The 115,343-nt window shown below is 65.9% G+C and carries 99 protein-coding genes, 1 tRNA gene, 1 pseudogene and 1 riboswitch (2 of these 102 only partly in view); of the genes and pseudogenes, 50 read left to right on the top strand and 51 right to left on the bottom strand.

Annotation, left to right across the window (positions count from 1 at the left end):
- Both ssuD and NDN16_RS09110 read left to right on the top strand, forming a co-directional pair.
- On the top strand, positions 1-407 hold the final stretch of the coding sequence (gene ssuD / locus NDN16_RS09115; protein WP_251113301.1) for an FMNH2-dependent alkanesulfonate monooxygenase. 769 nt of this gene lie to the left of the window's left edge; 407 of the gene's 1,176 nt are visible here — the last part of the coding sequence; its start codon lies beyond the left edge, outside the window; the stop codon is at positions 405-407.
- A 2-nt stretch (positions 408-409) separates the two neighbouring features.
- On the top strand, positions 410-1,840 hold the full coding sequence (locus NDN16_RS09110; RefSeq protein WP_251113300.1) for an FAD/NAD(P)-binding protein: 1,431 nt from the start codon (positions 410-412) through the stop codon (positions 1,838-1,840).
- Here the strand turns inward: NDN16_RS09110 and NDN16_RS09105 are convergent.
- The 17 genes from NDN16_RS09105 to NDN16_RS09025 form a co-directional block, all read right to left on the bottom strand.
- On the bottom strand, positions 1,756-3,108 hold the full coding sequence (locus NDN16_RS09105) for an LLM class flavin-dependent oxidoreductase (protein ID WP_251113299.1): 1,353 nt from the start codon (positions 3,106-3,108) through the stop codon (positions 1,756-1,758). The genes NDN16_RS09110 and NDN16_RS09105 overlap by 85 nt on opposite strands.
- 9 nt (positions 3,109-3,117) lie before the next feature.
- Entirely contained in the window at positions 3,118-4,338 is a 1,221-nt protein-coding gene (locus NDN16_RS09100; protein ID WP_251113298.1) for an SfnB family sulfur acquisition oxidoreductase, read from the bottom strand.
- A gap of 3 nt (positions 4,339-4,341) precedes the next feature.
- The gene (locus NDN16_RS09095) at positions 4,342-5,553 is read right to left on the bottom strand and encodes an SfnB family sulfur acquisition oxidoreductase (protein ID WP_251113297.1); all 1,212 of its coding nucleotides are present in this window, start codon (positions 5,551-5,553) and stop codon (positions 4,342-4,344) included.
- A 16-nt stretch (positions 5,554-5,569) separates the two neighbouring features.
- Complete coding sequence (locus NDN16_RS09090; RefSeq protein ID WP_251113296.1) at positions 5,570-6,223, bottom strand: methionine ABC transporter permease; 654 nt, start codon at positions 6,221-6,223, stop codon at positions 5,570-5,572.
- On the bottom strand, positions 6,204-7,349 hold the full coding sequence (locus tag NDN16_RS09085; RefSeq protein WP_435301084.1) for a methionine ABC transporter ATP-binding protein: 1,146 nt from the start codon (positions 7,347-7,349) through the stop codon (positions 6,204-6,206). The genes NDN16_RS09090 and NDN16_RS09085 overlap by 20 nt, the downstream gene beginning before the upstream one ends.
- 17 nt (positions 7,350-7,366) lie before the next feature.
- Positions 7,367-8,176, bottom strand: coding sequence for a MetQ/NlpA family ABC transporter substrate-binding protein (locus NDN16_RS09080; RefSeq protein WP_251113294.1), 810 nt, complete (start codon positions 8,174-8,176; stop codon positions 7,367-7,369).
- 35 nt (positions 8,177-8,211) lie between these two features.
- The gene (gene msuE, locus NDN16_RS09075; protein WP_251113293.1) at positions 8,212-8,769 is read right to left on the bottom strand and encodes an FMN reductase; all 558 of its coding nucleotides are present in this window, start codon (positions 8,767-8,769) and stop codon (positions 8,212-8,214) included.
- 98 nt (positions 8,770-8,867) lie between these two features.
- Positions 8,868-9,650 (bottom strand): ethanolamine ammonia-lyase subunit EutC, encoded by a 783-nt coding sequence (gene eutC, locus NDN16_RS09070; RefSeq protein WP_251113292.1) that lies wholly within the window; start codon positions 9,648-9,650, stop codon positions 8,868-8,870.
- The gene (locus NDN16_RS09065; RefSeq protein ID WP_251113291.1) at positions 9,647-11,044 is read right to left on the bottom strand and encodes an ethanolamine ammonia-lyase subunit EutB; all 1,398 of its coding nucleotides are present in this window, start codon (positions 11,042-11,044) and stop codon (positions 9,647-9,649) included. Before NDN16_RS09065 ends, eutC begins: the two co-directional genes overlap by 4 nt.
- 20 nt (positions 11,045-11,064) lie before the next feature.
- Entirely contained in the window at positions 11,065-11,859 is a 795-nt protein-coding gene (gene hisN, locus NDN16_RS09060; RefSeq protein WP_251113290.1) for a histidinol-phosphatase, read from the bottom strand.
- Positions 11,860-11,863: 4 nt separating this feature from the next.
- Positions 11,864-12,799, bottom strand: a complete 936-nt coding sequence (locus NDN16_RS09055) for a phosphotransferase (RefSeq protein WP_251113289.1) — start codon at positions 12,797-12,799, stop codon at positions 11,864-11,866.
- Positions 12,796-13,767 carry an aminoglycoside phosphotransferase family protein gene (locus tag NDN16_RS09050; RefSeq protein ID WP_251113288.1) on the bottom strand — a complete coding sequence of 324 codons (972 nt, stop codon included), beginning with the start codon at positions 13,765-13,767 and terminating at the stop codon, positions 12,796-12,798. Before NDN16_RS09050 ends, NDN16_RS09055 begins: the two co-directional genes overlap by 4 nt.
- Positions 13,764-15,056, bottom strand: coding sequence for a Zn-dependent hydrolase (locus tag NDN16_RS09045; protein ID WP_251113287.1), 1,293 nt, complete (start codon positions 15,054-15,056; stop codon positions 13,764-13,766). The genes NDN16_RS09050 and NDN16_RS09045 overlap by 4 nt, the downstream gene beginning before the upstream one ends.
- 31 nt (positions 15,057-15,087) lie before the next feature.
- A complete protein-coding gene (locus NDN16_RS09040) occupies positions 15,088-16,968 on the bottom strand; it encodes a dipeptide ABC transporter ATP-binding protein (protein WP_435301079.1) in 1,881 nt (626 codons plus the stop codon).
- The gene (locus NDN16_RS09035; RefSeq protein WP_251113286.1) at positions 16,968-17,888 is read right to left on the bottom strand and encodes an ABC transporter permease; all 921 of its coding nucleotides are present in this window, start codon (positions 17,886-17,888) and stop codon (positions 16,968-16,970) included. Before NDN16_RS09035 ends, NDN16_RS09040 begins: the two co-directional genes overlap by 1 nt.
- Positions 17,888-18,868 carry an ABC transporter permease gene (locus tag NDN16_RS09030; protein WP_251113285.1) on the bottom strand — a complete coding sequence of 327 codons (981 nt, stop codon included), beginning with the start codon at positions 18,866-18,868 and terminating at the stop codon, positions 17,888-17,890. The genes NDN16_RS09035 and NDN16_RS09030 overlap by 1 nt, the downstream gene beginning before the upstream one ends.
- Positions 18,869-18,949: 81 nt before the next feature.
- Positions 18,950-20,533, bottom strand: a complete 1,584-nt coding sequence (locus tag NDN16_RS09025; RefSeq protein ID WP_251113284.1) for an ABC transporter substrate-binding protein — start codon at positions 20,531-20,533, stop codon at positions 18,950-18,952.
- Between the two features lie 311 nt (positions 20,534-20,844).
- Here NDN16_RS09025 and NDN16_RS09020 point away from each other — a divergent pair, with 311 nt between their 5' ends.
- Complete coding sequence (locus NDN16_RS09020) at positions 20,845-21,621, top strand: DeoR/GlpR family DNA-binding transcription regulator (protein ID WP_251113283.1); 777 nt, start codon at positions 20,845-20,847, stop codon at positions 21,619-21,621.
- Between the two features lie 36 nt (positions 21,622-21,657).
- On the opposite strand, the gene NDN16_RS09015 is transcribed toward NDN16_RS09020, so the two are convergent.
- Positions 21,658-23,313 carry an acetolactate synthase large subunit gene (locus NDN16_RS09015; protein WP_251113282.1) on the bottom strand — a complete coding sequence of 552 codons (1,656 nt, stop codon included), beginning with the start codon at positions 23,311-23,313 and terminating at the stop codon, positions 21,658-21,660.
- Between the two features lie 45 nt (positions 23,314-23,358).
- Positions 23,359-24,147 (bottom strand): transporter substrate-binding domain-containing protein, encoded by a 789-nt coding sequence (locus NDN16_RS09010; RefSeq protein ID WP_251113281.1) that lies wholly within the window; start codon positions 24,145-24,147, stop codon positions 23,359-23,361.
- 279 nt (positions 24,148-24,426) lie between these two features.
- Here NDN16_RS09010 and NDN16_RS09005 point away from each other — a divergent pair, with 279 nt between their 5' ends.
- Positions 24,427-27,675, top strand: a complete 3,249-nt coding sequence (locus NDN16_RS09005; protein WP_251113280.1) for a helicase-related protein — start codon at positions 24,427-24,429, stop codon at positions 27,673-27,675.
- Between the two features lie 55 nt (positions 27,676-27,730).
- Here NDN16_RS09005 and NDN16_RS09000 read toward each other — a convergent pair whose 3' ends face one another.
- Both NDN16_RS09000 and NDN16_RS08995 read right to left on the bottom strand, forming a co-directional pair.
- Entirely contained in the window at positions 27,731-28,492 is a 762-nt protein-coding gene (locus NDN16_RS09000) for an IclR family transcriptional regulator (RefSeq protein ID WP_251113279.1), read from the bottom strand.
- 96 nt (positions 28,493-28,588) lie between these two features.
- Complete coding sequence (locus NDN16_RS08995) at positions 28,589-30,061, bottom strand: aldehyde dehydrogenase (RefSeq protein WP_251113278.1); 1,473 nt, start codon at positions 30,059-30,061, stop codon at positions 28,589-28,591.
- Between the two features lie 158 nt (positions 30,062-30,219).
- Between NDN16_RS08995 and NDN16_RS08990 the strand changes: the two genes are divergently transcribed.
- The 4 genes from NDN16_RS08990 to NDN16_RS08975 all read left to right on the top strand — a co-directional run bounded on the left by NDN16_RS08990 (position 30,220) and on the right by NDN16_RS08975 (position 34,072).
- On the top strand, positions 30,220-31,098 hold the full coding sequence (locus NDN16_RS08990) for an NAD(P)-dependent oxidoreductase (RefSeq protein ID WP_251113277.1): 879 nt from the start codon (positions 30,220-30,222) through the stop codon (positions 31,096-31,098).
- Between the two features lie 80 nt (positions 31,099-31,178).
- Positions 31,179-32,147, top strand: a complete 969-nt coding sequence (locus NDN16_RS08985; RefSeq protein WP_251113276.1) for a Bug family tripartite tricarboxylate transporter substrate binding protein — start codon at positions 31,179-31,181, stop codon at positions 32,145-32,147.
- Positions 32,148-32,208: 61 nt separating this feature from the next.
- On the top strand, positions 32,209-33,723 hold the full coding sequence (gene tcuA, locus NDN16_RS08980; protein WP_251113275.1) for an FAD-dependent tricarballylate dehydrogenase TcuA: 1,515 nt from the start codon (positions 32,209-32,211) through the stop codon (positions 33,721-33,723).
- Positions 33,724-33,877: 154 nt separating this feature from the next.
- Positions 33,878-34,072, top strand: coding sequence for a hypothetical protein (locus NDN16_RS08975; RefSeq protein ID WP_251113274.1), 195 nt, complete (start codon positions 33,878-33,880; stop codon positions 34,070-34,072).
- Between the two features lie 116 nt (positions 34,073-34,188).
- Here NDN16_RS08975 and NDN16_RS08970 read toward each other — a convergent pair.
- Positions 34,189-34,263: transfer RNA gene (locus NDN16_RS08970), tRNA-Val, on the bottom strand.
- Positions 34,264-34,343: 80 nt separating this feature from the next.
- Positions 34,344-34,709 carry a cell cycle two-component system response regulator CpdR gene (gene cpdR, locus NDN16_RS08965; protein ID WP_039189534.1) on the bottom strand — a complete coding sequence of 122 codons (366 nt, stop codon included), beginning with the start codon at positions 34,707-34,709 and terminating at the stop codon, positions 34,344-34,346.
- A gap of 107 nt (positions 34,710-34,816) precedes the next feature.
- Here cpdR and NDN16_RS08960 point away from each other — a divergent pair, with 107 nt between their 5' ends.
- A complete protein-coding gene (locus tag NDN16_RS08960) occupies positions 34,817-35,728 on the top strand; it encodes an N-formylglutamate amidohydrolase (RefSeq protein ID WP_251113389.1) in 912 nt (303 codons plus the stop codon).
- 180 nt (positions 35,729-35,908) lie between these two features.
- Positions 35,909-36,682 carry a histidinol-phosphatase gene (hisN, locus tag NDN16_RS08955; RefSeq protein ID WP_251113388.1) on the top strand — a complete coding sequence of 258 codons (774 nt, stop codon included), beginning with the start codon at positions 35,909-35,911 and terminating at the stop codon, positions 36,680-36,682.
- Between the two features lie 4 nt (positions 36,683-36,686).
- Here the strand turns inward: hisN (NDN16_RS08955) and NDN16_RS08950 are convergent, their stop codons facing one another.
- On the bottom strand, positions 36,687-37,673 hold the full coding sequence (locus NDN16_RS08950; RefSeq protein ID WP_251113273.1) for an alpha/beta fold hydrolase: 987 nt from the start codon (positions 37,671-37,673) through the stop codon (positions 36,687-36,689).
- Between the two features lie 373 nt (positions 37,674-38,046).
- Here NDN16_RS08950 and NDN16_RS08945 point away from each other — a divergent pair, with 373 nt between their 5' ends.
- Positions 38,047-38,511, top strand: coding sequence for an Hsp20 family protein (locus NDN16_RS08945; protein WP_251113272.1), 465 nt, complete (start codon positions 38,047-38,049; stop codon positions 38,509-38,511).
- Between the two features lie 70 nt (positions 38,512-38,581).
- Here the strand turns inward: NDN16_RS08945 and NDN16_RS08940 are convergent, their stop codons facing one another.
- A complete protein-coding gene (locus NDN16_RS08940; RefSeq protein WP_251113271.1) occupies positions 38,582-38,854 on the bottom strand; it encodes an Rmf/CrpP family protein in 273 nt (90 codons plus the stop codon).
- Positions 38,855-38,922: 68 nt separating this feature from the next.
- Positions 38,923-39,966 (bottom strand): threonine aldolase family protein, encoded by a 1,044-nt coding sequence (locus NDN16_RS08935; RefSeq protein WP_251113270.1) that lies wholly within the window; start codon positions 39,964-39,966, stop codon positions 38,923-38,925.
- Between the two features lie 272 nt (positions 39,967-40,238).
- On the opposite strand from NDN16_RS08935, the pseudogene gltB reads away from it, so the two are divergent.
- Positions 40,239-44,876 (top strand): annotated as a pseudogene (gltB, locus tag NDN16_RS08930) (glutamate synthase large subunit); the annotation flags it as partial.
- A 42-nt stretch (positions 44,877-44,918) separates the two neighbouring features.
- Positions 44,919-46,373, top strand: a complete 1,455-nt coding sequence (locus tag NDN16_RS08925; protein WP_251113268.1) for a glutamate synthase subunit beta — start codon at positions 44,919-44,921, stop codon at positions 46,371-46,373.
- 37 nt (positions 46,374-46,410) lie between these two features.
- On the opposite strand, the gene NDN16_RS08920 is transcribed toward NDN16_RS08925, so the two are convergent.
- The 4 genes from NDN16_RS08920 to NDN16_RS08905 form a co-directional block, all read right to left on the bottom strand.
- Positions 46,411-46,770, bottom strand: coding sequence for a YgiW/YdeI family stress tolerance OB fold protein (locus NDN16_RS08920; RefSeq protein ID WP_251113267.1), 360 nt, complete (start codon positions 46,768-46,770; stop codon positions 46,411-46,413).
- A 95-nt stretch (positions 46,771-46,865) separates the two neighbouring features.
- Positions 46,866-48,086: an ATP-binding protein gene (locus tag NDN16_RS08915; protein ID WP_251113266.1), complete on the bottom strand. Its 1,221-nt coding sequence runs from the start codon at positions 48,084-48,086 to the stop codon at positions 46,866-46,868.
- Positions 48,087-48,196: 110 nt separating this feature from the next.
- The gene (locus NDN16_RS08910) at positions 48,197-49,387 is read right to left on the bottom strand and encodes an SGNH/GDSL hydrolase family protein (protein WP_251113265.1); all 1,191 of its coding nucleotides are present in this window, start codon (positions 49,385-49,387) and stop codon (positions 48,197-48,199) included.
- Positions 49,388-49,390: 3 nt separating this feature from the next.
- Positions 49,391-50,623, bottom strand: a complete 1,233-nt coding sequence (locus tag NDN16_RS08905; RefSeq protein WP_435301078.1) for a lytic murein transglycosylase — start codon at positions 50,621-50,623, stop codon at positions 49,391-49,393.
- A 239-nt stretch (positions 50,624-50,862) separates the two neighbouring features.
- Between NDN16_RS08905 and NDN16_RS08900 the strand changes: the two genes are divergently transcribed.
- The 3 genes from NDN16_RS08900 (at position 50,863) to NDN16_RS08890 (ending at position 53,805) form a co-directional block, all read left to right on the top strand.
- Positions 50,863-51,960 carry an enoyl-CoA hydratase/isomerase family protein gene (locus NDN16_RS08900; RefSeq protein WP_251113264.1) on the top strand — a complete coding sequence of 366 codons (1,098 nt, stop codon included), beginning with the start codon at positions 50,863-50,865 and terminating at the stop codon, positions 51,958-51,960.
- Positions 51,961-51,980: 20 nt separating this feature from the next.
- Entirely contained in the window at positions 51,981-52,748 is a 768-nt protein-coding gene (locus NDN16_RS08895; RefSeq protein ID WP_251113263.1) for an enoyl-CoA hydratase, read from the top strand.
- A 118-nt stretch (positions 52,749-52,866) separates the two neighbouring features.
- Positions 52,867-53,805, top strand: a complete 939-nt coding sequence (locus tag NDN16_RS08890; RefSeq protein ID WP_251113262.1) for a ring-cleaving dioxygenase — start codon at positions 52,867-52,869, stop codon at positions 53,803-53,805.
- A gap of 60 nt (positions 53,806-53,865) precedes the next feature.
- On the opposite strand, the gene NDN16_RS08885 is transcribed toward NDN16_RS08890, so the two are convergent.
- From NDN16_RS08885 to exbB, 3 genes are read right to left on the bottom strand one after another with little or no spacing between them, the layout of a single operon-like run.
- The gene (locus NDN16_RS08885; protein WP_251113261.1) at positions 53,866-54,813 is read right to left on the bottom strand and encodes an energy transducer TonB family protein; all 948 of its coding nucleotides are present in this window, start codon (positions 54,811-54,813) and stop codon (positions 53,866-53,868) included.
- On the bottom strand, positions 54,810-55,265 hold the full coding sequence (gene exbD, locus NDN16_RS08880; protein WP_251113260.1) for a TonB system transport protein ExbD: 456 nt from the start codon (positions 55,263-55,265) through the stop codon (positions 54,810-54,812). Before exbD ends, NDN16_RS08885 begins: the two co-directional genes overlap by 4 nt.
- 5 nt (positions 55,266-55,270) lie before the next feature.
- The gene (gene exbB / locus NDN16_RS08875) at positions 55,271-56,314 is read right to left on the bottom strand and encodes a tonB-system energizer ExbB (RefSeq protein ID WP_251113259.1); all 1,044 of its coding nucleotides are present in this window, start codon (positions 56,312-56,314) and stop codon (positions 55,271-55,273) included.
- 252 nt (positions 56,315-56,566) lie between these two features.
- Between exbB and NDN16_RS08870 the strand changes: the two genes are divergently transcribed.
- Entirely contained in the window at positions 56,567-57,319 is a 753-nt protein-coding gene (locus NDN16_RS08870; RefSeq protein ID WP_251113258.1) for a cytochrome c oxidase assembly protein, read from the top strand.
- Positions 57,316-57,837 carry a CopD family protein gene (locus tag NDN16_RS08865; RefSeq protein ID WP_251113257.1) on the top strand — a complete coding sequence of 174 codons (522 nt, stop codon included), beginning with the start codon at positions 57,316-57,318 and terminating at the stop codon, positions 57,835-57,837. The genes NDN16_RS08870 and NDN16_RS08865 overlap by 4 nt, the downstream gene beginning before the upstream one ends.
- Here NDN16_RS08865 and NDN16_RS08860 read toward each other — a convergent pair.
- Positions 57,801-58,301 (bottom strand): DUF2231 domain-containing protein, encoded by a 501-nt coding sequence (locus NDN16_RS08860; protein WP_251113256.1) that lies wholly within the window; start codon positions 58,299-58,301, stop codon positions 57,801-57,803. The two genes, NDN16_RS08865 and NDN16_RS08860, sit on opposite strands and share 37 nt — an antisense overlap.
- A 42-nt stretch (positions 58,302-58,343) precedes the next feature.
- Here NDN16_RS08860 and coxB point away from each other — a divergent pair, with 42 nt between their 5' ends.
- The 3 genes from coxB to NDN16_RS08845 are packed head-to-tail and all read left to right on the top strand — an operon-like array spanning position 58,344 to position 61,908.
- Entirely contained in the window at positions 58,344-59,015 is a 672-nt protein-coding gene (coxB, locus tag NDN16_RS08855) for a cytochrome c oxidase subunit II (protein WP_251113255.1), read from the top strand.
- A complete protein-coding gene (gene ctaD, locus NDN16_RS08850; RefSeq protein ID WP_251113254.1) occupies positions 59,012-61,564 on the top strand; it encodes a cytochrome c oxidase subunit I in 2,553 nt (850 codons plus the stop codon). Before coxB ends, ctaD begins: the two co-directional genes overlap by 4 nt.
- Positions 61,561-61,908: a hypothetical protein gene (locus NDN16_RS08845; protein WP_251113253.1), complete on the top strand. Its 348-nt coding sequence runs from the start codon at positions 61,561-61,563 to the stop codon at positions 61,906-61,908. The genes ctaD and NDN16_RS08845 overlap by 4 nt, the downstream gene beginning before the upstream one ends.
- Here the strand turns inward: NDN16_RS08845 and NDN16_RS08840 are convergent, their stop codons facing one another.
- A complete protein-coding gene (locus tag NDN16_RS08840) occupies positions 61,909-62,865 on the bottom strand; it encodes a choline ABC transporter substrate-binding protein (RefSeq protein WP_251113252.1) in 957 nt (318 codons plus the stop codon).
- Between the two features lie 253 nt (positions 62,866-63,118).
- Here NDN16_RS08840 and betB point away from each other — a divergent pair, with 253 nt between their 5' ends.
- The 16 genes from betB (at position 63,119) to NDN16_RS08760 (ending at position 79,834) form a co-directional block, all read left to right on the top strand.
- A complete protein-coding gene (betB, locus tag NDN16_RS08835) occupies positions 63,119-65,227 on the top strand; it encodes a betaine-aldehyde dehydrogenase (RefSeq protein ID WP_251113251.1) in 2,109 nt (702 codons plus the stop codon).
- An 8-nt stretch (positions 65,228-65,235) separates the two neighbouring features.
- Complete coding sequence (gene betA / locus NDN16_RS08830) at positions 65,236-66,897, top strand: choline dehydrogenase (protein WP_251113250.1); 1,662 nt, start codon at positions 65,236-65,238, stop codon at positions 66,895-66,897.
- A gap of 87 nt (positions 66,898-66,984) precedes the next feature.
- Positions 66,985-67,833, top strand: a complete 849-nt coding sequence (locus NDN16_RS08825; protein ID WP_251113249.1) for a hypothetical protein — start codon at positions 66,985-66,987, stop codon at positions 67,831-67,833.
- An 81-nt stretch (positions 67,834-67,914) separates the two neighbouring features.
- Positions 67,915-68,142, top strand: coding sequence for a DUF3072 domain-containing protein (locus tag NDN16_RS08820; RefSeq protein WP_251113248.1), 228 nt, complete (start codon positions 67,915-67,917; stop codon positions 68,140-68,142).
- 84 nt (positions 68,143-68,226) lie between these two features.
- Positions 68,227-69,045: an alpha/beta fold hydrolase gene (locus NDN16_RS08815; RefSeq protein WP_251113247.1), complete on the top strand. Its 819-nt coding sequence runs from the start codon at positions 68,227-68,229 to the stop codon at positions 69,043-69,045.
- Positions 69,046-69,128: 83 nt separating this feature from the next.
- Positions 69,129-69,827: a 7-cyano-7-deazaguanine synthase QueC gene (queC, locus tag NDN16_RS08810; protein ID WP_251113246.1), complete on the top strand. Its 699-nt coding sequence runs from the start codon at positions 69,129-69,131 to the stop codon at positions 69,825-69,827.
- Positions 69,827-70,195 carry a 6-carboxytetrahydropterin synthase QueD gene (queD, locus tag NDN16_RS08805; protein WP_251113245.1) on the top strand — a complete coding sequence of 123 codons (369 nt, stop codon included), beginning with the start codon at positions 69,827-69,829 and terminating at the stop codon, positions 70,193-70,195. Before queC ends, queD begins: the two co-directional genes overlap by 1 nt.
- Positions 70,192-70,911 carry a 7-carboxy-7-deazaguanine synthase QueE gene (queE, locus tag NDN16_RS08800; protein WP_251113244.1) on the top strand — a complete coding sequence of 240 codons (720 nt, stop codon included), beginning with the start codon at positions 70,192-70,194 and terminating at the stop codon, positions 70,909-70,911. The genes queD and queE overlap by 4 nt, the downstream gene beginning before the upstream one ends.
- 184 nt (positions 70,912-71,095) lie before the next feature.
- The gene (locus NDN16_RS08795; RefSeq protein WP_251113243.1) at positions 71,096-72,190 is read left to right on the top strand and encodes a transporter substrate-binding protein; all 1,095 of its coding nucleotides are present in this window, start codon (positions 71,096-71,098) and stop codon (positions 72,188-72,190) included.
- Entirely contained in the window at positions 72,187-72,792 is a 606-nt protein-coding gene (locus NDN16_RS08790) for an ANTAR domain-containing response regulator (RefSeq protein ID WP_251113242.1), read from the top strand. The genes NDN16_RS08795 and NDN16_RS08790 overlap by 4 nt, the downstream gene beginning before the upstream one ends.
- Positions 72,789-73,694, top strand: coding sequence for an ABC transporter permease (locus tag NDN16_RS08785; protein ID WP_251113241.1), 906 nt, complete (start codon positions 72,789-72,791; stop codon positions 73,692-73,694). The genes NDN16_RS08790 and NDN16_RS08785 overlap by 4 nt, the downstream gene beginning before the upstream one ends.
- Positions 73,694-74,614, top strand: coding sequence for an ABC transporter permease (locus NDN16_RS08780; RefSeq protein WP_251113240.1), 921 nt, complete (start codon positions 73,694-73,696; stop codon positions 74,612-74,614). The genes NDN16_RS08785 and NDN16_RS08780 overlap by 1 nt, the downstream gene beginning before the upstream one ends.
- A gap of 16 nt (positions 74,615-74,630) precedes the next feature.
- A complete protein-coding gene (locus tag NDN16_RS08775; RefSeq protein ID WP_251113239.1) occupies positions 74,631-76,250 on the top strand; it encodes an ABC transporter substrate-binding protein in 1,620 nt (539 codons plus the stop codon).
- Between the two features lies 1 nt (position 76,251).
- Positions 76,252-77,196 carry an acetamidase/formamidase family protein gene (locus tag NDN16_RS08770; RefSeq protein ID WP_251113238.1) on the top strand — a complete coding sequence of 315 codons (945 nt, stop codon included), beginning with the start codon at positions 76,252-76,254 and terminating at the stop codon, positions 77,194-77,196.
- Positions 77,196-78,926, top strand: a complete 1,731-nt coding sequence (locus NDN16_RS08765; RefSeq protein ID WP_251113237.1) for an ABC transporter ATP-binding protein — start codon at positions 77,196-77,198, stop codon at positions 78,924-78,926. Before NDN16_RS08770 ends, NDN16_RS08765 begins: the two co-directional genes overlap by 1 nt.
- A 92-nt stretch (positions 78,927-79,018) precedes the next feature.
- The gene (locus NDN16_RS08760; RefSeq protein WP_251113236.1) at positions 79,019-79,834 is read left to right on the top strand and encodes an IclR family transcriptional regulator; all 816 of its coding nucleotides are present in this window, start codon (positions 79,019-79,021) and stop codon (positions 79,832-79,834) included.
- Here the strand turns inward: NDN16_RS08760 and NDN16_RS08755 are convergent.
- The 13 genes from NDN16_RS08755 to NDN16_RS08695 form a co-directional block, all read right to left on the bottom strand.
- Positions 79,831-80,589, bottom strand: coding sequence for an electron transfer flavoprotein subunit beta (locus NDN16_RS08755; RefSeq protein WP_251113235.1), 759 nt, complete (start codon positions 80,587-80,589; stop codon positions 79,831-79,833). The genes NDN16_RS08760 and NDN16_RS08755 overlap by 4 nt on opposite strands.
- Positions 80,586-81,758 carry an electron transfer flavoprotein subunit alpha/FixB family protein gene (locus NDN16_RS08750; protein ID WP_251113234.1) on the bottom strand — a complete coding sequence of 391 codons (1,173 nt, stop codon included), beginning with the start codon at positions 81,756-81,758 and terminating at the stop codon, positions 80,586-80,588. The genes NDN16_RS08755 and NDN16_RS08750 overlap by 4 nt, the downstream gene beginning before the upstream one ends.
- Complete coding sequence (locus NDN16_RS08745) at positions 81,755-83,647, bottom strand: DUF3483 domain-containing protein (protein ID WP_251113233.1); 1,893 nt, start codon at positions 83,645-83,647, stop codon at positions 81,755-81,757. Before NDN16_RS08745 ends, NDN16_RS08750 begins: the two co-directional genes overlap by 4 nt.
- Positions 83,648-83,669: 22 nt before the next feature.
- On the bottom strand, positions 83,670-85,709 hold the full coding sequence (locus NDN16_RS08740; protein ID WP_251113232.1) for an FAD-dependent oxidoreductase: 2,040 nt from the start codon (positions 85,707-85,709) through the stop codon (positions 83,670-83,672).
- Positions 85,706-86,734 (bottom strand): GlxA family transcriptional regulator, encoded by a 1,029-nt coding sequence (locus NDN16_RS08735; RefSeq protein WP_251113231.1) that lies wholly within the window; start codon positions 86,732-86,734, stop codon positions 85,706-85,708. The genes NDN16_RS08740 and NDN16_RS08735 overlap by 4 nt, the downstream gene beginning before the upstream one ends.
- A 9-nt stretch (positions 86,735-86,743) precedes the next feature.
- Positions 86,744-87,844 (bottom strand): hybrid-cluster NAD(P)-dependent oxidoreductase, encoded by a 1,101-nt coding sequence (locus NDN16_RS08730; RefSeq protein WP_251113386.1) that lies wholly within the window; start codon positions 87,842-87,844, stop codon positions 86,744-86,746.
- 28 nt (positions 87,845-87,872) lie between these two features.
- On the bottom strand, positions 87,873-89,165 hold the full coding sequence (locus NDN16_RS08725) for an aromatic ring-hydroxylating oxygenase subunit alpha (protein ID WP_251113230.1): 1,293 nt from the start codon (positions 89,163-89,165) through the stop codon (positions 87,873-87,875).
- A gap of 145 nt (positions 89,166-89,310) precedes the next feature.
- Positions 89,311-90,681, bottom strand: a complete 1,371-nt coding sequence (locus tag NDN16_RS08720) for an L-serine ammonia-lyase (RefSeq protein ID WP_251113229.1) — start codon at positions 90,679-90,681, stop codon at positions 89,311-89,313.
- Positions 90,682-90,727: 46 nt separating this feature from the next.
- Complete coding sequence (locus NDN16_RS08715) at positions 90,728-91,294, bottom strand: sarcosine oxidase subunit gamma (RefSeq protein ID WP_251113228.1); 567 nt, start codon at positions 91,292-91,294, stop codon at positions 90,728-90,730.
- On the bottom strand, positions 91,287-94,256 hold the full coding sequence (locus NDN16_RS08710) for a sarcosine oxidase subunit alpha family protein (protein WP_251113227.1): 2,970 nt from the start codon (positions 94,254-94,256) through the stop codon (positions 91,287-91,289). The genes NDN16_RS08715 and NDN16_RS08710 overlap by 8 nt, the downstream gene beginning before the upstream one ends.
- On the bottom strand, positions 94,253-94,555 hold the full coding sequence (locus NDN16_RS08705) for a sarcosine oxidase subunit delta (protein ID WP_251113226.1): 303 nt from the start codon (positions 94,553-94,555) through the stop codon (positions 94,253-94,255). Before NDN16_RS08705 ends, NDN16_RS08710 begins: the two co-directional genes overlap by 4 nt.
- 17 nt (positions 94,556-94,572) lie before the next feature.
- Positions 94,573-95,829 (bottom strand): sarcosine oxidase subunit beta family protein, encoded by a 1,257-nt coding sequence (locus NDN16_RS08700; protein ID WP_251113225.1) that lies wholly within the window; start codon positions 95,827-95,829, stop codon positions 94,573-94,575.
- Between the two features lie 123 nt (positions 95,830-95,952).
- Positions 95,953-97,917 (bottom strand): acetoacetate--CoA ligase, encoded by a 1,965-nt coding sequence (locus tag NDN16_RS08695; RefSeq protein WP_251113224.1) that lies wholly within the window; start codon positions 97,915-97,917, stop codon positions 95,953-95,955.
- Positions 97,918-98,099: 182 nt separating this feature from the next.
- Here NDN16_RS08695 and NDN16_RS08690 point away from each other — a divergent pair, with 182 nt between their 5' ends.
- The 7 genes from NDN16_RS08690 (at position 98,100) to NDN16_RS08660 (ending at position 104,885) form a co-directional block, all read left to right on the top strand.
- Entirely contained in the window at positions 98,100-99,326 is a 1,227-nt protein-coding gene (locus NDN16_RS08690; RefSeq protein WP_251113223.1) for an MFS transporter, read from the top strand.
- A 67-nt stretch (positions 99,327-99,393) separates the two neighbouring features.
- A riboswitch (TPP riboswitch) is annotated at positions 99,394-99,505 on the top strand.
- Positions 99,506-99,618: 113 nt separating this feature from the next.
- Positions 99,619-101,430 carry a phosphomethylpyrimidine synthase ThiC gene (gene thiC, locus NDN16_RS08685; RefSeq protein WP_251113222.1) on the top strand — a complete coding sequence of 604 codons (1,812 nt, stop codon included), beginning with the start codon at positions 99,619-99,621 and terminating at the stop codon, positions 101,428-101,430.
- Complete coding sequence (locus tag NDN16_RS08680) at positions 101,427-102,395, top strand: FAD-dependent oxidoreductase (protein ID WP_251113221.1); 969 nt, start codon at positions 101,427-101,429, stop codon at positions 102,393-102,395. Before thiC ends, NDN16_RS08680 begins: the two co-directional genes overlap by 4 nt.
- Positions 102,392-102,589: a sulfur carrier protein ThiS gene (thiS, locus tag NDN16_RS08675; protein WP_251113220.1), complete on the top strand. Its 198-nt coding sequence runs from the start codon at positions 102,392-102,394 to the stop codon at positions 102,587-102,589. Before NDN16_RS08680 ends, thiS begins: the two co-directional genes overlap by 4 nt.
- A gap of 2 nt (positions 102,590-102,591) precedes the next feature.
- Positions 102,592-103,362 (top strand): thiazole synthase, encoded by a 771-nt coding sequence (locus NDN16_RS08670; RefSeq protein ID WP_251113219.1) that lies wholly within the window; start codon positions 102,592-102,594, stop codon positions 103,360-103,362.
- A complete protein-coding gene (locus NDN16_RS08665) occupies positions 103,362-103,967 on the top strand; it encodes a thiamine phosphate synthase (protein WP_251113385.1) in 606 nt (201 codons plus the stop codon). The genes NDN16_RS08670 and NDN16_RS08665 overlap by 1 nt, the downstream gene beginning before the upstream one ends.
- 198 nt (positions 103,968-104,165) lie before the next feature.
- Entirely contained in the window at positions 104,166-104,885 is a 720-nt protein-coding gene (locus tag NDN16_RS08660; protein WP_251113218.1) for a GntR family transcriptional regulator, read from the top strand.
- A gap of 4 nt (positions 104,886-104,889) precedes the next feature.
- On the opposite strand, the gene NDN16_RS08655 is transcribed toward NDN16_RS08660, so the two are convergent.
- Complete coding sequence (locus tag NDN16_RS08655) at positions 104,890-105,837, bottom strand: alpha/beta fold hydrolase (protein ID WP_251113217.1); 948 nt, start codon at positions 105,835-105,837, stop codon at positions 104,890-104,892.
- A 53-nt stretch (positions 105,838-105,890) separates the two neighbouring features.
- Here NDN16_RS08655 and NDN16_RS08650 point away from each other — a divergent pair, with 53 nt between their 5' ends.
- Entirely contained in the window at positions 105,891-106,841 is a 951-nt protein-coding gene (locus NDN16_RS08650; RefSeq protein ID WP_251113216.1) for a ribonuclease T2, read from the top strand.
- 5 nt (positions 106,842-106,846) lie between these two features.
- On the opposite strand, the gene NDN16_RS08645 is transcribed toward NDN16_RS08650, so the two are convergent.
- Positions 106,847-107,131, bottom strand: coding sequence for a Dabb family protein (locus tag NDN16_RS08645; RefSeq protein WP_251113215.1), 285 nt, complete (start codon positions 107,129-107,131; stop codon positions 106,847-106,849).
- Positions 107,132-107,267: 136 nt separating this feature from the next.
- On the opposite strand from NDN16_RS08645, the gene ettA reads away from it, so the two are divergent.
- From ettA to NDN16_RS08625, 4 genes are all read left to right on the top strand, one after another.
- Positions 107,268-108,917, top strand: coding sequence for an energy-dependent translational throttle protein EttA (gene ettA / locus NDN16_RS08640; protein WP_251113214.1), 1,650 nt, complete (start codon positions 107,268-107,270; stop codon positions 108,915-108,917).
- Positions 108,918-109,084: 167 nt separating this feature from the next.
- On the top strand, positions 109,085-111,364 hold the full coding sequence (locus NDN16_RS08635) for a tetratricopeptide repeat protein (RefSeq protein ID WP_251113213.1): 2,280 nt from the start codon (positions 109,085-109,087) through the stop codon (positions 111,362-111,364).
- A 39-nt stretch (positions 111,365-111,403) separates the two neighbouring features.
- Entirely contained in the window at positions 111,404-113,629 is a 2,226-nt protein-coding gene (locus tag NDN16_RS08630; RefSeq protein WP_251113212.1) for a tetratricopeptide repeat protein, read from the top strand.
- Positions 113,630-113,804: 175 nt separating this feature from the next.
- Positions 113,805-114,428, top strand: a complete 624-nt coding sequence (locus tag NDN16_RS08625; RefSeq protein WP_251113211.1) for a DedA family protein — start codon at positions 113,805-113,807, stop codon at positions 114,426-114,428.
- Here NDN16_RS08625 and NDN16_RS08620 read toward each other — a convergent pair whose 3' ends face one another.
- A complete protein-coding gene (locus NDN16_RS08620) occupies positions 114,429-114,767 on the bottom strand; it encodes a DUF2293 domain-containing protein (RefSeq protein WP_251113210.1) in 339 nt (112 codons plus the stop codon). It lies immediately after the preceding gene.
- 124 nt (positions 114,768-114,891) lie between these two features.
- Between NDN16_RS08620 and NDN16_RS08615 the strand changes: the two genes are divergently transcribed.
- Positions 114,892-115,343: the beginning of an ArsR/SmtB family transcription factor gene (locus NDN16_RS08615; protein ID WP_251113209.1), read on the top strand. Its footprint extends 544 nt past the window's final position; 452 of the gene's 996 nt are visible here — the first part of the coding sequence; its start codon is at positions 114,892-114,894; the stop codon falls past the right edge of the window.

The raw sequence follows: 115,343 nt of genomic DNA, 5'->3' as shown, positions 1-115,343 counted from the left end.
ACGATGCGACGATCGCTTCGGCGCAGCAGATCTTCGCACGGATGGACTCGGTCGGGCAGAGCCGCATGAGCGCGCTGCACAAGGGCGACCGGTCCCGGCTGGAGGTCAGCCCCAATCTCTGGGCGGGAGTCGGCCTCGTGCGCGGCGGCGCGGGCACGGCGCTGGTCGGCGATCCCGATACGGTCGCCGAGCGCATGGACGCCTACCGGCGGCTCGGCATCGACACATTCATCATGTCCGGCTATCCTCACCTGGAGGAAGCCTACACGTTCGGAGAACTGGTCTTGCCCAGGCTGCCGCTCGACCACGCCATTCCGGGGCGGGACCGGTCCGTGAATACGGGCCCCTTCGGCGAGACGATCGCCGGCTCCGAACGCCCGTCCGCCCGCAGCGCGAGCGCCTCCTGATCATGGCTGAAGCCCGTCGCGGCGTCGTCATCGTCGGCGGCGGCTTCAGCGGAGCCGCTATCGCCTATCACCTTTCCCGCATGCCCCGTCTGGCAAGCCTGCCGATCCGGGTGGTGGAGCCGAGGGCGCGGCTGGGGTGCGGGCTTGCCTACTCCGCCACCGATCCCGCCCACCGTATCAACGTACCGGCCGCGCGGATGAGCCTGCGGCCGGACGAGCCGGATCACTTCCAGGATTGGCTGGACGCCGACGCCGCCTGCCGCGACGATCCCGCCGCATGCTGGCCGGCAACAGGCGCGCTCTTTCCCCAGCGCGGCCTCTTCGGCCGCTACGTCGCAGAGCAGCTTGCGCCCGCCCTAGCCGATGGCCGTGTCCGGCACCTGCGGCAATGGGCGATCGAGGCCGTGCGCGACGGGCGCGGCTGGAGTGTGAAGCTGTCCGACGGATCGTCGGCGCCGGCCGAACTCCTGATCCTGGCCGCGACGCATCCGCGCCCAGGCACGCCCCGGCAACTGGCACCCATCGCCGGCTCACCCGCTTACGTTGCGGACCCCTATGCGGCCGGCGCCCTCGATGCGATCGGGCAGCGGGCGCGCATCCTGATCCTCGGTTCCGGCCTGACGGCTGCCGACATGGTGGCGACCCTGGATGGACGCGGTCATCGGGGAGCCATCCTGTGCCTGTCGCGCAACGGCCTCCGCTCCCGGGGGCATAGCGCCCGGACCGGTGCCTGGACGGCCGATTTCCGCGAGGCGGCGGAAAGGGGCGTGCGTCCGCTGGTTGCGGCCATCCGCCTGGAGATTTCCCATGCGGCGGCGGCCGGCGCGCCCTGGCAATGGGTGATGGATCACGTGCGCGACTGCGGGCCGGAGCTCTGGACGGCTTTGGCGCCGGCAGAACGGATCCGCCTGGTGCGGCGGTTGCGCGCCTTCTGGGACGTGCATCGCTTTCGCATCGCGCCCCAGGTGGAGGCCGTGCTGGAGCGGCGTGAACGGGAAGGGACATTCCGCCATGTCGCGGCGCGTCTGGTGGCCGGCGCCGCAACGGACGAGGGGTTGGAGGTGCGCTACCGGCTGCGGGGGGAAGGCCAGGTGCGGACCGGCCTTTTCGACGCCGTCATCAATACGACCGGGCCTTCGCATGGCGACATCCTGTCCGGCGAAGGGCTGCCGGCGCGCATGGCTGCGGCCGGCCTGCTTCGGCCGGATCCAACGCGGCTGGGCATCGAAACGGATCGAGACGGCCGGGCGGTGGCGGCGGATGGGCGCGCCCAGCCGGATCTTCTGGTGGGCGGCCCGCTGGCGCGCGGAACCTTCGGCGAACTGATGGGCCTGCCCGAGGTGTCGCGCTATGCGAAGGCAGTGGCCGAAAGTGCGGCCGACCGCCTGTCGCCCCTGCCGAACAGCTTGTTGCGCAGCGTGCCGGGCGTATAGGCCGTCTTGTACCGCCCACGCTCCTGCATCTGCGGCACGACATGGTGCACGAAGGATTCGAAGCTTTCGGGGACGACGGTCCTGGTCAGGTTGAAGCCGTCGATCTCGCCTTCGTCCATCCACGAGGCAAGTTCTTCCGCCACCTGCCCACCATCTCCGACGATCGTGGCATAGCGGCCGCCGAGAGCCAGTTCCGCAAGAAGCTGCCGCCGGGTCCACCGCTTGTCGCGGGCGAGGCTGGTTGCGGACTGGATGGCATTCGAGCTGCCATAGGCGACGGGTTCGTCGAGGTCGAAGCCGGAAAAGTCGATTCCGGTGCTGGCCGAGAAGTGCGCCAGCCCGGCTTCGGGGCTGGCATGGGCCAGATAGTCCGCATGCCGCTCGCGCGCGAGCGCCTCCGTTTCGTCGGCGACGACGCTGATGCCGACGAATATCTTGACCTCGTCAGGATGGCGGCCGGCCTCGGCCACCGCGGCGCGAAGCTGCCGCGACAGGGATCGCGCACGGGCCTTGTCGGATGCGGCAATGAAGACGCATTCCGCCTCGGCCGCCGCAAAGCGGAGGCCGCGGCCCGAAGAGCCTGCCTGATAGATGACCGGCGTGCGCTGCGGCGACGGTTCGGACAAATGATATCCGTCCGATCGATAGAAGGGCCCGTCATGATGGACGCGATGCACCCTTGCCGGGTCGGCATAGATGCGGCCGCGCCGGTCGCGGCGCACGGCGCCGTCCTCCCAACTCGTCTCCCAGAGCTTGCGGGCCAGCGCCAGATAGTCTTCGGCCCGGTCGTAGCGGCTGTCGTGCTCGGCTTGCGCGTCTTGCCCGACTGCGCGCGCCGCGCTGTCGAGATAGCCGGTGACGATGTTCCAGCCGATGCGGCCGTCCGTCAGGTGGTCGAGCGTGGAGAGCCGGCGCGCGAAGGTATAGGGATGCTCGACGTTCACGTTGACGGTTACGCCGAAACCGAGGTTCTGCGTCACTGCCGCCATGGCCGGTACGAGGAGAAGCGGATCGTTGATGGGCAGCTGGATCGATTCCCGCAGCGTCACGTCGACATTGCCGCCGTACACGTCGTAGACGCCGACGATGTCGGCCAGGAAAACGCCGTCGAACAGGCCCCGCTCCAGCGTCTGCGCCAGGCCCGTCCAGTATGGCAGCGCGGTGTAATCCAGGGATCGGTCGCGTGGATGGGTCCAGAGCCCATGATTGATGTGGCCGACGCAGTTCATCGAGAATGCGTTGAGCCTGATTTCCTTTTTGCCGGGCATGATGGCCTTTCAGATCGCGCCGTGGCGGGGAGGGCGCCGATTGTTGAGATGGAACTGGCCGACGGCCTGGTATTTCCAGCGGACGGGGTCGTGCAGCGTATGCGTGCGGACGTTCCGCCAATGGCGGTCGAGGCCGTCCGCTTCCATGCTGGCGGAGGTTCCGCCCAGCTCCAGCAGGCGGTTGGCCGCATCCAGCCCGGCGCGTGTTGCATGGATGCGTGCTTCCGCCACCGCGATGGAGGCACGCGCGACCGTATCCTCGTCCGGGGCGGCCTGCGCCTCGGCCACGATGCGTCCGGCACGCGCCAGCATGGCTTCCGCCGCCCTGAGCCCCACCCGAACCGCGCCGACCCGGTGGATCGTCAGCGGGTCGTCCGCCGCCGTCTCCACCTTCGCATCCAGCCATGGCCGCGCCCTGTTGCGTATGAAATGCAGCATGTCGCGATAGGCGGCTTCGCCGATGCCAAGGTCGATCGCCGCATGCATCAGCTGTGCGAACGGGCCGATGGTCGTCGGTCGTTCGAACGACGCCTGGAAGGGCACGACGGCGGCTTCGTCCACCTCGACCTCGTCGAAGGTCACCGTGCCGCTTCCGGTGACCCGCTGCCCGAACCCGTCCCAGTCGTCCACGATGTCGACGCCCTCGGCATCGCGCGGAACGAAGACGAGGTAGGAGATGTCGCGCCCGCCCTCCTGCGCCACGGCCAGCGTCGGGATCGTCCGGGCATAGAGCGCCCCGGTGCAATAGAACTTGCGGCCGGACAGGACGGCGCGTCCGCCCTCGCGGCGCAGGCGCGTGGTGCGCTTGAAATCGCGCCTGCCGATTTCGGCGAGCGCGTTGCCGAAGCGGTGGCCGGCCAGCGCCTTGGCGTACAGGCTCGCCTGCTGCCGCGGGGTGCCGCCGACGCGCAGGACCTCCAGCGCGTAGAAGTGGTTCTGCGGTATCTGGCCGATGGAGCCGTCGCCGCGCGACAGGATGGCGATGACGCGGGCGAGCGTGGCGGGGGAAACCTCCGCGCCGCCGTGGATGCGCGGCACGGTGATGCCGAAAAGCCCCGCCTCGCTCATCCGCTCCAGTTCCCGCCAGGGCAGGCGGCGGTGCCTGTCCCGCTCCGCGGCATCAGCGGCGAAATCGTCGGAGAGCCGCGTCGCGACCGCGATGGCTTCCTCGTCGGTTGCGATTGTGGCGATGGCCTGCGCCGCGGCGGTTTGATGGTGCGCCAGCGACATGGCTCAATTCCACTGGTGCCGCGCGGGCAACGCGCCGTTCAATTGGTGATTGCCGATCAGGTGGTACTTCCAGCGTACCGGATCGTGCAGCGTATGCACCCTGGCGTTGCGCCAATGCCTGTCCAGCGCGTGGCCGGCGCGCGTCGAGGCCGCGCCCGCAAGGTCGAACAGGGTTTCGGCGGCGGCCAGTGCGCTTTCCGTGGTCAGGATCTTGGCTTCCGCCACCGCCACGGATGCGGCGGCGCTGCTTTCGTCCGTCACGGGCCGCGAGCCGATGGCCTCCAGCGTTGCGGCCGCCTCGTAGAGCACGGCCTGCGCGGCGTGGTGATCGGCGGTCAGGGCGCCGAAGGCGTGGATGATGGTGGGATCGTCCCGTGCGCTGTCCAGGCCGGAATCCATCCAGGGCCTTGCCTTGTCGCGGACGAAGGCGGCCGCGTCGTCCAGCGCGGCCCTGGCGATGCCGCTATCGATGGCTGCCTGGATCAACTGCGAGATCGGCCCCGCAAGGCCGGGCTTATCGGCGAACCGCCAGACCGGAATGATGTCGGCGGGCTCGACCGCGACATGGTCGAAGACGACGGTGCCGCTTGCGGTGGTGCGTTGGCCGAAGGAGCGCCAGTCGTCTTCCACGCGCACGCCCGGCGCGTCGTGGCGCACCCAGACCTGCACCGGGCGTCCCTCTTCGTCGGCGGCGCGGGTGGGTATCCAGTGGGCGAAGATGGCTCCGGTGGAGTAGAAGCGTTCGCCGGTCAGCACCAGCCGTCCATCCCGGCGTTGCAGCCGCGTCCGGTTGTGCGTCAACGCCTGGCGGCCTTTTTCCGGGCCGGCATTGCCGATGCGGTGGCCGGCCATGATGTCGGCGAAGAAGCGGCTTTGCTGCTGCGGCGTGCCGATGTCGCGCAGCAGCGCGACGACGCCGAACTGATTTTGCGGGATCTGGCCCAGGGAGGCATCCGCCGCCGAGATGATCTCGAACACCTCCACCAGCGTCGCCAGGCCCAGTTCCGGCCCGCCATGCGCGCGCGGCACCGTCAGCGTACCAAGCCCGCTGGCCGTATAGGCGGCGATTTCATCGAAGGGGAGCCGCCGATGGCGATCCCGGTCTATAGCGCCTTCGGAGAAGGCCGCCGCAAGCCGGCGGGCTGCCTCGATGGCTTCCAGGTGGCTTTCGATGCGTCGCGGGGCCACCGGCGCTTCGGGTCGACGTGGCGTCATGACGATCTCCTCCATCTCAACGATCGGACAGAGCGCGTACCGCCCGGTCGCCGATAAACTGCACGCTCATCACCATGGCGATCAGCACCGCGATGACCGCCAGCATCACCGTGGTATCGAAACGCTGGTATCCGTAGCGGATCGCCATGTCGCCAAGGCCGCCCGCGCCCACGGCGCCGGCCATGGCGGACGCGCCGATCATCGTCACGACGGTGATGGTGAAGCCGCCGACGATGCCGGGAAGCGCCTCCGGCAAAAGGACATGGCGCACGATGTGCCGACGCCGGCAGCCCATGGCCTGCGCTGCTTCGATCAGGCCGCGGTCTACGCCTCGGATGCTGACTTCCGCGATCCGGGCAAAGAAAGGCGTGGCGCTGATCGACAATGGCACGATGGCGGCCCAGACACCGATGGTGGTGCCGGCAAGAAGCCGGGTCAGCGGAATGAGGGCGACGAGCAGCACGATGAAGGGTGTCGCGCGGAACCCGTTCACGATGGCGCCGAGCACGGCATTCAGGCGCGGTGCGGGGCGGATGCCGCCGGGCGCGGTCGCCACCAGCAGGACCGCCAGCGGAATACCGAACAGGACCGCCAGTCCGGCCGATACGCCCACCATCAGGCTGGTATCCAGAAAGGCGTTCCACAGGCGTTCAAGCATCGTCGCGGACATAGCCGATCACCTTTGCGGTTCGAGACAGGCGGGTGAGGGTTTCCGGGGCCGGAACGCTGCCGGAAACGGCCAGCAGCAGCCGGCCATGTGTATGGCCCTGCACGCGGTCCAGCGTGGCATGCAGAACGGCGACAGGCGCGGACAGGGCCGCGGCGATGGCGGACAGGTCCGGCGGACCGTCTGCGCCGGTGTAGTGCAGGGCGATGAGCGTGCTGTCGTCAGGACCGCCGCGTGTCGGTTGCAGACGGGCGGCGATATCCTCGGGCAGGTCGCGCGTCAGCGGCTGCAGCAGAGCACGCGTGGCATCGGCCTGCGGATTGCCGAATACCTGCCAGGCCGGGCCGCTTTCGGCGATGCGCCCCTTTTCCAGGACGACGACGTCGTCGCAGATCTCGCGGATGACGCTCATCTCGTGCGTGATCAGGATGATCGTCAGGCCGAGGCGCCGGTTGATGTCCTTCAGCAGTGACAGGATCGACAAGGTCGTTTCCGGATCGAGCGCGGAGGTCGCTTCGTCGCACAACAGGATTTCCGGATCGGAGACGATGGCGCGGGCGATGCCGACACGCTGCTTCTGTCCGCCGGACAGGCGCGCCGGATGGACGTTGCGCTTGTCCGACAGGCCGACGAGGTCGAGCGCCCGTGCGACGCGCGGCCCGATCTCCGCTTTCGGCACGCCGGCCACCGCAAGGGGCAGGGCGACATTGTCCCATACCGTCTTGGCGGACAGAAGGTTGAAATGCTGGAAGATCATGCCGATCCGTCGGCGCAGCCTCACCAGCCCTTCGGTATCGAGCCCCGCTATGTCCGCTCCGTTGACCAGGACGCTGCCGCCGCTTGGCTTCTCCAGCCGGTTGATCAGGCGGATAAGGCTCGATTTTCCGGCCCCGCTCCGGCCGATGATCCCGCAGATCGAGCCGGCACGCACCGTCAGGTCGATATCGGCCAGCGCTGCGACTTCGCCTGTCTTCGACGCATAGATCTTGCCGACACCGGACAGTTGCACGGAGCCGGCGCCGCGCGACGGCCCGTCGACAGGCGGGTTTGCCGTCGCCGCCGGGCGGGCCGTGGGCTTCCGGCGCGGCAGCGTTTCGAGTGTATGCCGCTGCAGCGGCTCGAACAGAATGGACAAGCGCCGCTCCCTCAATTCTTCCAGGCCAGGACGTAGAGCTGCGGATCCTTGGCGAAGGCCGTGTCGATCACCTCCGCGACCTCGGGCGAAGACTGGTAGATCTCGATGAAGCGCTTGATGTCGGCGCGCTCCGCGTCCTGGCTGCGCGTCACGAAGCGGATGGCGAACTGGCGGTCCTCGATGCCGGAATAGATCAGCCCCGCCGACGGGTCGAACGTGCCCGACGCCACGATGAAGTGCGGGTAGCCGACCGACAGGTCGACGTCGGGCGTAACCCGGACGAGTTGCGGCCCTTCCACCTCGTTGAAGGTGAGGTTGCGCGGATTGGCGACGATGTCGTCGAGGGTGCCGAGAAAGCCGACGCCCTCCTTCAGCTCGATCAGCCCTGCGCGCTCCAGCAGCAGCAGGCCGCGACCCTGGTTGACCGGGTCGTTGGGAATGGCGACCGTTCCCCCGTCCGGGATCTCGTCGAAGCTTTTGTGGCGCAGGGAATAGAGACCGATGTTGGACAGTGCTCCAACGCCGGCGATGGCGAAGTCGTAGCCGCGTTCCTTGATGGCATTGTCGAGAAAGGGCTTGTGCTGGAAATAGTTGACATCGATATCGCCCGATTGAAGCGCGACGTTGGGCGTCGTCCAATCGGTGAACTCGATCACCTCCACCTCGATGTTCTCGGCTCTGGCGATTTCGGCTGCCTTGGCAACGCTGTCGCCGTAGGCCCCGGGCACTACGCCGATCCGCAGATCCTGCGCCAGGGCCGGATCGAGCGGCAGGAGGGATATCCCGACGGCAAGGATAGTCCAGAGGGATCGGTAGTTCATCGTGGTCGCTTTCCTGTGTGTTGACGGTAGGCCGGTCATTCGGCGGCGATTGCCGTAGCCAGGCGGGGAAAGAAGGCTCCGATATCGGCGATCGCCTCGTCGATACGGGCCGACAGGGCCGGGGCGGCGACGCGGTAATCCTGGAAATCCGAGGTGGAGGCATAGACGGCGGTCGGCAGCGTATGCGCCATGAAGAAGCCGAACAGCGGCCGCAACTGATGCTCGACCATGAGGGCATGGCGGTCGCCGCCGCCGGTTGCGGCGATCAGCACCGGTTTGCCCCGCAGCGCCTCGGGCTGGATCAGGTCCACGAAGTGCTTGAAAAGGCCGGGGTAGGAGCCCTTGAAGGTCGGCGATCCGATCACCACCAGATCGGCTTGCGTTACCTTCGCCACGATGCCGGCCGCCGTCTCGTCGAGTTGCGAGGGCCATTGCGCAGCCCCGAGCGAGGGACCGACATCGCCGAGGTCGTGGACGGTGCCGGAAAAGCCGTAGGCCAGCGCCGCGCGATCCGCGATCTCCTGCAGAAGCGAAACCGTCCGCGATGGCCTGTTGTAGGAACCGGCAAATGCCACGAGTTTCGGTTTCGTCATGTCGCCCTCGCTGTCCTCGTTCATGGACACAGGCTAGGCGGCGACGAGACGCAGGGAAAAGAATAATCTATCGATTTTGTGTATTAAAGAGAAAAGCGTTACCCTGGTTGGCCCTGGGTCAGGAGGTCCTGGCGCTTGAGCCGAACACCGCTGATCTTCTGCGCCATCATCAGCGTGATGAGCCCGGCGATCTGCGTGGCGGCATCGTCCACCGGCAAGCCGCCGCTTCGTATGTTGGAGACGCAGTTGCGGCCGGAATCCGGCGTGCCGGGCCTGGCGCCGAAGGTGACGTAGGCGCCCAGGCTGTCGGCCGCCGACAGGCCGGGCCGCTCTCCCACCAGAACGACGACGCAGCGCGCATCGAGTTCCGCGCCGATCCAGTCGCCCAAGGCGACGCGCGCCTGATGGGCGATCACCACGGGCGCCATCGTCCAGCCGGCGGCGGAAGCCTTGTCGGCGAGCGCCGTGGCCAGAGGCGCGGCGTTGAGCGCGACGGCGGTTGCCGAGAGCCCGTCCGCGACGACAAGCGCGATGTCGAAGCCGCGCTGGCCGCCTGCCGCCTGCAGGGCCTTGCGGCTGTCCTGCGACAAGGTGCGCCCGAGATCGGGCCTGCGCAGATACTCCGCGCGGTCGGACGCCGCCGAGTACACTTCGATGGCGCTTTCCCCGATCGGGCCCAGCGCCTTACGCAGGGCTGCGGCGTCCATGCCGGTCCACACCGCCTCGCGCGCGCGCGCGTGATCCAGGTTGAACCGCAATGCCGCGTGCGTGGGGACGCCGGAGCCGACCGCCCCGAGCGAGATGCGCGCTTGCGTCCGATCGCGCAGTTCGTCCAGCCGCGACGGCGATACGGCCATTGCGTCTTCAGGCTCGCCGGTCATGCGGCGACCTGGCCGATCATGCGGGTGGCATCGCGCAGCGCCGGCGGTATCAGCGCCGGATCCGCGGCCAGCCGGCCTTGCCGATCCACGATCCCCGTCTCGTGCAGCCAGGCCTCGAACTCCGGGGCAGGGCGGCGGTGCAGGCATTCCCGCGCGAAGACGGCGTCATGGTGCGACAGCGACTGGTAGTTCAACATGATGTCGTCCGCCCCCGGCACGGTGATCACGAAATGCACGTTGGCGGCGCACAGCATGGTCAAAAGAACGTCCATATCCTCGCCGTCGGCGTCGGCATGGTTGGTGTAGCAGACGTCGACGCCCATCGGCAGGCCGAGAAGCTTGCCGCAGAAGTGGTCTTCGAGTCCGGCCCGCACGATCTGCTTGCCGTTGTAGAGATATTCCGGCCCGATGAATCCGACGACCGTATTGACGAGCAGGGGCGAGAATTCGCGCGCGACGGCATAGGCGCGCGCTTCCATCGTCTGCTGGTCGACACCGAAATGGGCGTCGGCCGAAAGGGCCGCGCCCTGGCCCGTCTCGAAATACATGAACTGACCGTCGGCGGGGCAGCGCCCCAGCGAACGGCCGGCATCGGAGGCTTCCCGCAGGATGGCGAGGTCGATGCCGAAGCCGGCATTGGCCTTCTGCGAACCGGCGATGGACTGGAAGACGAGGTCCACGGGCGCGCCGCGCGCCATGGCTTCCATGGCGACGGTGACGTGGCCGAGGCAGCAGCTCTGCGTCGGAATGGCAAGGCGCAGGCGCAGCGTTTCCAGAAGCTCGACGATGCGGATATAGTCTTCCAGCGTATCGGTGGCCGGGTTGACGCCGATCACGGCGTCGCCCGAGCCCATCAGCAGGCCGTCGAGCGCAGAAACGAGGATGCCGTCCGAGGCATCGCGCGGATGGTTGGGCTGGTTGCGGGTGGACAGCCGCCCCGGCAGGCCGATGGTGCTGCGGAAGCGGGTAATGACCTGGCGCTTGGCGGCGATGGCGACGAGATCCTGCAGGCGGCAGAGCTTCGACACGGCCGCGACCATCTCGGGCGTCAGGCCCCATGTCAGCTTTTCCAGCGCATCTGCGTCGGCAGCCGGAGACAACAGCCATTCCCGGAACTCGCCCACCGTCAACCCGGCGACGGGCGCGAAGGCTGCCGAATCATGCCGGGAGGCTATGAGGTCGGAGACCTCGTCCTCGTCGATCAGGGCCTCCCGCAGGAACGCGTCGAGCGGCAGGTCGGCAAGGCACATCTGGGCGGCCAGGCGTTCCACGGGGCCCTGCGCGGCAAGCCCCGCGAGCTGGTCGCCCGATCGTTCGGGCGTGGCCTTCGCCATAAGGTCGCGCAGGTCGGCGAAGGCGAAACGGGTTCCTTCGATCGTGGTGGCGTAGCCCATGATGCTCCTTTCCGCAGTCGTCAGCCCTGCAGCAGGGCCATCGCCGCATGGTGCAGCTCGGGTGTCGCCGCCGCCAGCACCCGGCCATCCGAGTTCAGCCCCAGCGGGGCGCCGTTCCAGTCGCTCACCACGCCGCCCGCGCTTTCGATCACGGGCACGAGGGCAAGGTAATCATAGGGCTGCAATCCGCATTCGGCTATCACGTCGCAATGGCCGGAAGCCAGAAGCGCATAGCCATAGCAATCGCCTCCGAAGCGGCGCAGTGCGACGGCCCCGGACAGCCGCAGGTAGGCGGCCTCGTCCCTGCCTCGGAAACCTTCCGGCGACGTGGTCATGAAGCGGGCGGACGCCAGCGTGCGGCAATCGCTGGTGCGGACCGGCACGCCATTCAACAGTGCCGTTCCTCCGGCCTCGGCCGTCCACCTTTCACCCAGTATGGGCATATCCACGATACCCAGAACCGGCACGCCGTGGTGCAGGTGCGCCAGCAGTGTGCCGAACAGCGGTATCCCCGTCACGAAGCTTTTCGTGCCATCGATCGGATCGATCACCCAGAGCGAACCGTCGCCCGGCGTCGCGCCGGTTTCTTCGCCGAAGATGCCGTGGGTCGGGTAGCGTTGCTCGATCATGGCTCTAAGGCGCGCCTCGATCGCGCGGTCGGCGATGGTGACGGGGCTGTCGTCGGCCTTGGATTCCACGTCAAGGCGCGTGCGGAAATGCGACAGCGCAATGGGCCGTGCCGCGTCGGCAAGGTCTTCCGCAAAGGAGAGGAGGGTGCTGTGGGGCACGGAGGCGGAGGCCGGTTGCAGGCTCATCGGATCAAAGCGCTTTCAGATAATGGGGCCAGCGCGGATCGCTCATGATGGAGCGCGCGCGCATATGCTTCCAGATGCCGTATTTGTAGAAATCGAATTCCAGCGTCGACACCCGGTTCTGCACCATCGCCCAGGTGGACCACTTGATATCGGCCAACGCCTTGTGGACCACCAGCCGCGCATAGAGCGCCTCGCTGCAATGCCCGAAATACAGCTCGATCAGCGACCGGTCCACGTTTTCGGGAAAGAACATTTCGCCGCTCCAGATGGCGAGGTCGTAAATCCGGTCGTTGTTGGAGGCGTATTCGAAATCGATCAGGAGGATCGTTCCGTCGTCGCCGATCAGGAAGTTGCCGGGCATGGGGTCGTTGAAGCAGGGCACGAGGTCGAGGCCCGAGGCCTCCAGTGCTTGCCGCGCTATCCGGTACTGCCGCCACAGCCACGCGTGATCGGGGGGAAGGTGGGCGCCGAGGTCGGCTGCCTGGCGCTCGTGCTCGTCGATCATGTCGAAGACCGTCTTGGTCAGCGGCAGCAGCGGTGCCGAGTGGAACCGCCTATAGACGCGCATCGCCTCCGCGCGCATCGCCGGCACGGCAAAGTCGCGATGGGTGGATGGGCGGCGCCCTTCGACGAATTCGGCAATCTCGACATCGCGCCGGTCCAGATAGTCGAAGGTGCGCGGGCCGAGACCGATTTCTTCGGCCTGGCGGCTCGCCGCACGGGCGGCCGCCCGGTCGATGAACATTTCCGTGCCGCGGCCAGGTATCTTGACGAAGTAAGCGTGCGGCTCGCCGTCCACTTCCACCCGCCAGTTGACGTTGCTGATACCGCCCGAAACGGAAGCATAGCGCATCGCCCGGTCTCGCCACGGGGCGACTTCGGAGACAGCGTTTTCGAGCATGCGTTCCGCGTCCGTGGCGGCACGGCCCACAGGAATCATCCAAGCCTCCTCAGCGTTTCCTCGAACCCGGGACGATTGACGCGCATCCGGCAGCGCAGAAGGCGCCAACCCGCATATTTGCGGAACTCCAGCGAAGTTCGGGGCGAAAGGCGGTCGAGCAGAAGGGCTCTCAGGCCCCAGTAAAGATCGTCGGCCGCCGCATAGGCGACGCAGCGGTTGTACAGCGCCTCGCTCCACACCCCGTTCCACATCTCGATGCCGGTCCGCATCTCGCTGTCGAACTGGCAGGCTTCGTTAAGGAGCGCCGCCAACTGGTAATGCGGGTCCGTGTCGCAGGCCATGTCGAGATCCACCAGGCGGACCGCGCCATCAGGGCCGAGCATGATGTTCGTGGCATGCGGGTCGCCGTGGGCGGGCCGGCTATCGGCGCCCGCCGCAGCAAGCGCGTCGGCGATGGCGGCAACGCCGTCGAACAGCCACCATGCATCGTCCGGAAGCGTTTCCGCCTCCGCGCCGAGGCGGGCGCGCATGTCGGCGATGCCATCGAAGACCGTCCAGCCTTTTCCGAGCGGTGGGCCTTGCGTAACGCGACGGAGCGCCTCTACCACAGCGGAAAGGCACGTTTCCGTCCCGAGCAGGTCCAACGTTGCCGGCCGCCATTCCGGGCCGAGCAGGCGAAACAGGACCGCTCCCTGGTCCGCCGCGAGATGCAGCGGTTCGGGCGTCAGGTCCAGCTCCGCAAGCCTCCTGCCGGCCTTGAAGGCGAAAGCCGGATCGAAGAGGTCGGTACACTCGGCCTGATGCACCTTCAGGAAAAGCGACGGCTGTTCGCTATCCGCCTGCGTAACGCGATAGAGCGTCGACTCGACTCCCTGGTAGGAGGGAGATGCGGCACCGGACATGGCAGGCTCGTAGCGCACCGAGTGCGGGTCGAGAAACGGCACGGACGAAAGGGCATCCTCCGCCAACCTTTCCTGGCGGTCCATCGGTGCGCCGAGCGGCTTCATGCCGGGGTTTCCTCCCGGGTAACCGCGGCCATGCCCTCGGTCGCGAGGATCATGAGCATGTCGGCCAGGATCTGCGTGCCGAACGCCTGGTCCTCGGGCCGCGTATATTCCGTCGGATGATGGATGACGCCGTCGACGCTGGGCACTGCCAGCACGATGGCAGGGCATACCGCCGACAGGCTCACGGCATCATGGCCGCCGATCGTGTCCAGGTGTCTCGTCCCGGAACCGTGCGCCCTGGCCGCGCGCTCGGCCAGCCGTATCAGGCCGGCGTCCATGCGCCCGGCGGCGCGCCGGTCGATGGAGCGGATCTCGTAGGAGATGCCGACAGCCTCTGCCGCATCGACGATCATGGAGTTCAGCCGCACTTCAGCCGCTTCCAGCACCTCCGGCGAGCCGGAGCGAAGCTCGATGAACAGTACCGCCTCGCCGGGCACGGTGTTCGGCGAATTGGGATAGACCTCAAGACGACCTACCGAGGTGTGCAACTCCAGGCCATGCTCGCCCGCCAGCGCCTTCAAGCCGGTTATGACATGCGCGGCGGCCAGCAGCGCATCCTTGCGCTCGGCCATGGGCGTCGGTCCCGTGTGGGCCTGCCGGCCGATGAAGGCCAGGCGGTACTTGGTGGCACCCCAGAACCGGGTAAAGGCGCCGAAGCGCTCCCGCTCGCGGTCCAGGAACGGGCCGCCCTCGATGTGAAGCTCGATCAGTGCGTCGGGCACACGCACCCTGTCGGTGCCTGCATAGCCGATGTCGGCAAGTGCCTCGCGCACGGTGATGCCGCTGCCGTCGCGGCGATCGAGCGCCCAGTCCAGTTCGGCCGCGCCGGTGAACACGCTGCTGCCGAGAAGGCTGGGCTGGAAGCGGGCGCCTTCTTCGTTGGTCCAGTTGGCCACGGCGAAGTTGCAGGCAGCGGTGTTTCCACTCTTTTCAAGCGAATCGCGGACGGCCAGGATGGCCTCGCAGGCGGACAGGACGCCGAGCGTCCCGTCGAAGCGCCCGCCATTGGGCTGACTGTCGAGGTGTGAGCCCACCATGACGAGCGGCGCGTCCGGGCCGGCAAGGTCGAGAAAGCCGAACTGGTTGCCGATGGCATCCACCTTCGGCGAAAAGCCGTTTGCGGAAAACCATGCCGCCAACCAGTCGCGGGCCTTGCCATCCTCTCGGGACAGGGTCAGGCGGGTCATTGCCCCGCCTTCGCCGCCCCCGAACGGTTGTACGGCATCCATCATGGCTTGAAGCCTGTCTGCATCGATGGGGGCGCAACGTGTAGCTTGGGTGTCTTGCATCGGACGATCCGTCAAAGAGATGGAATGCGGGTCAGGCTGTAACGGCGAGGCTGCGAAGCTCTTCCGGCGGAAGGGCCCCGGAGATCAGGTGGCAGGCCGCGAAATCGCTGTCGCTGCGGGTGGTCAGGTGAGGACTCCTGCTTGCGCATGGGGCAAAGGCCTGCGGGCAGCGAGACCGGAACGAACAGCCCTGCGGCAGTTCGATCGGGCTTGGTGGCTCGCCCTCCATCAGGCAGTCTTCGGGCCGGTAGCGCCGCGTCTCCAGCGTCGGCATCGCCGACAGCAGCGCCTTCGTATAAGGGTGCCCCGGATCGAAGAAGAGCCGCTCGTTGTCGGCCAGCTCGACGACCTCCCCGAGGTACATCACCGCAATGCGGTTGCAGGCCTTCCGGACCATGCCGAGGTCGTGGGAGATGAAGATGTAGGTGAGCGAGTGTTCGCGCTGCAGCTTGTCGAACAGGGCGAGCAGGCGGAACTGCTCCGTCTGGTCCAGTGCGGACAAGGTCTCGTCCATCAGCAGGATCTCCGGGTCCAGCACCATGGCGCGCGCCACGTTGACCCTTTGCCGTTGTCCGGCCGACAGCCCGGTGGGCAATTCGTCGTACAGCGATACGGGCAGACCGACGTCGTCCATGACCTGCCGGACCTTTTCGCGGATGCGCGCCGCCTCGCGCCAGCCATGCACGCGCAACGGCGCCTCGATCATCGCGCCGATCGAGGTGCGTGGCGGAAGTGAGCCGAACGGATCCTGCAGCACGAGCTGCAGTTTGCGGCGAAAGCCCAGAAGTGCGCTGCCGGACAACCGCGAAATATCCTGGCCCTCGCACAGGATCTCGCCTCCGGACGGCTTTTCCAGCCGGCTCAGGAGCCGCATCAGCGTGGACTTGCCGCAGCCCGATTCCCCGACGACGGCGAAGCTGTCTCCGCGCTGCACGTCGAAGGTCACGTTGCGGACGGCCCGGAGGGCGTCCGTCTTGCCGAAGGAGCCGCGCCGGCGCACGTCGTAGGTCTGCGACACGTCGTTGAGACGAATGACAGGCTGCTGCCGGGAGTTTGCCCCGCTCACGGGAGGGGGCGGCGCGCCTGCGCCCCAGATCACGGGTATCTGCGCGACGAGCTCCCGCGTATAGGCATGGCGCGGAGCGCCGACAAGCGCCTCGCTCGGCTGTTCCTCCACGAGCCGCCCTTCGTCCATGACGAGGATCCGGCCGGCGGCTTCCCTTGCGACCGGCAGGGAGGACGAAACGAACAGGACGGCGGTGTCGAACGTGTCCGACAATTCGCGCATCAGGCGTATCACTTGCGCGGCCACGGTTACGTCGAGCGGCTGGGTGACGTTGTCTGCCACCAGCAGGGTGGGGTTTGCCACCATGGCATCCACGATCAGGGCGCGCTGCATCATGCCGCCCGAATATTGCGACGGATAGTCGTGGTAGCGCGAGCGCGCCGAGGGGATACGCACAGCTTCGAGCAACTCGATCACACGTGCCTGCGCATCCTTGCTGGAAACTTCCGGGGCGACAGCGCGCAGCTTCTCGACGATCTGTGCGCCGACAGGGAGAGTCGGGTCCAGCGCGCCCATGGGGTTGGCGCCGACATAGGCGATGTCGCGGCGCAGCCGCCGCATGTCGCCGCCGGAGACCGCCAGTATGTCCCGGCCCTTGAACAACACCCGGCCCGACGAGATGCGCAAGGGATCGTCGATCCAGTTGACGATCGCCTTCGAAAGGACGGTCTTGCCCGAGCCCGACGCACCGACGACGCCGACGATCTCACGCGGGGACACGGTAAAGGTGACATTCTTCAGGATCGCATGCTCGCGGCCAGGCATGGCCACATCCACGCACAATCCCTCCACGGAAAGGACAGGCTGGCCCTCCCCGGACAGGACAGGCTGGGCGGTCGCGCTCATCAGGCGCCTCCATGGATGGAGTTGCGGGCGCGCTCGAAGGCGGATCCCATCAGGTTGATGCTGGTAAGGGTGAGACACAGGAAGACGCCGGGCATCGTGGCGATCCACCATGCGTTCAGAAGATACTTCCGGCCATCTGCGATGATGTTGCCGAAGGTCGGCGTGGGCGGTTGCACGCCGAGACCCAGGAAGCCCAGGATGGACTCGAAGATCATCATGCGCGCCACGTCCAGCACGGAGGTGAACAGAATGGGCGGGATCAGCAGAGGCACCAGCAGCGTCAGCAGAATCCGGGCATGCGTGGCGCCCGATACCAGCGCAGCCCGCACATATTCCTGCCCGCGCTCGGCCATGACGACGGAGCGCATGATCCGCGCATAGACCGGCCAGTTGGACAGCCCGAGGACAAGCACGATGGCTGGAATGGTGGGACGCGAGACCCCGAGGACGGCAATGGCAAGGATGATCATCGGAATGGCCAGCTGCGCATCGGTGATCCGCATGATGACGGTGTCGGCGCGCCCGCCGAAATATCCGGCCAGCGTGCCGAGGGTGCAGCCGATGGCGAGCGTGACGGCCACTGAAGCAACGCCGATCAGCAGCGAGTAGCGCAGGCCGACGAGGCTCCGCACCAGCATGTCGCGCCCGATCTGGTCGGTGCCGAGCGGATGGGCCCAGCTCCACTTTTCACCCAGGAGGATCGGCGGCAGGAGCCGGGCCCGCACGTTCATGGCCGTGGGATCTATTCCGCTGATGGCCGGATACAGCGCCGCGGCGAGGACGAGCACGATAAAGACCGCGAAGCCGATGCGGAACTCGGTAGAACGCGCGGCCCGGCCGAGGATGCGCCGCGCCACGGAACGGCCGGCGGGGGCGGCGCGTATCGCGCCGGTCGTCAATGCAGGGTCGATTGCGCTCATCAGTATTCGAGCCTCGGATCGATGGTGGTGGCTGCGAGATCGACGAGAATGTTGATGATCACGAAGATCGCGGCGGTCACGATGGCTATGCCCTGGATCAACGGGAAATCGCGTTGCAGGACGGCGTTGATCGTCAAAAGGCCGAGGCCCGGATAATCGAAGATGTACTCCACGATGATCACGCCGCCGAGAAGCGAGGAGAACTGGACGCCCAGCAGGTTGAGCAACGGTACGGCCGCGTTGCGCAATGCATGGTGGGCGACGATCCTCGGTCGCGACAGGCCCCGGACATGTCCGACGCTGACGTAGGAGGCGTTCATCTGCGCCGCGACTGCGCTGGACAGTGTGCGGATCAGCACCGGGGACAGTTCGACCGCCAATACGATGGCCGGCAGGATGGTGTAGGCGAAGCCGCGATAGCCGATGGCGGGCAACCAGCCGAGATGCGCCGAGAACAGCAGCGCCAGGACGATGCCTAGCCAGAAATTGGGTATGGAGATGAAGACCGAAGAGATGGCAAAGGCCAGCTTGTCGGCGATGCCGCCGGGCCGCAACCCCGCTGCGATCCCAACGATGGCTGAAAAGATCAGTGCGAACACCAGGGCCAGGGCCGCCAGCTGCAACGTCATCGGCAACGCATCGAGGATAAGGGTCATCACGTCGGCCCGTTCGCCGCGGGTCGTGTCGCCGAAGCTGGCGCCGCCCGTTGCCGCTCCGCTGGCCGGCCGCACGAAGGATTGTCCGAGATTCCCCTGGACGACATCGCTCATATAGCGGCCGAACTGCACGATGATCGGGTCGCGGAGGCCCATTTCGGTCGCGATCTGCTCGATCAGGGCTTCAGGCGCCATGCCACCCGCCATCAGGCGCACCGGATCGCCCGGCACGACGCGCAGCAGCGTGAAAATCAGCAGCGACACCAGGAAGATGATCAGCGCGCCTTGCGTCAGCCGACGCGCGAGGAAGCTGAGGACGAACATCGGACGAAGAGCTCCGGTATTGCGTTCGGAAGCGGTTGGCGGCCCGCCGCAATCACGGCGGCGGGCCTCCCGGTGCGTCGGTCAGGCGGCCTTGCCCGCCGCGTCGATGGAGCCGTCCGGGTAGATGTAGAGGCCGGTGAGTTCCTTGCGCATCGCGTGGATCATGACGGAGGTGAACAGCGAAAGGGCCGGCATCTTCTGCGCCAGCAGAGGCATCGTCTCGGTCTGCAGGATGGCCTGCCGCTCCTCCAGCGTCGAGGCGCTGCGCTCCTTGTCGAGGCTGGCGTCGATCTCCGCGTCCTCGATGCCGGTGATGCGGTGCGAGGAGGAGTGGAAATGCGTCCGCAGCACCAGGTCCGGCTCAGGTGAGCCGGTGGACCAGCCGCAATCCACCATGTGGCCGGGGCCGCCGCCGGGACGATGGTAGAGCCGCTCGTTCCAGGCGGCGGGCTCCAGAACCGTCAGGCTGACGTTGAAGCCTTGTTCGTTGAGCATGGCCGTGATGACCTCGCCGTATTCCACCGTCTTCGGATAGAAGCCGACCGAAGTGATGTATTCCAGTGGCGGCAGGCCTTCGCCGCCCGGGAAGCCGGCTTCCGCAAGCAGCGCCTGGGCGCGCTCGGGATCGTAGGCCGGATAGTTCTCGAGCTCGATGTAGCCGAACTTTACCGGCGAGATGAAATTGCTCGACGCGTGGCCGGCGGAACCCAGAAGCTCCAGGATCAACTCGCGGTCGATGGAGTGGCACGCGGCCATGCGAACGCGCGGGTCGTCGAAAGGCGGCTTCGAGCACCGGAACCAGAGATACTTGTTTTCGACGGATACGACTTCGTTGATTGCAATGTCCGCATTGCCCGACACGGTGTCGACTTGCTCCGGCTCCAGCCGCTCGACGATATTTGCCTGGCCGTTCATCAGCGACAACATGCGCGTGGTGGAGTCGCCGACGAAGGTGAAGTTGATCGACGGTATCGACGGCTTGCCCTTGAAGTAGCCATCGAAGGCCTCGAGCACGGTATCGTTGCCGCGTTGCTCCACGAAGCGGAAGGGGCCCGTGCCGTTGAGCCGCTGGGACAGCACGCCGCCTGGCCCTTCGGCGATATCCTTGGCGGACATCATCGGCAGGAAAGAGGCCAGAAACATGAACAGGTGGGCCGGATAGCCACCCTTGCTCGTATCGACGATCACGGTGTGGTCGTCCGGGGTCTCGATGGTCAGTGTCTCAGTCGGACCGGGATACCACTGGGCCGGACGGTCCGGCTGCGACCCGTACTCGAACGTCGCCTTCACATCCTCGGCCGCGAACGCCTTTCCGTCATGAAACTGCACGTCGTCACGCAGTTTGATCTGCAGACGATGCGGATCAAGCAACTCGATCGAGGTGGCGAGCTCGTAGACGACGGCGCCCGGATCCTCCAGCGTCATCGGGGTGCGCGTCAGGAAGCCCATGACGAAGCCCTCAATGTTCTTCTGGGATAACGTCGTATGCGCCGTCGGGTCCCAGTTACCGGTAATGTTCTCCGCCGAAAGAAACACCATCGGTTGTGCTTCCTGAGCGAAGGCCGAGGAGAAGAAGAAGTCGGGATCGATCTGGGCGAAGCCGGCCATGCCGGCAAGCGCGGCCCCGCCCTGGAGAATGCGCCTGCGAGTGACGAAACTGGTCATTGAGAAGTCCCCTGACAGCAAGACGAACGACGATAGCGAGCGGTGCGGCGCATCTATGCGCGGCTACTCGGCCCATCCCGTGCCGATAACGGCGCGGGCCATGTCTCAAGAATGTCGCCGGGTGGCAATATGTGGTTTTCTGCCCTCGGATGGGTTAAGTATGCACAGCTTCGGTAGTGAATCCACACGAAAACAAAAAATTCGGACAGAAAATGCACAGTGATTAAGGTGTGTGCAGTTAGGTGGTCGTGTGGGCTGGCATTTGCACATAGACCGTGCGTTTATCTGGACGACAGCTAGGGAGCGTCAGCGTGACTGAGGGCGGGTTGATGTGGCCGCATGAGCGCCATTCGAAAATTCTGGAACTCCTGAACGAAGAGAAGCGCATCTCGACACAGCGCCTGGCCGGTGTTCTGGACGTTTCGCGGGAAACGGTGCGGCGCGACCTCGCCGAGCTGGAGCAGGAGGGCGTTCTCAGGCGGGTACATGGGGGCGCCGTCGCGCCAGAACGTACGGTGGAGCCGGAGCGGGTCTTTTCCGAACGTCTGCACGCCTACGCGGAAGAGAAGCGCGCAATCGGCGAGGCCGCATGCGAGATCATCCCGCGAGGCGCTACGCTGTTCATCGATGCCGGCACCACGACCCTGGCCTTCGCCACGCAGATCACGCGCCGCGGTGACGTCAACATCATTACCAATTCGCTCGATATCGCACGACTTGGCGAAAGGGGGGCCGGCTGCGACGTCCTGTTGCTCGGCGGCCGACCCCATATCGCCGTACCGGCGACCTACGGCGAGTCGACGATTCTGGAGATTGGGCGCTATCTCGTGGATTTTGCCGTGATCTCGCCCGTCGGGCTGCATTCGGGGCGCGGCGTCACCTATTACGAGATGCACGAGGCCGATGTTGCGCGCAGCATGATCAGGCAGGCGCGCAAGGTTATGCTGCTCTGCCAGTCGGGCAAGATCGGGGTCGAAAGTCGTGTCTCCGTTTGCCGGCTCGAGGACATCGACCATCTCGTGACGGATGGTGGCAGCGAACTCCAGATCGCCCTGGCGAACGGAAGAATTCATTCGTCCCGGCGATGAGAGTACGTCGGGGCCGACCTCGGGGTGGTCCTAAGCCTAGGTCAGTTCGACGTCCGGCACGCGGTTGCGCAATTCATCGACCAGGACGCGGGTGTTTTCGGAGTAGTCTATCGGCACGTCGACAAGATGCGCGCCCCCGGCCGCGAACGCCGCTTCGAGGGTCGGCACCAGGTCTTGAGCGGCCCCGACGCGAGAGCCCCTGGCCCCGTACGCCTCGGCGTAGCGTACGAAGTCCGGGTTGCCGAAGCTCATTCCGAAATCCGCAAACCCGTCGATGGCCTGTTTCCAGCGGATCATGCCGTAGGCGCTGTCGTTGAGGATTACGACGACGAGGTTCAGCCCCAGGCGAACCGCCGTCTCGAGCTCCTGCGAGTTCATCATGAAGCCGCCGTCGCCACAGACCGCCATGACGCGGCGGCCGGGATGCAGCATGGCCGCCATCATGGCGGACGGCAGGCCGGCTCCCATGGTGGCAAGCGCGTTGTCGAGCAGCAGCGTGTTGGCGACATGCGTGCGGTAGTTCCGTGCGAACCAGATCTTGTACATGCCGTTGTCGAGGCAGACGATGCCATCCTCCGGCATCACCGCACGGACGTCGTGGACGATGCGTTGCGGCGTGATCGGAAAACGGTCTTCCTCGGCACGGTCGTTGATGCGCGCAAGTATCGTCTTGCGCAGGTCGAGCATGCCTTCGTCGGGCGTCAGCCGGCCTTCGAGACGCTCGCCGAGCGCTGCGACGGTGGACGCGATGTCGCCGATCACCTCGATGTCCGGGTGATAGACCTGTTCGACGGTAGCGGATTGGTAGCCGACATGGACGACCTTCGGTCCCCCGGCGCTCTTCATCAGGAAGGGCGGCTTTTCCACCGTGTCGTGGCCGATCGCGACGATCAGGTCGGCGCGCTCGATCGCTTCGTGCACGTAGTCGCCTTCGGATAGCGCGGCGGTGCCCATGTAAAGGTTCGAGCCGCCGGTCACGGCGCCCTTGCCCATCTGTGTATTGAAGAAGGGCAAGCGGGTTCGGGCGACGAAATCGGACAGCGCATCGACCAGCGAGGGCCGGTTGCCCGCGGCGCCGATCATGACCAGCGGGCGTCTTGCCGCCAGGATCGTCCTGGCGGCCGCATCCAGCACGGCGTCCCGCGCCACGGGCATGACCAGTTCGTGCGGTGGAATCAGCGGAACGCTCTCCACCCCCGCGCCGGCGACATCCTCCGGAAGTTCCAGATGCACGGGGCCGGGCCGCTCCTCGGTGGCGACGCGGAACGCATCGCGCACGATAGCGGGAATGCTTGCGGCGCTCACGATCTGCCGCGTCATCTTGGTGAGCGGTTTCATCGAAGCGACGATATCGACGATCTGGAAGCGCGCCTGCTTGGCGCTCATCACCGGCTTCTGGCCGGTGATGAGGATCATCGGCATCGCGCCGAGATGGGCATAGGCCGCGCCCGTCGAGAAGTTCAGTGCGCCCGGGCCGAGCGTGGCAAGGCAGACGCCGGGCCTGCCCGTCAGCCGCCCGTGCGTCGCCGCCATGAAGGCGGCGGCCTGTTCGTGACGCGTCAGCACGAGTTCGATGCGCGAGTTCCGGAGCGATTCCAGGACATCGAGGTTCTCTTCGCCCGGCACGCCGAAGATGCGGTCGACGCCTTCGTTCTCCAGCGCCGCGACGAACAGGTCGGATCCCTTGAGCATGCCTGGTATCCCTTTTTTCTGTGGCCGCGGCAGCTTAGGCAAATGTCAGTTCATGTTCGAGTCGAAGATGCGGTCGAACTCTCCGGTCGCCTTGGCGAGATGAAGCCACTGATCGACATAGGCCTTGAAAACCGTATCGCCGCGCGGAAGCAGAAAGCCCATTTCGCCATACTGCAGCGGCTGGTCCGGATTGACGGCGCAAAGACCGGGATGCAGCTTTTCCTGAAGCTTTACCTCGACCGATTCGGCAACCATGACGTCGGCCCGGCCCTCGGCTATCTCCTGCCAGATGACGCGGTTGTCCGCAAAGAGCTGTATCTGGGCATCGGCCAGCCTGTCGCGGGCGAACTTTTCGTTCGTGCCACCCGGATTGACCACAACGCGGGTCGTTGGCTGGTTGATGGCATCCGTGGTCTGATACTTCGACACGTCTTCGCATCGAACGATGGGAGCCTTGCCGTTCACCAGATACATGGTCGAGAAGAACGCTTCGCGCTGGCGCGGCAGCGTCACGGAGATGCCGCTCATCGCGATGTCGCAACCCTTCTTGAAGTCGGCAAGAAGGTCGGACCAGGTCGTCTGGATGAAAACGGCCTCGACGTCCAGCGACGCGGCAAGCGAACGTCCCAGATCGACATCGATGCCTACGAAGTCGTTCGCACCATCGGGGCGATAAGAAAAGGGGCGATAGTCGCCTGTCGTGCAGATGTTCAGGACCTTCCGCTCCAGAACTTCATCGAGCCGCGACGTCCCCTCCGATGCCGATGCCTGAGTCGACAGCAGCGCGGCAAGCGCGCCGGCGGCCATCCGCATCAAGGTCGTGTTCGTAACCATGCAACTTGCTCCGCTTTTCCCAGGCAGATCGTGCTGCCGGCCGATGATGTGTTCAATGGTATTGCAGTCAGCAGTTGCATCATCCTTAACGTATGGATTGTGCATAAGGGGCCGCCGCGTTGCCTCGCCGCAGGGCGCAACCTTTCAGCTTCGCAGCACTTGCCCGACTGAGCCCGCCGGTAGGCCGGCATCGGGAGAAGAACTCATGACACCGCATGACGACGCTGTTTCCGCCGGCCGGGGGCCGGGGCCCTCCATCGGCACGGAGACGACGAGCTCATGCTGACGAAGACGAATATCGAGACGATCGTCGAGCATGTCGAGCACGTCCAGCCGTTGAACCCGGCCGGGGCGGTCGCATCTCTCCTGAACGCCAGGCAAGGAAAGGCGCCTGAGGAGCCGCTTCTGTACGTCGCCACCACGACGCGCCGCGCGGAAGAGATCGCCTCCATGCTTCGTGTCCTTACCGGCTGCGAGGAAGCCGCTGCCGTCTTCCCGCGCTGGGACGGGTTCCCGGAGGATGGCATCCCAGCGACGACCGGTGTGGTCGGCGTTCGGATGGGAGTGCTGCGCTGGCTCCTGGATGCCGATCGCAGGCCGTCCGTGGTGTTGACGACGGTGGCCGCCTTGCTTCGCCGTGTTCCGCCACGTCGTATCTGGCGCGGTATTCATATGGAGTTCAGGGTCGGAGACGAGTTCGACCCGGACGAGGTACGCGGGCGCCTTGCCGGGATCGGCTACCAGTTCGAAGAACGGGTCGATGCGCCGGGCCTTGCGGCGGTCCGCGGGCGGGTTCTTGAAGTTTTTCCCGCCGCTTCGGCAAGACCGTGCCGCATCGAGTACGAGGCCGGCAAGGTAACGGCGATCCGCTCCTTCGACCCTGCGAGCCAGCGCTCGATCGTCTCCACCGAGCTCCTCATCGTCGATCCGGCGGAGGAACGCGTCGGTTCGACGGGGGCGGACGAAGACGGCGAACCTGGACTGGCACGCTATTACGGTGTCGCCGAAAGCCTGTTCGACTATCTCCCCGATTGCGAGATCCTGATCGAGGATGGCGTCGAACGGCAGGCGGGCGAACTGTTCGAGATTGCCTCGGATGGCGGTATGGGCGCGGATACGCTCGGTGCGGACGAATGGCGCGGGCATCTGGCGGCCCGGCTTGGCGCCGTGGTCGAGGAAAGCGGGCGGCCGCAGGACGACGCCCATGTTCCGGCCTTTGCCCGCGAGGACGATCCGCTCTCGGCCTGCCGCGACTTCGTGGCGCCCTTGCTGGAACGCGGATACAGATTCGTCCTCGCCGGACGGGTGGGCCATACGTCCCGGTTGTGGGCGCGACGCCTGGCGCGTCAGTTCGGACAACCGACACCGTCCACTGCCACGTGGGCCGTCATACGATCGGCGCCGGGCGGTACGATGCACGTCATGATGGCGCCGCTGGACGAGGGCTTCGTCGACCATGCCGAACGCATCGTCGTGGTTTCCGTGCGCGATCTGGCGGGCCTCAGCCTGGTCGAGCCGGGAGGAGCGACATCCGATGTCTTTGCCAGTGGCGGCGAGGCGTTCGCGATCGGCGATGCCGTCGTCCACTTCGATCATGGCGTCGGCATTCTGGAAGGGCTGGAATGCATCGACGGCGACGCGGAAGCCATCCGGCTCCGCTATGCCGGGGGAGCCACGCTGCTTGTTCCGATGGACGAGATCGGGGCTCTCTGGCGCTACGGCGGCAGCGGCAGCGACGTTCCGCTCGACAGGCTGAAGGGAGAGGGGTGGGGCAAGAAGCGCAATGCGATCATCGCGGCGGTGTCCGAAACCGCTGAAAGGATGACCGCCCTGTTGCGAGAGCGGGAGGCGGCGCACTGTGACCCCATCCACCCGGATCGCGTTGATTTCGAGCGCTTCTGCGCGCGTTTCCCCTACGATCTGACGCCCGACCAGGCCAAGGCGGGTACGGAAATACTGGATGACCTGGCTTCCGGACGCCCGATGGACAGGCTGTTGTGTGGCGATGTGGGTTTCGGAAAGACGGAGATCGCCCTTCGAGCGGCAGCCGCCGCTGTATTCAGTGGACGGCAGGTCGCGCTCGTCGCGCCAACGACGATTCTGGCCCAACAGCACTACGCGTTGTTTCGCAAGCGCTTCGCGCGCCACGGGGTAGCGGTGGCGCTCTTGTCGCGCTTGCAAAAGCCTGCTGAAGCCCGCGCCGCCAAAGAGGCGATCGCCGATGGGACCGCGCGCATCCTGGTCGCAACCCAGGCGATCTGCGGAAAGGGGGTCGCATTCGCAGATCTTGCCCTTGTCGTGATAGACGAGGAGCAGCGCCTGGGAAGCCGCCACAAGATGGCCGTACGACGCCTTGCCACGAAACTGCACGTCCTTTCCATGACTGCCACGCCCATTCCGCGAACGCTTCAGGCAGCTTTCGTCGGCCTTCACGACGTCAGCGTGATCGCCACGCCGCCGGTGCGCCGGCGTCCGGTGCGCACGTCGACCATCGATTTCGATCACGATGCTGTCCGCGAGGCATTGCTTGCCGAAAAGCGCACCGGCGGTCGATCTTTCGTCATCTGCCCGCGCATCGAGGATCTGGACAGGGTTGCATCCCGCATCCGCACATTCGTGCCCGAGCTTGAATTGGTGATCCTGCATGGCAGGATGCCCGCCGTCGAGGCGGAGCGGGCGATGCAGAAATTCGCCACCGGCCGGGGCGACGTCTTGCTGGCCACGAACATCGTGGAAAACGGCGTCGATATTCCGGACGCCAACACGATCGTGGTCATGCGGCCGGACCGCTTCGGCCTTGCCCAATTGCACCAGTTGCGCGGGAGGGTGGGCAGGGGCGCGCGGCGCGGCACGATGCTTCTCGCGCTGGAGCCGGACGGCGGGCTGGCGGAAACCGCGCGCGAGCGCCTCGAAACGCTCGAAAGGCTCGGCGGTCTCGGCTCAGGCTTCGCCATCAGCACGCGCGACCTGGACATGCGGGGCGCCGGCGATCTGCTGGGTGACGACCAGGCCGGACATTTGCGGACGATCGGCGTCTCGCTTTACAGGCGCATGCTCGAACGCTCGCTGCGCGAGGCACGCGGGCTGGCGCAGGTGGATGAGTGGCGCCCTCTGTTGGCCGTCGGCATCGAGGGAGCCATTCCCGCCGACTACCTGCCGGAACCGGAACTGCGGATCGAATTGGCGTCGGCACTCGATCGGGTCGGAGACGAGCGGGCTCTTGCCCGCCTGCGCGACGATACGGCGGATCGCTTCGGGCCCATGCCGGGCGAACTCTTGTCGCTGTTCGATATGGCCGCGCTGCGCCTGCGATGTCGCACCCTGGGCATACGCAGCCTGCACGCCGGTCCGAAGGCGGTTGCGGCGACCTTCGGCGCCGACGATGCGCAAGCCGTTCGGAGCAGGATGGACGGCAGCGCCAATGCCACGCTGCGCTGGGCCGATTGCCGGCTGATCCTCGACGAGCCGTCAGATGGCGACGAAAAGCGCTGGCAGGTGATCGAACGTCTCCTCGAACAGATCGCCTGACAACCGAGGTGACGTCGATCCGGCGTTCCGCAAGAACATCCACATCGCGTTGAGCTCAGGGATTTCGTCCCGCTCCGAACATCACGCTAAGCTCCTCACAGGCCTGCAGGAGCGGCTTACGCATCCGTTCGATGTCGGCGGGCGAGAAGCGCTCGCGAGGTCCGGACAGGGACAAGGCCCCAAGCAGGCGGCCGCCCGCGGAAAAGACGGGCGCCGCCATGCCGGCGCAGGCAGGATCCCGCTCTCCGATCGAGATGGCGAGCCCATTTTCCCGAACGGCGGCGAACCGTCCGTCATCCGGGGCGTCGTGTGCATTTGCAAGAATGACCGTTCCCGCAGCACCGTGAGCCAGCGGCAGGATGTCGCCGGCGTGGACCCTGTCCAATGTGCTGTGCCGGGAATCTATCCGCATGAGGCAAAGCCGCGTCGAATCGCCATGCCGGACATGGAAGGACGCGCTTTCCGTGCCTTGATCGACCAGGCTCTGCAGGACGGGCTGCAGTTGCCGGCGGATCGGGCTCGATCGCTCGTAGGCAATACCCATGCGCATGATGGCTGCGCCGAGGACATAGTGCCCGTTTTCGAGTCGCGATACGTATGCCGAGTGCTGGAGGGTATCGGCCAGGCGCAGCACGGTACTTTTATAGAGCCCCGTCACGCGGGAGATTTCGCTGAGGCTGATCGGCCCTTCGGCGTTCTCGACAGCCGCAAGCACGAGTATGGCCCGGTTGACCGCCGCAACCCCCGCGCCAGCGGACGCTGCGTCATCCGGCGCATGGGTTGGAGGTTCGGTTTCCTTGCGCGGTATCGAGGGCATGAAGCGGATCGCCGTGGCGCCTGTGTGGATTCAATCGCTGTGTGCATAGCAAGGGGAGAGACGATCGGCCAGCCATGGGCGGTCGCCCCGCTGCAGTTACAGGGCAAGATAGAGGCTCTTGGGCTGCTGGTAGGCCCGCATGCCCTGCAGCCCCTTTTCCCGCCCGAGCCCGCTCAGCTTGAAGCCGCCGAACGGCGCCGAGACGGACAGTTCCTTGTAGGTGTTCACCCACACGGTTCCTGCTTCCAGGGCGCGCGCCACCCGCCATGCGCGCCGGTAATCGGCCGTCCATATGCCGGCTGCCAGGCCGAAGTCGCTGTCGTTCGCCTGCCCGATGAGTTCCTCTTCCGTATCGAACGAGATGAGGCACAGCACAGGCCCGAAAATCTCCTCCCGGACAATGCGGGCGTCGGTTGACAATCCGGCGATGACGGTCGGCAGGTAATAGGCGCCACCCTCGAATTGCGGGCCTTCCGGCCGGCGGCCGCCGCACAGGATTTCGCCGCCCTCCGCGATGCCGGCGGCCACCATCGCCTCCACCCGCTCGCGGTGGGCGAAGGATGCGAGGGGGCCGATCTTCGAGCCCGGGTCGCGCGGCGGGCCGGGCCGCATCGCCTCCGCCTGTTGGAGGAGGAGCCGCGTGAAGGCGTCCTTCACCGAGGCTTCGACGAACAGCCTCGATCCGGCGACGCAGGATTGGCCGGACCCGCCGAAGATGCCGTTGGCCACCGCGCGGGCGGCCTTCGGCAGATCCGCGTCGGCAAAGACCACATGCGGCGATTTTCCGCCGAGTTCCAGGATCATCGGCACGAGGCGGTCGGCCGCACCGCGGGCGATCGACTGCCCCGTCGACGTACCCCCGGTGAACGAGATCAGGTCGATGTTCCTGTCCTCCACCAGGGCGCGGCCGACGCCGCCGCCGCCGGAAATGACCGAGAGAAGCCCCTCCGGCAATCCTGCCTCCACGACGCACTGGGCCAGCGCCAAGGTGACGAGCGTGGTGGATTCCGCCGCCTTCAGCACCACGGCGTTGCCGCCCGCCAAAGCGGGGGCTATCTTCTGCGCGCCCATGGTCAGGGGCGAGTTCCAGGGCGTGAGTGCAGCCACGACCCCGTAGGGCTCGTGCACCGTCATCGTCACATAGTCGCCGCGGGCGGGCGGCATCGCATCCTCGGCCGTCTCGCAGACGGCGGCGTAGTAACGGAAGATGGCAGCCGCAGACAGGGCCTGCGCACGACTTTCGACCTGCGTCTTGCCATTCTCCATCATCTGCAACTCGGCCAGTATGTCCGCACGCTGCTCGATCGCGTCGGCGCATCGGGCCAGCAGCCGCGCACGCGCGTGCGGCAGCATGGCCGACCACCCGGTCGATCGGAGCGCACCGCGGGCGACCTGGACCACCTCTGCCACTTCGTCCGGAGTGACGGTGGAAACCCGACCGATCGTTTCGCCGGTGGCGGGGTCGACGACCGGCAACGCTTCTCCGCGGCCCATGGCCGGCCTGCCGCCGATCAGAAGCGGTTCTACTGCATCGTGCGGAAGTTCGAATGGTCCCTGCAGGATCGGCATCGCTCAAAAAACCCCGGTTCGTCCAAATCTGGCGCGGCACCCATGTCCCGCTTGCGCCGCGACCCTACGAAGGCTTCCACGATGCGTCAAGAATTGTTCTGCTTGACAGACCAAGTGTTCTATTTTTAAAAGACGATGGCAACGGAGGAGAGGCGGTTATGGGCGGTCGCAAAGTGGGTTTCATCGGACTCGGCGTCATGGGAGAGCCGATGTGCCTGAACCTGGTTCGGCGGTCCGGCTGCGCGGTTTCGGTCAGCGATATCGATACACGGCCCGTCGAGCGCCTCGTCGCGGCGGGAGCCGCCGCCGCGTCGGTGGCGGAACTGGCCCACGGATCGGACATCCTGTTATTGTCCCTTCCCAGCGGGACGCAGGTGGAGGCCGTGCTCGGCGGTCCGTCGGGCGTCCTCGCAAACGCCCGCCCCGGCCTTGTCGTGGTCGATCACTCGACCAGCCCGGTCGAGCTTACGCGCACGCTGGCGAAGGCCGCGGCCGAGGTGGGCGTACGTTATGCCGATGCGCCCGTTGCGCGCACGCGCCAGGCGGCGATCGACGGAACGCTGGCGATCATGGTCGGCGCCGACGCGAGCGTCTTCGAGGCGATCCACCCCATTCTGCGATGCATGGCGAGCGATGTCGTGCATTGCGGTGATGTCGGGTGCGGGCAGGTCGTGAAGATCATCAACAACATGGTCCTCTTCCAGACCGTCGTCGCCCTTTCCGAGGCGCTGGCCATGGGCGAGGCGGCCGGCGTCGACGGGCGTCTCCTGTTCGAGACCCTCTCGAAAGGGTCGGCGGACAGCTTCGCGCTGCGCAACCACGGCATGAAGGCCATGCTGCCGCGCGATTTCCCCGTCGACGCCTTTCCGACGGACTACGCCTTGAAGGATGTCGGCTACGCGCTCGACCTCGCCAGCTACACGGGGGTCCGCGCGCAGGGCGCCGAACTGGCCCGAGACAGGCTGAAGAAGGCATCGGCCAACGACCTGAAGCGCGAATATTTCCCGGTTCTGTCGACCATCGTCGATCGGGCCTGACAGCGCATGACGTCATCCGTCCTGGCCCGGAAAAGGAGGATATCCGGGCAGGGCGCCAAGCCAACGCAATGGGAGGAACCATGCTTACGACCAGATTGATCGCCGCCGCGCTGGCCTTCGGAAGCTGCTTTGCCGCCAATGCGGCAAGCGCCGAGTTTCCGGAAAGGCCCGTCACCATCGTCGTTCCATACGCCGCCGGAGGCGCCACCGATATCGTGGCGCGCCTGTTGTCGAACTATCTGCCGGAAAGCTGGTCGCAGCCGGTGCTGGTGGAAAACAAGCCGGGAGCCGGCACGACCGTGGCAGCCGAAGCCCTGGCGCGCTCTCCCGGCGATGGCTACACCCTGTTCATGACGACGGCAGCGCACACCATCTCGGCGAGCCTGTTTCCCAAGCTGACCTACGATCCGCTGGGCGATTTCGCGGCGGTCACGCTGACGGCCACCATTCCTCTCGTGCTGGTCCAGGGGAGCGCTTCGGAGGCGCAGGACCTGCAGCAGTTCCTTTCGACCGCCGAAGAACTGTCGGGTAGTCTGACCATGGGGTCGCCGGGCTACGGCTCGCCGCAGCACCTGGCAGGCGCGCTTTATACTTCGGAACGGTCCATCGAGGCAGTCCATGTCCCCTACAACGGGGACAGCCCGATGCTGACGGCGCTGATGGGAGGCGAGATCGACTTCGCCTTCGTCACCCTGTCCGCCGTGCTGCCCTATCTGAAGAGCGGGGAACTGAAGGCACTGGCGGTCGCGAACGCAGAGCGGATCGAAGCCATCCCCGACGTTCCCACCTTCGCGGAGGCCGGCGGCGAGCCCTTCGAGGCTGCTACATGGTTCGGGATGCTGGCGCCGGCCTCCATGCCGACGGAACTTCGCGAGCGGATCGCCGAAGACGTGACACGGATCGTATCGCGTGAGGATGTCGTCACGCAGCTCGAGGATATGGGCGGCGTCGTCAACTCGATGCGGCCTGCAGACTTCGAGGCCTATCTTTCTGCCGAGTCCGAGCGCTGGAAGGCGGCCGTCGCCGCCTCCGGCGCCTCGCTCGAGTAGCCGCAACTGGAGGGCGCCGGTGCCGCCCCGCCTGTCCGGACTATCAACCTGGGAAATGAACATGTCTGAGAATCTTGATGTCCTGGTAGTCGGCTCCGGCTCCGCTGCCTTGTGCGCCGGGCTGGCGGCGCGGGAAAAAGGCGCCTCGGTGCTGGTGATTGAAAAGGCCGGCCCCGACCTCGCCGGGGGGAATTCCAAATACACGGCCGGCGCCATGCGCTTCGTCTACGGCGGCAACGACGATCTCGTTCCGCTCCTTCGGGATCCGGAAGACCCGCGGCTGGCCGATACCGAGTTCGGCTCCTATACGGCCGACAGGTTCGAGAAGGATCTCCTGGGGTTCAACGATGGCCGCCCGCTGACCGAGGAACAGCAGATACTGATCGCTGAAAGCTACCCTGCGATGGTCTGGTTGGCCGGCAATGACGTGAAGTTCGAGCCGATCTACACGCGCCAGTCCTTCCAGAAGGGCGGCAGGCATGTGTTTTGGGGCGGGTTGACGCTGGCCGCGCAGAACGAGGGCGTCGGCTTGATCGATGCCGAGCTTGCCGCTTTTCACGCCAAGGGCGGCGCCATCCGCTACGATTGCGAGGCAACCGACCTCCTCTACGAGGGAGGCCGCGTCGTGGGAGTGAAGACGCGGGATGCAGCCGGCACGACGGAGGATATCCGCGCCGGGGCCGTGGTGCTGGCATGCGGCGGTTTCGAGGCAAACGCCGAACTGCGCGAGCGTTTCATGGGCCCGGACTGGAAGAAGGCAAAGGTCCGCGGGACGCCGAACAACATGGGCAGGGGCCTGGAAATGGCTTTCGCGCTGGATGCCCGGCCATACGGTCTCTACGAAGGGTGTCATGCGACGCCCATGGACCTGCATATGCCCGAATACGGCAATCTCGACATCCCGCACGAGGAACGCAAGAACTACCGCAAAATCTGCTACTTCCTCGGCATCATGGTCAATGCGAAGGGCGAGCGCTTCGTCGACGAGGGCAGGGATTTCCGCAACTACACCTATGCGCAGTTCGGGCGCGCGGTACTGGAGCAGCCCGGCCATTTCGCGTGGCAGATATTCGACGCCAAGGTGGACCATCTCCTCTATGCGGAATACCGCTTCCATGACGCCCATTACGTCGAGGCTGATACGCTGGAAGCGCTTCTCGGCAAGCTTGAGGGCATCGAAGACAAGGCGGCGCTGCGCGCCACCGTCGATGCCTACAACGAAGCGGTCGACGATAGCGTGGCCTTCGATCCCACGGTAAAGGACGGCAAGGGAACGAAGGGGCTGTCCCTGCCCAAATCCAACTGGGCGCAGAAGATCGATACCGGCCCGTTCAAGGCCTACCCCGTCACGGGAGGCATAACCTTCACCTATGGCGGGCTGAAGGTCGGGGAGACCGGCGCGGTGCTGCGTACCGACGGAAACGCGATAGAAGGCCTTTATGCCTGCGGCGAGATGGTCGGCGGGGTATTCTTCAACGGCTATCCCGGAGGTTCCGGCCTGACGTCCGGTGTCGTGTTCGGACGCCGGGCGGGATACGGGGCAGCCGCTTCGGCAGTGGCAACCCGGACGGCCTGATCGATCGGCGACAGACCGTGGAGGCCCGGCGTCGAGGTGGCGCCGGGCACAAGCACGTTGACCGGACGTTCCAAAGTCAAAGATAGCTGTCGACACCTGGCACGACCGAGATTAGCCTCCTGGTGACATCAGATCGTCTTTCGAGGAATTGAAGATGGCAGCTTCCAATCAGGGCCTTCCGCTCGTGCTTAAAAAGCTTGGGGGCATCGTGGCCCTGGTGGCAGGCTTCCTGGTTGCCGCATCCGGATATCGATCGGATAGCATTGCCATGATCGTCTTCGGTATCGTGCTTATCCTGCTGGGTGCGTTCCTGCTGTTCCGTAAGATCGAGATGCGCAACCGGCCCTGATCGGTCGTATCGACTGCTCCGGGCTTCGACGCTGTCCGCCGACAGGTCGTTATGCAGAATGATCTTGGGGAAACTTCAATATCCACACTCTGAACCTTGCGGATCAGGGGGTCGAATGGTGGGCGTGACAGGGATTGAACCTGTGACCCCTACGATGTCAACGTAGTGCTCTCCCGCTGAGCTACACGCCCATTCGATGGAGCGGCATAGACCATAGGGTCGCCGTCCGGTCAAGTGATTCCAGGGCCAGTTTCAGGCCCCGGACAAAAAATCATGCGGCATCCTGCAGCAGCTTGCCGACCTCTTCCACCAGCTCGCGCAGATGGAACGGCTTGGACAGGATCTTCGCGTCTTTCGGAGCCTTCGAATCGGGGTTCAGCGCGACGGCCGCGAAGCCCGTGATGAACATCACCTTCAGGTCGGGGTCGAGTTCGGTGGCCCGGCGCGCCAGCTCTATCCCGTCCATCTCCGGCATGACGATATCGGTGAGAAGCAGGGAGAAGGGCTCCTCCCGCAGGCGCTCGTAGGCGCTGGCGCCATTGTCGTAAGACGTCACCTCGTATCCGGCCTTCTCCAGCGCCTTGGCGAGGAAACGCCGCATGTCGTTGTCGTCTTCGGCCAGCAGAATCTTCGACATTGCCTTTTCCCGTTGGGCCGGCCATCGGCCGGCAGGTGACGGATTGTATAGCCTCCGCACCTGACATTAGATAGACGATGTAGCCTGTGCGAAGCCAGTGGGTGAGTATGACGATCGCGGGAAATGACGTGCCGTTCTTCGAGACCTCGGCGGGGCCATGCCCGGCTTTCGAGGTTCTGGGGCCGTCGCGCCAGACCGTGCCGCTCGTCTTCTGTTCGCCTCACAGCGGCCGCGCCTACCCCGCCGACTTCATAGCCCTGTCGCGGCTGAAGGGCGACGCCGTCCGCCGCTCGGAAGACCTTTTCGTCGATCGCCTCTTCGACTTCGTGCCGCAGATCGGCGCACCGCTGCTGGTGGCGCGGTTTCCGCGCGCCTATCTGGACCTGAACCGCGAGCCCTACGAACTCGATCCCGCCATGTTCGACGGCGAGCTGCCCGCTCACGTCAACGCCGTGTCGCCGCGCGTTGCCGGCGGGCTCGGCACGATTCCACGCATCGTCGCCGAACGGCAGGAGATCTACACAGGCCGCCTGCCGGCGGCCGAGGGCCTTGCCCGCATATCGCGGATCTATTTCCCCTTCCATCGGCAACTCCGGCAGCTGGTGGACGCGACGGTGCAGCGGTTCGGCATGGCGGTGCTGGTGGATTGCCACTCCATGCCGTCCTCGGTGCGGCCGCTCCCCGGCAATCGCCGCCCGGACATGGTTCTCGGCGACCGGTTCGGCACCAGCGCCGATGCGCGCTATGTCGCCGCGGCCGCGGCGGAGCTGCGCGGCCTCGGCTACGACGTCGTCCGCAACAAGCCCTATGCCGGCGGCTACATAACCGAGCATTACGGCCGGCCGCGCAACAACGTCCATGCCATCCAGATCGAGATCAGCCGGGGCCTTTACGCCGACGAGGCGGCCTTTGCGCCCTCGGACGGCTTCCCGCGCATGCAGGCGCATCTTCGCCGCTTCGTGGAAGCCTTCGCCGGCGACCGGGCGGCCGAGGCATCGCGGCCGGCTGCCGCCGAATAGGCAAAAAAGAACCGCGCGACGCAAAGGCGTGGCGCGGCCAAGTCTAGGGAGGAAACGCCCGAAAAGGGCGCCGACAGATCGCTCTGTCGCGTTGCAATATAATGATGCGATGCGACATCCGTCAAGAATCGTACTATTGACGCGCTCAGAATCCGCGCGCTTTCGGGGCCCCCGCTCATGATGACCATGCCAGACGCCGACTTCCTGTTTCGTATCGCCGACGCTGCGGCCGGCCAGACGCTTCCGCGCTTCCGGCAGAAACTGGCGGTCGACAACAAGCTGTCCGGCGCCTTCGACCCGGTGACGGAGGCGGACCGGCAGGCCGAGAGGGCGATCACCGCCCTGATTGCCGCCGAGTTTCCCGACCACGCGATCCTGGGAGAAGAGTTCGGGCGACAGGGCGAGGGGGACGCGCTCTGGGTCATCGATCCGATCGACGGAACGCGACCCTTCATTTCGGGCGTTCCGGTCTGGGGCACGCTTGTCGGGTTGACGGTCGGGGGCCGGGCGCGCGCCGGCATCATGAGCCAGCCTTATATCGGCGAACGGTTCTGGACAGTGGGCGCCGGCGCCTTCATGGACGGTCCCGCCGGCCAGGCGACCCTGCATGTGCGCGACGTCGGCGCGCTGGAGAACGCAACGCTGACCACCACCAACCCACGCATGTTCGACACACGGATGAAGGAGCGCTTCGAGGCGCTCGAAGACAAGGTCCGCCTGTCGCGCTACGGCCTCGATTGCTATGCCTTCGCCATGCTGGCGGCCGGCCATATCGACCTGTGCGTGGAGACAGGGCTGCAGCCCTACGATATCGTCGCCCTGATCCCCATCATCGAGCAGGCCGGTGGCGTCGTCACCACTTTCGACGGCGGCCGGGCCGAGAATGGCGGCGACGTCATCGCCGCGGCGACGCCGCAACTGCACAGCGCCGCGCTTGCCGTCCTGAACCGCTGACGCCTCAGATGGCGGGCTCAGGCAGCACGCCGTCGCGGTCGGGCATCGGCATGCTGCTTTCCACGAACCCTTCGAAGGCCGCCAGGAAAGGCGCGCGAAACAGATCGCGCTCCTGAAGCAGTTCGTGCCGCGCATGCGGGATCGACAGGAAGTGGCCCGAGCGCATGCGCCATGCAAGGCGCTCCGCCGCAGCGGTATCGACCACCCTGTCGGCGCCTGCCGTGACTATCAGCGTGGGAACGTGCAGCCCGGCGATGAAATCGGCATTCTCGAGCCGGCGCATGGCGCGGCATGTGGCGTTGAGCCAGCCCGCCGTCAGCGCATTCACGCTGAGATGGGGCGCCGTCTCCACGATGGCGCGGTTGCGCCGGAAGCGGGCAGGATCGCTGGTCAGCGGGTTCGTGGCGACGTTCCAGTCCGGGCCGAGGCGCTTCAGCCTGCGCAGCGACAGGCGGCCCATGCCGGTCCACCGCATGGCGGCCGCAACAGCGGCGATGGCGCCCCCGCGCGCCGGCAGGCCGATCAACGGGGCCGAGCAGACGATACGCTCGATACGGTTGGCTAGGCGCGGCATGTAGCGCAACGCGACCAGCCCGCCCAGCGAATGGGCGAGGATGACGTACGGCCCCGGGCAATCGGGCAATGCGACGTTGCGGAAGATGGTTTCGAAATCGGCATAGTAGTGATCGAGGCGGGCGACATGGCCCTTCTGCGGGTTCTTCAGAAGGCGGTCGGAGCCGCCTTGTCCACGCCAGTCGAAGGTGACCACGGTGAAGGCGCGCGCGGTGAGGTCTGCGAGCGTCTCGTAATATTTCTCGATGCATTCGTTGCGGCCCGGCAGAAGCACGACGGTACCGCGGGAGGGCCCCTCCGGCCGCGCGACGGCATAGCGCAGACGGCGGCCGTTAGGGGCGGCGACATGCCCCCCGGAGAGCCGATCGGGGGCCGGGTTGCCGGGCGTATCGAAGAATGTCGGGCGATCGTCCATCATCTACCTATGCCTGAAAGGCAGGGCGAAGAACTACCTCGGATTTGGTTTCCGCATGGTTTCGGAAAAAAAGACCGGAAACGTCTTTCGAACGTTTCCGGCCTGAACGACCGCGGCGGAAGGGACGGGACGCCGCGACCGGATTTCCATTTCGAAAGCCAGACTGCATCCCCGCGCATGAACGAAACGGGAAGGGCGCGTTCATGCAGCGTTCATCGCAAAAGAGTGTCGGGAGCTCTTGAAAGCCGGTTTTCCCGCCCCTACCTCGATCATGCGGTCGCCGATAAGGGGCCGCTGGCCGGAAGGGCCCGCCGCAGTCGGGGGTTCGCAATCCGTCCATCACGCAAGTTGCTCGACAATCAAGAGGACACCACCCATGCGTAACGTCGATTTTGCACCGCTGTATCGTTCGACCGTCGGTTTCGACCGCCTGTTCAAGATGTTGGACAATGCCGGCGGCGTCGATAACTCCCAGAGCTACCCGCCCTACAATATCGAGCGGACGGGCGACAACGCCTACCGCATCACCATGGCCGTCGCCGGTTTCGAGGACACCGAACTGTCCATCGAATCGCGCGAGAACGTGCTGACGGTGAAGGGCGAGCGAAGCGAACCTGAAGGTGAGGCGAACCGCTTCCTCCATCGCGGCATCGCCGGGCGCGCCTTCGAGCGCCGCTTCCAGCTTGCCGAGCATGTCGAGGTCAAGGGCGCCACACTGAAGAACGGGCTCCTTCACATCGACCTCGTCCGCGTCATTCCCGAGGCGATGAAGCCCCGTCGCATCGAGATCGCCAATGCAGGCAATGCCAACGCCAAGGCACTCGAGGCAAACGCAGCCTGACGGCCCGCTCGACCGGTAGACAAGAACGGCGGCCCATCGGGCCGCCGTTTTGTCGTAAGGTTCAGGGTTATCAGTGCCGCCCGAAGGCGTCACGGACCTCGCCCTCGGATATGCGCGCCGAGGGATCGCCCTTCTGGTTCAGGTTCTGCTCTTCGGTCCCGTCTCCCATCATTCCGGGATGGGGGTCCGCCTTGGCCGCAGACTTGCGCGACAGGTTGCTGGCTTCCGTCCAGCCGGACATCCAGTCAGCCCGAAGGCTCGATCCGACCGGAAATTCGCAGGACGACATGGGCAGATTATGCTCGAAGGCCAGCTTGCCTTGGGCGAATGCATCCTTGGACATTCTACAACCTCCTGATGCGGTGCTTTCCATAAGGGGAAACCATCATGGCAGGTCGAGGTTCCGAGACGTCAGCCGATCAGGCGGATGAAGCTTTCCACCTCCTCCGGGGTCGTGCTCCAACTCGCGACGAGCCGCACCAGGATTTCGTCCTGTGCTACGGGCGTATCCCCGCCGACATGCCAGTCGTAGAACAACGCTCCTTCGCTGCGGGCGCGGTCGGCCGCGCTCCGCTTCACGATCGCGAACACCTCGTTGGCGCGGGTCTCCCATGCGGGACGGGCGTTGGAGGCCGCGGCGATACCCTCGCGCAGGGCGTCGGCCATCGCGTTGGCATGGCTGGCCAGCGACAGCCACAGTCCGTCGGAAAGATAGGCATCGAACTGGGCGGATACGAAGCGCGACTTCGAGAACAATTGCCCCGCGCGCTTGTGGTTGTAGGCGAAGTCGGCGGCTTTCTCCTTGTCGAAGAACACGATCGCCTCGGCGCACCAGCACCCGTTCTTCGTGCCGCCGAACGACATCACGTCCACACCCGCCTTCCAACTGGCCTCTGCCGGGGAAATGCCGAGGGCCGCGACCGCATTGGCGAAGCGCGCCCCATCCATGTGCACGGCAAGCCCATGGCCATGGGCGATGGATGCGATCTCCCGAACGGTGTCGGGCGCGTAGACCGCCCCGGATTCCGCCGACTGGCTGATCGATACCGCAACCGGCCTGCCGCCATGCACGAAAGCGGGGTCGAAAGCCTCAAGGGCCCGACCGAGAGCCGCCGGCTCCATCATTCCGTTCGAGCCGGCGACGGGCGCAAGCCGGGAGCCGTGGGCGAAGAACTCGGGCGCGCCGCACTCGTCCACCATGATATGCGCCTCACCATGGCACAGCACGACTCCACCCGGACGGTTGAAGGCGGACAGAGCCAGCGAATTGGCCGCCGTGCCTGTGCCGACATGGAAAACGGCGACCTCGCGTTCGAACAGATCGTCGAAGCGGCGCGCCACCGCGACGTCGAGCGCGCTTGCGCCATAGGCGGCTGCCATGCCCTCCGCGTGACGCGCGAGAGAGGCGGAGATTGCGGGATGAGCACCGGACCAGTTGTCGGAAGAAAATATCATGAGTGGTGATTACTCCGCGGAACACGCCGCGTAAAGCGTACTTAAATCGATTTAATTACCATTTTAGAACTTCTCTTTAATTTTTGAACCGTTTGAAGTAAGAGATTGTCAGTCGCTTTGAAACCTGTAATAAGGGCGATAGGTCAGTGGTGCTGTCGTATCTGGCGGCGCACGGTCACGCAACTTGCGCGGCGCCCGGCCGGGCGAGGGGAGAGAACGCCATGAAGAGATTGACGTCCAGCTTGAGCGGCACGGCGCGGGGAGAAGGCTATGGCCTGCCCCGGGCGCAGGGCCTCTACGACCCTGCAAACGAGCATGACGCCTGCGGCGTCGGCTTCATCGCCAGCATGAAGAACCAGCGTTCGCACGATGTCGTCGAGAAGGGGCTCAAGATCCTCGAGAATCTCACCCATCGCGGGGCGGTCGGCGCCGACCCGCTGGTCGGCGACGGCGCGGGGATCCTGGTGCAACTGCCGCACGAATTCTTCAAGGCGGAGATGGCGGCCCAGGGCGTGGACCTGCCCGAGCCGGGGCATTACGGCGTGGGCTTCGTCTTCATGCCGCAGGACGAGGCGCGCCGGCTGCACTTCAAGGAGGTCTTCGAGAAGGCCGCCGCGGAAGAAGGCCAGCAGGTGATCGGCTGGCGTGACGTTCCGGTGGACAATGCGTCCCTGTCCAAGGCGGAAGAGATCGTCGCCACGGAGCCGGTGCACCGTCAGGTGTTCATCCGCCGGTCGCCCGGCTGCGCCAGCGACGCCGAATTCGAGCGCAAGCTCTTCATCATCCGCAAGGTCGTGTCCAACCGCGTCTATGACGAGATGAACGCCGTCGACACCGACTTCTACGTCGTGTCACTGTCCTCGCGCACCATCGTCTACAAGGGGATGTTCCTGGCCTATCAGGTCGGCGCCTATTACTCCGACCTTCGCGATCCGCGCTTCACCAGTGCGCTCGCGCTCGTGCACCAGCGTTTCTCCACCAACACCTTCCCGTCGTGGCGGCTGGCGCACCCCTATCGCATGGTCGCCCATAATGGCGAGATCAACACCCTGCGCGGCAACGTCAACTGGATGGCGGCGCGCCAGGCCTCGGTGGATTCGGAACTGTTCGGCAACGACATCTCGAAGCTCTGGCCGATCTCCTACGAGGGACAGTCCGACACGGCCTGCTTCGACAATGCACTCGAGTTCCTGACGCAGGGCGGCTACTCGCTCGCCCATGCGATGATGATGCTCATTCCCGAGGCCTGGGCCGGCAACAAGCAGATGTCGCCGGAACGCAAGGCCTTCTACGAGTATCATGCGGCCCTGATGGAGCCGTGGGACGGGCCCGCCGCCGTCTGCTTCACCGATGGGCGGCAGATCGGCGCGACGCTGGACCGCAACGGCCTGCGGCCGGCGCGTTACGTGGTGACGGACGATGATTACGTCATCCTGGCGTCCGAGGCCGGCACGCTGGAAGTCGCCGAGGAGCGTATCGTCAAGAAGTGGCGGCTGCAGCCCGGCCGGATGCTGCTGATCGACCTGGAGAAGGGCCAGATCGTGTCGGACGAGGACGTGAAGTCCGAGATCGCCACCGCCAACCCCTATCGCGACTGGCTGAAGCATACGCAGCTTATCCTCGAGGACCAGAAGCCCGTCGCGCCCCGTGCCTCGCGTTCGGACGTGTCGTTGCTCGATCGTCAGCAGGTCTTCGGCTACACGCAGGAAGATACGCGCATCCTGATGGCGCCGATGGCGACCACCGGCCAGGAGGCCATCGGCTCGATGGGCACCGATACGCCGATCTCGGCGATGTCGGAAAAGTCGAAGCTGCTCTACACCTATTTCAAGCAGAACTTCGCGCAGGTCACCAACCCGCCGATCGACCCGATCCGCGAAGAGCTGGTGATGAGCCTCGTCTCCTTCATCGGGCCGCGCCCCAACATATTCGACCTCGAGGGCACGTCGCGCCGCAAGCGGCTGGAGGTGCGCCAGCCGATCCTGACCAATGGCGACCTGGAGAAGATCCGCAACATCGGCCATACGGAAGACCGGTTCGACACCAAGACGCTCGACATGACCTACCCGTCCGACCAGGGCGCGGACGGCATGGCCGGCGCCCTGGAGCGCCTCTGCGAGCGCGCCGAGGCGGCCGTTGTGGGCGGCTACAACATCATCATCCTGTCCGACCGGCAGGTCGGGCCGGACCGTATCCCCATTCCGGCGCTTTTGGCCTGCGCCGCCGTACATCACCACCTCATCCGCAAGGGCCTGCGCACTGCCGCGGGGCTGGTGATCGAATCCGGCGAGCCGCGCGAGGTGCATCACTTCGCCTGCCTTGCCGGCTACGGCGCGGAGGCGATCAACCCGTACCTGGCGTTCGACTCGCTGCTCGGCATGCACGCGCGCGGCGATTTCCCGCCCGAGGTGGACCAGAAGGAAATCGTCAACCGCTTCATCAAGTCGGTCGGCAAGGGCATGTTGAAGGTGATGTCCAAGATGGGCATCTCGACCTACCAGTCCTACTGCGGCGCGCAGATATTCGATGCGGTCGGCCTGAAGACCGAGTTCGTGCAGCGCTATTTCGCCGGCACGGCCACGACCATCGAGGGCGTCGGCCTGGAAGAGATCGCCCGCGAGACGGCGGTGCGCCATGCGCTGGCCTTCTCGGCCGATCCGGTTCTGGCGCGCTCGCTGGAAGTGGGCGGCGAATATGCGTACCGCACGCGCGGTGAGGCGCATATCTGGTCGCCGGAAGCGGTTGCCACGCTGCAGCATGCCGTGCGGCTGGAAAGCTGGGAGAAGTACAAGGAATATGCCGCGCTGGTGAACCAGAGCGCGGTGGCCAATTCCACCATCCGCGGCCTGTTCCGCATCCGCATGGCCGAGGAGTCCGGCCTCAATCCGGTGCCGCTGGACGAGGTTGAGCCTGCCAGGGATATCGTCAAGCGCTTTTCGACCGGGGCGATGAGCTTCGGCTCGATCTCGCGCGAGGCGCATTCGACGCTGGCCATCGCCATGAACCGCATCGGGGGCAAGTCCAACACCGGCGAGGGCGGCGAGGAACCGGACCGCTATCAGCCGCTGCCGGACGGCAGCATGAACCCGGAGCGCTCCGCCATCAAGCAGATCGCCTCGGGCCGGTTCGGCGTGACGACCGACTATCTGGTCAACGCGGACATGTTGCAGATCAAGGTTGCGCAGGGCGCAAAGCCCGGCGAGGGCGGCCAGCTGCCCGGCCACAAGGTGGACGCGACCATCGCCAAGACGCGGCATTCCACGCCGGGCGTCGGCCTGATCTCGCCGCCGCCGCACCACGACATCTATTCGATCGAGGATCTGGCCCAGCTCATCTACGATCTCAAGAACGTCAATCCGGAAGCCGACATATCGGTCAAGCTCGTATCCGAGGTGGGCGTCGGCACGGTTGCGGCGGGCGTCGCCAAGGCGCGGGCCGATCATATCATCGTATCGGGCTACGACGGCGGCACCGGCGCTTCGCCGCTGACGTCCATCAAGCATGCCGGCTCCCCCTGGGAGATGGGCCTGGCCGAAACGCAGCAGACGCTGGTGCTGAACGGGCTGCGCTCGCGCATCGCGCTGCAGGTGGACGGTGGGCTGCGGTCCGGCCGCGACGTCGTCATCGGCGCGTTGCTGGGCGCCGACGAGTTCGGCTTTTCGACCGGGCCGCTCATCGCCGCCGGCTGCATCATGATGCGCAAGTGCCACCTGAACACCTGTCCGGTCGGCGTCGCCACGCAGGACCCCGTGCTGCGCAAGCGCTTCAAGGGCCTTCCGGAGCACGTCATCAACTTCTTCTTCTACGTGGCGGAGGAAGTGCGCGAGATCATGGCCGCGATGGGCGTGCGCACCGTGTCGGAGCTGATCGGACAATCGGACCGGCTCGACAAGAAGCCGATGATCGACCACTGGAAGGCCAAGGGGCTCGATTTCTCGAAGGTCTTCTTCAAGCCCGACGCGGCGCGCGAAGAGCTTTTGTGGACGCGTCGGCAGGAGCATCCGATCGCCGACATCCTCGACCGCAAGCTGATCGCCGAGGCCGAACCCGCTTTGTCACGGCGGCAGGCGGTGGTGGTCGAAACGCCCATCACCAACGTCGACCGCTCGGCCGGGGCGATGCTGTCCGGCGCGGTGGCGAAGAAATACGGCCTCAAGGGCCTGCCCGACGACACGATCAAGGTGTTTATGACGGGCACCGCCGGGCAGAGCTTCGGCGCCTTCCTGATGCGCGGCGTGACCTTCGAACTGGTCGGCGACGGCAACGACTATGTCGGCAAGGGGCTTTCCGGCGGTCGCATCATCGTGAAGCCGCGCGCCAACACCCGCATCGTGCCCGAAGAGTCGATCATCATCGGCAATACGGTTCTGTACGGGGCGATCTCCGGCGAATGCTACTTCCGGGGCGTCGCCGGAGAGCGTTTCGCCGTGCGCAACTCCGGCGCCATCGCGGTTGTGGAAGGCGTCGGCGACCATGGCTGCGAGTACATGACGGGCGGCGTCGTCGTCATCCTCGGCCAGACCGGGCGCAACTTCGCGGCCGGCATGTCCGGCGGCGTCGCCTATGTCTATGACGAGGCCGGCGATTTCGCCGAGCGCTGCAACATGGCGATGGTGGACCTGGAGCCGGTCCCTGAAGAGGACGACCTGCTCGAGAAGCTCCATCACCACGGCGGCGACCTGCAGCACAAGGGACGGGTCAACGTTTCGTCCGACATGACGGGCCATGACGACGAGCGGCTGTACCAGTTGATCTCCAATCATTTCCACTACACCGGCTCGTCGCGGGCCAGGGAGATGATGGACAACTGGGAAAGCCACCGGCCGAAATTCGTAAAGGTCATGCCGGTCGAGTATCGCCGCGCGCTGCAGGAAATGGAACGCATGCGCATGGCGGTCGCGGCCGAATAACCCCCGCATTGTTGAATTGATCGAGACTGGACGGAGCAGGGCATGGGCAAGGTTACGGGTTTCCTGGAGATCGACCGGCAGACGGCGAAGTATCAGCCGGCGTCCGACCGGATCCGGCATTTCCGGGAGTTTACGCTGCCCATGTCCGACGAGGAGGTGGGCAAGCAGGCGGCGCGCTGCATGGATTGCGGCATACCGTTCTGCCACGGGCCGACGGGCTGCCCGATTCACAACCAGATCCCCGACTGGAACGATCTCGTCTATTCGGGCGACTGGGAAACGGCCATCCGCAACCTGCACTCCACGAACAATTTTCCGGAGTTCACCGGGCGCATCTGCCCGGCCCCTTGCGAGGAAGCCTGCACGCTGAACCTCGAGGACATGCCCGTCGCCATCAAGACGGTCGAGCAGGCCTTGGCCGACAAGGCCTACAAGCTGGGGTTGATCCAGCCTCAGCCGGCGTTGACCGAGAGCGGCAAGCGCGTCGCGGTGATCGGTTCCGGCCCGGCCGGACTGGCGGCTGCGCAGCAACTCGGCCGTGCGGGCCATGCCGTCGATGTCTACGAGCGCGAGTCCCGCCCGGGCGGCTTGCTGCGCTACGGCATTCCCGACTTCAAGATGGAAAAGCACTGGATCGACCGTCGCGTCGAGCAGATGAGCGGCGAGGGCGTCACCTTCCATTGCGGCGTCGGCATCGGCCGGGACAAGCCGCTGGAAGATCTTCTTAACGCGTATGACGCCGTCCTTTATTGCGGTGGCGCCGAGCGCCCCCGCGAGGCCGGTATCCCCTCCAACGGGCTCGGCGGCATCTACGACGCCATGCCCTACCTCGTGCAGCAGAACCGCCGCGTCGGCGGCGAGAACATCAGAAGCGTCTTGTGGGATGCGCCCGAGATCTGGGCTGCCGGCAAGCATGTCGTGGTTGTCGGCGGCGGCGACACCGCCTCGGATTGCGTGGGCACCGCCTTCCGGCAGGGCGCCGTCAAGGTGACGCAGCTGGATATCCGGCCGATGCCGCCGCAAAAGGAAGACAAGCTGTCGACCTGGCCCTACTGGGCCACCAAGATGCGCGTTTCGTCCAGCCAGGCCGAAGGCGCCGTGCGCGAGTTCCAGATCGCGACGCTGGACTTCGTCGGCGAAGACGGCCAACTGACAGGTGTCCGCTGCGCCCAGGTGGACGAGAAGCGGCGCCCGGTCGAGGGTACGGAGTTCGTCATCCGCGCCGACCTGGCCTTCATCGCCATCGGCTTTGCGGGCCCCGATCCGGAGGGCCTGCTGGCGGAGATGGGCGACCGGCTCGAAACCGTCGTGGACCGCCGCGGCAACGTTTCGGTGAAGGCCAACGACAGCGACTACGCCACCTCGGTGGACAAGCTCTACACGGCGGGCGACGTGCGGCGCGGCCAATCCCTCGTCGTCTGGGCCATTCGGGAGGGGCGCCAGGCCGCGCGCGCGATAGACCTTGCGCTGACAGGCACGACGACCCTGCCACGCTGACCGTAGATGGGGTGGCCGTGGCCACCCCTGCCGCCGGTCACTGGATGATGGTTACCCTGTCGACGTCGAAGTCCACTTCCTTGTAGCGGTGGGTGTCGACCTCTCCTTCAAGGCGCACCCTCGTCGTTTCCGATACGGGCTGGCGGGGGAAATCGTCATCGTCGATTTCGACGCGGATTTCGCCCGTGTCGTCGCTGAACAGATATTCTTCATCCCCCACCTTGCGCAGGATGCGGCCCTCCAGCGTCGCCTTCATATCGTCCTTCGGGTCGGCCTTAATCTCCTGGACCGTGATCGCGGGATAGCCGCGGCTCTGGGCCTGGGCAACGTCGGACGGGCCGGTAAACTGCGCCATAGCCCCACCCGTCATCATCATCAGGACAACTGCGGACGGCATGATAATCTGTCGTAGCATCATCGGCTCCATGCGGTGAATCGTCTCACCGCAATGCTAGTGAACGCATTTATGTTCCCTGCAGGGTCGGGCCACGCTTAATGCCATAAGCAGGACAAAGGCGCTGCGACCAGCCTGTTGCCGAAGGGCACGACATCGATATTGTCGTAGAGAATGACACCGAACGCGAACCGATCTCCGCATGCTTCGGCCAATGCGCGCAGGCCTCCGAAATCTGTCGACTTGACCGTAGCGCTTGCCTTGATCTCGATTCCGGCAATCATTCCATCGTCGCGCTCTAGAACAATGTCCACTTCCCGCATTTCGCGGTCCCTGAAATGGTACGGTGTAAGGTTCAGACTCGAGCCGGTCATAAGCTTGGAGATCTCGGAATAAACGAAACTCTCCAGAACGGAGCCGAATGCGCTACGGTCAGCCTGTAGCCGATCGAATGACAACCCGCGAACCATTGCCAAAAGACCGGAGTCCAAAAAATGCAACTTTGGCGTTTTGATGATGCGTTTCAGCGAGTTCGTGAACCATGGTTGCAATGTGGTCACAAGAAAGACCTGCTCAAGAAGCCAGACATAGCGCTGCGCGGTCTTGTGAGTGACGTTTATACCCGATGCAACTTGAGAGTAATTGACCAACTGGGCGGAATGCTCGGCAATTAATCGTACGAATTTAGGGAGTTCGGTTAGCTTGTTAATATCGGCGATATCGCGCAGGTCACGTGTCAATATGGATGTAAGATATGCGCGAAGCCATTCCCGCCGGCGGCGTTCGCTGTCGCGTGCGATGGCTTCAGGAAATCCGCCAAGCAAAACCAGTCGGATGAGTTCGTTGCCGACAATATTATGTTCGCAACCTTTGAGCTTACCTTCGAAAAGGCGGTCCAGAAAGGTCGGAGTTCGCCCATCGATCTCGGCCTTTGCAAGCGGCAGAATTTGGATGGTTTCCATCCGGCCAGCCAGACTGTCTGCAATTCGAGGCAAGGTCAGAATGTTTGCCGATCCCGTAAGAAGAAATTTCCCCGGTTTGTAACCGTCATCAACGCTCTTTTTGATAGCGAGCAAAAGTTGCGGTGCTCGTTGTATCTCGTCGATCGTCGCCCTATCCAAGCCGCGAATAAGGCCTGTCGGGTCTGCTTGTGCCGCCTCGAGAATGGTGTGGTCGTCAAGTGTAATATACACGCGGTCAGCGTCTCCGACCTTTCTGACCAACGTCGTCTTTCCTGCACGCCGCGGGCCGACGATCAGGACGACCGGTGTGTCTGAAAGGGCATCATCCACCCTGGTCCTGATGAATCGCCGATACATAGATGCCCCCGGGCAAACACTGCAAAACAAGAGTTAAAGCCCCGCGGATTGGGAGTCAAATGTCCGCTGATTGGGAATCGAACTTCAGCTGATTGGGAACTGAGCCCACTCTAGCCGCCGTCGCGCGGCCAGGAGAAGCTGTCCGCACGACCGTCTCCGGGCTCTGAGGCGATGCCCGAGCGCACCAGCCTTTCTCGTGGGGAGGGGGTCTCGCTGGGGCCAGGGCGCTCAGCCGGAGCGGCAAGCAGGCCATCGGCGCCGTCGAAGGCCGGGTCGCCGAAGGATACCGGCGCGACGCGCGTGGCGTTGGCCGGGTCTACCCTGGGCGCGGCTTCGAGAAGGCCCGGCGTTTCCCCGGCGGCCGGCGCCAGCGCCGGGTCGGCAAGGCCCAGAAGGCGTTGTACCGGCTTCTCCACGAAGAAGGCGAGCTTTGCCGCGCCGGCCGGCGTCATGGTTATGCCATCGGAATTGCGCAGCCGGCGTTGCTGTCCCTCGACGTCCGGCCCGGACGAGATATACGAGCCGCCGGCATCGGTGAACCCACCCCACACATCGACGAACTCGCCGCCGGCCGCCGTTGCGGCCTTCTGGTAGATACCGTTCAGGAAGACCATGTCTTCGGCCATCCTGTCGGATTGGTAGGAGGGTTGGCCGATCCAGACGAACGGGATGCCCGCCCCGGTGACGATTTCGGCCAACGCTCCGGCGCGTCTTTCGTATTCGGTGGTCCAGTCCTGCGTGCGGACGGCGATGGAACCCTGCGGCCTTCGGATCGCCTGCCTGTCGTTGCCGCCCAGCATGACGACGACGACCTGGGGCTTTTCGTCCTCGATCAGCCGGGGGAGCTGTTCGTTCCAGTCGTAGAAATCGTCACGCACCAGCCCGGACGAGCCGTTGGCCTTGCCGATCACCAGTGCATTCGGATCGTCGGCAAAGGCGTCGGCAAGGCCACGCGCCAGCGACGCCGCCATGAAATCCCCCACGACGAGGATACGGCGCGCATCCTCCGCCTTGGCCACCGCAACCGGGGCAGGAGCCGGCGCGGCGGTGCGGCTTGCCTGGCTGCGCGAGGGTTGGGCAGGCCGCCGCTGGCGGGCCTGCTTGCGCGGGGCCTGCTGACGTCGGATCGTTCGTGGAGGCTCTGCCTGTCGCGGCGCACCGAACAGCATCTCAAGGATGTTGCGGGGGCGTTGCTCTTGCGCGGCCACCGGCGCGGGCAGCGCCACGCCGGTTATCAGGACGGCGGCGGCGAGCGCCATGGACAGCCCGGTCTTGAGCCCGGCCGGCTTGGCGCGCCGCATGCCTCAGTGCCTCCGCAACAGGTCCAGCAGCGCGCGCGACGCGTTGCCGTCTTCCGCGACCCCGCGCTGGCGCTGATAGGCGCTGATGGCCCCGCGCGACCCGGAGCCGATCTTGCCGTCGATCACGCCATCGTAGAAGCCGTGCTGAGAAAGGCGCTGCTGCAACTCGTAGCGCTCGGCGACGCTGAGCGGCGTATAGCCACGCGGCCAGCTCTGGGCGAACTCGCCGCCGCCGGCGATGCGATCCGCCAGATGGCCGACGGCGAGGGCGTACCGGTCTGCGTTGTTGTAGCGCTTGATGACGAAGAAGTTGCGCGTCATCAGGAAGATCGGGCCGTTGGGGCCGCCCGGCATGACGAGGTTGGCATTGTCGGACGGGGCGGCGAAGGGCTGTCCGTTCACGCGGCGGAAGCCGAGTTGCTGCCATTGCGCCAGTGTCTTGTTGGCGCGGTCGAGCCCGGCGAGGTTCGTGCCGCGCGGGGCCGCCACCTCGTATCCCCAGGTCCGGCCGGTGCGCCAGCCGTTCTTGGATAGAAGGTTGGCCGCGGTGCCGAGCGCGTCGGGAACGGACGTCCAGATATTGGGATGTCCGTCGCCATCCATGTCCACGGCATAGGCCAGGTAGCTTGTGGGAATGAACTGGGTATGCCCCATCGCGCCGGCCCACGAGCCGGTGAGCCCCTTGGGCGACACATGCCCGGCCTGGACGATCTTCAGGGCGCCGATCAACTGCTGGCGGGCGAAGCCGGCTCGCCGCTCGTCCAGATAGGCGAGGGTGGCCAGCGCCTGCGGCACGTGCTTCAGCGAGCCCGGGCGCTCCAGCGCCTTGCCGTAGCTGGATTCCATCGACCAGATAGCCAGGATGACGTAGCGGCTGACGCCGAAACGCTGCTCGATCACGTCGAGCAGGCGCTTATGCTGCTGCGCCAGACGACGGCCGTCGGCGACGGTTTCCTCGTTGACGCGGTTGTCCATGTAATCCCACGCATTGTCGCGGAACTCGGGCTGGAAGCGCGCCGAGCGGATCACGTCATGGTCGGGCTCGGTCACGCCGGCGAAGACAGCGCGATAGGTTTGCCTGCTGATGCCGTTGGAGGCGGCCGTCTTTTCGAAGTTGGCGATCCAGCGTTGAAAGCCGGCGTCCGCAAGGGCGGGTACGCCGGTGCCGGCCAGAAGCGTCATGGACAAGAGCGCGGTCTTGATGAAGCCTCTTCTCGATGGTGCGATTCCCAGCATAGGTCTCCTCCGGTCGGGATCAGATCGTCAGCGAGGCTCCAGGGTAGGACGAGGTCGTAAAGGTTTCCTTTACCACAGATGAATTCAGTCGCACATTCTCTGGCCGCGGGTAACTTTTCTGTGGGGCTTATGCGGCAAAATCGCGACGCCCAACCAAGGCGGCTCCCTCGACAGTTGTAAAAAGGTGGTCATCCGGCTCTAACCTCGGTCTTGGAAATCGAAACCGGGGAGGATTGTCGATGACCGGAAAAGACGGCGAAGCGCCCGTTCTCGCCTTTGTCGAAGGCCGGGCCGGCGTCATCAGGCTCAATCGTCCGGCTGCCCTGAACGCGCTAAACATCGAGATGGTCGATGCGGCGCTGCGGGCGCTCGCCACCTTCGAAACCGACCTAGAGGTTGATCTGGTGCTGCTCGAGGGCGCCGGCGGGCGGGCGTTTTGCGCAGGTGGCGACATCCGTTTCGTTGCGGCCAGCGCCCGCGCCGGCGACGGGCAGGCAGAGGAGTTCTGGCGGCGCGAATACGCGCTGGTGCTCGCCCTGGCGCAGGCGGCAAAGCCGGTCGTGGCGCTGATGGACGGGATCGTCATGGGCGGTGGCGCCGGGCTCGGCATCCATGTCCGGCACCGCATCGTCACCGATGGGACGCGCTTCGCCATGCCCGAGGTCGGCATCGGTTTCGTACCGGACGTCGGCTCCACTTTTCTTCTGGCGCGCGCGCCCGGCGAAACGGGGCGCTACCTGGCCCTGACCGGCGATACGTTCGATGCGGCGGACGTGATCCATGCCGGACTTGCCGACAGCCATGTTCCGGCCGATAGCCTGCCCGCCCTCAGAGAGGCACTCGTGCATGGCGAAGACGGCGTCGACCAGACCATCGCGCGCTTCGCCACTCGGCCCGGTCCAGGCCTTTTCGCCGAACAGGAAGCGGCGATCTCGCGCGCATTCCGGCACGACGGCGTGCAGGACATCGTCGAGGCGCTCGGCAATCGCAGCACGGAATTCGCGCGGCGGACGCTGGATACGCTGAACAGGCGCTCGCCGCGCAGCCTTCTGGCGACGATGGAGCTGTTGCGCCGCGCAAAGCAGGCGGCAGACCTTTCGGAATGCCTGGTCAACGAATTCCATGCCGCTTGCCGCTGCCTGGCCAGCCCCGACTACCACGAAGGCGTCCGCGCCGCCGTGATCGACAAGGACAGGAACCCGCATTGGGCCTGCGACACGCTGGAAGGGGCGCTGGAAGCCGACGGCCTGGACCCTGTTCCCGGTGTCGCCGATCCCGACTTCGCACCCGACCTCGGCCCGGCACGATTGCCCGCAGCCTTGCGGGCGGCTCACTGACTGCAGACGGAAAGAACGAAATGGCGACCATCAGGACAGAAACACAGGGCCGCGTGGCCATTATCCGCCTCGACAGGCCGGAGGCGTTGAACGCGTTGAACCGCGCCGTGGCCGAAGAGATCGCTTCGGCCGCGGAAGGGTTCGACCGCGATCCGGACATCGGCTGCATCGTCGTTGCCGGGTCGCAGAAGGCCTTTGCCGCCGGGGCCGATATCAAGGAGATGCAGCAGGCCGATTTCCGCGACATGATCCGCGAGAACTGGTTCGCCACCTGGGACCGTTTCACCGCGATCCGCATTCCCACCATAGCGGCCGTAAACGGCTATGCGTTGGGCGGCGGCTGCGAACTGGCCATGATGTGCGACATCATTCTGGCCGGCGATACGGCCCGCTTCGGTCAACCGGAGATCCGCCTGGGCGTGATGCCCGGCATGGGCGGAACGCAGCGGCTGACGCGGCTTGTCGGCCGCTCCAGGGCGATGGAGCTGTGCCTGACCGGACGCATGATGGATGCCGCAGAGGCAGAACGTTGCGGGCTGGTGGCCCGTATCTTCCCCGCGGCGCAACTCGAGGCCGAGGCCATCGCCATGGCTGCCGGGATCGCCGAGCGCTCGCGTCTGGTGACGATGATGCTGAAGGAGACGGTCCACCGCGCCGACGAGGTTTCCCTCTCCGAGGGGCTGCGTTTCGAACGCCGCCTGTTCCACGCGATGTTTGCGCTGGAGGACCAGAAGGAGGGCATGGCCGCCTATATCGAAAAGCGCGAACCGCAGTTTCGCCGCGACTGATCGACAGCGTTGAACAGTGCGTTGAAAAGGTGAACAATGTGAAGAGCCCGGCATCGGGACCATATGAGCCCCAACGAAGACAGCGCGGTTTCGGCCGCCAGCAGCGGAGGGCAGACCCATGCAACTGATCGGCATCCATCATTTGACCGCCGTCACGGCCGATGCCCGTGGCAACCACGATTTCTATACGCGGGTGCTCGGCCTGCGGCTGGTGAAGAAGACGGTCAACCAAGACGACGTCAGCGCCTATCACCTTTTCTATGCCGATGGCGAGGCGAACCCCGGCACCGACATCACATTCTTCGACTGGCCGGTCGAGCGGGAGCGTCGCGGGACCCACTCCATCAACCGCACCGGCCTGCGCGTCGCCGGGCAGAAGGCGCTGGAATACTGGGTTTCCCGGTTTGCCGACGAGGGCGTCGCCAATGGCGGCATAATCTTGCGCGACGGGCGGGCGACGATCGATTTCGAGGACCCGGAGGGCCAGAGGCTGTCTCTCATCGACGATGACGGAGCGGGGCCGTCCACCCCCTGGGATGCGTCCACGGTGCCGGCAGAGTTCCAGATCCGCGGCCTCGGCCCCATCACGATGAGCGTACCGGATGCCAGCCGGACGGAGCTCGTGGTCAAGGAGGTTCTCGGTATGCGCAAGGCGCGGGAATACGAGGGCATCGATGGAGCGCGGACGCTGGTGTTCGAGATGGGCGACGGTGGTCCGGCAGCGGAATTGCACGTCGCTGAGGAGCCGAACCTGTCGGCGGCGCAGCCGGGGGCCGGCAGCGTGCATCATGTCGCCTTCCGCATTCCGGACGGGGATTACGATGCATGGACGCAGCGGCTGGCGCATCTGCGCCTGCCGCAAAGCGGGCCGGTGGATCGCTTCTATTTCCGGAGCCTCTACTTCCGCGAGCCGAACGGCATCCTGTTCGAGATCGCGACGGACGGGCCCGGTTTCGCGACCGACGAGCCGATGGAAACGCTGGGCGAAAGCCTGTCCCTGCCGCCCTTCCTGGAGGGCCGTCGCGCCGAGATCGAAGCCGGCCTGAAGCCGCTTTGACCCTGTAATGCCCAAATAAGGAAACGCCCGCCGTCGGTAACGACGGCGGGCGTTTTCATGTCAGTCGAAACGGATGGGCACGGTCAGGGAAACCGGACTGCCGCCCGGAGGCGCCGGATAGGGGCTGGCGCGGCGCACCAGTTGCAACGCCGCCTGGTCGAGCACCGGATTGCCGGCGGAGCGGGAGACGCGCGCACCCGTCAGCCGGCCGCCGCCATCCATGCTGAACGCGATGGAGACGGTGCCGCGGCCACCGCCCGGCGGTGTCCGCTTGAAGCGGTTCAGCCGTGCCTGGACCTGCGATTGCCAACGTGCCGGCGATACCGACGAGGCGCGAGAGCCCTGGCTGGCCTCTCGGTTCCGCTGGCCTTGCGAGGCGGCGGACGCCTCCGACGCTGCCGGCCGCCGCCGCTGCTGACGTTGCGGCTGTTCGCGCCGAGGCTCGCGGCGGGTTTCCTGGCGCGGACGCTCGCGTTGCGCCTGTCGTACCGGCGGGGGTGGCGTCGGGCGTGCGGTGGGCCGCGGCGCATTCAGGATCGCGTCGGACTGGGTTTCCATCTCCGGCAATTCGGGTGGAGCGATTTCCGGCTCCTCGACCGGTTCGGGTTCCGGCTCCGGCTCCGGTTCGGGCTCGGGCTCGGGCTCCGGTTCTGGCTCGGGTTCAGGCTCCGGTTCGGGAATCGGTTCCGGCTCCGGCTGCGGTTCTTCCACCGGCTCGGGCGGTGTCGGCTCCGGAGGCTCGGGGAGGGGTTCGGCCTCGTTCGGCTCTTCCTCGATGTCGCCTTCCACGGCGGCCGAGGCCTGCGAAGCTGCCGGCGGAGCAAGATCGATCAGGACGGCGGCTTCCGGGGCGCCGGGCGGCGGGGCCGCTTCGGGCGGGCGGACGAGCCCGTACCACGCGGCCGACGAATGGAGCGCAAGCACGACGGCGCCGGCAGCGCCCCAGCGCAGGGCCGACAGCCGCCCGTGGCTTTCGAGTGTACGTGCGTGGGGGCCTTTGCCTGTCATTGCGCGGCAGGCTCTCCAGCGCCGGCTGCGGCGTTGGTGTCTTCCAGCCCCACGAGGGCGATTTTCAGATAGCCGGCCGAGCGCAGCGCGTTCATCACCTCCATCAGGTCGCCATAGGCGACGGCGCCGTCCGCGCGCAGGAAGATGCGCTGCTCGCGGTTGCCTTCCGTGCGTGCGTCCAGCCGGGCCTGCAGGTCCGTTCTCTCCAGTTCCGCCTCGCCCAGAACGAGCCGCAGATCGTCCTGCACTGTCAGGTAGACCGGCTCGTCCGGCCTGTCTGCCGGACGGGCGTTCGATACCGGCAGGTCCACCGGCACGTCGACCGTGGAAAGCGGTGCGGCCACCATGAAGATGATCAGAAGCACCAGCATCACGTCGATGAAGGGCGTCACGTTGATCTCGGCCATCTCGCCGATGTCGTCGCCGCCCGATTCCTTCAGGTTCACGCCCATGGAGCTTACTCCGCCGCCGCGTGGAACCGGTTGGGCGAACCTGCGGCATCGCGCCGGTCCAGCCCGCGCGACAGATGCTGCATGACCGCGGCGGAGCCATCGGCCAGGAGCGCGCGGTATCCCGCGGTGGAGCGTGCAAAGCTGTTGTAGATGATGACGGCCGGGATGGCCGCAACGAGGCCGATGGCCGTGGCCAGGAGGGCCTCGGCGATACCCGGCGCGACGACCGCCAGGTTGGTCGTGTTGGCCTGGCTGATCCCGATGAAAGAGTTCATGATGCCCCAGACCGTGCCGAACAGGCCGACGAAGGGGGCCGTTGCGCCGATGGTGGCGAGCACGCCCGTACCCTTCGTCATGGAGCGCCCGGCGCGCGCCTCGATCCGTGCGACGGCGATGGCAACGCGCTCCTTGACGCCATCGGCCGGCAGGCCGCCGGAGCGGGCAAGCTCGTCCTGAGCCGTCTTCAGGATGGCGGCGACCGGCCCGCGCCGCAGCGCACCGGAACCACCTGCTTCCAGGCTGGCAAGCTCGGGAGCGGCCTCGATCTGCCGTACGCCGCGTTTGGCGCGGCGCGTGGCCAGACGAAGCTCCAGCGCCTTGGCCAGCCAGATCGTCCAGGTGACGAGAGAGGCGAAGGCAAGGCCGATCATCACGCCCTTCACCACCCAGTCGGCCGCCATGAACATGCCCCAGGGCGACAGGTCGTGTGGCAGCGCGGGGTTCTGCTCGGCTACCGGCTCCAGCGGCGTCGCCACAGGCTCGGTTGTCGAGGGCGGCGAAACAGCCTCCGCCGGGGCCACAGCCGAAGGTGTCTCGACGGGAGCAGCCGGCTGAGGAGCGGCCGGAGTGCCCGCAGGCGGCACCGTGGCGGCGGGCGCCGGCGGCTGCTGTACAGGCTGCGCCTGCTGTGCCGGCGCGGTCTCGACGGATGCCGGAGCCTGCGGCGCGGCGGGAGGCGTCGGTGCGCCATCCTGCTGTGCGAATGCCGAGCCGCCGGCGGCCAGCATGAGGGACAGGGCAAGGGCGCCTGCGCGGATTCGTTCGATCATGATCCCGCATCCTTCGATGGGTCTGGAATGGTCGGGGTCTGAGGCCCCGGGAAACTCGCTGCCGGTGTTATGAAATCATGAATAGAAAAGTCAACTAATCCTCACGTGCAAATGGCGCGTAAAATCGACCTGACAGCCAGAACCCCACGCTTTTTTCATCGAATTGTTCCAGGTTTGCATGGCGACGGAACGCGACGGTGCTCTAATTCCCCTGCCGGAGAGGCAACAGGCAGCACCGAGGGACGCGCCCGCATGGAGACGACGATTTCGATACCGTTTTGCGGTACGCCGCCCGTTCCGGCCGAGCTCATGACGCGTTGGGCGCTTGACCCGGTGCTTCTGGCAAGCCTTGCCGCATTGCCCGTCCTTTTCCTCTGGCTGCGTCGGCAAAACGGACAGGCCGGGTCCGCGCCTCTGTTCGCGGCCGGCTGGCTTGTCCTCGTCGTGGCGTTCGTATCGCCGCTCTGCGCGCTCAGCGCCGCCCTGTTCTCGGCGCGGGTAGCCCATCACGTTCTGCTGGTGGCCGTCGCCGCGCCGCTGTTCGCGCTGGCCAACCCGCTGCGCGGCCGCATGCGCCTGTCGCATCCGGGCTTCTGGCTGCTGCTCCATGCGCTGCTTTTGTGGTTCTGGCATGCGCCGATGCCCTACGCCGCGGCCCTGGCCGATGACGGCATCTACTGGCTCATGCAACTCAGCCTGATCGCCAGTGCGTTCCTGTTCTGGGCTTGCGTGCTGGAGCCCCGGAATGCGGGCATCGAAGCCGGGCTGCTGATGTTGGCGGCGATGATGCAGATGGGGCTTCTGGGCGCCCTGATAACGTTCGCGCCGCGCCCGCTGTATGCCGCGCATTTCCTGCCGCCGGAGGCTTTCGGCATGTCGGCGCTGGCCGACCAGCAACTGGCCGGGCTCATCATGTGGGCGCCCGGCGCATTGCCCTACCTTGTGGCGGCGCTTGTCATCGTCGCTCGGGCGCTCGGCCGCGACGAAGCGGATGCGCGCCCGTGACGGTCGTCTGGCTGAAGATCGCGCATATCATCGCCCTGTCCATCTGGTGCGCCGGGCTGATGTCTGCGCCCTTCATGCTGGCGCGGCGCCAGATCGGCGCGACGGGCGAGCCGCTTTTCCGTATCCAGAAGGTGACGCGCTTCGTCTTCGTATCCATCGTCTCGCCGGCCGCATTCATCGCCATCGGCACCGGCACGGCCCTCATCTTCGCGATGGAGACGTTCACCGCGTGGTTCGCCGTCAAGCTGGTGCTGGTGGGCATGCTGGCCAAGCTTCACATCCGCGTCGGCAGCGCGGTCATCGACGTCTTCAAGGAAGGAAACCATATGCCGGCCTGGAGGATGATCGCCATCGTGGTGATCGGCGTCCTGATCGTGACCGGCATATTGACCGTCGTCTTGATGAAGCCCTCCTTCGCCGCCTTGTCGCTGCCGGAATGGCTGCTGCGGCCAGGTGGCCTGGCCGAGCTCCTGGGCCTCGATCAGTGGTCGTCGGTGATGAGGATGCCGACGCCATGATCGAAGATCAGCTTGCCTCCGTACCAGCCGGCAAGGCCCGTGACGGCCGCGCCGACGACGGACAGGAACAGGCCGAGCGGCAGGACCGCGTCCGGGTTGACGAGGCGCAGGCCCCAATTGGTGCCGGCGATGGAAATCAGCGTCATCGCCGCCACGGCATGCGACCAGCTTGCCGCGCGGATACGGATGCCCTTGACCAGGATCAGCTCCGCCGTGCCGATGACCCCCGCGCCGACGCCCGTCAGGAAGGCGGCGCCGGCCGCCCATGTGCCGGCCCGCAGGAAGAACGGGTCTGCGAAGAACCAGTAGAGAAGGTCGAGGACCAGCGTGCCGATCACCAGGGCTATCGGGAAATGAACGCTCATCGCATGCAGCGGGTGGCCCGCCACCGCGATGGCCGATTGAAGATCGTATTGCTTGATATCCGCAATGACCGGGTTTTCGGCTTTGGGTTCGTCGGACATGCGCGGCCTCCTTCGTCTCATGGCGTGAACATAGGCCGCGCCATGCGCTTGGGGAGCCTCGGCGCGCTGATGGCGCTGGCCGGCTGCGCCGGTCCGCTGTCGACGCTCGATCCGGCCGGTCCCGCCGCCGGCACGATCGCAGCCATCTGGTGGGTCATGCTGGCCGGGGCGACGGTGCTGATGGCGCTGGTGCTCGGGCTCTTCGCCTATGCGTTCCGAAGCGGCGGCACCGCCTGGGCGGCGGCCGGACACAAGAGCTTCATCCTGTGGGGCGGCTTCGTGATGCCGTTGGCGGTGCTGACGGCGCTGATGATCTACGCCCTGATCGCCGGCGAGCGCCTGCTGGCCCATCCCGCGCCGGACGTGTGGCGCATCGAGGCGCGCGGCGAGCGCTGGCAATGGCGCTTCAGCTATCCCGACCGCCCCGACCTTGCCGAGACGATCGACGTCGCCACCATACCGGCCGGGCGGCCGGTGGATGTGGAAATCGTATCGCAGGACGTCATCCACAGCTTCTGGGTGCCGCGGCTGGCGGGCAAGCTCGACGCGATCCCGGGCCATCGCAACACATTGCGCATCGAGGCCGACAGGCCGGGCCGTTTCAGCGGCGTCTGCGCCGAGTATTGCGGCATCGGACACTCCGGAATGACTTTCACCATCGAAGCCCTGGCGCCCGAAGATTTCGCCGCCTTCGCCGGGGAGGCCGCTCGATGAGCGCAGGACAGGAAGATATCGTGCAGGCCGCATCGCAAGCGCCGGTCGCCGGCAGCCCCATCCAGCTTCACAAGGCGCTGCATGCGATCTGGAAGACGGAGCGGGGATGGGGCCGTCTCGCGGCTGTCAACCACACGATCGTCGGCCGGCGCTTCATGGTCGCTGCCTTCGTCTTCTTCGGTATCGGCGGCATCCTGTCGATGATCATCCGCGCGCAACTGGCGACGCCCGGCAGCGCCTTCGTCGGACCGGAAATCTACGGACAGATCTTCACCATGCACGGCACGGTGATGATGTTCCTGTTCGCCATCCCGATGTTCGAGGGCTTTGCCATCTACATGCTGCCCAAGATCCTCGGTGCGCGGGATCTCGCCTTTCCGCGCCTGAGCGCCTATGGCTTCTGGTGCTACGTCTTCGGCGGCTCCATCCTCATCGTCGCGATGCTGGCCGGCGTCGCCCCCGATACGGGCTGGTTCATGTATACGCCGCTGTCTTCCGGCGTCTACACGCCGGGCATCAACGCCGATGTCTGGCTGCTCGGCATCACCTTCGTGGAGATATCGGCCGTCGCAGCCGCGGTGGAGATCACCGTCAGCATCCTGACCATGCGCGCGCCGGGCATGTCGCTGGCGAAGATGCCGCTGCTGGGCTGGTATCTGCTCGTCACCGCCGGGATGATGCTGGTGGGCTTCCCGCCGCTGATCCTGGGCTCGATCATGCTGGAGGTCGAGCGCGCGTTCGACATCCCGTTCTTCGATCCGACGCGCGGCGGGGATTCGCTTCTCTGGCAGCACCTGTTCTGGCTGTTCGGACATCCGGAGGTCTACATAATCTTCCTGCCGGCGGCCGGCGCCATCTCGACCATGCTGCCGGCGCTGGCCCGCAGGCCGATCGTCGGCTATAGCTGGATCGTCGTGGCCGTGGTGGCCGTGGGCTTCCTGTCGTTCGGCCTGTGGGTACACCACATGTTCACCGTGGGCATCCCGCATCTGGCGCTGGCCTTCTTTTCGGCCGCAAGCGCACTGGTGGCCGTGCCGACGGCCGTGCAGATATTTGCATGGCTTGCCACGCTGCTATCGGGCCGGCCGCAATTGTCGCTGCCGATGCTGCATCTGTTCGGTTTCTTCTTCGTGTTCGTATGCGGCGGCCTGACCGGCGTCATGGTGGCGGTGGTGCCCTTCGACTGGCAGGTGCACGACAGCCATTTCGTGGTGGCGCACCTGCATTACGTGCTGGTGGGCGGGTTCGTGTTCCCCATGCTGGCGGCCGTGTATTACTGGCTGCCGCAGGTCACCGGGCGCACCACATCCTTCGGGCTCGGCAAGGCGGCCTTCTGGCTGATCTTCGTCGGCTTCAACCTGACCTTCTTCCTGATGCACCTGACGGGCCTGCGCGGCATGCCCCGCCGCGTCGACACCTATCCGGACGCGGTCGGCTGGACAACGCTGAACCTCCTGTCCTCGGTCGGCGGCTTCATCATGACGATCGGTTTCGCGCTGTTCCTGGTGGATGTGATCACGCAGGTCGGCTTCGGCCGACGCACGAAGCGCAATCCCTGGGGCGCGAAAACGCTGGAATGGGCGACGCCCGTCCCGCCGCCGTCATACGCCTTCGCGTCGCTTCCGCATGTGGACGACCGCGATCCGCTGACGCCGCAACTCGGCCCCGCACTGGCGCGCGGCGAGGGGTATCTCGGCTTCGCCCGCAACGGCTGGCAGGAGACGCTGGGCATCCATCCGGTGACAGGGGCGATCAAGAGCGTCATCATCCTGCCCCGGCCGACCTTCCTGCCGCTGTGGAGCGCTCTCGTCACCTCCACCATCTTCCTGTCGCTGCTGTTCGGCTTCTACTGGATCACGCCTCTCGCCTTCGTCGCCACAATCGCCATCCTGCTGCTCTGGACGCGGGGACAGGGCGCGCGCGTGGATTACGGCCCGCTTCCCATCGGGCGCGGAGAGACGGCGTTGACGGCCGGCGAAACCAGCGATCCGCCGAGCGTCTGGGCGATGGGCGCAACGCTGATCGCCAATCTTTCGCTGTTTTCGTCGCTTGCCTTCGGCGCACTGTTCCTGTGGCTGGTCGCGCCAGGCTGGCCACCGCCGCAACTGATGCAAAGCGGGTTCGGGCTAGTGGCCTTCGTGGTCGTGTCGGCCGGCGCGGCGATGGCGGCGGTGCGTATGGCGGCTGCGGCGAACCGGTCGAAGCGCGACACGCGCCAGATGTGGCTGGCGGTCGGGTTCGGAAGCAATCTGGCGATGATCGTCATTCTGGCGGCGCTGATCCGCTATCATCTGCCCGATCCGTTCGTGCATGCCTACGCGGCCGCCAACCTGGCGCTGGTCTGCTATGGGCTGATGCAGGCTTTCGTCGGGGCGCTTCTCTGCGCGGTCGCCTTCTTCCGGGGGCGTGCGGGGCTGGTGTCCGCCTCGCGCGCTGCGCCGGTTACGATCGCAAAACTGTGGCAGGATTTCACCCTTTTGATCGCGATCCTGTCGAGCGCGCTCCTCGCCGTCATCCCGATGCTGGTCGAAAGGGTACCGCTGCCATGACCGGGTCCGAACGCAATTCACGCGCCGTCTTCTGGATGCTGACCGGCGGCTTCGCATGGTGGGGGGTGGTCTTTATCGCGCTGTATGCGCTGCTGTCCGTCGGCTGTGCCTTCGGCTGGGACATGCGGCCGTTTGCCGGCACGTCGGTGCAGCGGGCGGTGCTGGTGGGAGTGTGGCTCGCATCCCTGGTGCCGCTGGCGGCGATGCTGCTGCTGCAATATCGCCTGTGGGCAGCGCGGACCGCATCGACCCTGCTTATGGCCGGTGCGGTCCTGACCGCGCTGGCGCTTGCCGCCACGGTCTGGAATTTCGGCATGGTCACATTTCTGTCGACCTGCCGCTGATCACGAGCCGAGCTTGGCCTTCACGGCTTCCAGTGCGGGCTCTCCGGAGAAGGTCGTGACGCCGTCCAGCCATGGGCCGAGCGTGTCCGGATGGGCGGCGAGCCATTCGCGCGCTGCCTGTTCCGGCTCCTTGTTGTCGTCCAGGATGGCGCCCATGATCTCGTTTTCGAGCGGCAGCGTGAATTCCAGGTTCTTGAGGAATTGGCCGAGGTTGGGGCAGGCTTCCACAAGGCCCTTGCGGGTATTGGTATCCACCGTCGCACCGCCGAAATTCGGCCCGAAGACGTCATCGCCCCCTTCCAGATAGGCAAGCTCGAAATTCGAGTTCATCGGATGGGGCTCCCAGCCGAGAAAGACGATGGGCTGCTCGCCGCGCGTCTGGCGCGATACCTGCGAAAGCATGCCCTGCTCGGACGATTCCACCAGTTCGAAACCCGAAAGCCCGAACGTGTCCTTCTGGATCATGTCGAGGATCAGCCGGTTGCCGTCATTTCCGGGCTCAATGCCGTAGATGCGATTGTTCAACTGCTCGCGGAACTTGGCGATATCGGCAAAACTCTTCAGGCCGGCATCGTACAGATAGCGCGGCACGGCCAGCGTATATTTCGCGCCCTCGAGATTGGTGCGGATCACCTCGATCTCGCCCTTGTCGCGATAGGGTCCGATATCGGCTTCCATGGTGGGCATCCAGTTGCCCAGGAACACGTCGATATTGCCGTTGGCAAGGGACGTGAAGGTGACGGGCAGGGCCAGGATGCTGGTCTGCGGCTCGTATCCCAGCCCTTCCAGCACGACCGACGCGGTCGCCGTGGTGGCAGTGATGTCCGTCCAGCCGACATCGGCCAGGCGCACCGTGCGGCAGGAATCCGGCTCGGCGGCCAGCGCCTGTGCCGGGATGGCCGCAAAGGCCAGGGCTGCCATGAGGGCGGGGGTGCGGAGACGCGTTCCGGAAACCATTGTCTCTCCTTCGGATCAGTTGGTATGACGGTGTGCCGGCCCTTATGTCCGATCCAGCGGACGGGTGCATGCATCATTGTGGCAAGTCTGTCACGATCTCGCTATCTGTCAACCGCTTGAACGTCCGTTCAGCCTGATTGGCAAGCGATTAAGCCAGAAAAGCCGTTGATACCCCCTGCCGGATGGCCGTCATGCGACATTCATTGAATGATCGTTCAACGCCTGCTATCCTTGCCGCCAGCAAGGAGTTGTCATGAGCAGAGCATTGAACGCAACGCGCTCCGGCGTAGAGGAAGAGCGCCGTCGCCAGCTTGTCGAAGCCACCGTCGACGCGCTCGCCGAGGTGGGTTTCGCCGCAGCGAGCCTCTCGGAGATCGCCGGCCGCGCCGGCTTCGCCCCCAGTCTCGTCTCCCATTATTTCGGCGACAAGGACGGCCTGCTCGAGGCCACGTTGCGCCATCTGGCCAACCGCGTGTCCGACGCCGTTCTCATCCGACTGCGCGATGCCGGTTCCCCGCGCGAACGCATCCAGGCGGTGATCGACGCCAATCTGGCGCCGGAAGAGTTCGACCAGCGGACCGGCAGCGTCTGGCTGGCCTTCTGGGGCCAGGTCCTGCATTCGGCCAAGCTGCGTCGGGTGCAGCGCATCTATCAGCAGCGCATGCTTTCCAACCTCCGGCACGATCTGCGGCGGCTCGTCTCCGGCGAAGATGCCGAGCGCGTGGCCCTGTCCATCGCGGCGGTCATCGACGGGCTGTGGCTGCGTTCCACCCTGTCGCAGACGGTGGAGACGGACAGCGAGGCGGCGCGGCGCATGGCCAGCGACTTCGTCGACCGCGAGATCGCGGCGGCGCGCCCGGCGGCGCCCCAGGCGGAATTGACGCGGCCGCATATCGGCGCAAGCCTGCCGCTGGTGTCCAGCCATATCGGGGGGCGCTCCGTGCGCGCCGTGCGCGGACGCAGCTTCGCCAACGTCAATCCGGCCACGGGAGAGGCCATCGCGGAAGTGGCCATCGCCGGGCCGGACGAAGTGGATGCCGCCGTATCCGCCGCGCGCGAGGGGCAGGCGGTATGGGGCGCCATGACGGGGGCGGAGCGCGGCCGTGTCCTCAACCGTGCGGTCGCCCTCCTGCGCGAGCGCAACGACGAACTGGCCGAGCTCGAGACGCTGGATACCGGCAAGCCCGTACAGGAAACGCGCGCCGTGGACATCGCATCCGGCGCGGACTGCCTGGAATATTTCGCCGGCCTGGCCGCAGGCCTTGCCGGCGAGCATGTCGATCTCGGCCCGACGGCCTTCGGCTACACGCGCCGCGAGCCGCTGGGCATCGTCGCCGGTATCGGCGCGTGGAACTATCCGATGCAGATCGCCTGCTGGAAGGCCGCGCCCGCGTTGGCGGCCGGCAATGCGATGATCTTCAAGCCGGCGGAGCTGACGCCGACGACGGCGGTGCGGCTTGCCGAGATCCTGACCGAGGCCGGCCTGCCCGACGGCGTCTTCAACGTGCTGCAGGGCGATGGCTCCACCGGGCGTCTGCTGACGCGCCATCCGGAGATCGCCAAGATATCGCTGACGGGCGAGGTCGGCACCGGCAAGAAGGTCATGGCCGATGCGGCTGCGACCCTGAAGCAGGTTACGCTGGAGCTTGGCGGCAAGTCGCCGCTCGTCGTCTTCGAAGATGCCAGCCTGGACGATGCGGTTTCGGCGGCGATGCTGGCCAATTTCTACTCCGCTGGGGAGGTCTGCTCGAACGGCACGCGCGTCTTCGTGCAGGAGGCGGTGCACGCTGAATTCCTGAAGCGGCTGAAGGAGCGCACGGAACGGCTCGTGGTCGGCGATCCGTTGGATCCGGCAACGCAGATCGGCGCGCTGATCTCCCACCAGCACATGCAGAAGGTCCTGTCCTATATCGATATCGGCCGGCGCGAGGGCGCCCGTGCGGTTGCCGGCGGCGGCCGCGTGACGGACGGTGCGCTGGCGGCGGGAGCCTTCGTTGCGCCGACGGTGTTCGATGCATGCCGCGACGACATGCGCATCGTACGGGACGAGATTTTCGGGCCGGTCATGTCCGTGCTTGCGTTCCGAGACGAGGACGAGGTCGTCGCCCGCGCCAACGATACGGATTTCGGGCTGGCGGCAGGCGTGTTCTCGCGCGATCTGGCACGCGCGCACCGCGTCATCGCGCGGCTCGACGCCGGCACGACTTGGATCAACCACTACAACATCACGCCCATCGAACTGCCCTTCGGCGGCGTCAAGCGCTCCGGCCTCGGCCGGGAAAACGGCCGCGCCGCGCTGGACGCGCATACGCGCGTGAAGAGCGTCTACGTCAATCTCGGTTCGGTCGAGTCGCCCTATTGAGGTCTGCCATGGCTGTTGAACATTTCGATTACGTCATCATCGGCGCGGGCTCGGCGGGCTCGGTGCTGGCGGCGCGGTTGAGCGAAGATCCGTCGACGCGCGTCCTGGTGCTGGAATTCGGCGGATCGGACCGCTCGGTGCTGATCCAGATGCCGAGCGCGCTGTCCATCCCGATGAACATGGACAAGTACAATTGGGGCTATGAAAGCGAGCCGGAGCCCGGCCTCGGCGGTCGGCGGATGAACCTGCCGCGCGGCAAGGTGCTGGGCGGCTCTTCCTCCATCAACGGCATGGTTTATGTGCGCGGCGCCCCGCAGGATTTCGATCGCTGGCAGGACGAGGGGGCGGATGGCTGGTCCTATGCGGACGTACTGCCCTATTTCCGCCGGGCGGAAGCGCGGGAAGACGGCGGCGATGCCTATCGTGGCGGCGATGGCGCATTGCATACCAGCTACGGCCGGATGACCAACCCGCTTTACAAGGCCTTCGTCGAGGCGGGGCGGCAGGCCGGCTATCCGGTGACGGACGATTACAACGGCGCGCGCTTCGAGGGCTTCGGCCGCATGGACATGACCGTCCATAACGGTCGCCGCTGGTCTACCGCCAACGCGTACCTGAAGCCGGCGATGTCGCGCGCCAACCTCAAGGTCGAAACCCATGCCTTCGTGGAGCGCATCCTCTTCGAGGGGCGGCGCGCGGTCGGCGTCTCGTGGCGGCGCGACGGCGTCAGCCATGTGGCGAAGGCCGACCGGGAGGTGATCCTGTCCGCCGGTTCGATCAATTCGCCGAAGCTTCTGAAACTGTCCGGCGTCGGCCCGGCGGCGGAGCTTGCCGGCCATGGCATCGAGGTGGTGGCCGACCGGCCGGGCGTCGGCGAGAACCTCCAGGACCATCTGGAGTTCTACTTCCAGCTCGCCTCGAAGGAGCCGATCACGCTCTATTCGGCGCAGGGGCTGGTGGCCAAGGGGCGCATCGGCGCGCAATGGCTGTTGATGAAGAATGGGCTCGGTGCGACGAACCATTTCGAAAGCTGCGGTTTCATCCGCTCGCGGCCCGGGGTGGCATATCCGGACATCCAGTTTCACTTCCTGCCGCTGGCCGTAACCTATGATGGCAAGGGCCTCGCATCCGAGCACGGGTTCCAGGCCCATGTCGGGCCGATGCGCTCGCGGTCGCGGGGGGCCGTGCGGCTGGCCTCGGCGGATCCCGCCGCCAAACCCTCCGTGCTGTTCAACTATATGAGCCATCCGGACGACTGGGTGGAGATGCGGGCCTGCGTGCGGCTGACCCGGGAAATTTTCGCGCAGGCGGCGTTCGACCCGTATCGCGGGCGCGAAATCTCGCCCGGTGCCGATGTGCAGAGCGACGAGCAGATCGACGCATTCGTGCGCGAGCATGTGGAAAGCGCCTACCATCCGTCCTGCACCAACCGCATGGGCCGTGCGGACGATCCGATGGCGGTGGTGGACGAGACGACGCGTGCGATCGGCCTCGATGGGCTTCGCATCGTGGATTCCTCGATCATGCCGTCGATCACGACGGGCAACCTGAACGCGCCGACGATCATGCTGGCCGAGAAGGCGGCGGACCATATCCGCGGCGGCGCGATGCTGGCCCCGGCGGAGGTAAACTACGAGCGCGCCGAAAACTGGCAGACCGCGCAACGGTAGGGGTTTGTCAGAAAGTTACCATCGCAACGAATGAGGATTAACAACCCATAGCCCCGATGCTATAGCGGCAAAAAATATGGAGTTGTTATGATATCGTATATTGTTTTAGCGCCAAGCTGGGTTGTCGGCGCGGTTTGCGGTGCTGTGTTCGGTGGGTTGGGCGCGCTCATTTTCGCGGTACTCTCCCGCCTCGGTGTCTCGACGAAGAGGGCCTCTTTGATCCTGCCTGTGGCGATAGGCGTCGGGATCGTCGGCGGCAAGCACATCGGCGAAATTGTCCAGATGCAGCTTTTGACACCGCAAATCATGGGCCAAATCCTGAGATCGGAAGGCCCGGAGCTTTATGATGTCATCGAAACCTCCTTTCCTGCAGACTACGCATCGATGACAGGGCAAATGAGCGCTCTTCTGAAAAGCGGGGCACCGGAAAACGACGTTCGTATGCGCGCCGCGTCTATCATGGCCGAGCTTCGCCGCAAATATGCGCCCATGGTGGGGGTGGCAAACGATGCAGATCAGGCTGCCCTTCTGGATACCCAGATCGGTATCTATCAGGCCCTACTCGAAGTGGACGCAAAGCTTTGCTCTGACTTCGCGATAAAGGGCGCATCCGTCTTCTCGGACAGGCCAGTCGAAGGGCTGGTTCAGGAGCGGCTCATGGCGCAGGCAGTGGCGCTGTTTCGTGCCGCTGCCAGCGGTATGAAGGCGCCGACGCAGCGGCGTGAAGCCGCCGAAGGTGACTGGACACAGGTGACGATGTCGATGCTTGCTCAAGGAGCGACAACCTCGCAACTCGAAGCCGTGGGCTCTATGAATGAGGGGTCCGCCGACTTGTGCCCTGGCCTCATCTTGATGATGAAAGCAATCAACGGGACAGATACCGAGGGCGCGAAAGCCGTGCGCGCGCAGCTTCTCTTGATGCTGGTATCCGGCTGAACGCGAAATCGAGTACTTAAGGCCAGATCTTCGGAACGGAATCGCAACGTGAACATTTGGAGAACAACAAGGAGTTCTCCAATGTCGAACAACAACCCGAAGGTCGATCCCGGCCCGCATTCCAACCTCGAGAAGGACCCTGACGACTGGACCACCGGCGATGATCCGATGACAGATGCGCAGGCCTCTTATCTCAAGACGCTGTCCGAGCAGGCCCACAAGCCGGAACTGTTCGATACCGATATCAGCAAGGCCGAAGCGTCCAGGCGTATCGACACCCTTCGCCAGGAACTCGAACTGGGCTCCTAGAGTATCAAACCGCAATGCCCGCGATGGGATAAGGAACGTCATCTTCCATCGACAGTTGAGGAAGCTCAACAGGGAGTTTCCTAGATGGCATTCATAGAGGCAAAAGACGGTACGAACCTGCATTTGAAGGACATGGGGCAGGGCCAGCCCGTGGTGTTGATTCACGGCTGGCCGCTGACGGGCGACATGTTCGAGTACCAGACGCTCGCCCTGCTCGAGGCGGGGTTCCGGGTCATCACCTATGATCGTCGTGGCTTCGGCCAGTCCGGCCATCCGTCTACCGGCTACGACTACGACACCTTCGCCGACGATCTGGCGGCCGTGCTCGAAGGAATGAACCTCAACGGCGTGTCGCTTGTCGGCTTCTCGATGGGTGGGGGCGAGATCGCACGCTATCTCAGCCGTCACGGGGCGTCGCGTGTTGCCAAGGCGGTGCTGGTTGCCTCGGTGGCGGGCTATCTCCTGAAGGACGACACGAATCCGGACGGCGTCGATGCCAGCGTCTTCGAGGATATGAAGAAACAGATCCGCACCGACCGGTTTGCGTTCCTGCAGAGCTTCGCCAAGCAGTTCTATGGCGTCGGGCTTGTCAGCCGGCCGGTCAGCCAGGGCATCCTGGACTGGTCGTTCGTGCTGGGCGTCATGGCCAGCCCGAAGGCGACTATCGACTGCGTCGATGCATTCAGCAGGACGGATTTCCGCCCCGACTTTCCGTCCTTCACGGTGCCGACGCTGGTGATCCACGGGACAGGCGACGATACGGTGCCGATCGACTTGACGGGCCGGGCTGCGGCCGGCGCGATTTCGGGCGCGCGGCTGATCGAGTACGAGGGTGAGCCTCATGGGCTGTTCGCCACCGTTCCGGAGCGCCTGAACGCGGATCTCATAGAGTTCCTGCGTTAAACATTTACTTGCCTTGTTTGTTCGGTTAGTGCCTGCGGCCTCAGACCGGTCGCAGCCTACCCGGACAAAACAAGGACCCCGATATGACCACGCTCGTCGTCTGCTCCGGCGGACTCGACTCCGTTTCGCTTGCCCACATCGTCGCCGCCGAGGGCGAGCTCGGAGCTCTCGTCACCTTCGATTACAATCAGCGTCACCGGCGTGAGATCGATCATGCACGGCAGGCGGCCACGCGTCTCGGCGTGCCGTTTCATCTGGTGGACATCACGCCGATCGGCGCCGTGCTGACCGGCTCGGCGCTCACCGACACGCTCGACGTGCCCGAGGGGCATTACGCCGAGGATACGATGAAGGCGACCATCGTACCCAACCGCAATCCGATCATGCTGACGATCGCCTTCGGCATGGCCGCCGCGCGAAACCTCGACACCGTGGCCGTTGCAGTCCATGGCGGCGATCACTTCATCTATCCGGATTGCCGGCCGGGCTTCATCGAGTCTTTTGCCGCGATGCAGATGCACGCGCTGGACGGTTTTGCCGATATACGATTGATGGCGCCCTTCGTGCATCTAACCAAGGCAGACATCGTCAAGCTCGGGGCGGAAGCGGGTACGCCCTTCGCGCAGACCTGGTCATGCTACAAGGGTGGCGCGGTCCACTGCGGACGCTGCGGGACTTGCGTGGAACGTCGCGAAGCCTTCGAGATCGCGGGGCTGGATGATCCGACCGTCTATGAAGACCGCGCGTACTGGCGCATCGCCGTTTCGGCAAGGGGCGGCTGATGTTCCGGATAACCAAGCGGTTCGAGTTCTCCGCGTCCCACAGGCTGGCGAACCTGCCGGAAGACCATCCTTGCGCACGCCTGCACGGCCACAACTACATCGTGGAGATAGAGCTCCAGGCCGTCAGGCTGGACGCGCATGGCTTCGTGCGCGATTACCGCGAGCTTTCGGCGTTCAAGCGCTATGTCGACGACACGTTCGACCATCGTCATATCAACGATGTGCTGGGAAGCGACAGTCCGACGGCCGAGACGCTGGCGCTGCACTTCTACGAATGGTGCCGCGACCGTTTCCCTGAAACCAGCGCGGTCCGCGTCAGCGAAACGCCGAAGACTTGGGCCGAATACCGGCCGGACAATGCTTCATGAGTGCGGCGGGAACGATCCGCGTCAGCGAGATATTCGGGCCGACGATCCAGGGCGAGGGCGCGCTGATCGGCGAGCCGACAGTCTTCGTTCGAAGCGGCGGTTGCGATTATCGCTGCGCCTGGTGCGATACGCTCCATGCGGTGGACTCCGAGTATCGCCACGAATGGCGCCCCATGACCGCCGAGGAGATTTTCGCACGGGTCAGCCGCCTGTCGGGCGGCAGGCCGCTGACGGTCTCGCTGTCCGGCGGCAATCCGGCGATCCAGCCCTTCGGTCCGTTGATTGCCCTTGGCCGCGCCGCGGGATACGGCTTCGCGCTGGAAACCCAGGGTTCCATCGCCAGGGAATGGTTTGCGGAACTCTCTACGCTCGTCCTCAGTCCGAAACCGCCATCCAGCGGCATGGAAACGGACTGGGCGGCCTTCGATGCGTGCCTGGAGGCGGCCGGCGGGAAACCGCGGATCGTGCTGAAGATCGTCATATTCGACGAGGCGGATTACGCTTACGCACGGTCGGCATCTGCGCGATATCCGAACCTGCCCGTGGTTCTCCAGCCCGGCAACCACGTTGGAAACCAGGATAGCTCCGCCGACATCGACCGCCTCATGGCGGCCATGCGTGCACTGGTTGCGCGGGTGGTGGACGACGGGTGGTTCTCGGCCCGCATCCTGCCTCAGCTCCATGTGCTGATGTGGGGCAACCGCAAAGGGGTCTGACCCCTCCTGCAAACAAATTGAGCCTGCCCAAAATTCCATCTTGACGTGTGGTTGCGCCCGGCGCAGGATCGTGCCGGATACCAGCCTCGTAACGCTGGATGGCAAACAAGCCCTGACTGGTCCCGCGCAGCAACCTGCCCCGCGCGAGGCCCGCAGGGCTTTTTTTATGGGCGGATCACAGCCGGTGAAGACCCGTATAAGACTGGGCATCCTGTTCTCGGGATCGGGCGGTTATGAGCTGCTGGGGCGGGCCTGCCGCGACGGCGCGCTGAGCGCGGTCGAGGAGGTCAACGCCGATCGCGGCCGCAGCATCGCCTTCGACCCGGTCGAGGGCAACCCGGCGGGGCGGATCGACGCCTATGCGCCGCAATGCGCGGACCTCATGCAGCGGGACGGGGCGCGGCACATCATCGGCTGCATCACCTCCTGGAGCCGCAAGGAGGTCATCCCGGTGCTGGAAAAGCACAATGGCATGCTCTGGTATCCCGCGCCCTACGAGGGATTCGAGGCAAGCGAGCATGTGGTCTACATGAATGCGGCGCCGAACCAGCATCTGGTGCCGTTGTTCCGGTATGTCGCGGCGCGCCACGGTCGGGACGCGTTCCTGGTGGGCTCCAACTATATCTGGGGCTGGGAGATGAACCGCATCGCCCGCGACCTCGTCGCCGACGCCGGCGGACAGCCGAAGGGAGAGCGGTATCTGCCGCTCGGCGATACCGATGTCGGCCGGCTGATCGCCGAAATAAGGGCTTGCGAACCCGATTTCATCCTCAATACGCTCATCGGTCCGTCTTCCTATGCCTTCTACGAGGCTTATGCGGCTTTGGGGAAAAGCGATCCGCGCTTCCTGCCCGACCGACGGCCGATCCTGTCCTGCAACCTGACGGAGCAGGAGTTGCCTTCCATCGCGCCGCATGGCGACGGGCACCTGTCGTGCCTGCCATTCATCCATGGGGGTGGGGCTGGTCCGCGATCGTCCTTCGAGGCGGCGGCCCATGCGTCGGTAACGGTGCTTGCGGACGCCATCGAAGCCGCCGGAACGGACGATCCCGCAGCGGTGCGCCTGGCGCTGGCCAAGGGCACGCACCGGACGGCTCTGGGCCCCGTCCGCATCGATGCCCCGACGCAGCATTGCGCCTTGCCGGCGAAGATAGGGCGCATCGCGGGCAAGAGCTTCGAAGTGCTGGAGACGAGCCCCGGCGCGCTCGATCCGGATCCTTATCTGTCGCGCTACGACCCCGCCACGCTGTTCCAGCCGACGCTGAGGCTGGTGCGATGACGCGGCGTGCGCGCATCCCCAACCTGGGCGGCTCCCGCGCGGTCGTGCTGCACCGTCCGCATGCCGCGATCGAAGGTCTCGCGCGCCAGCTTGCGGCGATCGGGCTGGATGTCGAGATGGCCTGGCCGGATCTGCCGCCTTCGGCCAGCGGCGCCGACTTCCTGTTCTTCGATGTCGACCATGGGTTCGACGAACAGTTTCCGTGGAGGCCCGGCGAGGCGCCGATGCCGCTTGTGGCGCTGATCGGCTCCGAGGCGCCGGGACGCATCGAATGGGGACTGTCGCAGCGCGCCGATGCCCAGTTGATGAAACCGGTGGGCGCCGCGGGCGCCTATGCCGCACTGCTGATCGCTCGGCGTGCCTTCGACGACCGGCAGCGGCTTGAGCGTGAAATCGCAAGCCTTCGGGAACGCGTCCTGGAGCGGCAAAGCATCGTGCGCGCCGTCGTGGCCCTGTCGGCGGCCGGCATAGGAGAGGAACAGGCCTATGCGCAATTGCGGGCGCTGGCGATGAACTGGCAGGTGACGATGGAAGCAGCCGCCCGGCGGGTGATCGAACTCAAGAATCTGCATGGCGATCGGGACGGGGAGGCCTCGGCATGAGCGTCCTGATCGGGCCGGAAGCGGCAATTCCGCCATCGGCACCTGTGGGCGGCAACGGTATCCTGCGCCGCCTGCTGCGCCGCAAGCTGGCCATGCTGGGACTTGCGGCCATCGCCCTCGTCGTGGCGGCCGCACTGCTGGCTCCCGCAATCGCGCCGTTCGACCCCAACGAGCAGTTCTTCGACGGTTTGACGATCGAGGGCGCGCCGCTTTCGCCGTCGCAGACCTACTGGCTGGGCACCGACCTCCTGGGGCGGGACCTCCTGTCGCGGTTGCTCTATGGCGCACGCACGTCGCTGCTGATCGGCATCGTCGCCAATGGCGCCGCGCTGACCATCGGAACGCTGGTCGGCGTGGTCGCCGGCTATTATCGCGGTATCGTCGGCACGGTGCTGATGCGCTTCACCGACCTGATGATGGCGTTTCCGGCGCTGTTGCTGGCCATCTGCCTCGCCGCGGTGCTGCGGCCGAGCCTGTGGATCGTGGCGCTGGTGATCGCCCTGGTGAACTGGGTGCAGGTGGCCCGCGTGGTCTATTCGGAGACGCGGTCGCTTGCCGAACGCGAATTCATCCAGGCCGAGAAGACGCTGGGGGCCGGTTCGGGTCGTATCCTGTTCCGCCATATCCTGCCGCATCTGACCTCGACGGTCATCGTCTACGGCACACTCGGCATTTCCACCACCGTCCTTCTGGAGGCGACCCTGTCCTTCCTCGGCGTCGGAGTGCAGCCGCCGGACGCCTCCTGGGGCAACATCATCTTCGAGAACCAGACCTACTTCCAGGCCGCCCCCTGGCTGGTGTTCTTTCCCGGCGCGGCGATCCTGCTGGTGGCACTGGCCTTCAACCTCGTGGGAGACGCGTTGCGCGACGCGCTCGATCCCACCGAACAGGGGCGCGACTGATGGCAGCCTATCTTGCCCGCCGGCTGGGCCAGTCGGTATTGATCCTTCTGGGTGTCAGCCTGATCACCTTCGCGCTGCTGTATCTCCTGCCGGCCGATCCGGCCCGACAGATCGCAGGGCGCACCGCCTCGGCCCAGCAGGTAGCCAATATCCGCATGCAGCTCGGGCTCGATCAGCCCTTTCTGGTGCAGTACCTGCGCTATCTCGGCAATCTCGTGCAGGGCGATCTCGGGCGCTCCTACCTGCAACGCTCCGCCGTGTCGGACCTTATCGTCGCAAGACTTCCGGCAAGCCTTCTGCTGATGGTGGCGGCAATCGCCTGCGAGATCACCCTCGGCCTGACGATGGGCGTCCTGGCCGCCGTTCGGCGCGGCAAGGCCAGCGACCATGCGCTGATGGTGACGTCCTTCATCACCGTATCGGCACCGCAATTCGTGGTCGGCCTGCTTCTTCTCTACGTCTTCGCGGTTCGGCTGGGCTGGTTCCCGATCGGCGGCTACGGCAGCATCTCGCACCTCGTCCTGCCGGCGCTCACGCTGGGTATCCTCGGCGCCGGCTGGTATGCGCGCATGATGCGCTCTTCCATGGTGGACGTGCTGCGGCAGGATTATATCCGCACCGCGCGCGCCAAGGGCCTGCGCCGCTTCACCATCCTGGCCCGCCACGCCATGCCCAACGCCATCCTGCCGGTGGTCGCGATGATCGGCATCGACATCGGCCTTTTCATGAGCGGCATCGTGGTGGTGGAAAGCGTCTTCGGCTGGCCGGGCATCGGCCAACTGGCCTGGCAGGCCATCCAGCGCGTCGACCTGCCCATCATCATGGGCGTCACGCTGGTTTCGGCGCTGGCCATCGTGCTCGGCAATCTGCTGGCCGATCTCGTCTCACCTTTCGTCGATCCCCGTATCAAGCTCCAGTAAAAAGGAAGACCGACCCATGCTTTCCTACTTCAAGGCCGGCGCCGCAGCCCTGGCTATCTCCGCAGCGCTTTTGTCGGCCCCATCGCGCGCGGTGGCGCAGGATGGCGGCGGAGCCATCACCGTCACCTACAAGGACGATATCGCCACGCTGGACCCGGCCATCGGCTACGACTGGCAGAATTTCTCCATGATCAAGGCGATCTTCGACGGCTTGATGGATTACGAGCCCGGTACCGCCACGCTTCGGCCGGGCCTTGCGCAGTCCTACGAGATTTCGCCGGACGGCACGGTCTTCACCTTCACTCTGCGTGACGGCGTCAAGTTCCATAACGGCCGCGTCATGACCGCGGAGGACGTGAAATATTCGTTCGAGCGCACGGTGAACCCGGCCACGCAGTCTCCCGGCGCCGGCTTTCTCGCCTCGATCGAAGGCTTCGACGCAATGCAGGCCGGCCAGGCGAACGAGCTTTCAGGGGTGAAGATACTGGACCCGAAGACGGTGCAGGTGACGCTGTCGCGTCCGGACGCGACCTTCCTTTCGGTCATGGCGCTGAACTTCTCCTTTATCGTGCCGAAGGAAGAGGTGGAGGCGTCGGGCGCCGATTTCGGCCGCAAGCCCGTGGGCACCGGCGCCTTCAGGCTGGCCGAGTGGACGCTTGGCCAGAAGCTCGTTCTGGAAAAGAATCCCGATTACTACCGCGAGGGCGCGCCGAAGCTGGACGAAATCAATTTCGAGATCGGGCAGGAGCCGGTCGTGTCGCTGCTGCGGGTCCAGAACGGCGAGGTGGACGTACCGGGCGACGGCATTCCGCCGGCCAAGTTCCGCGAGGTGATGGACGATCCGGATCAGGCCGCACGGGTGGTGGAGGGCGTGCAACTGCATACCGGCTACATCACCATGAACACGAAAGCCGCCCCTTTCGACGATCTAAAGGTGCGCCAGGCCGTCAACATGGCGATCAACAAGGATCGCATCGTGCAGATCATCAACGGGCGCGCGACGCCTGCCAACCAGCCGTTGCCTCCGACCATGCCCGGCTATGTCGAGGGGTATGAAGGGTACAAGTACGATGTCGAGGCGGCAAAGGCGCTGCTGGCCGAGGCCGGGCATCCGGACGGCTTCGAGACGGAACTTTTCGTCGCCAACGTCGATCCGCAGCCGCGCATCGCGCAGGCGATCCAGCAGGATCTTGCCGCCATCGGCATCAAGGCGTCCATCCAGAGCCTCGCGCAGGCCAATGTGATCGCGGCCGGCGGCTCGGCCGAAGGCGCGCCGATGATCTGGTCGGGCGGCATGGCGTGGATCGCCGACTTCCCCGACCCGTCCAACTTTTATGGCCCCATCCTGGGGTGCGCCGGCGCGGCGGAGGGCGGCTGGAACTGGGCCAAGTACTGCAACGAGGCGCTGGACGAGAAGGCCGCCGCCGCCGATGCGATGGTGGACCCGGCCAAGGCGGAAGAGCGCGCCAGGGCCTGGGGCGAAGTCTATGAGGGCGTCATGGCCGACGCTCCCTGGGTGCCGGTGTTCAACGAGAAGCGCTACACCATGCGCTCGGCCCGCATGGGTGGCGACGATGCGCTCTACATCGATCCGGTGAATACGCCGATGAACTACCGTTACGTCGAGACCAAGTAGCATGTGCAAGGCCTGCGATTACACGATCCACGGTCGCCAGCATCATTTCGGCTGGGACAATTCCCTGAAGCCCGCGCTGCGGGTGGCGCCTGGCGCCACCATCGAGTTCGAGTGCCAGGACAGTTCGGCCGGGCAATTGACGCCCGGCTCCACGGTCGACGACGTGAAGGCGCTCGATTTCGGCAGGATCAACCCCGTGTCCGGCCCCATCTTCATGGATGGGGCCGAGCCGGGCGATGCCTTGAAGGTGACGATCGAGGGGTTCCGGCCATCCGGTTTCGGCTGGACGGCCAATATTCCGGGCTTCGGCCTTCTGGCCGACCAGTTCGCCGAACCGGCGCTGACGATCTGGCGATACGATCCGCATTTCCTGGAGCCTGCCGCCTTCGGCGCGCATGGGCGCGTACCGCTGAAGCCTTTTGCCGGCACCATCGGCAACGCGCCTGCGGATCCGGGGCACCATTCCGTGGTTCCGCCACGCCGCATGGGCGGAAATCTCGATATAAGGGACCTGTCGGCCGGCACGGTGCTGTATCTGCCGGTCGAGGTTGCCGGTGCTCTGTTTTCCGTGGGCGATACGCATGCGGCGCAAGGCGACGGCGAAGTATGCGGAACGGCGATCGAAAGCCCGATGAACGCCGTCCTGACACTGGACCTCGTCAAGGACGCCAACCTTGCCATGCCGCGCTTCACCACGCCCGGCCCGGTCACGCGGCATCTGGACGCGAAGGGCTATGAGGTGACGACCGGAGTCGGCCCCGACCTGATGACCGGGGCGCGGCAGGCCGTTGCCGACATGGTGGAACTTCTGGCGGCGCGCTACGGCTTGAACCCGGTGGACGCATATATGCTGGTGTCCACATGCGGGGATCTGCGCATATCCGAGATCGTCGACATGCCCAACTGGGTCGTTTCCTTCTATTTCCCGCGTGTCGTGTTCGAGTGATGGAGGGTCCGGTCCTGTCGGTGGACGATCTCAGCATCGGGGTCGGCTCACGCATGCTCGTCGAGGGGGTGAGCTTCGATCTCGGGCGGGGCGAGACGGTCTGCGTCGCGGGCGAATCGGGCTCCGGCAAGTCCTTGACGTCTCTGGCCATCATGGGTCTTCTGCCGCAGCCGGGGCCCGTCGTCGCCCGCGGCTCGATCCGCCTTGGCGGGCAGGATCTGACGCGCCTGCCGGACAGCGCCATGCGGCGCATCCGAGGCGACCGCATAGCGATGATCTTCCAGGAGCCGATGACGTCGCTGAACCCTGTCCTGTCCATCGGCCGGCAGGTCACCGAGGCGATCGAGGCGCATCGCGACGTGGAGCCCGGCGTAGCAAGGCGCCTGGCGCTGGAGGCATTGGAAGCGGTGCGCATTCCGGAGGCCGCCCGGCGGCTGAACCAGTACCCGCACGAACTGTCCGGCGGCATGCGCCAGCGGGTTATGATCGCGATGGCGCTGGCGCTCCAGCCGGACGTCCTGATCGCCGACGAGCCGACCACCGCGCTGGACGTGACCATCCAGGCGCAGGTGCTGGGGCTTCTGAAGGAAATACAGGAAGCGCGCGGCACCTCGATCATCCTCATCACGCACGACATGGGCGTGGTTGCCGAGATGGCCGACAGGGTCGTCGTGATGCGGCGGGGGCGGGCAGTGGAAAGCGGCGCCGTGGGCGCGCTCTTCGCAAGGCCGGCGACGGCCTATACAGGCGAACTGCTTGCCGCCGTCCCACGCATGGGCGACGGCAGCGCCCGGCGCGAGCCCAGGCACGGCCAGCCCGTGGCGGAAATCCGCGATCTTGCGGTGCGCTTTCCCATCAAGGGCGGCTTTCTGGGCCGCACCGTGGCCGAGGTGCATGCCGTGGCCGGGATATCGTTCGACATCCCGGCACGTACGACATTGAGCCTCGTGGGCGAAAGCGGATGCGGCAAATCCACGACCGCCAAGGCGATCGCGGGCCTTGTCCCCTATGCCGGGCAAATCTCCGTTGCGGGACGGCCGGCGGAAAACCTTTCGGCCACGGACCGCAAGGCGCTGCGGCGCGACGTGCAGATGGTATTCCAGGATCCGTTCGCGTCTCTCGACCCGCGCATGAGCGTCGGCGATCTCGTGGCCGAGCCGCTGGTGATCCACGGCATCGGAAAGGCCGGTGAGCGGCGTGACCGCGCCGCAGGCCTGTTCGAGCGTGTCGGCTTGTCGGTCGATGATATGCAGCGCTATCCGCACCAGTTCTCCGGCGGGCAGCGCCAGCGTATCTGCATTGCACGGGCGCTGGCGCTGCGGCCCAAGCTCATCATCGCGGACGAAAGCGTGTCGGCTCTGGACGTATCGGTCCAGAAGCGGGTGCTGGAACTCCTGGCGGAACTGCAGGCCGAGTTCGGCATCGCCTACCTGTTCATCAGTCACGATATGGCGGTGGTGGAAAACATCTCCGACCGCGTGGCGGTGATGTATCTTGGCCAGGTCGTGGAACTGGGTACGGCCGCACAGGTATTCGGCAATCCGCGCCATGCCTATACGCGTCGTCTGATCGAAGCGGTGCCGGTGCCGGACCCGGCCAGGCGGCGCGCGGTGTTTCCGCGTTTGTCCGGCGAAATCCCGAGCGCCGTGCGCAAGCCGGGCGACGCGCCGAAAAGGCTGTTGCTACGCGATGTCGGCGGCGGACACCTGGTAGCCGAAGAGGCAGCCTGATGCGCGCTCCGCCGATCGTCGCAACCGGGCGCGATTGACTGGACCGTCTATTCGCGGAATACCGCGACGAAGCGTCAAGCGGAGTTGGGCCGATGGACAAGCCAGTCGAGGAGACCGTCAATCGCCGGACGCGCGGCCTCGACCGCGCCTTCGACATTCTCGACTGCCTGCGCGAGGCCGGCCGCCCGTTGCGGCCCAACGAGATCGCCGCGGCCATGGCCGCGCCGCGCTCGACCGTGTACGAGATCGTCAACGCCCTGACGAAGCTGGACGTCCTGGAGGCGGCGGGTGGCGACGGGCGTGTCTTCCTCGGCCGTCGCCTGTTCCTGTACGGGCAGGCCTACGGCCACCAGTCCGACCTTCCCGACAGAGTGGCGGCCGTGCTGGACAAGGTTGCCGGGCAGACGCAGGAGACGGCCCAGTTCTGCCTGCTCGACGGTAACAAATACACCGTCGCGATGATGCGCGAGGGGCCGCGGCCTTTCCGCATATCGTCCAATGTGGGCGAGCGCACCCCTATTCCCTGGACGGCGTCCGGGCGATTGCTTCTCGGCCATATGAGCGAAGAGCAGATCAGAGCCTTCGTGCCGGCCGACGATTTCCGCCTGCCGTCCGGCGACATGCTCGATCCGGGCGAGTTCGCCCGTCAGTCCCACCGTGCCGTGCGGGAGGGCTACTTCACCTTCGATTCCATCGTCGACAGCTATACCCATTGCTTCGCCGTGCCCGTCTGCCGGCCGGACGGCACGGCAGCCGCCACGCTGTGCCTGGTCGCGCCCAAGGCCGATGCTAGCCGCAACCATGCAGACTATCTCGATACGCTCCGGCAGGCCGCCCAAACGCTGCAGCCGCTTTTCGTCGACGATGCCGCGAGCCACCGAAGCCTGGGCCGAACTTTTTCTCGCTAGCGCGACAACGCGCCGATATCGCGCAGATAGGCCAGGATGGCACGTGCGGCGGTTTCCGGATCCGGCTTTACCATCAATTCTCCGCCTCCTGCTGCTGATGCCGTCGCGGCCTTCAGCCGGTCGGCGGCGCTGCCGCCGCTGACCGCCCCACGCATGATGCGGGCGCGGGGCCGGTGCGGTCGCGTGTCGTGGTCCGGAGCCGTCTTGGCCGGGCAGGGCGTTGTAGCCACCGTTTCCACGCGCCCGCGCCGCGCCTGCCCGAAGGCGTAGGGCAGCGCGGGGGCCGTCGGATGCACCGTCACGACCAGCGGAAATGGCTGACGCATCCGACGCCTCATCCCGCGTGGCAGTGCCTGCTCGACGATCAGCTCTTCTCCGCTCGCATGCGAAAGGCGGGCGGCGTCGGCAAGGATGGGCCACCCTAGAACCCGGGCCAGAAGATAGGGCAGCAGGCCCGTATCGCCGCCACCGGTGGCGCGGTTGCCCGCCAGCACGAGGTCCGGGCCGATGCGCGAAACCTCGGCGGCAAGGACCGGAAGGACGTCCGCCTGCGCCGGTATCAGCAGATGACGGATCGTTTCCAGTCCATGGCCGAGCGCCGGCAGGACGGCATCGGCCTCCGGGCCGGCATGAAGCCCGATCGTCTCCGCGCCCAGGTCGGCCGCAAGGCGTATGGCGCCGAGCTCGGCCGGCGGCGGCGCCGGATTGCCCGTCAGGGGGTTGCGTCCGGCGGACAGGAGGATCAGCGTCTTCATGCCTGCGGCTCCGCTTCCAGAAGGCGTTTCAGCGCCTCCATCACCGGCTGCGCATCGGCGACGATGGCAAGGCCGGCCCGCTCGATCATCGCCGCATGGAGGTCCGTATTCACGGCCACCACATGCTCGCAGCCGGCGATGCCCTGAAGGTGCTGCGGCGCGCCCGCGATGCCGAGCGCGAAATAGCAGTCCGCCGCAAGGACGGTTCCGGACGCGCCCACTTGCGCCGCGCGGGGCATCAGGCCGGCATCGCAGACGACCCGGCTGGCGCCGGGCGTCGCCCCCAGCAAGGCCGCCACCTGCCGGAACAGGCTGAAATCATGGATGCCGTTGCCGGCCGAAACCACGAAGCCGGCCTCGGCCAGCGGCAGCGAGCCCGCCTGCGGACGGATCTGCTCCGCCACGCGCCGACCATCGGGAAGATCGCCGACGACCATCATGCGCGCCTCGCGCAGGTCGGCGCCGTGCGGCAGGATCATATCGGGCGCGATCGTCATGACGGGGGCGGCCTCGGCCACCTGGTCGAGGCCGCGGCCGGGCAGGGCGCGGACGACGCCGCGCGCGGAAAACTGCTCGACGCCGGCAAAAAAACCTTGCTGCCGGGCAACGGCGATGCGGCGGGCAAGGTCTCCGCCGTCGCCGGTTTCCGCCGCCACGACATGATGGGGCCGGACGGCGTCGATGAGGGCGAGGGCCAACTGCGCCCTGTCTTCCGGATGGGCTGTTCCCGGCACCGCGATTACCCTGTCGGCGCCTGCAGTGCCTGCATCGGCAGGCGGCCCTGATGCCGCCAGGATGACGCCGCCGGTCTTGCCGGCCAGTTGCCGCGCCGCGCCAAGCACCTGACGATCCATCGGCGACAGCCGACCGTCTCCGGCTTCGCCGAAGGCGAGAACCCAGAATTCGGGCTCCTCGACGACCACCACGCGCGCGGTGGCGAGGTCGGCGGCGATCGGTTGTCGAATGGCCGGCGCCGGGCCGGCGCGCTGGCCGCGATCCAGCCGCAGCCGCGGCGTGGTCGCCACGATTTGGCCGATCGTCTCGGCCCTCGGATCCGCCCGTTTGCGGGGCGCTCCGGCGCCGCCACGCCGGTCGTAGCGCAACCGCACCGTGCCAGGCACCAGCAGCCGTGCAAGCTCCCGCCTGGGATCTTTTCGTGGCCGGATCATGCGGGCACCGGGATACGGCTTTCGGTGCGCTCCGCCGCACGCAACACCAGTTCCGCGATGTCCAGCACGTCGGGCCTGTCGCCGACGACACCTTCCAGCATGGCCGTGCATTGCGGACAGGCCACGGCCACCACCGCCGCGCCCGTATCGCGCGCCTGCTCCATGCGGATATCGGGTATGCGGCGCTCTCCCTCCACATCCGCCAGCGGGGCACCGCCGCCGCCGCCGCAGCACATGGAGCGGCGTCCGTGGCGGCCCATTTCCCTGACCTCGATGCCGATCCGCGACAACAGGCGGCGCGGCGCTTCCACCTCTCCGTTGTAGCGGCCGAGATAACAGGGGTCGTGGTAGGTGACGGCTTGCCCGGACAGGTCGGTCAGGGCCAGTGCGCCACCCTCCGCCAACGCGTCCAGGAAGGCGGTGTGATGGACGACGTCGTAATGTCCGCCGAATGCCGGGTATTCGTTGCGCAGGACATGCAGCGCATGCGGGTCGGCGGTCAGGATGCGGCCGAAGCGATAGCGCGACAGAGTCTCGATGTTCAGCCGCGCCAGCCGCTGGAACGTCGCCTCGTCTCCCAGCCGCCGCGCCGTGTCGCCGCAATCGCGCTCCTCAGAGCCCAGCACGGCGAAATCCACGCCGGCACGGTGCATCAGCCGCACCAGCGCCCGCAGGGTGCGCTGATAGCGCATGTCATAGGCGCCTTCGCCGAGCCACAGCAGGATTTCGGCCTGCCCCGTTTCGGCCAGGAGGGGCAGCGCGAGCCCTGCCGCAAAATCGCCCCGCGCGCCCAGCGGCCGGCCGCCGATCTCGTCCGCGGTGCGCAGGCGGGCCAGGCTTTCCTCTGCCTTGGGCGGCACGGCCCCGAGTTCCAGCGTCTGGAAGCGCCGCAAGCCGACGATGGCGTCGACATGCTCGATCATCATCGGGCACTCTTCCACGCAGGCGCGGCATGTCGTGCAGGACCACAGCGTATCCGGATGGATGAGCCCCTGCACACCGACGACGGGAACGTGCATGCCGCTGGAGCCGGCGACGGTGCGGGCGTTGGGGTAGGGGCTGCCGGCATAGGCCGTGTTGCCGCCCGGCGTCGACGCGGCAGCCAGATCCTGGATGAAGCGCTTCGGGTTCAGCGGCTGGCCTGCCGCGAAGGCCGGGCAGGCGGTTTCGCACCGACCGCACTGGATGCAGGCATCGAAGGACAAAAGCCTGTTCCATGGCATGTCGGCCGGCGTCTCGGCGCCGAGCCGGTCATCCGCCAGATCAAGTGCCGGAAGGGCGGTGGACAAGCCGCCGTCGAAGCGTTCCGGCCTCGGATGGGCGGCTAGGTGCAGCGCACCGGCAACGGCATGCCGCATCGGGCCCGCGCCTGTCTGGTAGGCAAGGCCGAGCCCGCCTGCCAGCGCCAGCGCGAAACCGACGAGATTGACAGCCGGCGAAAGCGGCAGCGCAACCATGGCGCCCCCCGCCGCATAGGCCAGCAACAGCACCGGCAGAAACCGGAACGCCCCTTTGGACAGGCGTTTCGGTGTCGGCGGACGGCGCCGCAGCCCGACCATGAGCGTGCCTGCCAGCATGGCCGCGAAGACAAGGGCGGTCAGCCAGCCGAAGGCCGGCCATGTGCCGAGCGGCGTCGCAAGGCCGGCAAGGCCGAGGGCTGAGCCGGCAAGCAGTCCGCCCGCCACCAGTGCGTGCATCCGCGCCGTGAACGGGTCGCGTGCGACGACGGCGTGGACGTCGTGCAGATATCGGCGCGGCATTGCGGCAAGGCCGGAGGCCCACGCCACCGCCGCCGGCGCGCCCCCACGCCAGATGGCGATGCGCGGCGCAAGGCGCAGCGCTGCCACGACCAGCATGGCGATGACGGCGATGCCGAGGGCGGAGGTCATTCTGCGTCCCTCCGGCCCATCGTCAGATATCCTTGCAGAGGCGCAGCGCGTCGTAGATCGCCGCGTGGATGTTGCGGCCGGCCACGGCATCGCCGATGCGATAGAGTGCGAACCCCTCGCCGTCATCGGGTTGCGGCCGGCCGGCCACCAGCGCTTCCTGGTCGGTCTGGCCGTGGTTGCGGGATTTCTCCTTCAGGCCGAAATACAGCCGGTCCACCGGCAGGCTGCCATAGTCCACCACCACGCGGTCCACGACACGCTCCTCTTCCGTGTCGGTGTAGGTGTTGCGCAGGGCCGCGACCAGGCGGTTGCCCTCGGGGTAGATCTCGATCAGCTCCATGTTGGGCGACATCACCACGCCGAGCTTGTACAACTCGCGAAGATGGATCGGCTGGTTGGTCGTGCCGATCTCTTCTCCCACCATCCGGTCGTGCGTGGCGATTTCCACCAGGCAGCCGCGCCTGGCCAGATGCTCGGCGGTCGAGGATGCGTTGTGCTGGCCCTGCTCGTCATAGACGAGGACGGAGCCGGTCGGCTCCACGGCCCCGGTCAGGACGTCCCAGGTGGACACGGCGAAGCTGTCGGCGCCCTTGGCGTGGCCGAGATTGGGCCTGCCCCCCGTGGCCACGATGACGATGTCGGGCTTCTCCGCCAGCACCGCTTCCTCCGTCGCCTCCTGCCCAAGCCGCAGGTCGACGCCCAGCTTCACCACCTGGGCATTCAGCCAGCGCGATATGCCGGACAGGGCTTCCCGCCAGGTGGCCTTGGCGGCGATGGAAATCTGCCCTCCGGTGCCCGGCTGCTTCTCGAACAGGACCACGGCATGGCCGCGGAGCGCCAGCACCCGGGCGGCCTCCAGCCCGGCCGGCCCGCCGCCGATCACCACGGCCTTCTTGCGCGTCGCGCCCGGCGCCACGTCGTGCGGCATCGTCGCCTCGCGCCCGGTGGCCGCGTTCTGGATGCACAGGGCGTCACCGCCGACATAGATGCGGTCGATGCAGTACCCGGCGCCGACGCACTGGCGGATATCGTCGGCCCGGCCCTCCTGCAGCTTCTTCACCAGATGGGGATCGGCAATATGGGCGCGGGTCATCGCCACCATGTCCACATGGCCTTCGGCAACGGCGCGGGCGGCGCTGGCGATGTCGGTCACGCGCTGGGCGTGGAACACCGGTATGTCCACCTCGCGCTTGATGGCGCTCGGAAGGTACAGGAAGGGCGCGACGGGAAAGCTCATGTTCGGCAGGGAAACGGCATGGGCAATATGGTCGCGCGCCTGGCCGCCGATGATGTTGAGGAAATCCACCAGCCCGCGCCCGGCATATTCCGTCGCGATCGTCATCAGGTCGTCCTGCGACAGGCCGTCGCCGACCATCTCGTCGCCCGACATGCGGATGCCGATGACGAAGTCGTCGCCCGCCGCCATGCGCATCGCTTCCAGGATCTCGATGCCGAAGCGCATCCGGTTATCCAGGCTGCCGCCATAGGCGTCGGTGCGCCGGTTCGAGGAGGGGCTCCAGAACTGGTCCACCAGATGCCCGTGCGCCGCCGAGATTTCGCAGCCGTCCAGCCCGCCTTCGCGGCAGCGCCGCGCGGCCTCGGCGAAAGCCCGCACCACGCGGTCGATATCCTCCTGCTCCATTTCCTTCGGCACGGAGCGTGACGCCGGCTCGCGGCGGACGGAGGGTGCGATGGTGGGCATCCAGTTGTCGGTATCGGAACGGGTCCGCCGTCCCATATGGGTAAGCTGGATCATAAGCCTGGCGCCATGCCGGTGAATGCGGTCCGAAAACTCTCGGAAAAACGGGACGACGCTGTCGTCCGCCACCGAAACCTGCGCCCAGGGTGTGGCCGGACTGTCGATCGCGACGGAAGAAGAGCCGCCGAACATCGTAAGGCCGATGCCGCCCCTTGCCTTCTCCTCGTGGTAGAGCTGGTAACGTTCCTGCGGCTTGCCGTCCTTGCCGTAGCCGGGTGCATGGCTGGTGGACATGACCCGGTTGCGGATGGTGAGACCCTTGATCGTCAGCGGCTTCAGGAGCGCGTCGGCATTGGCGATCATGACAGGATATCCTCGGTTGGGCGCGCTGCCCCATCAGCCGGGCGCGCCCGCTTGTCCGTCTGCGGCGGCAATGCCCTTTCGCTGCGCGGCGCGTGGCCGAAGCGCCGCCGGTAGGCCGCCGAAAAGTGGGCGGGCGAAACGAAACCGCAGGCGATGCCGACCGCCGTCACGCTGAGGTCGGACTGGCGCAGAAGATCGCGCGCGTGGGAGAGGCGCAACGACAGGTAGTATTCGGCAGGGCCGACGCCGGTATGCTGGCGGAACAGCCGCTCGAGCTGGCGCGAAGACAGGTTGACGCGCGCCGCGATGGCGGTGACGGCCAGCGGCGCATCCATCGTGCGCCGCATCACCATGGCGGCGTAGTCGAGCGCGGGATGGGCCGGGCCATGGCGCGAGACCGGGGGCTGCTGGCTTTCGCCTTCTCCGCGCAGCCGCTCCAGGATGAACTGTTCTGCCAGCCGCTGCTTGACGCCGCGTCCGAGCCGCGCCTCCACCAGCGCCGCCATCATATCCATGGGTGCGGTGCCGCCGGTGCAGGTGAAGCGGTCGCGGTCGATCACGAAGACGTCTTCCACGAATTCGACATCGGCGAACTCCTCGCGGATGGCCGAAAGGTTTTCCCAATGGATGGCGCAGCGATAACCGTCCATCACGCCGGCTTCCGCCAAGGCGAAGCTGCCGGTGCACAGGGCACCCAGCGGCTGGCCGCGCCGCGCCATGCGGCGCAGTTCCTCCAGCGTCCGGCGGTCGACAGACGAGCGAATGTCCACGCCCCCGCAGACGAAGAGGATGTCGGGGCGGAACGTGCCCGAAAGTGCACAGGTGCGCGCCAGCGATAGGCCGTTGGACGCCTCCACCGGCTCGCCCGACAGGCTCATAACCCTCCAGCGGTAGATTTCACCGCCCGCCACGTAGTTGGCGATACGGCAGGCCTCGATGGCCGAACTGGCGGCGATCATCGAATAGTTCGGCAGCGTGAGGAAGCCGAAGCTCGTCAGGGATGCGATGTCGGGCGGGGCTCCCATGCGATGTCCCTACCGGTCTATGACGACGTCGGAGCGCGGCTTCGAGCAGCAGATCAGGACCATGCCCTGGTCGATCTCGCGCTGGCGGATGCCCCCCTGATGCGTCATCTCCACCGTGCCGGACAGCTTCTTCGACTTGCAGGTTCCGCACAGGCCCTTGGCGCAGCTTGATGGCAGGCGCATGCCCGCCCGGCGCGCCGCATCGAGGATGGTAAGGTTTTCCGGACACTCGACGACACGGCGCGTTTTGGCGAATTCCACCCGGTAGGTGGCGACCTGGCTCGACAGTTCTTCGGCGGCCTCTTCCACCGCGGCCCGGTCTTCCCTGGGCAGTTCCTCGAAGTTGAAGCTCTCCTCGAAGTGGCGGGCCATGTCGAAGCCCACCCCCTTCAGCATCTCCCGGACGGCGGCCATAAAGGGGGCGGGGCCGCAGACGAAGACGATGCGCTCCATGAAGTCGGGCGCGACCGCCTCCAGCATCGGACGTGTCAGCCGGCCACGCAGCCCGCTCCACGCTTCGTGCGGGCTGTCTTCCTCGCAGATGTGGGCGACGCGGATGGAACGGTTGCGACGCGACATGAAATCCAGCTCGTCGCGGTAGATGATGTCGGCCGGCGAGCGGGCCGCATGGACGAACAGCGTATCGCGGATCTCGGCGAGGTCGTAGGCGCTGCGCGCCATGGACATCATCGGCGTGACGCCGCTGCCGCCGGACAGAAGAAGATATTTCGGCTGGGAGGGGGCCTCCGCCCAGGAGAAGTCGCCCATAGGCCCCGTTGCCCGCAGCATCATGCCGGGCCGGAAATGGTCGTGCAGCCAGTTGGAGACCGGGCCGCCGGATACGCGCTTGACGGTGATGGAAACCGTATCCGGCCGGGTCGGCGACGATGAGATCGTATAGCAGCGATAGATCGCCTCGCCGCCGATCTCGAACTCGAACGTCAGGAACTGCCCGGGCCTGTAGGTGAAGTGCCGGCCTTTGCGCGGCGCGAAGACGAACGTCTTCACATCGTGCGTCTCGGCGCGCACGGCGCGGCAGATGAGGACGTCGTCCTCGTTCGGGTCCCACTCGTAATAGCCGGTGGGTGCGGGCAGGGCGGCGGTATCCATGGCGCTCAACGAAAAGGCCCTTCCCGTTTCATGCCGCGCGCGACGCATCGACGCCGGCGCGGCCTGGCATGAAATGGGCCTGCATGCGCTGGATGTACCAGTTGCAGAACTTCTCCACGAGCATCTCGGTATGCGGAGAGTAGGGGCCGGGCTGGTAGGCGGCCGACATCGCACCCTGCTGGCAGTAGCCGACAAGATCGGAATCCTGCTGGTTCGTCGCCATCCAGACCCCGATGAGGTTGTCCAGATCGTAGTCCACCCCCTCGACCGCATCCTTGTGCACGAGCCACTTGGTGCGCAGAAGCGAGCGGTGGGCATCGAGCGGGATGACGGAGAAGACAACCGCGTGATCGCCCATGAAATGATGCCAGCTGTTGGGCTGCGTCCAGAAATGGAGCGCGCCCATCCTGTCGCTCGGCATGGTGCCGAGGCGCTTGCGGCTGGCCGCCTTGGTGTCCATCGTGTGGCTTTCGCCGGCGCCGTCCAGCGGCAGGCGCTCGGTGCGATAGCCGGTCACCATGTCATCCAGATGCTCCACGCAGGCGGAAGGCACGCCCGCCGCTTCCCATTCGCCATGGCTGTCGTTGACCATGCAGCCGTAGCGTTCGGCCTGGGCGCGCTCGACCTCGTCCAGCTCTTCCGGCGCGAAGCCGAAGCCGTAGGCGAAAAGCGGGACCGTCAACTCGGGATGGTTGGCCCCGCAGTGATAACACTCGCGGTTGTTTTCCATCGTCAGCTTCCAGTTGCCCGGCTCGATCAGGTCATGCTGGTAGGCCACCTTGGTGTCCCGCAGATTGTGCGGGGCGAGATAGGGGCCCATAACTGCGGCCATGTCGTCGAAATCGGCCGGCGGCTCGTTCGCGAGGCAGATGAAGATCAGCCCCTCCAGCGAGCGGACATGCACCGGCTTCAGGCCGTGGCAGGCGCGGTCGAAGCCCTGGCCCATGTGCTCGGCATGGATGAGATCGCCATCCAGATTGTAGGTCCAGGAATGGTAGCGGCAAACGAGGTTGCCCACCGTCGCCTTCTCTTCCAGCACCAGCCGGGCGCCGCGATGGCGGCAGACATTGTGGTAGGCGCGGACGTTCATGTCGTCGTCACGCACGATCAGTATGGAATTGCGGCCGATATCGACCGTCATCACGTCGCCGGGCTCCGGCACGTCGGGCTCTACCCCGACGAAAAGCCATGTCGTCTCGAACACGGCTTCCATGTCGGCGGCGAAAACCTCTTCGCTGGTATAGAAGGGCGCTTCCAGCGAGTAGCCCGGAACGCGCCGGGCGATGAGGGCGGCAAGGGATGTGTCGCTGCGGTCGAGCATGGGCTTCGCCTCCAAAAGCGCCCGGCGGATCGGCTCAATCTGGAGCCATTCTTATCCGGTTACTTTACTGCAAGCGACGAAATCTGGCGCTTTCGCGACATGCCCTGAAATTGGGCAGATCGCCGCAGCCTCAGTCACGAATCTCCTAGCACTCCGGGTGGTTGACGGCGAGGCCGCCCTGCGAGGTTTCCTTGTACTTGGAGGCCATGTCGCGGCCCGTTTCGCGCATGGTCACGATGACCTTGTCCAGCGAAACGATGTGCTGTCCGTCGCCGCGCATGGCCAGCGAGGCGGCCTGCACGGCGGCCACGGCGCCGAAGGCGTTGCGCTCGATGCAGGGCACCTGCACGAGCCCGCCGATCGGATCGCAGGTCATGCCCAGATGGTGTTCCATGCCGATCTCGGCCGCGTTCTCGACCTGCTCGTTCGTCGCGCCCAGTGCGGCGGCCAGCCCGGCCGCCGCCATGGAACAGGCCACGCCGACTTCGCCCTGGCAGCCGACTTCCGCGCCGGAGATCGAGGCGTTCTGCTTGAAGAGCGCGCCGACTGCCGTCGCCGTCAGCAGGAAGGTTTCCATACCGGCATGGGAGGCGCCGGCGCAATGATCGCGGTAATAGCGCAGGACGGCCGGCACGACGCCGGCCGCGCCATTGGTCGGGGCCGTCACCACACGCCCTCCGGACGCATTCTCCTCGTTGACGGCGATGGCATACAGGCTCACCCAATCCATGATCTCGTGGGGGTGGCGGGCATTGCGCATGTGGTCCGCCTCGAGCTTGGCCTTCAACGCCTTGGCGCGTCGCCGCACGAACAGGCCGCCCGGCAATTCCCCATCGGTGGAAAGCCCCCTGTCGATGCAGGCCATCATGACATCCACGATACGGGCCAGATGGGCCGAAACGGCCTCTCGATCACGCAGGGCATGCTCGTTGGCGCGGACGATCTCGGCGATGGACAGGCCGGTGCGGCGGCCGACATCGAGAAGTATCCGGCCACTGGAAAAGCCGAAAGGCACCGACGCCGCGTCTTCGGACGCCTGGCCGACATCGGCCTCCGGCACGACGAAGCCGCCGCCGATCGAGCACCATCGCTCATCGGCGTAGAGGTTGCCGGCAACGTCGAATGCCCTGAAGCTCAGCGTATTGGGATGGACCGGCGCCTCCGTGACGAAGTCGAAGAGAAGGTCTTTCTCTTCGTCGAAATCAATGGCGCCGCCGCTGGGCAGGGTGAGCCGCCTGTCCTGGCGGATCGCCGCGACGAGGCCGTGGACGGCGTCCGGATCCACGCTTTCCGGATGCTGGCCGCACAGCCCCAGCAGGACGGCCTCCGCCGTCCCATGGCCGCGCCCCGTCCAGGCGAGCGATCCGTAGAGCACGACTTCGATCCGCACGATCCCGGCATCTTCCGGCCTGTCGCCGAGCCGCTCGACGAACTGCGCGGCGGCGCGCATCGGCCCGACCGTGTGCGACGAGGATGGCCCGATGCCGACCTTGAAGAGTTCGAACAGAGAGACCATTGCGCACCGACCTTGAGCAATTCGACTATTTGCCGGCGCGGAGCACTCAGATGAATTCGCGCCGCGCTTCTTCCAGCCACGACCAGGCGTAGGGCGCGAAGGAGCGCCAGACATCCACCAGGAAGCGGTCTTCCGCGGTGCGTAGCAGAATTATCTCCGTCTTCGCCAGCACCGTGCGCGTACACATGCCCACCGGAAACGCGCCCGGCGACAGATCGAGGGGGCAGCCGGAATTGAGGACAGCTGCCGCCTGCGGCCCGGCCACCGTGAAGGCGAGCGAGCGGTGGCTTACATCCACCAGCGCAGCGGGCTTGCCGAGGAGAGCCTTTTCGAGCGCAGCCAGATGCCGTGCGCCGTCCGCCATCGGCATCACGAGCAGCCATTCGTCCGGACCCAGCCACAGGACGCGCTTGCCGTCGGCTTCCTCGAAGCGACAGGCCTGTCGGGGCAAAGCGATGCCGAAGGCCGCGCCGACGGCGTCTATGGCGGCTTGGTCGCGCGCCCGGAAGCTGAAACGCGCCCGCGCCTGGACAAGGTCCAGCGCCACGGCGGGAGAACGGCGGCTCGTGGCTGCTAGGGTGTCGAGCGGGTTCTGGAAGCGGGACTCAGACATTCAGTCGCTCATTGGCTGCGTCGTAGAAGACAGGGTCCACGAGGGTGACGCCGATGCGTCCGGAGGGCATCGGCACGTCCAGCCGCTGGCCCAGGCGGGCGCGCCCGCCCTTGACCAGCGCCAGCGCGATCGATCGGCCCATGCTGGCCGACGGGTAGGAGGACGTCACATGTCCGAGGGAGGGTATGCGCGCCGGCGCGGCCCTGTCGCCGTCATGCTCGACGAGCTGCGCGCCTTCCTCCAGCACCACCTTCGGATCATCGGTCAGGAGGCCAACGAGCTGCTTGCGGTCGGCTGCCTGGAGCGCCGGCCTCATCAGCGACCGCATGCCGACGAAATCGTCCTTCTTCTTGGCGACGGCCCAGCCGAGGTTGACGTCGTCCGGAACAGCCGTACCGTCCGTCTCCTGCCCGACGATGATGTAGCCCTTCTCGGCCCGCAGCACGTGCATGGTCTCGGTGCCGTAGGGCGTGATGCCATGGGCTTCTCCCGCCGCGTGGACGGCCTCCCAGACGGCCCGGCCATAGCCGGCCGGCACGTTGATCTCGAAGCCGAGTTCGCCGGTAAAGGAAACGCGCCAGAGCCGCGCCTGTATGCCAGCCACCTTGCCTTCCCGCCAGCTCATGTGCGGCATGCTTCCGCGCGAAATGTCGACGCCCTCCACCAGCGGCTCCAGCACCTTGCGGGCATCCGGGCCCTGAACCGCCACTGTTGCCCATTGCTCGGTGATCGAGGTCAGCCAGACATCCAGATCGGGCCATTCCGTCTGCAGATAGTCTTCCATCACATGCAGCACGCGGGGCGCGCCGCCCGTGGTCGTCGTGACGTGGAACCTGTCGTCCGCCATGCGGGCGATGACGCCGTCATCCATGACGAAACCGTCTTCGCGCAGCATCACGCCGTAGCGCAACTGGCCGGTGGCCAGCTTGGCGAAGGGGTTGGTATACATGCGGTTGACGAATTCGGCGGCGTCGGGGCCGGCAACCTCGATCTTGCCGAGGGTGGACGCATCGAACAGGCCGACCTTGCCGCGCACGGCGCGACACTCGCGCGCGACGGCCGCATGCATGTCTTCTCCCGCCCGGGGGAAGTAATGCGCCCGCTTCCAGATGCCGACATCCTCGAAGACGGCGCCATGCTCGGCCGCCCAGTCGTGGATCGGCGTGCAGCGGACGGGATCGAACAGCGCACCGCGCGACTGGCCTGCGAAACTGCCGAATGTGGTGGGCGTGTAGGGTGGGCGGAAGGTGGTCAGGCCGATGGCCGGTTCCGGCCGCTTCAATTCGCCGGCCACGATGGCCAGCGCATTGATGTTGGAAAGGCGTCCCTGGTCCGTCGCCATGCCCGTCGTCGTGTAGCGCTTCACATGCTCGATCGAGTGGAAACCCTCCTGGGTGGCCAGCTTGATGTCCTTGGACGTCACGTCGTTCTGGAAGTCCACGAAGGCCTTGACGGAGGAAGGCTTGCGCCGGTGCGGCGTTGCGCCCCGGAAGCCGTCCTCGCCCACCGGGTCCGCCTCGACGGTAAAATCGCGCGCGGGGCCGCCGCCGGCGGCCCAGCCCTCGGCGAGGGCGGCGGCAAGGCCGAACGTGCCGCGGCACGCCCCGACGGAGCTTTCCCCTTCCACGGAATGGGCGGGCAGGTAGGCGCCGAGCGCCTCGCTCCACTTCAGCTTGCCGCGCGTCTGCGAGAACAGCGACACCGTCGGCGTGAAGCCGGCCGACATGATCAGCGTATCGCAGGGCACGGTTTCTCCGCTGCGCCAGCCGACCCGGCCAAGGATGGCGCTGCCCAGGCGCAGCCGGCCGCGCGTGCCGACGACGGCCGTCTCCGCATACACCGGAATGCCGGCGGCCCGGATACGCTCTACCCATGGGCCGGACGGGCCGGCGCGCAGGTCGGCGACGGCGGCGATCTCCATTCCCGCCTGCTTCAGATCCCATGCCGCGCGGTAGGCGCTGTCGTTGGCGGCGAAGACGGTGGCCGTCTCTCCCGGGATGGCGCCGTAGCGGTTCAGGTAGAGCCTCGCCGCCTCGGCCATCATGATGCCGGGCCGGTCGTTTTCGGGAAAGGTGAGCGGACGCTCGATGCTGCCGGTCGCGAAGACCACATGGCCGGCCCGCACCTGCCACATGCGCTCGCGCGGCTGGTCGGGGGCCGGGTTCGCCAGATGGTCCGTTACCCGCTCGTTCAGGCCCACGAAATTATGCGGGTAGAAACCGAAGGCGGTGGTCCGCGGCAGAAGCGTGACGTTGCCGCGACCCGCCAGGTCCCGCAAGGCCCCTGCCACCCATGCGCCGGCCGACTGGCCGTCGATGATGGCGGCGTTCTCGTGCAGCAGGCTGCCGCCGGGTTCGGCCTGCTCGTCGCACAGGATCACCTGCTTGCCCTTTTCGGCGGCAGCCAGCGCCGCCGCCAGCCCGGCGGGGCCAGCGCCCACCACCAGCACGTCGCAATGGGCGTAGCGCTGCGCGTAACGGTCCGCATCCGGCGCACGGGCCACGCGCCCAAGCCCCGCCGCCCTGCGGATGATGGGCTCGTAAAGCTTGTCCCAGGCGGCGCGCGGCCACATGAACGTCTTGTAGTAGAAGCCCGCCGCAAAGAAGCGTCCGAGCGCGTCGTTGACCTCTCCGACATCCCATTCCAGCGACGGCCAGCGGTTCTGGCTTTCGGCGTTCAGTCCGTCGTAGAGCTCGACCTGCGTCGCGCGCAGGTTCGGCGTATAGCGGGTCTCGTCGCGGCCGACGCCGACAAGCGCGTTCGGCTCTTCGCTGCCTGCGGTCAGGATGCCGCGCGGGCGATGATACTTGAACGAACGTCCGACGAGATGCGTGCCGGAAGCGATCAGGGCCGAGGCCAGCGTATCGCCCGCAAAGCCGGGAAAGGGCTTGCCGTCGAAGGAAAACGAGACGGGCCTGTCCCGGTCGATGCGGCCGCCATGCGGGGTGCGGAAAGCGCTCATCGACTGTCGCTCCCTGCATCGGCAGGCCGGTCGGGCCTCGGTTCTCCGGTCTCGTAGGTGGCGGTAAAGAAGTCGGTCTGCGTGTCGCGCAAGGCGTTGAAGAAGCGCCCGCAGCCGTGGATATGCCGCCAGCGCTCGGCATGCAGCCCGCGCTCGTTGCTGCGCTGGTAGAGATAGTCTCCCCATTCTTCCGGGGACGTGGCGGAGGGCCGGGCCGGGCGGGCGATATGCGCTTCTCCGGCATGGCGAAATTCGAGTTCCGGGCGCGGGCCGCAATAGGGGCAGTTTATCAGAAGCATGGATCGGGCCCGTCCTGTCAGTGCGCCACGGCCGCCGCGGCGGCCTCGTCGATGAGATGTCCGTCGCGGAAGCGCTCGATGGTAAAGGGCGCATTGATGGGGTGCGGCTCGCCGCGCGCCATCGTATACGCCATGAGATGCCCTGCGCCCGGCGTCGCCTTGAAGCCGCCCGTCCCCCAGCCGCAATTGACGGTCAGGCCGGGCACCGGCGTCTTCGCGATGATGGGGGAGCGGTCGGGCGTCACGTCCACGATACCGCCCCAGTTGCGCAGCATGCGCAGCCGGCGATACTGCGGGAAGAGTTCGCAGATGGCGTCCAGCGTATGGTTGGCGATATGCAGCCCGCCGCGCTGCGTATAGGAGGTGTAGGCGTCCGTGCCCGCGCCGATCACCATCTCGCCCTTGTCCGACTGGCTGATATAGGCGTGGATGGTGTTGGACATGACGACGCAGGGGAAGTCCGGTTTCACGGGCTCCGACACCAGCGCCTGCAGAGGGAAGCTCTCCAGTGGCATGCGCACGCCGGCCATGGCCATGAGAACCGACGAGTTGCCGGCGGTGGACACCCCGATGCGCCGCGTGCGAATGGCGCCGTGCGTGGTCTGGAGGCCCGTCACGCCGCCGTCCGGCCCCCGTGTGATGCCGGTGACTTCGCAATTCTGGATAATGTCGACGCCGCGCGCGGAGGCCGCACGGGCGTAGCCCCAGGCCACGGCGTCGTGCCGCGCCGTGCCGCCGCGTCGCTGCAGCGCGCCACCCAGCACCGGATAGCGCATGGTTGCGGCATCGATGTTGAGCGGCGGGCAATATTCCTTGCACTGCTGCGGATCGAGCCACTCATTGTCCACGCCGGCCAGCCTGTTGGCATGGACATGCCGCTTGAAGACCTGCACGTCGTGGATGTTATGGGCCAGCATCAAAACGCCGCGCGCCGAATACATGACATTGTAGTTCAGGTCCTGCGACAGGCCCTCCCACAGCTTCAGCGCATGGTCGTAGAGCGCCGCCGACTCCTCGAACAGATAGTTGGAGCGGATGATGGTCGTGTTGCGGCCGGTATTGCCGCCGCCGATCCAGCCTTTCTCCAAAACCGCGACATTGGTGATCCCGTGCTCTTTCGCCAGGTAGTAGGCGCAGGCCAGCCCATGGCCGCCGCCGCCGACGACGACGGCGTCGTATTCGGGCTTCGGCTCCGGCGAGCGCCATTGCGGCGCCCAGCCCTTGTTGCCCGACAGGCCCTTGGCGAAAATCTTGAAGCCGGAGAATCTCTGCATGTCAGCCGTACCCGTTCCTGAGCGCCGAGCATGGCATCGTTGCGGCCCGCGCGGCGATGATGAAAGCGGCCTGCCATTTGTACGAATGCGACATGGCCGCCATTCGCCGCGCCTGGTTTCCGCTCAGCCTGCCAGTTCCGGGATGTCGTGGAACAGGTCCAGCGCCTCGGGGTTCGCCAGCGCCTCCTTGTTGCGCACGGGCCGTCCATGCACCACGTCGCGCACCGCCAGTTCCACGATCTTGCCGCTCTTGGTGCGGGGGATGTCCGCTACCGGCACGATGCGGGCCGGGACATGGCGCGGGGAAGCCCCGCTGCGGACCTCCTGGCGGATGCGCTTTTCGATCTCGGGTGTGAAGGGCGCACCGTCGCGCATCCGGACGAACAGGACGACGCGCACGTCGCCTTCGAAATCCTGGCCGATGGCGATGCATTCCATGATGTCGGGTATCTTCTCGACCTGCGCATAGATCTCGGCCGTGCCGATGCGGACGCCGCCGGGGTTCAGCGTCGCGTCGGAGCGGCCATGGATGATGAAACCGCCGCTATCGGTCATCTCGGCGAAATCGCCGTGGCACCAGACATTGTCGAAGCGCTCGAAATAGGCCCCACGATACTTCACGTCGCCGGGGTCGTTCCAGAACTGCAGCGGCATCGCCGTGAAGGGCCTGGTGCAGACGAGCTCGCCCTTTTCGCCGGACGGCGCCTTCTTTCCGTCCTCGGTCCATACCTCGACCGCCAGGCCGAGGCCGGGCCCCTGTATCTCGCCCCGCCGAACAGGCCGCGTCGGATCTCCCAGCACGAAACAGGAAACGATATCGGTGCCACCGGAGATGGAGGCCAGATGCAGGTCGGCGGCGATGGAGCGATAGACGTAGTCGAAGCTTTCGGCCACCAGCGGCGAGCCGGTGGACATCATGGCGCGCAGGCTGGACAGGTCGTGCGTCTCGCCCGGGGTCAGCCCGGCCTTCTTCACGGCGTCGATATACTTGGCCGAGGTGCCGAAATGCGTCATGCGCTCTTTCTCGGCATAGTCGAACAGCACCTGAGGGCCGGGGTGGAACGGGGAGCCGTCGTAAAGCAGCAGCGTCGCGCCGGTCGCCATGCCGGAGGCCAGCCAGTTCCACATCATCCAGCCGAGCGTGGTGAAATAGAACAGCCTGTCGCCGGCCCGCACGTCGGCATGCAGCGCATGCTCCTTGAGATGCTGCAGCAGCACGCCGCCGGCCCGATGGACGATGCATTTGGGCACGCCGGTCGTGCCGGATGAAAAGAGGATGTAGACGGGATGATCGAAGGGGAGGCGCTCGAATGTCGGCTCGCCTGCGTCGAACGGCGCGGTATACGCGTCGAGGGCGGTGCCGTTCGGCAGGCTTGCGGCCACCGCCGCGGCATCGCCGCACAGATCCGCGACGACGACCTGGCCGACGCTCGGCAGCGCCGCCACGATCTCCGCAAGCCGATCGCCCAGCGGGTTCTTCTTGCCGGCATACCAGTAGGCGTCGACGGTGATCAGCAGCTTGGGCTCGATCTGCCCGAAGCGATCGAGAACGCCGCGCGGTCCGAAATCGGGCGAAGCGGAGCACCAGACCGCGCCGAGGGACGTTGCAGCCAGCATCGCGGCGATGGCGACGGGCATGTTCGGCAGGTAGGCGGCAACCCTGTCTCCCGGTCCGATCCCGGATGCCGTGAAGGCCTGTTGCAGCTTCGATACCTCGGCGACGAGCCTGGACCAGCTCCAACGGTCGTTCGCCTTGTCCTCGGCGATGAAGACGAGCGCATCCTCGTCGCTTTGGCCGCGCCGTGCGAGAAGGTTTTCGGCGAAGTTCAGACGCGCTTGCGGAAAGAAGCGCGCGCCGGGCATCCGGGCGCCGTCGTCAAGGATCGTTTCGCCCTTGTGGCCGATCACGCCGAAATAGTCCCAGATCGCGTTCCAGAAGGCGTCCGGCTTCTCTACGGACCAGCGGTGCAACTCGGGTGTTTCGTCGAAGACCTGTCCCGTCCGCTCCCCGATGAAGCGCCGAAAATCCGCCATCGCGGTCATGGCCGCGCGCTCGGGCGTGGGTTGCCAGAGTAGTTCGCCGTTCATCGATGCCCTCCCAGTCGATCGGTGGCCGCAAACTAGAGCGTTTCCGCCTCCTATGGAACATCGTCCTGCAAGATGGGACCAATTCCGGCCGCCCCCAATGTGGCCGCCGACATTTCAGGCTGAAACCATAAGTAATTGCGCGTCGGCTTGAATGGCGCCCGTGTTGCTGACACTGGAGCGTCATGCACAAGGGCGGAGGGCAGGGCATGGATGGTCGCGAACAGGTGTCGCTGAAGGCGCCGGCCGTCGGTACGTTCATGCTGTTCCTCCTGTATCTCGGCTTCGTTTCCATCGGCCTTCCGGATGCGGCGTTCGGCGTGGCGTGGCCTTCCCTGCGCGATGCATTCTCCCTGCCGCAGTCGCAGTTCGGTGTGGCGCTGGCCTTCATCGGTGCGGGATTTCTCGTCGCCAGCAGTTTCGCGGGCCGGTTCCTGGCGGCGATCGGCGTCGGGCGCCTGCTGGCGCTTGCGACGACCATAACCGGTATCGGCCTTGCCGGGTTCTCGCTGGCTCCCGGCTGGCCCGCCTTCCTGGCCTTCGGCCTGCTGGTCGGCTTCGGCGGCGGCGCGATCGATTCGGGGCTCAACGCCTATGCCGCCAGCCGCCTGTCGGCCCGGCACATGAACTGGCTTCATGCCGCCTTCGGCCTGGGTGCCGGGCTCGGACCCTTCGCGATGACGGCGGCGGTGGGTTTGGCCTCCTGGCGGTTCGGCTATGGTGCGCTGGCCGTCGTGATGCTTGCGCTCGCCACGCTCTTCGTCGTGTCCCGCGGCGTCTGGGGCACGGCGGTCGGCCATGAGACCGCCGAAAGCGAAGCCAGGATCTCGGCCGGGCAGGCGATGCGGATCGGGCTCGTCTGGCTGCAGATATTCGCCTTCTTCACCTATGTCGGCGCGGAAATATCGCTGGGGCAGTGGACCTACGCCATCCTGACGGAATCGCGGGGCTACTCGATCGAGATGGCTGGCTTCTGGGCGGGGGCCTTCTGGCTGGCCCTGTTTGCCGGCCGGATCGTGCTCGGTGCGCTGGCGGAGAGAATCGGCTCCGAGAGGCTCCTGCGGGTGGCTGTCCTGGGCGCTTTCGTCGGCTACCTGCTGTTCGCCGTGGATCCGGCCGGCCTCGGTCCGGCCGGCCTCGTGATCGCGGGGTTCATGCTGGCGCCGATCTTCCCGCTCATGATGCATCGCACGCCCCGCATGCTCGGGATGGCGGCGCCGCATGCGATCGGCTTCCAGGTATCGGCCGCCATGCTGGGCGGCATCGTAACCCCGGCCGTGGCCGGCATCATCGCGGACAATGCGGGCCTGGCCGCAATACCTTACTTTCTGCTGGGCGTCGTCGTCATCAACGGCATCCTGATCATGCTCTGCCTGAACATGCCGCCATGGAGGGCAGGCTACGAAGACTGAGCCTGTATTCCTGCGACGCGGCTTCAGCCGGAACCGCCTTGACTTGCTCCGTGCAATCGTTAGCGTTGCGGCGTCCAAGGGGAGTTCCGGCAGGGAACTGAGAGGCCGACATCAGCGCGCGGCGACCCTACGAACCTGATCCAGTTGACACTGGCGTAGGGATGGAGTGAGCCGCTCTTCCGTGCATCGTGTCGCCGTACAATCGCCTGCGGGCGATGGCCGGCGTCCGCCCGAACCGAACGGCCCCTTTCGATCACTGCCCAACGGCTGGATCTCCGATATGGAGATTCACATGGATGCCATCACCCCCACCGTCACCTGCGGGCCGTTGCCCGCTTCCACCAAGGTGCATCGGCACGGCACGCTGAACCCCGAGATCCGCGTGCCGCTGCGGCAGATCGCCCTTCATCCGACGGCGGACGAGCCGCCCGTCACAGTCTACGATGCGTCCGGGCCCTACACCGACCCGTCCATCGCCACGGACATCTCCGCCGGCCTGCCGCGGATACGTGATGGTTGGCGCGGGCTGGAAGGGCGCGTCGAGCAATATGACGGCCGGCATGTGAAGCCGGAGGATAACGGCTTCGTATCCGCCGCCAAGGCCACGCCCGTCTTCCCGCTGGCGCACCGGCCGTATCGCGCCTTGCCCGGAAAGGCGGTGACGCAACTGGCGCTTGCGCGTCAGGGTATCGTGACGCCCGAGATGGAGTTCGTCGCGATCCGCGAGAATCTCGGTCGGGAGAGCATGCGCGCGGCCCTGGCGCGGGACGGCAACCCGTTCAGCGCCACGATCCCGGATTTCATCACGCCGGAATGGGTGCGCGACGAGGTGGCCTCCGGACGGGCGATCATTCCCGCCAACATCAATCACCCCGAGTTGGAGCCGATGGCCATCGGACGCAACTTCCTGGTGAAGATCAATGCCAATATCGGCAACTCGGCCGTCACCTCCTCCATGGCGGAAGAGGTGGAGAAGATGGTCTGGGCCATACGCTGGGGCGCCGATACGGTGATGGACCTGTCCACCGGCCGCAACATCCACAATATCCGCGAATGGATCATCCGGAACGCGCCCGTACCCATCGGCACCGTACCGCTGTACCAGGCGTTGGAGAAGGTCGACGGCATTGCCGAGAACCTGACATGGGAGGTCTATCGCGATACGCTGATCGAGCAGGCGGAGCAGGGGGTGGACTATTTCACCGTCCATGCCGGCGTCAGGCTGCAGCACATTCCGCTGACAGTCGACCGCGTGACCGGCATCGTCTCGCGCGGGGGCTCCATCATGGCGAAATGGTGCCTGCACCATCACCGTGAAAGCTTCCTCTACGAGCATTTCGAGGAAATCTGCGAGATATGCCGCGCCTACGACGTGTCCTTCTCGCTTGGCGACGGGCTTCGGCCCGGGTCGATCGCCGACGCCAACGACGCGGCCCAGTTCGCCGAGCTGGACACGCTGGGCGAGCTGACCGAGATCGCCTGGGCGCACGACTGTCAGGTGATGATCGAGGGGCCGGGCCATGTGCCCATGCACAAGATCAAGGAGAACGTCGACAAGCAGATGGCTACGTGCGGCGAGGCGCCCTTCTATACGCTCGGACCGCTCGTCACCGACATCGCGCCGGGCTACGACCACATCACCTCCGGCATCGGAGCGGCGATGATCGGCTGGTTCGGCACGGCCATGCTCTGCTACGTGACGCCGAAGGAGCATCTCGGCTTGCCGGACCGCGACGACGTCAAGGTCGGCGTGATCACCTACAAGATCGCGGCCCATGCAGCCGATCTCGCCAAGGGGCATCCGGCGGCCCGCCTGCGGGACGACGCCCTGTCGCGCGCGCGGTTCGAATTCCGCTGGGAGGACCAGTTCAACCTGTCGCTCGACCCGGAAACCGCGCGCTCATACCACGACGAGACGCTGCCGAAGGAAGCGCACAAGCTGGCGCATTTCTGTTCGATGTGCGGGCCGAAATTCTGCTCCATGCGCATCAGCCACGACATCAAGGCCGAGGCGCGCGCCGCGGGCATGGCGGAGATGGCCGAGCGCTATCGGGACGGGGGCGATCTCTATATCGATGCGCGGCCCGGCGAGGCCGCCGAGTGAGAGACGTCACCATCGTCGGGGCCGGGGTCTGCGGCCTCGTCGCCGCGACGGCCTTCACGCAGGCCGGCTTTCGCGTGCGCCTTGTCGAGGCGGCGCCCGGTCTGGGCGGCGATGCGGCGTCGTGGCTGGCCGGCGGCATGCTCGCGCCCCATTGCGAGGCGGAGGCCGCGTCCGCGGCCATCGTCGCGCCGGGGCTGGCGGCGATCGACTGGTGGGACGGGCATGGCACCTCGGTGTCGCGAAACGGTACGCTGGTCGTGGATCCGGGTCGCGGCGGCGCCGAATTGCGGCGCTTCGCGGGCCGTACGGAAGGGCATGAAACGCTGGAAGCCGAGGCCATCGCGGCCCTGGAGCCGGCCCTCGATGGCCGGTTCCGCGCCGCGCTGTTTTTTCCGGATGAAGCGCATCTGCAACCTAGAGTTGCATTGGCGGAGCTGGAGGCCGGGCTTCGGCGGCGCGGTGCTTCGGTGGAATTCGGGACGGCGGCCGACCCGGAGCAATGCGGCGGCGGCCTCGTGGTGGATTGCCGCGGTGCGCGGGCCGATGTGCCCGGATTGCGTTGCGTCCGGGGCGAGATGCTGCTTTTGCGGTGTCCGGACGTTTCGTTGTCGAGGCCGGTCCGGATCCTGCATCCGCGCTGGCCGGTTTATATCGTGCCGCATGGAGACGGCAGGTTCATGGTGGGAGCCAGCATGATCGAAAGCGAGGACAGGCGCGGCATCACGCTGCGCTCCGCGGTCGAATTGATGAACGCCGCCTACGCGCTGCATCCGGCCTTTGCCGACGCCGAACTGTTGGAAGCCCGGTCCGGCCTGAGGCCGGCCCTTGCAGACAACATGCCGCGAATCGTCAGGAACGGGTCCGTTCTGGCGCTGGCCGGCGCATACCGCCATGGATTTCTGCTGGCTCCGGACCTTGCGGGGCAGGCTGTCCGATTGGCGCTTCAGGAAGGAATAGCCGCATGAGACTGATCGTCAACGGAGAAAACCTGGAATGCGCGGCGCCGGATCTTGCCGGCCTGCTGCTGGAGCTCGGACATGACGAGGCCCTCGTGGCCACGGCCCTGAACGCCGATTTCGTGCCGCGCGCCGCGCGCCGCCATACCCGCCTGAGCGAGAACGACGCGGTCGAAATCGTTTCTCCGATGCAGGGAGGCTGAAGATGTTGCGCATCTACGGAACCGAGTTCGCATCGCGGATGATGTTGGGAACCGCGGCCTATCCCTCTCCTGCGGTCATGGTGGAGGCCCTTGCCGCCGCGCAGCCGGCCATGGTGACGGTGAGCCTTCGGCGCGAGGCCGCCGGCGGCAAGGCCGGCGCGGCCTTCTGGTCTCTCGTGCGAGAGGCGGGATTTCCCGTTTTGCCCAATACCGCAGGGTGCTTCGGCGTGCGGGAGGCGGTCACGACCGCGCAGATGGCGCGGGAGGTCTTTGCAACCGATCTCGTCAAACTGGAGGTGATCGCCGATGCGCAGACGCTTCAGCCCGACGTGTTCGGGCTGGTGGAAGCGGCGCGGATCCTCATTTCCGAGGGCTTCAAGGTGCTGCCCTATACCACCGAGGATCTCGGTGTCTGCGAAAGGCTGGCCCGTGCGGGCTGCGATGTCCTGATGCCCTGGGGCGCGCCGATCGGCTCTGGCCTCGGGTTGAACAATCTGCATGGCTTGCGCAGCCTGCGCGCGCATTTCCCCGACCATTGCCTGATCGTGGACGCCGGGCTGGGCGTCCCGTCGCATGCGGCGCAGGCAATGGAGATCGGCTATGATGGTGTCCTCCTGAACTCGGCCGTTGCGCGGGCACGGATGCCGGCCGCGATGGCGCGCGCCTTCGCCATGGCCGTGGAGGCCGGGCGCCTGGCCTTCCAGTCCGGTGCGATGGAACCACAGGATGTCGGGGTGCCATCGACACCCGTCCTGGGAAGGGCTTTCTCATGATCCGGTTGCCGCGCTTCTACCTCGTCGTCGATAGCGCCGACTGGTGCGAACGCCTGGTGCCGCACGGGGTCGAACTCGTGCAGCTGCGCATCAAGGACATGGAGGAGGGGGCGGTGCGGGCCGAGGTGCGCCGCGCACGGGACATCTGCGCCCGCCACGGGACGATCCTCGTCATCAACGATTATTGGCGGATCGCCATCGATGAAGGCTGCGACTTCGTCCATCTCGGCCAGGAAGATCTGGCCGATGCCGACATATCGGCGATCAAGCGCGCCGGCATGCGCCTCGGCCTGTCCACGCACGACCGGGCCGAACTGGAGACGGCCCTGGCCGCCGAGCCGGATTACGTGGCGCTTGGCCCGATCTGGCCGACAATCCTCAAGTCCATGAAGTGGAATCCTCAGACGCCCCGGCGCCTGCGCGATTGGAAAGATGCGATCGGCGACCTGCCGCTGGTGGCGATCGGCGGCCTGACGGTGGAACGCGCCGATGCGGTATTCGAAAACGGCGCGGATTGCGCGGCGGTCGTGACGGACGTGTTGCGGGCGAAAAGCCCGGAGGCGCGGCTGGCCGAATGGCTCGAGACGACACGCAAGACACTATAATTTACACGATAAAAGATAATATTATAATTCTCTCTGCGTCTTGTTGACGCAGAGCCCGCGATGCGCGCCTCGGCGGCTATTTAGGTGGCTGCGACCATAACTCTGACTATTGTCAACATACAATCAGACGTTGATTTTCTAACCTATATATGCATATTGTGAGTCTAGTTCATAACGATTTGGCAGGGAAAAGAGGCGATGCCCGCACTTAAGCAATTCAACGTCAAGCCGCTGTACCAGCAGGTGGCGGACGAGTTCATCTCGCGGATCGTGTCACGCCAATGGGTGCCGGGGCAGATCATCGAAAACGAGTCCGATATCGCGCGTTCGCTCGGTATCAGCATCGGCACGGTGCGCAAGGCATTCGACGTGCTGGCCGACTATGCCGTCCTGGAGCGCCAGCAAGGCCGCGGGACGATCGTTGCGGACCTGAGCTCCGAGAGCATGCAGTCCAAGTTCTGTAATGTCGTGACGGCGGACGGCGAACGCATCCTCTTCGCAAGCGAGGTTTCGGAGCCGGAGGTCGTCAAGGTCGATGGCGAGGTGGCCGCGGCCCTGGAGGTTCCGGCACAGAGCAGCGCGCTTCGTTTCCGTCGCCTGCGCAGCCACGAGGGCAAGCCCGTCCTGTCCGAAATCGTGTACATGCGTTACGAGCCCGGCAAGAAGGCCCTGTCGGAGGACAAGCTGACGGCCCTGGCCGAAGTGGGTTGGACAGCGACCGGCCTTGCGACACGCAAGCGCGAGCGCGTGTCTTCGGGCAAGGCGGCAGCGGACGATGCGAAGCGGCTCAAGATATCCGCCGGGACGCCCGTATTGTTGCTGGAGCGGGTCATCTACTCCTACGAGAATACGCCGCTGGAGCTGCGTTACGCCGTATGCCATCTCGGCGACGACCTGATCTACGCCGCCAGCGTGTGACGGATTATCGGCGAGGCTCGGCGTCGACGATGGCGTCGAGCCAGGACAAGAAGCCGGCCATGGCGGGGGCCCGGTAGGGCTCGGTTTCGTTCAGTGTCTCATGCCGCGCGCCTTCGACGATCGACAGGGTCGCGTTGCGGCAGCCCGACCGCTTGATCCTGTCGTGGAACGCGGCGAGCGCCTTCCCGCCTCTGGTGGCAGGGTCTGCCGAGCCGCCGACAAGATGGACCGGCATTTCATCGGGCCAACCGGCAAGCGCACTCCGGGCGCAGCCGTCGCGGATCAGCTGCAGGACGTCGAGCGCCATCGAATTCGTCGGGGTCCAACCGCAGAGCGGGTCGGCATCATAAGCAGCAACGGCCGCCGGATCGTGCGTCAGCCAGTCGAAGTCCGTCCGCCTGTCGGGAACCGACAGTTTCCACGCGTCGAACGTCGCGCGGCGGAAGGCGGCGCTGGCGGTATCGGAGCCCTTGAACGCTCTTTCCACCTTCAGGAGAACGCGGCCTGCGGCAAGACGCAGATCGTCGACGAGATCGCTGTTCCAAATGGCAACGCCGGCGAGTTCGCGCCCCGTGCGCGCTGCCATGTTGGCCGCTACCAGGCCGCCCATCGAGTGGCCGAAGACCACGTGCGGCAAAGGCCCGAAGCGCGTGCCCGCCCACTGCCGAACGAAGATGCTGTCCGCGACGACGCAGGCTGCGCCGTCCCGTCCGGCGAAGCGGCGCGGGGGAGCATCCGGCGCGGTAGTCGCGCCGTGGCCGCGGTGATCGTGCGCCACGGCATGGAAGCCCCGATCCGCCAGTTCCCTGGCAAAGCGACCGTATCGGCCGGAGTGCTCGGCAAGGCCGTGCTGGATCAGGACGACGCCGCGCGGGCGGGCCGATGCTTCCTGGCTCCGGATCGCCAGATGCGCGCCACTCGCGCTCGTGGTCGTCTCGATCCTGTCGAACATCGCCATTCTCCGGGGTATGGCGGCGGCCGGCGCGCTCGCCTATGATTTGCGCCATGCGTATCACAGGACTTACCATCGCCATCTGGATATTCGCAGCTACCGGTGCGTCGGCGCAGCAGCCGATGACGGGCAGCTTCCTGGCCGAGGCCACCTGCGCCGCGCCGCCCTCCATCCGCGCGCCCGACGAAAACCCGGGCAATGTCCGCGTGATGGCCGGACAGAGCTACGAATTGCTCGGGCGCAACGCGACACCGGGCAGCCATTACCTGATCCGCATCCCGGGTGCGGACCCTGAGCGGCGGTGGGTGGCCTACGGCTGCGGACGGGTGGGCGAGACCTCGCAACAGGCGGCCGCGCCGAACGGCTACGTGCTCGCGGCAAGCTGGCCGTCCGCTTTCTGCGAAGAGCAGCCGAATGCGCGGGAGTGCCGCGCCGGTCGCTCGTTCAGCCGCTTCGCCTTGCATGGCCTTTGGCCGCAGACCGCCGACGGACGTGCCTATTGCGACCTGTCTTCCGGGGCAGCCGATCGGATGGAGGGCACCCGCTGGCGCGACCTGCCGGAGACCCCCGTGGACGATCGGACGGCCAGCGAGCTGGCCCGCGTCATGCCGGGGGTTCAATCCGGGCTCGATCGCCACCAGTGGGCCAAGCATGGAACATGCTCCCGCATGGCCGCCGACGATTATTTCGGCCAGGCCGTCCGGCTGATCGACGCGCTGAACGCATCGCAGGTTCGCCGCCTGTTTGCCGGTGCGATCGGGGACGAATTATCGTCCGCGCTTATCCGCGATGCCTTCGACGAAGCGTTCGGGGCGGGAGCGGGGCTGCGCGTGCTGGTGGACTGCAACGAGGTGCAGGGGCGGAAACTGATTCGCGAGTTGCGCATATCGCTCGGCGGACCCCTCTCTGGCGAACCGCTCGGGCAGTTGATCGCACAGGGCAGCCGCCAGCCGCCGGGCTGCCGCGGCGGCGAGGTGGACGCGCCCGGCCCGGCGCGCGGTTGAGGCCGTCAGGCTTCGAAGTCGGCCGAGTAGCGAATGTCGCGCATGGGGCGCACGGTCCGGGTCGACTCGGCATAGATCGGGTCGGCCTTGTACGCCGCAAGGGCCTCAGCATCGTCGAACTCGGCATAGACGATGACATCCACGTCGTTGCCCATCGGGTCGACCTTGCCGTTCAGGCGTACCTCGAAATGGCGGGAATGGGGAATGTCTCCCAGTTTGCTCAGGCCGGAAACGATGGCCGGTATGTCGGCCTTGTCCCGGGCACTGAAGAAGACGATGTGACGTATCATTCAACCATTCCGCTTCGAGCTGGCGTGCATCATGGGCCTCGTGTAGCGCCCGACACGCAGCTTTTGCAATCCGCCGCGGCCTCCTCCATATAGGGCGCAACCCAACGAACCGATTTTCAGGATTCCGGAACGGCCCATGGCTCGTCAGTTCATCTATCACATGTCCGACCTTTCGAAGGCCTATGGCAACAAGAAGGTCCTCGAGAATATCAACCTGTCCTTCTACCCGAATGCCAAGATCGGCATTCTGGGTCCGAACGGCGCAGGTAAATCCACCCTTCTGAAGATCATGGCGGGTACGGACACCGAATTCACCGGCGAGGCGTGGGCCGCCGAGGGGGCGACCGTCGGCTACCTTCCGCAGGAGCCGAAGCTGGACGAGTCGAAGACCGTGTTCGAGAACGTCATGGAAGGCGTCGCCGACAAGAAGGCCATCCTCGACCGGTACAACGAGTTGATGATGAACTATTCCGACGAGACCGCGGAAGAGGGCGCCAAGCTGCAGGATGTCATCGACAGCCAGAACCTGTGGGATCTCGAGAACCAGGTCGAGATGGCGATGGACGCCCTTCGCTGCCCTCCCGGGGACGCGAACGTTTCCGCACTTTCCGGCGGTGAGAAGCGGCGCGTGGCGTTGTGCAAGCTGCTCCTGTCGAAGCCCGACATCCTGCTCCTGGACGAGCCGACCAACCATCTCGACGCCGAGACCATTTCCTGGCTCGAAAAGCACCTTCGGGAGTACGAAGGCGCCGTGCTGATGATTACCCACGATCGCTACTTCCTCGACAACGTCACGGGCTGGATCCTGGAGCTCGACCGTGGCCGCGGCGTGCCCTACGAAGGCAACTACTCGACATATCTCGAGAAGAAGTCCAAGCGCATGGAGCAGGAGGGCCGCGAGTCCGACAGCCGCATGCGGGCCCTGTCGCGGGAGCGCGAATGGATGCTGCAGGGCGCCAAGGCCCGACAGACCAAATCGAAGGCGCGCATCCGCGCGTACCATGAACTCGTCGAGCTTGCCGAGAACCGCAAGCCGGCGGACGGCAAGATCGTCATCCCCACCGGCGAGCGTCTGGGCAACCGCGTGATCGAGGTGGAGAACCTCACCAAGAGCTATGGCGACCGCGTCCTGATCGAAAACCTGACGTTCAAGCTGCCGCCCGGCGGCATCGTCGGCATCATCGGTCCGAACGGTGCAGGCAAGACCACGCTGTTCCGCATGCTGACCGGCAAGGAGCAGCCGGACTCCGGCGAAATCTCGATCGGCGAGACCGTCGATATCGGCTATGTCGACCAGAGCCGCGACGATCTGGACGCGTCCAGGAACGTCTGGGAAGAGATCACCGGCGGCGTCGATATCATGAAGCTCGGCAAGTACGAGATGAACTCGCGCGCCTATGTCGGCAATTTCAACTTCAAGGGCCCGGACCAGCAGCAGAAGGTGGGCACGCTTTCGGGCGGCCAGCGCAACCGCGTGCACCTTGCCAAGATGCTGAAGTCCGGCGCCAACGTCATCCTGCTGGACGAGCCGACCAACGACCTCGATACCGAAACGCTGGCCGCGCTCGAAGACGCGCTCGAGGAATATGCCGGCTGCGCGGTCGTCATCAGCCACGACCGCATGTTCCTCGACCGGCTCGCCACGCATATCCTGGCTTTCGAGGGCGACAGCCATGTCGAATGGTTCGAGGGCAACTTCGAGGACTACGAGAAGGACAAGATCCGCCGTCTCGGGCCGGACTCCGTCAACCCCAAGCGGCCGACCTACAAGCGCCTGACACGCTGATGCCGCAGGGGCCCGGCCGCGCGGGCCGGGCCCCTGCGAATTCTGCGCGCGGCAACGGCGCCAGCGGCGACCAACCCACTTGACGGAACGCCGAATATCCCATTCCTTCATATGAAGTCATATTCACTATGAAGGAATAGCCCCTGCGTATCGATTCTAACCCCAGCTTGGCCGCCGGTTTCGCGGACGAAGCCGGACATCTTGCGGCCGCGGCGGATGCGGCGGCCCGTTCGGGGGACTGGCGCACCGCGGCGCACCTGTACGAAAGGGCATTCCGAAACGATCCGCGCCTCGAGGCCGCGGCGATATCCGCGTGCCGATGCGCGATGCGCGTGGGGGACGCGACATCCGCGATCTCCATTCTGTCGGAGCTTCTGGCCGCCGCGCCGCGGCACTATACGGCATTGATGGAGCGCGGCCGACTGTATGCGTCTTCAGGCCGGCAGCAGGATGCCCTGGTCGATTTTCGCAACGCCGGCGCCGGGGCGACATACAAGTTCGAGCCGATGCTCGAACTGGGCCTGTTGCTGGAGGATATGAACGACGAGGAGGGGCCGGTCGCATTGCGCGCGGCTGTCGGCCAGGCCGGCAGGCAGGGGGCGCCTGCGCTTGCGGAAGTGCTTCGCCTGATCGCGGTAAGGCGCCTGGCGCGGCGTGACGGCGCCGGGGCCCTCGAAGCGTCGGACATGGGCCTGCGACACGCCACGGCGATCCGGGCCGACGAAAACGAAATCTGCCGATGGCTGATCCGGCGAGCCGAGGCGCTTCTCATGCTCGGTCGTACCGAAGAGGCGTGGAGCGCGTTCTCGGCTTCTTCGGTCGCCACGGCCCAGGATGTCCTGGCCCGCCTCGGCGAGGTATCCTACCAGCACGGCCTGTTGGAGGAAGCGGAAGAGGTGTTCCGCCGCGCCTGGCTTCTGCATCCGGACAGTCCGCATGCAGCCTTCAATCTCGGCAAATTGTTGTCGACCAAGTGGAAGGTCGCGGAGGCTCAGGCGGTACTGGAGCGCGCGGAGCGGCTCTATCGCGCCGCGAGCGATGGCCCAATGCTGGTCGAGATCGGCGTCACGAAGGCCGCGATGCATTGGCGAAGCGGCAATGCCGACGCGGCTTTCAAGGCATACTCGGCACTCAACACGGGTCTTGTCGGCCATGCCGAGGTGCCGGCAAGCATCGCGATGACGAGCCTCTACAGCGATCGCCTTTCGGCCGCCGAGATCCGCGATACCCACAGGATGCTGTTCGCCGCGATGGGAAGCGGCGCGCGGAAGGCCGCCTCGTTCGTCCGTCCGCCCCTGGACGGAAGGCGGTTGAGGGTGGGCATGCTCGGCGCCGACATGAAGCGCTTCCACCCCGTCAACATCTTCATGCAGCCTGTCCTGAGAGAACTCGACCGGAGCCGGATCGAATTGTTCTTCTATCATTGCAGTGCCGGCTACGACGACCAGACCCAACTGGCGCGCCAGCGTGTCGAGCATTGGCGCGAGGTGGCCGAATGGTCCGACGAGCGGCTCGCCGTCCAGATGGACAAGGATGGCCTGGACCTTCTGCTCGACCTCGTCGGCCATACCAGCACCAACCGCGCCCAGGTGCTGGCGCGACGCGCCGCCCCGGTGCAGGCGATGTATCTCGGCTATCCCGGCACCACCGGCCTGCCCAATGTCGACTGGATCGTCGGCGATGACGTCGTCACCCCGCCGGAACTGGAACACCTTTACACCGAGCAGGTGTTCCGCCTGCCGGGAACCGTCTTCTGCTTCGCGCCGGAAATCCATTTTCCGCCGCTTCCCCCAGCCGACCGTACGGGGCCGATCGTTTTCGGGTCGATCAACAATGCGCCAAAACTCAACGCGCGCACGCTCGAACTCTACGCGGGTGTCCTATCGGCTGTTCCGCAGTCGCGGCTTTCGCTTCGGGCGCCGAGCTTCGTCGATGCGGCCGCCATCGACCATTTCCGTGCCGGCCTGCGTGCAGTCGGGGCGGATCTTGAACGGGTCGGGTTTTATCCGCCGCTGCCTCTGCCGGACATGATGGCCGCATTCGGGGACATCGATATAGTCCTCGACGCGGTGCCCTATTGCGGTGGCACGACGACGCATCAGGCACTCTGGATGGGTGTGCCGGTCGTGAGCATGATGGGGGAGGGCTTTGCCGCCCGCATGGGGGCGAGCTTCCTTTCGGCGGCCGGCCTGGCGGACCTGGTCGCAAGGGACGACGCCGGATATCTGGCCGTGGCGAAGGCCCTGGCAAACGATCGCGGCCGCCTTGCGGAACTGCGGCGGAACCTGCGCGCCAGGCTGATCGGACATGAGGCATGGAACGCGGTTCGGCATACGCGCGCGCTCGAGCATGCGATGTTCGCCATGGCGAAGGGCGGAGCACGTCGGGACGACGACGATCAGATTGCAACCGTAGATAGCGGGACAAAAAAGAGCCGAATAATGTAACCTGCATCGTATGTTTAATATCACGGTACGATAATCATTATGTCGCAGACTTCAGAAGCCGGACAGGAAATCGCGGCACGCTTCAACGGCGCGAACGCGGCCTTCAGGGAGGGGCGCTGGGTCGTCGCCCTCGAAGGGTTCGAGGCGGCGCTCGCCCTGGACGAGCAACTCGAGCCGGCCGGCATCCAGGCTGCCCGGTGCCATGCCAATCTCGGAAAATGGGCCGAGGCGCGCGACGCGTTCGCGCGTGTGCTCATGATCAACCCGGCAAGCTACACCGCATGGCTGGAGAGCGGTCACGCCTGTCGCCGCCTCGGCCTGTTCGACGAGGCGGAATCGGCGTATCGGCGCGCGGCGGGCCTTGCGCCGAACCGGCACGAGGCGTTCGTTTCCCTTGCGCGCCTGCAGGAAGAGTTCGGACATTTCGACGCGGCGGACGAAACCCTCGGCAAGGCGCTGGATGCGGCACGTACGGCCTCCATGCAGACCGTGGCCCAGGTGCATCGGATGATGGCCCGCTACCGGATCGAGCAGAAGATGCCCGAGCGTGCGCTCGCTTCCCTCGAGGCGGGGATACGTATCGCCGCCGAGGCGGGGGCCGACGTCAACGAATTGTGCGAGTGGCAGCTCGACCGCGGCAACGCCCTCATGCTGATGGGCGAGAAGGAGCGCGCCTACAAGGCCTTCGGTGCGGCATCGGCATCGACCGTCGAGGCCACGCTGCAGCGCCTTGCGCAGGTATCCTACGCGCACAATCTGTGGGTCGAGGCCGGAGACGTCCTGCGGCGCAGCGCCGAGCTCAATCCCACCAGTCCGCAATCGCAGCTCGCTCTCGCCAAGCACCTGGCCGAATGCTGGGACATCACGGAAGCCGAGCAACTGCTCGACAAGGTCGATGCGTTCGGCCCGAACGCGGAATCGGCCGGTATCCGGGCAAACATGGATATCCGCCGGGGAGACGCGGAAGCCGCCGTCAAGATCCTGATCGAAGAGGCGAAGGCAAATCATACGGGTGGACGGGAATGCTCGCGCGTCGCCATGACGTCGCTCTATTGCGATACCTACGACGCGAAAGACATTCTGGATCTGCACGAATGGCTCTTCGAGCCGCTTGCCGCGCAAGCCCGGGACCGCGCATCGTTGCGTAGGAAGCCGCTGAAGGGGCGCCGCATCCGCCTCGGCTTCATCGCCGCCGACCTCCATTACCAGCATCCGGTCAACATCTTCATGCAGCCGATCCTGCGCGAGCTCGATCGTGAAAAGTTCGAATGCTTCGTCTACGCGTGCGGCGGCCTGTTCGACGACCAGACGCGCCTGGCGCGCGAGCGCGCCGAACACTGGCTGGAGGTCGAGGCATGGTCCGACACCCAGCTCGCTGCCAGGATCGAGCAGGATCAGATCGACATACTGGTCGATCTTCTGGGCCATACGGCGCATTCGCGCGGCGCCATGCTGGCGCGCCGGGCCGCGCCCTATCAGGTGAACTATCTCGGCTATCCCGGCACGACGGGCCTGCCGAACATGGATTGGCTGATCAGCGATGGCGTCGTCACGCCCGAGGGCGCCGAAGAGTTCTACTCGGAAAAGATCGCACGGTTGCCGGGAACGGTGTTCTGCTACGCGCCGGAAGAATACTATCCGCTTCCGGCCTTCAACGCAGAAATGGAATCGCGACAGCTCACCTTCGGCGCCGTCAACAATGCAGCGAAGTTCAGCCGCAAGACGCTGGCGCTGTATGCGCGGGTGTTGGAAGCGGTGCCCGGCTCCCGAATGGTCATCCGGGCGCCCAGCTTCGGCGACAAGCAGGCGGTCGCCTTGTTCAGCCAGCGTTTCGAGGAGTTGGGCACGGATCTTTCCCGGCTGACCTTCCTGCCACCCGTCGCCATGCCTGAAATGATGGCCGCTTACGCCGATATCGACATCGTCCTGGACCCGCATCCCTACAACGGAGGCACGACGACCATGCAGGCGCTGTGGATGGGAGTGCCCGTCATTACGCTGGAGGGCCGGCAGTTCGTATCGCGGATGGGTACCAGCTTTATCCGCGCGGCCGGCCTCGAGGACTGGGTCGCCGCCGACGAAGATGCCTATGTGGCGATCGCCACCGCCAAAACGAAGAACCGCAAGCAGCTCCTCAATCTCAAGAAGGGCCTGCGCAAGAAGCTTCAGGGCCGTTCCGCCTGGAATCCCGTGGCGCATACGCGCAACTTCGAGAAGGCGCTGCTCGACATCATCGCAAGCGAGGGCGTGATCCCCGCCGAATGAGCGGGGTCCAGCCACTTGGATGCCGATTTCCGAAAGGGCCGACCGGTCGATGCCTGTCGGCCCTTTCCGTCACGACACGCGATCTTTCCCTGCGGGATGCCGCAAGGCGGTTTAAACTCGTGCCGCATTGCACTACAGGCAGAGCCTGTTGGATAACGCGAAGCGAGGATGGTCCGTGGACGAGTTCGTCAAAAGCCTGATGGAGAATTATGGGGCCTTCGGTATCGGGCTGCTCATGTTCCTCGAGAACATCTTTCCGCCTATCCCCTCGGAGATCATCATGCCGCTGGCGGGCTATCAGGCCGCCTTGGGACAGATGTCCATCTATACCGTCATCCTGTCGGGCACGGTCGGCACCGTGCTCGGCATCATGCCCTGGTACTATCTCGGCTATTTCTTCGGCGAGCAGCGCATCATCCGTCTGTCGGAACGCTTCGGGCGCTGGATGACCCTGGCACCGTCCGATGTCCGCGCCGCCGACCGCTGGTTCCGCAAATACGGTTACCTGGCGGTGTTCCTGGGCCGTCTGGTGCCGACCGTCCGTACGCTGATCTCCATTCCGGCAGGCCTTTCGAGGATGCCGCTCCCGGCCTTCCTGCTGTTCTCGACCATAGGCAGCCTGATCTGGACCTCGTTCCTGGCGCTGTCGGGATTTATCCTGGGCCAGAAATACGAACTGATCGACGAGTATGTCGGCCCGGTCTCCAACCTCATCGTCATCACGATCGTGGCCCTCTATATCTATCGTGTCGTCACCTTCAAGCCGGAAAGCCGCCGGGCTTCGCCGCGCGCCGAGTGATCAGGCGGGCGGCAACGCCTCCTCGTCATCGGGCTCCGCCTCCGGGTAGGAATCCAGCCTGCGGGTGGAGCCCCAGCGATCGAGCACGTCGTTGATCTCGCCCAGAATGAAGTACAACGCCGCATCGCGGTCGTACCCCTCGTCGCGAAGCCGGTCGTAATCGGTGTAGCTGTGCCGGATATGGGCGATAGCCGCCAGCCAGAATGCCTGGTCCGGCCCCACGGTCCGCAGGTGCCGCGAGCGCGCCGCGGAGCGGACCGTCTCGGCGTCGAGATACGGAATGCGCGGCGTCGTCGCCCGCATGGCCCTGTCGATCGCCCGTTGACGTTCCGTCGCCATGATAGCCCCCACAGTGCGATTTCCGCGCCATGATGGCACGGGGCGGGGGCGGCATGAAACAGGCTTGCACGTTGATGACAGGAGATATAAAGATTTCCTTATATCATTCTGCAACGGAGCTGTCGTGGCGTCCTCACTGCCATTCGACGAAACGGTCAACATGCTCAAGGCGGTCGCCGAGCCGACGCGCCTTCGGCTTGCGCTCCTGTTGCTGCAGGGCGACCTGACCGTCAGCGACCTCGTGAAGATCCTCGGGCAATCGCAGCCCCGCATATCGCGACATCTCAAGCTGATGGTGGATGCCGGTGTCGTCTCGCGCTACCAGGAAGGAGCTTGGGCGTATTTCCGGTTGAGTGGAGACGACAGCGCCGAACTCGTGCGGCGGATGCTGCCGCTGGTGGGTGCCGCGGACGGCCCTCCGGCTCATGACAGGGACAAGCTGGCCGTGGTGCGCGCGCAGCGGGCCGAAAGGGCAGCGGCCTATTTTGCCGACAACGCCGCCGAATGGGACCGTATTCGCGCCCTTCATGTGCCCGATGCCCAGATGGAAGAGGCGCTTCTGGAAGTTCTCGGCGA

The organism is Aureimonas altamirensis (genome assembly GCF_023702225.1).
In the GTDB taxonomy this organism is placed as follows: Bacteria; Pseudomonadota; Alphaproteobacteria; order Rhizobiales; family Rhizobiaceae; genus Aureimonas; species Aureimonas altamirensis_B.
Note: the sequence above shows the minus strand (reverse complement) of the source record. Positions and strands in the feature narration are given on the sequence as shown.

Coding starts and splice junctions, on each gene's coding strand:
- NDN16_RS09110 (WP_251113300.1), top strand. CDS start 410: ATGGCTGAAGCCCGTCGCGGCGTCGTCATCGTCGGCGGCGGCTTCAGC.
- NDN16_RS09105 (WP_251113299.1), bottom strand. CDS start 3,108: ATGCCCGGCAAAAAGGAAATCAGGCTCAACGCATTCTCGATGAACTGC.
- NDN16_RS09100 (WP_251113298.1), bottom strand. CDS start 4,338: ATGTCGCTGGCGCACCATCAAACCGCCGCGGCGCAGGCCATCGCCACA.
- NDN16_RS09095 (WP_251113297.1), bottom strand. CDS start 5,553: ATGACGCCACGTCGACCCGAAGCGCCGGTGGCCCCGCGACGCATCGAA.
- NDN16_RS09090 (WP_251113296.1), bottom strand. CDS start 6,223: ATGTCCGCGACGATGCTTGAACGCCTGTGGAACGCCTTTCTGGATACC.
- NDN16_RS09080 (WP_251113294.1), bottom strand. CDS start 8,176: ATGAACTACCGATCCCTCTGGACTATCCTTGCCGTCGGGATATCCCTC.
- msuE (WP_251113293.1), bottom strand. CDS start 8,769: ATGACGAAACCGAAACTCGTGGCATTTGCCGGTTCCTACAACAGGCCA.
- eutC (WP_251113292.1), bottom strand. CDS start 9,650: ATGACCGGCGAGCCTGAAGACGCAATGGCCGTATCGCCGTCGCGGCTG.
- NDN16_RS09065 (WP_251113291.1), bottom strand. CDS start 11,044: ATGGGCTACGCCACCACGATCGAAGGAACCCGTTTCGCCTTCGCCGAC.
- hisN (WP_251113290.1), bottom strand. CDS start 11,859: ATGAGCCTGCAACCGGCCTCCGCCTCCGTGCCCCACAGCACCCTCCTC.
- NDN16_RS09055 (WP_251113289.1), bottom strand. CDS start 12,799: ATGATTCCTGTGGGCCGTGCCGCCACGGACGCGGAACGCATGCTCGAA.
- NDN16_RS09050 (WP_251113288.1), bottom strand. CDS start 13,767: ATGAAGCCGCTCGGCGCACCGATGGACCGCCAGGAAAGGTTGGCGGAG.
- NDN16_RS09045 (WP_251113287.1), bottom strand. CDS start 15,056: ATGCAAGACACCCAAGCTACACGTTGCGCCCCCATCGATGCAGACAGG.
- NDN16_RS09040 (WP_435301079.1), bottom strand. CDS start 16,968: ATGAGCGCGACCGCCCAGCCTGTCCTGTCCGGGGAGGGCCAGCCTGTC.
- NDN16_RS09035 (WP_251113286.1), bottom strand. CDS start 17,888: ATGAGCGCAATCGACCCTGCATTGACGACCGGCGCGATACGCGCCGCC.
- NDN16_RS09030 (WP_251113285.1), bottom strand. CDS start 18,868: ATGTTCGTCCTCAGCTTCCTCGCGCGTCGGCTGACGCAAGGCGCGCTG.
- NDN16_RS09025 (WP_251113284.1), bottom strand. CDS start 20,533: ATGACCAGTTTCGTCACTCGCAGGCGCATTCTCCAGGGCGGGGCCGCG.
- NDN16_RS09015 (WP_251113282.1), bottom strand. CDS start 23,313: ATGCTCAAGGGATCCGACCTGTTCGTCGCGGCGCTGGAGAACGAAGGC.
- NDN16_RS09010 (WP_251113281.1), bottom strand. CDS start 24,147: ATGGTTACGAACACGACCTTGATGCGGATGGCCGCCGGCGCGCTTGCC.
- NDN16_RS09005 (WP_251113280.1), top strand. CDS start 24,427: ATGCTGACGAAGACGAATATCGAGACGATCGTCGAGCATGTCGAGCAC.
- NDN16_RS09000 (WP_251113279.1), bottom strand. CDS start 28,492: ATGCCCTCGATACCGCGCAAGGAAACCGAACCTCCAACCCATGCGCCG.
- NDN16_RS08995 (WP_251113278.1), bottom strand. CDS start 30,061: ATGCCGATCCTGCAGGGACCATTCGAACTTCCGCACGATGCAGTAGAA.
- NDN16_RS08990 (WP_251113277.1), top strand. CDS start 30,220: ATGGGCGGTCGCAAAGTGGGTTTCATCGGACTCGGCGTCATGGGAGAG.
- NDN16_RS08985 (WP_251113276.1), top strand. CDS start 31,179: ATGCTTACGACCAGATTGATCGCCGCCGCGCTGGCCTTCGGAAGCTGC.
- tcuA (WP_251113275.1), top strand. CDS start 32,209: ATGTCTGAGAATCTTGATGTCCTGGTAGTCGGCTCCGGCTCCGCTGCC.
- NDN16_RS08975 (WP_251113274.1), top strand. CDS start 33,878: ATGGCAGCTTCCAATCAGGGCCTTCCGCTCGTGCTTAAAAAGCTTGGG.
- cpdR (WP_039189534.1), bottom strand. CDS start 34,709: ATGTCGAAGATTCTGCTGGCCGAAGACGACAACGACATGCGGCGTTTC.
- NDN16_RS08960 (WP_251113389.1), top strand. CDS start 34,817: ATGACGATCGCGGGAAATGACGTGCCGTTCTTCGAGACCTCGGCGGGG.
- hisN (WP_251113388.1), top strand. CDS start 35,909: ATGACCATGCCAGACGCCGACTTCCTGTTTCGTATCGCCGACGCTGCG.
- NDN16_RS08950 (WP_251113273.1), bottom strand. CDS start 37,673: ATGATGGACGATCGCCCGACATTCTTCGATACGCCCGGCAACCCGGCC.
- NDN16_RS08945 (WP_251113272.1), top strand. CDS start 38,047: ATGCGTAACGTCGATTTTGCACCGCTGTATCGTTCGACCGTCGGTTTC.
- NDN16_RS08940 (WP_251113271.1), bottom strand. CDS start 38,854: ATGTCCAAGGATGCATTCGCCCAAGGCAAGCTGGCCTTCGAGCATAAT.
- NDN16_RS08935 (WP_251113270.1), bottom strand. CDS start 39,966: ATGATATTTTCTTCCGACAACTGGTCCGGTGCTCATCCCGCAATCTCC.
- NDN16_RS08925 (WP_251113268.1), top strand. CDS start 44,919: ATGGGCAAGGTTACGGGTTTCCTGGAGATCGACCGGCAGACGGCGAAG.
- NDN16_RS08920 (WP_251113267.1), bottom strand. CDS start 46,770: ATGCCGTCCGCAGTTGTCCTGATGATGATGACGGGTGGGGCTATGGCG.
- NDN16_RS08915 (WP_251113266.1), bottom strand. CDS start 48,086: ATGTATCGGCGATTCATCAGGACCAGGGTGGATGATGCCCTTTCAGAC.
- NDN16_RS08910 (WP_251113265.1), bottom strand. CDS start 49,387: ATGCGGCGCGCCAAGCCGGCCGGGCTCAAGACCGGGCTGTCCATGGCG.
- NDN16_RS08905 (WP_435301078.1), bottom strand. CDS start 50,623: ATGCTGGGAATCGCACCATCGAGAAGAGGCTTCATCAAGACCGCGCTC.
- NDN16_RS08900 (WP_251113264.1), top strand. CDS start 50,863: ATGACCGGAAAAGACGGCGAAGCGCCCGTTCTCGCCTTTGTCGAAGGC.
- NDN16_RS08895 (WP_251113263.1), top strand. CDS start 51,981: ATGGCGACCATCAGGACAGAAACACAGGGCCGCGTGGCCATTATCCGC.
- NDN16_RS08890 (WP_251113262.1), top strand. CDS start 52,867: ATGCAACTGATCGGCATCCATCATTTGACCGCCGTCACGGCCGATGCC.
- NDN16_RS08885 (WP_251113261.1), bottom strand. CDS start 54,813: ATGACAGGCAAAGGCCCCCACGCACGTACACTCGAAAGCCACGGGCGG.
- exbD (WP_251113260.1), bottom strand. CDS start 55,265: ATGGGCGTGAACCTGAAGGAATCGGGCGGCGACGACATCGGCGAGATG.
- exbB (WP_251113259.1), bottom strand. CDS start 56,314: ATGATCGAACGAATCCGCGCAGGCGCCCTTGCCCTGTCCCTCATGCTG.
- NDN16_RS08870 (WP_251113258.1), top strand. CDS start 56,567: ATGGAGACGACGATTTCGATACCGTTTTGCGGTACGCCGCCCGTTCCG.
- NDN16_RS08860 (WP_251113256.1), bottom strand. CDS start 58,301: ATGTCCGACGAACCCAAAGCCGAAAACCCGGTCATTGCGGATATCAAG.
- coxB (WP_251113255.1), top strand. CDS start 58,344: ATGCGCTTGGGGAGCCTCGGCGCGCTGATGGCGCTGGCCGGCTGCGCC.
- ctaD (WP_251113254.1), top strand. CDS start 59,012: ATGAGCGCAGGACAGGAAGATATCGTGCAGGCCGCATCGCAAGCGCCG.
- NDN16_RS08845 (WP_251113253.1), top strand. CDS start 61,561: ATGACCGGGTCCGAACGCAATTCACGCGCCGTCTTCTGGATGCTGACC.
- NDN16_RS08840 (WP_251113252.1), bottom strand. CDS start 62,865: ATGGTTTCCGGAACGCGTCTCCGCACCCCCGCCCTCATGGCAGCCCTG.
- betB (WP_251113251.1), top strand. CDS start 63,119: ATGAGCAGAGCATTGAACGCAACGCGCTCCGGCGTAGAGGAAGAGCGC.
- betA (WP_251113250.1), top strand. CDS start 65,236: ATGGCTGTTGAACATTTCGATTACGTCATCATCGGCGCGGGCTCGGCG.
- NDN16_RS08825 (WP_251113249.1), top strand. CDS start 66,985: ATGATATCGTATATTGTTTTAGCGCCAAGCTGGGTTGTCGGCGCGGTT.
- NDN16_RS08820 (WP_251113248.1), top strand. CDS start 67,915: ATGTCGAACAACAACCCGAAGGTCGATCCCGGCCCGCATTCCAACCTC.
- NDN16_RS08815 (WP_251113247.1), top strand. CDS start 68,227: ATGGCATTCATAGAGGCAAAAGACGGTACGAACCTGCATTTGAAGGAC.
- queC (WP_251113246.1), top strand. CDS start 69,129: ATGACCACGCTCGTCGTCTGCTCCGGCGGACTCGACTCCGTTTCGCTT.
- queD (WP_251113245.1), top strand. CDS start 69,827: ATGTTCCGGATAACCAAGCGGTTCGAGTTCTCCGCGTCCCACAGGCTG.
- queE (WP_251113244.1), top strand. CDS start 70,192: ATGAGTGCGGCGGGAACGATCCGCGTCAGCGAGATATTCGGGCCGACG.
- NDN16_RS08790 (WP_251113242.1), top strand. CDS start 72,187: ATGACGCGGCGTGCGCGCATCCCCAACCTGGGCGGCTCCCGCGCGGTC.
- NDN16_RS08785 (WP_251113241.1), top strand. CDS start 72,789: ATGAGCGTCCTGATCGGGCCGGAAGCGGCAATTCCGCCATCGGCACCT.
- NDN16_RS08780 (WP_251113240.1), top strand. CDS start 73,694: ATGGCAGCCTATCTTGCCCGCCGGCTGGGCCAGTCGGTATTGATCCTT.
- NDN16_RS08775 (WP_251113239.1), top strand. CDS start 74,631: ATGCTTTCCTACTTCAAGGCCGGCGCCGCAGCCCTGGCTATCTCCGCA.
- NDN16_RS08770 (WP_251113238.1), top strand. CDS start 76,252: ATGTGCAAGGCCTGCGATTACACGATCCACGGTCGCCAGCATCATTTC.
- NDN16_RS08765 (WP_251113237.1), top strand. CDS start 77,196: ATGGAGGGTCCGGTCCTGTCGGTGGACGATCTCAGCATCGGGGTCGGC.
- NDN16_RS08760 (WP_251113236.1), top strand. CDS start 79,019: ATGGACAAGCCAGTCGAGGAGACCGTCAATCGCCGGACGCGCGGCCTC.
- NDN16_RS08755 (WP_251113235.1), bottom strand. CDS start 80,589: ATGAAGACGCTGATCCTCCTGTCCGCCGGACGCAACCCCCTGACGGGC.
- NDN16_RS08750 (WP_251113234.1), bottom strand. CDS start 81,758: ATGATCCGGCCACGAAAAGATCCCAGGCGGGAGCTTGCACGGCTGCTG.
- NDN16_RS08745 (WP_251113233.1), bottom strand. CDS start 83,647: ATGACCTCCGCCCTCGGCATCGCCGTCATCGCCATGCTGGTCGTGGCA.
- NDN16_RS08740 (WP_251113232.1), bottom strand. CDS start 85,709: ATGATCGCCAATGCCGACGCGCTCCTGAAGCCGCTGACGATCAAGGGT.
- NDN16_RS08735 (WP_251113231.1), bottom strand. CDS start 86,734: ATGGGAGCCCCGCCCGACATCGCATCCCTGACGAGCTTCGGCTTCCTC.
- NDN16_RS08730 (WP_251113386.1), bottom strand. CDS start 87,844: ATGGATACCGCCGCCCTGCCCGCACCCACCGGCTATTACGAGTGGGAC.
- NDN16_RS08725 (WP_251113230.1), bottom strand. CDS start 89,165: ATGCTCGACCGCAGCGACACATCCCTTGCCGCCCTCATCGCCCGGCGC.
- NDN16_RS08720 (WP_251113229.1), bottom strand. CDS start 90,681: ATGGTCTCTCTGTTCGAACTCTTCAAGGTCGGCATCGGGCCATCCTCG.
- NDN16_RS08715 (WP_251113228.1), bottom strand. CDS start 91,294: ATGTCTGAGTCCCGCTTCCAGAACCCGCTCGACACCCTAGCAGCCACG.
- NDN16_RS08710 (WP_251113227.1), bottom strand. CDS start 94,256: ATGAGCGCTTTCCGCACCCCGCATGGCGGCCGCATCGACCGGGACAGG.
- NDN16_RS08705 (WP_251113226.1), bottom strand. CDS start 94,555: ATGCTTCTGATAAACTGCCCCTATTGCGGCCCGCGCCCGGAACTCGAA.
- NDN16_RS08700 (WP_251113225.1), bottom strand. CDS start 95,829: ATGCAGAGATTCTCCGGCTTCAAGATTTTCGCCAAGGGCCTGTCGGGC.
- NDN16_RS08695 (WP_251113224.1), bottom strand. CDS start 97,917: ATGAACGGCGAACTACTCTGGCAACCCACGCCCGAGCGCGCGGCCATG.
- NDN16_RS08690 (WP_251113223.1), top strand. CDS start 98,100: ATGCACAAGGGCGGAGGGCAGGGCATGGATGGTCGCGAACAGGTGTCG.
- thiC (WP_251113222.1), top strand. CDS start 99,619: ATGGATGCCATCACCCCCACCGTCACCTGCGGGCCGTTGCCCGCTTCC.
- thiS (WP_251113220.1), top strand. CDS start 102,392: ATGAGACTGATCGTCAACGGAGAAAACCTGGAATGCGCGGCGCCGGAT.
- NDN16_RS08670 (WP_251113219.1), top strand. CDS start 102,592: ATGTTGCGCATCTACGGAACCGAGTTCGCATCGCGGATGATGTTGGGA.
- NDN16_RS08660 (WP_251113218.1), top strand. CDS start 104,166: ATGCCCGCACTTAAGCAATTCAACGTCAAGCCGCTGTACCAGCAGGTG.
- NDN16_RS08655 (WP_251113217.1), bottom strand. CDS start 105,837: ATGTTCGACAGGATCGAGACGACCACGAGCGCGAGTGGCGCGCATCTG.
- NDN16_RS08650 (WP_251113216.1), top strand. CDS start 105,891: ATGCGTATCACAGGACTTACCATCGCCATCTGGATATTCGCAGCTACC.
- NDN16_RS08645 (WP_251113215.1), bottom strand. CDS start 107,131: ATGATACGTCACATCGTCTTCTTCAGTGCCCGGGACAAGGCCGACATA.
- ettA (WP_251113214.1), top strand. CDS start 107,268: ATGGCTCGTCAGTTCATCTATCACATGTCCGACCTTTCGAAGGCCTAT.
- NDN16_RS08630 (WP_251113212.1), top strand. CDS start 111,404: ATGTCGCAGACTTCAGAAGCCGGACAGGAAATCGCGGCACGCTTCAAC.
- NDN16_RS08620 (WP_251113210.1), bottom strand. CDS start 114,767: ATGGCGACGGAACGTCAACGGGCGATCGACAGGGCCATGCGGGCGACG.